The organism is Mycobacterium sp. 3-98 (genome assembly GCF_035918355.1).
Taxonomy (GTDB): Bacteria; Actinomycetota; Actinomycetes; order Mycobacteriales; family Mycobacteriaceae; genus Mycobacterium; species Mycobacterium intracellulare.
This window is the reverse complement of record NZ_CP142360.1, coordinates 3,174,948-3,287,272: the sequence shown is the minus strand read 5'-3', so window position 1 is coordinate 3,287,272 and position 112,325 is coordinate 3,174,948. Positions and strand designations below refer to the sequence as shown.

Below are 112,325 nucleotides of genomic sequence, written 5' to 3'. Positions count from 1 at the left end.
CACGTGCATTTCTTCGGCGTGGATGGTCGCCGACTGTGTTGATCGTGCTCGCGGTTTTCGGCGTGCCGCGCCGGGACAGCTCCGCCCGGTCCGGCTAGGCTGGTGGCAGTGAGTGACGTGCGTGCCGACCTGGTGTGCGAAGGCGGCGGTGTCCGGGGGATCGGACTGGTGGGAGCGGTGGACGCGCTCGACCAGGCCGGGTACCGGTTTCCCCGGGTCGCGGGAAGCAGCGCGGGCGCGATCGTCGCCTCGCTGGTGGCCGCCCTGCAGGTCGCCGGTGAGCCGATCAGCCGGTTGGCCGACATCATGCGCTCCATCGATTACCGGAAGTTTCTCGACCGCAACCTGATCGGGCGGGTTCCACTGATCGGCGGCGCCCTGTCCCTGCTGACGTCGGACGGTGTGTATCGGGGGGCCTATCTCGAGCAGCTGCTCGCCGGGCTGCTCGGTGATCTGGGCGTGCGGACGTTTGGCGACCTGCGCACCGGCGAACAGCCCGAACAGTTCGCGTGGTCCCTGGTGGTGACGGCCAGCGACCTGTCACGGCGCCGGCTGGTGCGAATCCCCTGGGACCTCAGCACGTATGGCATCGACCCCGATGACTTTTCGGTCGCGCGCGCGGTGCACGCGTCGTCGGCCATCCCGTACGTGTTCGAACCGGTTCGGGTCGCCGGCGCCACATGGGTGGACGGCGGATTGCTGTCGGACTTTCCGGTGCAGTTGTTTGACCGGCCGGATGGCCAACCACGGTGGCCCACATTCGGAATCCGGCTGTCGGCACGTCCCGGCATCCCGCCCACGCATCCCGTCCACGGCCCGGTGTCGTTGGGGCTCGCCGCGATAGAGACGCTGGTGAGTAACCAGGACAACGCCTACATCGACGATCCCTGCACCGTCCGGCGCACCGTCTTCGTGGCCGCCGACGAAGTCAGCCCGATCGACTTCGACATCACCGTGCAGCAGCGTGAGGCCCTCTACCAACGAGGATTGCAAGCGGGCCAACAGTTTCTGCAGACCTGGAACTACGCCGACTATCTCGCAGCGTGCGGCGGCCCGGTGCCTAAATCAACATGAGGGCGCTGAATTCGGACGCGGCTACCCGCGCGAGCATCGCATCACATGAACGCGACGCTGGACACGCTCGACGTCCTCGGGTGTCGGCAGCTGGTTGGTGATCCGGGTGATCTCCACCCCGATGTCGATCGGGTTGGTCGGCCAGACGCGACGCGCGATGAGATCGCTTGCGATGGCGCTGATGTCGTGGCCGCAGAGTCGTCGGCGCGTCAAAGCCACCAACGGCACGTGACCGGGGGCCGGCATGCCGGTGGGGTAGCCGGCCCGCACAAACGCGACAATGCTTGTCACCCAATGCGACAAGTCCATACGTCCACCTCGCTAACCGCCGCAAGTTGCGCATGAGCGGCAGTGCTTGCCTTAGCTAGCAACGTACCATCGCCGACGCGATCAGCCAGGTAACGCCACACAGTTAAACGCAGGTTTTTGCGGCGTGCCCGCGCTGGTGCGCCGAGAGTGATCTTGCCGACTATCGCCACACCCCCTGGCGCGCCGTAACACTGTTTGGCCGCAAGGCTTTCTAGGATTGCCGCGTGGTGGATCGTTATGGGCCCGATGTGCTGGCCGCGGGGCGACGCAAGCCGCGCTCGACCGAACACCCGGCCGACCTGGGCCTGGTCGTCGAGGACGTCGAAACCGGCTATGTGGGCGCGGTGGTACGCGTCGAATACGGTCGGGTGGATCTGGAAGACCGGCGAGGTCATGTGCGCGGCTTTCCTTTGGGCCCTGGGTATTTGCTCGAAGGCCGGCCCGTCATCCTCACCGCGCCGCGACGGGCGGCGCCCGCCGCCGCGACCAGGACGGCGTCGGGTTCGGTCGCGGTGCCCGGTGCCCGGGCACGGGTCGCCCGCGCCAGCCGAATCTATGTCGAGGGCCGTCACGACGCCGAACTCATCGCGCAGGTGTGGGGCGAGGACTTGAAGATCGAAGGTGTCGTCGTCGAGCAACTCGGCGGCGTCGACGATTTGGTGGACATCGTCGCCGAGTTCGCTCCCGGGCCAGGGCGGCGTCTCGGAGTGCTCGTCGACCACCTTGTCACCGGCTCCAAGGAAGCCCGCATCGCCGACGCGGTGCGGCGGGGCCCGGGTGGCGCCGACACCCTCGTCGTCGGTCACCCGTACGTCGACATCTGGCAGGCCGTCAAGCCGCAGCGGCTGGGGCTGGCCGCCTGGCCGGACGTGCCGCGGCAGGTGGACTGGAAACACGGCGCGTGCCAGGCGCTGCGCCTGCCGCACGCCGATCAGGCCGACATCGCCCGGGCGTGGCGGCATATCCGTTCGCAGGTACGCGACTGGAACGATCTCGAGCCGGCGCTGATCAGCCGGGTCGAGGAACTCATCGACTTCGTGACGCATCCGGCCCGCTGACCTCGGCGCCCGAACGGCCAGGCCGCTAGGGGCCTTTCGGGTCGGCTACGCTAAGCCGCAGATCGGCGGGACAGAAACAGGGCGCATGCAGGGCGTATTCGGCGTATTTGTAAGCACGTTCCTCATCGGCCTCCGCGAAGGCCTCGAGGCTTCGCTCATCGTGAGCATCGTCGCCGCCTTCCTCAAGCGCAACGGCCAGACGATCCGGCCGATGTTCGCCGGCGTGGCGGTGGCCGTGGTGCTCAGCGTCGCGGTGGGTGTCGGCCTCGACCTGTTCGCCGCGAGCCTGCCGCAGGTCCAGCAAGAGATGATGGAAACCATCATCAACGCCATCGCCGTGGTGTTCGTGACGTCGATGATCATCTGGATGAACGGCAACGCCGCACAGCTCAAGGGCGAACTCGAGCGCGACGCCGGGCGGGCGGTCCATCGTGGCGGCGCGCTGGCGCTGGCCGCGATGGCGTTTCTCGCCGTCCTCAAGGAGGGCTTCGAGACGTCGGTGTTCCTGCTGGCCGCCGCCGAGACGTCGCACGGCAACCGGTGGTTCGCCCTGCTCGGCGGCGCCGCGGGCATCGCGACGGCGATCGGGCTCGGCGTGGGCCTGTACTTCGGTGGCGTGCGACTCAACCTCGGCCGATTCTTCCGGGTGACCGGGGTGTTCTTGGTGCTGATCGCAGCCGGGCTGGTGGTGGGCGGCCTGCGCACCGCACACGAGGCGGGCTGGGTAAGCATCGGCCAGCAGCAGGTGCTCGACCTGTCCGGGTGGATACCGAGCAATTCCGTCCTGGGCGCGGTGACCGCCGGCGTATTCGGCATTCCCGCCGACCCGCGCCTGATCGAGGTGCTGGGCTGGCTGCTGTATACCGTGCCGGTGCTCATCGTGTTCCTGTGGCCCGCCGGCGTCGCCGCCGCCCCGCGAGCCCGGAGCCGGCTACTGGCGACCGCCTCGACGCTGCTGCTCGTCGCGGCGGCGGGGCTGGCGATCATGGCGCCCGCCGGTGGCTCGTCGCCGAACGCGCGGCCGCGCACCGTCACCGACCGTTCGGGCCACACCGCCGCGGTGTCGATGGGGACCGGGCCGCACGGACGCGAGCTGACCGTGGCCCCCGCGGGCGCCGCGACCGTCCACAGCGTCGTGCTCGTCCCGGCGGACCACCAAACCGTGGACGGCGTGCCCGTACAGGTATGGCAGGCTTCCGAGGCCGCCGGTGCCGACGGTGCGCCGGACGTCACGCTGGATCAGTTGCTGAGCATGACGGGGGGTCGGCTGCCCGTCGGTCTCGGGGTCGGCCGCACTCCAGGGCCGTTTCAGGGTCAATGGTCGACGACCACGGTGTACACCGTGCTCGCCCGGGGTGATGTCGTGGTAAGTGCGCAAGCGACGAGCAACCGCACGGCGATCTTGACCGGCGGCGGGCTGACCGGCGCCAAGACCGTCAGCCTGGGCGGGCTGGCGACCGACTGGTCCACGTCCTGCGCCGAAGACCACTCGACCGCGGCCGAGATCGCCACCAGCGGACGCAATCGCGCGGACCGGCAGCTCTGGAATGCCTGGCTTCCGTTGGCGCTCGGCGGTTTCGCCCTGCTCTGCGGTCTCGGCGCTATAGCCTCGATGCGGCGCCGGCACACCGGCCACACGAGAGGGAACGATTGATGGTGAAGCGTACCGCGAGGCACCACACCTCTGAGATGCGTTTGGCGGCAACGGCTTTGGTTGCCGGCATACTGTCGGCTACGACCGGCTGCAGCCACCCGGGCACTAACTCGGGCCCCGCGGCGCAACCGAGGCCGGGCGGCACCCGCGCCGTCAAGGTCACCATGACCAACGACGCCGGCAAGGACGGCTGCGCGCTGGACACCGCCACCGTGCCCGCCGGCCCGGTGACCTTCACGGTGGCCAACGCGAACGCCCCCGGGATCAACGAAGTCGAGTTGCTCAGGGACCAGCGGATTATCGGCGAGAAGGAGAACCTTGCGCCGGGCCTGGACCCGGTGTCGTTCACCGTCACGCTGGACGGCGGCGCCTACCAGCTCTATTGCCCGGGGGCGAGCACCGAATACCAGACCCTGACGGTGACGGGTACCGCGCCGGCGACGCCGACGGGCACCGTGGCCAGCATCCTCAGCGAGGGCACCAAGGACTACGCGGCCTACGTCGTCAATCAGATCGCCCAACTCAACGACGGCGTGAAGGTCCTCGACGCCGCGGTGCAGTCGGGCAACCTCGACGCCGCGAAGACGTCCTACGCCAAAGCCCGGTTGTTCTGGGAGCGTTCGGAGTCCACCGTCGAGGGCTTCGTGCTGCCAGGCTATGCGGTCGGTGACAATGCCGGCAGCCTCGACTATCTGATCGACATGCGCGAGTCCACCCCGGTCGACGCCAAGGTCGGGTGGAGGGGTTTCCACGCCATCGAGCGTGACCTGTGGCAGGGCGGGGCGATCACCCCCGCAACGAAGGCGTTCAGCACCGAATTGGTCGGCAACGTCGGCAAATTGAACGGCATCATCACCACCCTGACGTATAAACCCGAGGACTTGGCCAACGGCGCCAGCGACCTGATCGAAGAGATCCAGAACACCAAGATCACCGGCGAGGAAGAGGCGTTCAGTCACATTGACCTGCTGGACTTTTCGGGCAACGTCGAAGGCGCCCAGCAGGCGTACGCGTCGCTGCGCCCGGGCCTGGACAGGATCGACGCCAATCTCGTCAAGCAGATCGATCAGCAGTTTCGCAACGTGCTCGCCACGCTCGACGGGTACCGCGACCCCACCGCCCTGGGCGGCTACCGGACCTACACCCCCGCGCTGAAGGCCAGCGATGCGCCCAAGCTGACCGCGGTCATCCAGCCGCTCCATCAGAGCCTGTCCACCGTCGCCCAAAAAGTCGTCGCGGGCGGCTGATCGTGACCGACGACAGCACCGGTTTGGCCGACGACGGCCCGGACGGCATTGGGGCACAGCCGGACTCGGCAGCGGTGTCGCGCCGGCGCGCGCTCGGCGGCGCCATGCTGGCCGGGCTCGGCGGCGCGGCCCTCGGTGCCGTCGGGGGAGGCCTCGCCGGGCATGCGATGGCGGCCGGACAGCGCGGCGATGACGACGACACCGTCGACCTGCGTCGCAGTTACCCGTTCTACGGGCAGACGCACCAGGGCGGAATCGACACGCCGCCACAGCGTTACGCCATGTTCATGTCGTTCTCCCTGGCCGCCGGCGCCGGCCGCGCCGAGCTGCAAACCCTGTTGGCGCGATGGTCGGCCGCGGCCGCGATCCTGCAGCAGGGGAAGCCGGTCGGTACCGTGCAGCCGCAGGTCGATGTGCAGCCGCCCGCCGACACGGGGGAGGCTTACGGGCTGAGCCCGGCCAGCCTGACCGTCACCATCGGCCTGGGCCCGGCACTGTTCGGTGACCGATTCGGACTGGCCGCGCGACGCCCCACCGGATTCACCGACCTGCCACCGCTCGACGGGGACAACCTCGATCCGCGCCTGCACGGCGGCGACCTGTCCGTGCAGGCGTGCGCCGACGACCCCCAGGTCTGCTACCACGCCGTGCGCAACTTGGCCCGGCTCGGGCGCAACATCGTCTCCCCGTTCTGGGCGGTGCTGGGATTCGGCCGCGCCTCAGCAGGTCCGGGCCAGCACACACCGCGAAACCTGTTGGGATTCAAAGACGGAACCCGCAATGTCGCCACCGACGCCGAATACCACAAATTCGTCTGGGTCGATAACAGCGACCAGCCCTGGATGAACGGCGGGACCTACCAGGTCGTCCGCAAGATCCGAATGCTGCTCGAAACATGGGACGTCGACCGGATCGGCAACCAGCAGAGGATCTTCGGCCGAACCAAGGACGAAGGCGCACCGCTGAGCGGCAAGGCCGAATTCGATACACCCGACTTCACCGCCAAGGGCGCCGACGGCAACCCGCTCATCGATCCGATGTCCCACGTCGGCCTGGCCGCCCGCGAAAACAACGACGGCATCATGATCCGCCGGCGGTCCTACAACTACACGGACGGTCTGGACGCCAACGGCCAACTCAACGCCGGTCTGCTGTTCATCTCCTACCAAAACGATCCGCAAGATTTTATCCGCCTGCAGAACCGCCTGGGCGCCCACGACCTACTCAACGAATACATCCGCCACATCGGATCAGCTATCTTCGCGGTTCCTCCCGCGCCCGCTGAAGGCCACTACATCGGGCAAAGCCTGTTCCGCTGAGCAAACTTCGCCGCGCCGTGACGGCCGCTGAGCGCCGCCGCGTTTCACCCATGTGACGTTTCGTGGCGCGCGGGTAAATCAGTCCCACCCGCCGTCACGCATCGGTGCCCGCCGAACACTAACTCCGTGAAACCGCACAATCAGCGAGAAACGGAGAACACCCATGACCGACGCGCTCGTCATCGACGCCGAAGGCCTCGACCGGCTGTCGTGTAACGCCAAGGCCAACCCCGAGAGCGGCAAGAAAACGCTCAAGGCCAAGACGGTGTGTGAGACCGGATTTCGCAACATGACCTACGTCCGCGACCTGGCGCCGATGCTGGTGGGGGAGCCGCCCGCGCTGCTCGGTGACGACTCGGCACCCAACCCGTCCGAAACCGCTCTGGCCGCGCTGGGCTCGTGCGTGTCCGTGGGACTGTTGGCCAACGCCACACATCGTGGCGTGACCCTCACCAAAATCGAGGTCGAGATGGAAGGCGACATCGACATCTCCGCGGTGTGGGGTGTGGGGGACACCCCCGAACGAAAGCGCCTCGGGTTCAGCGCGGTCCGTTGCACGGTGAGCCTCGCCGGCGACGCCGACGAAGCCACGCTCAAGGAGATCCACGACAACGCCATCGCGTGGTCGCCGGTCGTGAACACGTTTCGCAACCGGGTGAGCCTCGAATCGACGCTGCGCACCGGATAAGCATCGCAACCTCAAACCAGAACCATGGCAAAGACATTGACCAAATCCGACCTTGCCGAGACGATCAGGCTCGCCCGCGTCAAGCACGGACTGAGCTGGGCGAAAATCGCCGAAACCATCGGCAAGGACCCGGCATGGACCGTTGCCGCGCTGCTCGGGCAGCATCCGCTCTCGGCCGGCGACGCCCGGGCGGTGGCGTCGCTCCTCGGCCTCGACGAGGAGGCGGTGGCCGTTCTGCAAATGATGCCGCACCGGGGATCCGATGCGACCATAGCGAAAGATCCGACGATCTACCGGTTCCACGAGGCGCTGGCGGTCTACGGTCCGGCGATCAAAGAACTCATCCATGAAGAATTCGGGGACGGCATCATGAGCGCGATCAACTTTCAGCTCAGCGTGCAGCGCCGTCCGCACCCCCAGGGCGACAGAGTCGTCGTCACATTCGACGGCAAGTTCCTCGATTACGCGTGGCAACACTCCGCCGAGCAGGCGCAGGAGGTGGCGAAATGACGGCGACCCTGGATCCCGCGGCCGGCCGGCTGGATGTCGGCCTGTTGGAAGACATTCGGGCGCACGCCGCGGCATTGGACGGCGGCGAGCACCGGTCCCGCCGCAGCTTCACCGCGCTGGGGGAGGCCGGTCTGCTCGGCATCGGCGCCCCGGCCAACGCCGACGGCCGGCTCCCGGCGATGGCCGAGGTGATCCGGTTGATCTCGGGGACGTGCATGAGCACAGGCTTTTCGCTGTGGGCCCATCGCATGGCGGTCGAGTATTTGCTCACGGCCGCAACACCGTTCGGCGCGGCCGCCGCCGACCGGCTGCTTTCGGGAACCGTGCTGGGAGTCACCGGCATGGCCGCGGCGTTCAAAGAGGCCGCGGGCTGTGGCAGCGTGGAGTTGACCGCCGCACCGGTGGCCGGCGGCTACCGGGTGTCCGGCCCGATCAGGTGGGCCAGCAATCTCTACCCCGACTCGACCATGGTGACGGCGGTGCGCACCGATGCCGGCGAGAGATTGATCGTCGCGTTGACGTTGGACACACCCGGGGTGATCCTGGGTGAGCACTTCGATCTGTTGGCTATGGGGAGCACGGCCTCGTCGTATCTGAACCTGGACGCCGCTCACGTGCCCGACGGCCAGGTGCTGTCGCGCGATTTCGAAGGCTTTTTGCCCGCGGTCCGCCCGACTTTCCTTGTGCTGCAGTCGGCGATGTGTCTGGGACTGGCCAGGGCGGCAATCGAGCAGGCCAGGCTGGGGCTCGGCGGTGTCAACGCGGTGTTCGGCACCGACGTCGACCGCGTCTGCGAAAGGCTCACCGACGCCGAGGCGACGTTGGCCCACTTGGCCGCCGCGGTGGGCGGCCCCCGGTCGCCGGCCAAGAAAGAGCTGCTGTCGCTGAGGCTCACCGCGGCCGAATTATCCAGCGCCAGCACTGATTTGGAGATGCGAACCGCTGGTGGGAAGGGATATGCGAGCCGGACCTCGGTGAGTCGCCGCTACCGGGAGGCCGCGTTCATCCCCGTCCAGTCGCCGTCCGAGGGCCAGCTGCGCTGGGAGTTGGCCCGATGCGCCTGAGCATGGACCGATGGTGACCCCGGTGGCGGTGCCGCCCGAGGGCACCCGATCACCACGGCTGGTCGGCGGGGTTCCGCTGGCCAGCCTGGTGCGCGACTACCACCGCCCCATGGTGAATTTCGCCCGGACCATGGTGGATTCGCCGGCCGTCGCCGAAGAAGCCGTGCAGGAGGCGTGGGTGCAGGTGCTGCAATCGCCGGATTCGTTCCAGGGGCGCTCGTCGGTGAGCACCTGGCTGTTCGGGATTGTCAAGCACACCGCGTCGCGCCACCGGCGCCGGGAATCGCGGATCCGTCATCACGAGATGCTGGCGACCGCGGATGCTGACCCGCTATCGGGCCGCATGCACCCCGACGGCCACCCCGATGCCGGACACTGGCGCGAGCCGCCGTCCCGCCGCTTTCTGCCGGAAGATCACACGGTCCAAAGCGAACTCGTCGGGTACGTCCGTGCGGCGCTGGACGCCTTGCCCGAGAGGCAACGGCAACTGGTCATCCTGCGCGACATCGTCGGCGCCCCCGCCGGCGAGGCGGCCGAGCTCCTCGATCTGACCGCCGAGGCGCAGCGGGCGCTGCTGTACCGCGCCCGCGGAAATCTCCGAAACGAACTGGAAAAGCGGTATCAACGATGACCGTTCACGACAACACCGTCCCCGCCATCGATTGCGTCGACTTCGTCCGCCTGGTCGACGACCTCGTCGACTCCGACCCGCGGCAATGGGGACCGATCGTGGCCAAGCACCTCGACGAATGCCCCCCGTGCCTGGTCTACCTGCAACAGATGCTCGACCTCAAGATCCTGCTCAGCCACGTCTTCGACGGCGAGCGCCTCACCGAGGACCACGTCTCTGGAGTCCTCCACGCGATCAACACCTTACGGAAAGGCGAACACGGATGACCATCAACGCTCCAGCGCAGCCGCTGCCGAGCTCGGCAACGGCGGGCACGGTCACCGCGTTGCCCACCGGCGTCGTCACCACCGACCGCGCGCCCGAGGATCCCTTCGAGCCGCTGACGGTGGGAGCGATGGTGGATCGGGTAGCGGCCATGGCAGTGGAAAAAGCCGCGCATCCGTGGGCCTTTTTGATGCGCTCCCTGGTCGGCGGCGTGATGGTGGCGTTCGGGGCACTGCTGGCCCTGGTGGTCAGTACCGGCGTCAAGACGCCCGGGGTGGCGAGCCTGTTGATGGGCCTGGCGTTCGGCATGTCCTTCGTCCTCATCCTGGTGTCGGGCATGTCGCTGATCACCGCGGACATGGCCGCCGGTTTCCTCGCCGTGCTCAAACGCACGCTCAGCGTCGGTAACTACGCCCTCCTGGTGACCGTCGGACTCGTCGGAAACATCGCCGGCGCACTGATATTCGTCACCATTTGCGCCGCGGCCGGCGGTCCCTACCTGGGCGCCTTCGCCGAGCGCGCCGCGACCGTCGGTACCCTTAAGGCGGGCCAGCCCTTCTGGACCGCGCTCCTGCTCGCCGTCGTCTGCACGTGGTTCCTGCAGACCTCGATGTGCATGTTCTTCAAGGCCCGCAGCGACGTCGCCAGGATGACGTTCGCGTTCTATGGCCCGTTCGCATTCGTGATCGGCGGTACCCAGCACGTGATCGCCAATGTCGGATTCCTCGGTCTTCCGTTGTTGCTCAACCTCTTCCATCCGAGCGCGCCCCGCGGCGCGATCGGCTGGGGGTTCGGTGCGCACGGCTTGCTCACCAACATCGGCGTCACCACCGTCGGCAACCTCATCGGGGGTACGGTTTTCGTGGCGCTGCCGTTCTGGATCATCGCGCGGCTGCAGCACCGCCAAATTTGACTGGCGGCGTCGTCATAGAGCGTTCGTGCGGTGGGCCGTGGGGCGCAACGCCGCGAAGAGCGCCCCGGCGGCGAAGACCACCGCGATCACCCACGGAAACCGCCCGTCTGGGGCGAAGCCCTTGGCGGCGACCACGGCCAGGGCGTAGGCGGTCATCGCGGCGCCGGTGAGCATCACGGGCTCGGCCCGGCGCTCGCTGAGCGGGACACCGAGCAGTGGCAGGGGAGCGGCGAAAATCCTTCGCGCCCACCATAACAGCGCGATCTCGGCTGCCGTCACGACGCTGAGGATGGCCACCCATTCCAGCCGGGCCAGCCACCAGGCGGCGCTTCCTTCCGGAAGTTGCGGCAAGAGTCCGGTCGGATACCCGACGATCGCCACGATCACGACGGGAATCATGTGCCACAGATAGAGGGCCATGATGTTGTTGTTCGCGATGGACAGAGCCCGCTCGACGCGGGCCGCGCGCAGCGCGCGGTTGAGCATGGGCGCGAGCGCCACGACGATGCCCGTTTGCGCGCCACCAAAGGCCATCAGCGCCACGGTAGGCGGTGTCGTGTTGTCGATGGTCTGGCCGGGAACGCCGATCATGCTGACCGGATAGACCCGCAGCCAGATCAACCCCGCCAGGCCCGCCGCCGAGGCACCGGCCAGCAACCAGGGCCTGCGGCCCGTCAATAGCCCACCGCGCCAGGCGATTCCGAGCTGATACAGGGCTCCCCAGCCCAACAGGTAGTTCAGCCAGTCGAGGTAATGCACGTGAGTGCTGAGCCTGGCGGCATCGACGACCGCGACCCCCAACACGAGCGCCGCGGGCGCCCGAAGGCCCCAACGGCGGTGTGCGGCAATCCCAACCGGCGTCAGCGACACCACCACCAGATACACCGCCAGGAACCAGAGGTGCATCGCCACCGCCCAGCCGGCGTACTCGAGCACCGAACCCGCGACACCGCACGCGCCCAGCACAACCACCGCCACCGACACCAACGCGGTGTACGCCGCGGTCGGCCCGAGCACCCGGGCCAGCCGGTGTTGTAACCAGGTCTGGCGCGAGACTCCGCCGGTGTCGCGCCGATGCGTCCACGACACCGCGCCGGCGTAACCCGCCACCAAAAAGAACGTCGGAACCGCTTGGAAGGGCCAGGTCAGCCACTGGGTCCAGGGCATGTCGACGAGCGGGTTCTGCCGGCCGAACTGTCCGTCGTGGTAGGTCACCGACCCGGCCAGCCAGTGTCCCAGCACGATCAGCACCACTCCGGATACGCGGTAATAGTCAACCGCCAGATCGCGGGCCGGGCGCGGGCTGATTGCGCCGCCCATCAGATCGGGGGAAGCTCGACGCGGGACACAGCGCCACGGTACCGTCCAGCGCTCAGCGAGGCTTCGCTGAACCACGTCAAGAAGAGGAGAAGGGCCATGAAACAGGCTCAACTCGGTGAGCTGCGGGTCGGGCGCCTGGGACTGGGCGCGATGGGAATGTCGGTCGCCTATGCCGGCGCCGGAAGCGACGACGCCGAATCGATCCGCACCGTCCATCGCGCCATCGACCTGGGTGTCACCCTGATCGACACCGCCGAGGTTTACGGCCCTTACGTCAACGAGGAACTTCTGGCGCGTGCCCTGCGGGGCCGTCGCGATCAGGTGGTGGTGGCAACCAAGTTCGGTCTCATCTCGCATACGGGCCGCGACGGGCTCGACAGCAGCCCCGCCAATATCCGCCTGGCCGTGGACGGTTCGCTGCGGCGGCTGGAAACCGATTACATCGATCTGTACTACCAGCATCGCCTCGACCGACAGACCCCGATCGAAGAAACGATGTCCGCGCTGGCCGAGCTGGTTTCCGAAGGGAAGATCCGGCACATCGGCCTTTCCGAAGTCGGCGTCGACACCATCCGCCGCGCACACGCGGTGCATCCCGTCACGGCCGTCCAATCGGAGTATTCGCTGTGGACGCGCGACCAAGAACCGGCGATCTTGCCGTTGCTGCGCGAGCTGGGAATCGGTTTCGTCGCCTACTCACCGCTGGGCCGCGGCTTCCTCACCGGTACGGTCCGCTCCACCGAGGAGCTCCCCGACAGCGACTACCGCAAGACCAATCCGCGGTTCTTCGACGAGAACTTCCAGCACAACCTGCGATGCGCGGACGAAGTGCGCGAGATCGGCGCTGACGTCGGCGCCACGGCGGCCCAGGTCGCATTGGCGTGGCTGCTCGCGAAAGGGCCCGACATCGTGCCCATCCCGGGCACCAAACGGGTCACCCGCCTGGAAGAAAACGTCGGGGCCGACGCGCTAGAGCTGACCCCGGACCAACTGGCGCGGCTCGATCGCCTCACCCCACCCGTGGGAGGGCATCACGCGCAGGCGCAAATGGCATGGATAGACCGCTAGTGGCCGACAAGAAGCTGGTGATCGGCGCGAGCGGGTTTCTGGGATCACATGTCACACGGCAACTGGTGGCGGCGGGTGAAGACGTGCGAGTCATGGTGCGCCACACCAGCTCCACCGCGGGCATTGACGATCTCGACGTCGAGCGCTGCTACGGCGACGTGTTCGACGACGCCGCGCTGCGCGCCGCGATGGCGCGCTGCGACGTCGTCTACTACTGCGTCGTCGACGCCAGAATGTGGCTGCGTGATCCGGCGCCGCTGTTCCGCACCAATGTCGAGGGCCTGCGCCATGTTCTGGACGCGGCCCTGGGCGCCGACCTGAAGAGATTCGTATACACCAGCACCACAGGCTCTTTGGCGATCAGCGACGGCAAGCCGGTCACCGAGGAGGACCCGCACAACTGGGATCAGGGCGGCGCCTACATCGAAGCGCGGGTGGCCGGCGAAGACCTGCTGCTGTCGTACGCGCGGGACAAGGGCCTGCCGGGCGTGGCGATGTGCATCTCCACCACCTACGGGCCGGGCGACTGGGCGCCGACCCCGCACGGTGCGCTGCTCGCCCTGGTCGCCAAGGGCCGTTTTCCGTTCTATTTCGATTACTCGTCCGAAGTGGTGGGCATCGAAGACGCCGCCAGGGCAATGCTTCTCGCCGCCGAGCACGCGCGCGACGGCGAACGCTACATCGTGTCCGACAGGTACATGAGCATCCGGGAGCTGCATGAGATCGCCGCCACCGCCGTCGGAAGGCGATCGCCGCGCATCGGCATCCCGATGTCGGTGCTGCGGGCCGGGGCGCGGGTGAACGACGCGGCGGCTTGGCTGCTGGGCCGCGACCTGCCGTTCGCCTACGCGGGAATCCGGATGGCCGAACTGATGTCGCCGCTGGACCACTCCAAGGCCACCCGCGAACTGGGCTGGACGCCCGAACCCGTCGAGGACTCCATCCGTAAGGCCGCCGTCTGGTTTGCGGCGCGCTAGTCGACGCTGGCCAATGCCGCCGTGCCGTACTTCTTTTCGATCAATCCCCAGGGGTCGGCGTAGGGGCCGCGCCCTTCCAGCCGGCGCTGCACCACGAAGACGGCGCGCAGAATCGGCCGCAATAGCGGGCCAAGCAGCCGCAGCACGTTGCGCACAGGGCCCTGCGAGTCGGCGAGCCAGGCCACCGTCTGCTGCCAGTCATGCTCTTGAAACTCGAGCAGCGCCTGCGCTTCGGTGGTGTCGTACCAGCCGGTGAAACTCCAGCCGCGATCGTCGCCCGGGTCGCCGGGCAGGCCGGCCGAGGGGCCGAGCGGGCCCAGCCCCGCCGCGGTCATGAGGTCGTCTTGCAGCCGGTGCTGCCGCATCACATACGTCTCGTTGCCGCCGATGAGCAACACCTTGCCGGAGATGGCCGTTTCGCGGTCGACGCCGTTGGCGAACGCCAGTGCCACGTCGCGCGCATCCACCGCGTGAATGCGGTTATCGCTCGGCATCGACCGCATCAGGACGAGGTAGTCACCGTTGATACCGGCCTGGGTGTCCGGCGAGATGACACCCGCGAGCCGGTAGAGCGCGTAGGGCAGGCCACTGGCACGGATCGCCGCCTCGGCAAGCACCTTGTCCTGGCCGTATTGATCGATGGGATTCACCGGGGTATCCGGGGTGATCCGCTCGGGCTGGCGGAAGGGATTTCGCGATCCGTACACCGCTGCGCTGGACGCCATGAGGAACAGCGGTGGGCGCGGGAGCGTGGCGCAGGCGGCCAAGAGATTCTCGGTGCCGCCGACGTTGACGCGCCGGGCCAATGCGGGGTTGCGATACGACGGCGGAGAGACGATGGCGGCCAGGTGGACGACGGCCCCGGGACGGTGGGCCGCAACCAGATCACGCACCGCGTCGGCGTCCAATAGATCGGTGTAGGCGGGGATCAGCGTCCCGGATTGGCCCGCGGCGGCCAGTTCTTTCTCGACGGTCACGGTGTTGTCGTTGCGCAGATCCATCGCAACGACGGTGTGCCCCCGGTCGAGCAGGAGCTGCGTGCAGCGCCTACCGACTTGTCCGAATGCGCCCGTGACCAGAACGGTGTCGACAGCCACGACGCGTCACCGATCCATCAGCCGGCCGGCGATCTTGGCGATCGCCGTGCGGATTCGGGGGGACACGTAAATCGAGAATAGCGGGGTCACGATGTCCTCGCGGAGCCGAGTTAGCTTGGAGCTCTTGATAAGCCATCGGCCCGCGACGTTTTCATAGGTTTCGTGGTAATGGCCGTAGCCGACCAAGGTTGCCCCGGGCCCGAACCGAACGACGTCTTGCAGCGCCCATATCCCACGCGCCGTCGTTGCCGACGTGAACTCGATTTCGGGGGTGTGCACCTGGTGCGCGGTGGCCTGGGTGGGTCGGCCCAGGGCCTGGCGGGTGAAGGCGACGAAGTCGTCGGCGCCGGCGATCACCTTGCCGCCCGCTTCGGAGGTGTCACTGACGAAGTCGTCGGCGAAGATCGTTCGCCAGGCCGCCCAATCCTTGGTGTCCAGGTAGCGGCAGTAGCGCGCTTTGAGCTGCTTGATGGACTCGATCGCCGGCAAGCCGTCGGTGACCAGGTTTTCCGCGCGCTCTGTCATTGCGGCTCGATTCTGCCCGTAAGGGCCCCGGCGTGACGTTTCACTGGCGAAGTGTAAACCTGTCAGCCCTTGAAGTAGACGATCTGATGTGTGGTGGCCAGCAGTCCGCCCGCCCGGGTCCACACCTGCGCGCTCTGATCGAAATAGCCGTTTGCGAAGCGGTTGGCGTGGGCGGTGGCCAGCACGAAGTCGTCTCCGACGGCCTCGAGTTGCTGCTGATCGGCGTGAAAGTACGTGGTCAGTGAGATCGTTCCGGACGGGAGGAAGCCGCCGTGACGCAGGAACACCCGCGGGTAGAAGATGTCGCACAGCGCCGCGAGCGCCGCGTAGTCGACCGGGCGGCGCGCGCGGTCGCGCACCCACAGCGTGGTGGTCGAAGAGGGGCTGGGGTCCCCGCCTTTGCCGGGCATCGCCCCCTCGACGTAGCGCGTGTCGTAGAGGCCGGTCCATCGCACGAGGCCCGGATCGACGGCGGACAACTGCTCCGGGGCCGGCGCGCTCGGCGGGTGCGCTTCCGTGTCGGCCCAGCTCTCGCGCCGGATCGCGAAGATCGCGGTCGCCGTGGTCTTGACCACCCCATCCTGGCTGAGCTCGACAATCCAATGCTGGTTGGTGCGGTTGGTGCGCGCGGCCCGAAGCGCGATGTCGAAGTCGCCGTCGGCGATCGGTGCGGCGAAGTTGACGGTCAGGGCGAGCGGCTCGCCGATGCGGTCGGGCTGCCCTTCGACGGCGGCCAGCATGACGGCGGCCGTGATCCCGCCGAATGGCCCGACCATGTTGGCCCACTCCGCGTGCGTGCGACCGCGTCGGACGTCCGCGCTGACGGTGTCGAGGCGGACGGCTTCGTCGAAGGGATGTGTGTCGGTCATGTTGGTCGACGGCAGACTACTTGCGGTCGAACTCGCCGCTGGACACGGGGTCGTTGCACCCGACCGACGATTCACCTCCCCTGATACGGTCCGGCGAGCGACAGCCTGAACGAAAGCGAACCGCGATGACCAACTCCAAGCACGAAGCCGCAGCCAAATCTCCCGCCTCGTTGATCGATGCCAGGATCGAGGAACTGGGGGATTGGCGCGGCGAGACGCTCGCCCGGATCCGGCAACTGATCAAGGAGGCCGTCCCCGACGTAATTGAAGAGTGGAAGTGGCGTGGCGTTCCGGTGTGGTATCACGACGGGATGATCTGCACTGGCGAGACGTACAAGAACGTCGTGAAGATGACGTTTGCGAAGGGGGCGTCGCTGCAGGATCCCGCGAGTCTGTTCAATTCGAGCCTCGAGGGCAACACCAGACGCGCAATCGATTTCCACGAGGGCGACACGATCGACGAGAAGGCGTTGACGGCGCTCATTCGGGCCGCGGTCGACCTGAACAGGTCGTAGGGCGCCACCTGTACAGCGCCGTCGCCGTTGCTGTACAGTCGCCCAGCACAAGGACGACGGTCGAGTGAGAGGCCAGCCGGTGACTTCCGAGTCGGTCGAGGAATTTCGGCGCCGGGCCAGGGCCTGGCTCGCCGCGAACATGCCGCGACTCGATCCGGCCGAGGCGGTGTCGCTTCAGCGAGATCAGCTGCCGGCCTGGCACCGGGCCCGCGAATTGCAGAAGCTCCTGTGGGAGGGCGGATTCGCCGGCATCTGCTTCCCGCGTGAGTATGGCGGCCTGGGGCTGAGCTACGAATACAAGAAGGCCTTTGACGCCGAGTCGCTCGGCTATGAGACGCCGCTTCTGCTCAACGTCCCGTCCTTCGCCATCTGCTGCGCCACGATCCTCGATATGGGCAGCGAGGAGCAAAAGCGAACCCACATCCCGGCCGCGCTGCGCGGCGACGAGGTACTGGTGCAGCTGCTCTCGGAGCCCAGCGGGGGATCGGACCTGGCGGGCGTCATCACCCGCGCCGAACGCCGCGACGGCCGGTGGATCATCAACGGCGCCAAGACCTGGAGCACCTGGGCATTCGCCGCCGATTACGGGCTGTGCCTGGCCCGCACCAACTGGGACGTGCCCAAGCACGACGGTCTCACGATGTTCCTGGTGCCGCTTCGGCATCCCGGCATCACGATCAACCGCGTTGAACAGGTCAACGGGTCGATCGAGTTCTGCGAAGAGTTCTTCGACGACGTCGACGTGGGGGATGACGCCGTTGTCGGCGAGCCGGGCAAGGGCTGGGAGGTTGCGTCGCGCCAGCTCTACCACGAGCGCCGCAGCATGGGCGACGGTTCGGAGTACACCAGCGGGCCGGGAATCGCTGAGGCCGAAGATGTTTCGGTCGACCTGCTGGCATTGGTCGACAAGACCGACCAGCACGACAGCGAGCGGGTCCGGGAGATGATCGGTCGGGCCCTGGTTCACCGCACGGTCCACGGCCAGCTCAGCGAGCACGTCTTTCATGCCGTCGCCGGCGGCGCCCTGCCGCCAGCCGCGGGATCGATCATCCGGCTCTCCATGGCCGCGGTGCACGACGTGGAAACCGACACCGCCCTTGCCGTGACCGGGACGTCGGCCGTGGTCGCGGACGACGGCGCACTCCTCGACATCGGGACGCGCTATCTGGGCCGGCAGACCGCCAGCATCGGCGGTGGCACCACCGAGATGGCGCGCAACGTGATCGGCGAGCGGGTGCTGAACTTTCCGCGCGAGCGCGCCGATGACCGGGGCGTGCCGTTCAATCAGGTGCGACGCGGCAAAAGCCCGGGAGGAGAACGGAATTGAGCGACCAGCTTCGTGACATCCGAGAGTTGGCGGGGGACACCGACGCCTACCGCGACGAACTGTACCGACGCTGGACGGGCCTGCTGAGCTACCGCTACATCGGCCGCAAACACTCGTCGATGAATCTCGGCGAGACCGACGACACCGTCACCATCCGCCGCGACATGCGCAACGAGGCGGGCGGAATCATGGTGGCGCCGTTGGCCATTTCCTCCCCGGAGGGTTGTCAGACCGACATGGTCGCCGTGCCCAACCCGGTGATCGCGTCGGTACAGATCGTCGACCCCGGCTACGACGTGACGCGGGTGGAGATCGTCGGGTCGGGCATCGTGCACCAGGGCCGCACCATGGGCTACGGGCGCTGCACGATCGTCGACGCCGATAACCCGCAGCGCGTGATCGCCTTCAACGAGGGGCAGGGAGCGATCATCGGCATCCCGCCCGAAGGCCTGGACAGGATGGATGTTTCGGGCACGGAGCTGGTGATCGAGGACTCACCGGATCTGCCGCCGCTGTGGCGGGCCTTCGGCGCCAGCCGTCGCGGCGACGGCCATTGGGTCCTGCCCGAGCTCAGCACCGAACTCGCGTCACCGGATGCGGCGTTGCACATCGGACCCCAGCACGTCGTTCTCGAGACCGCCGCAATCGATTTGGCCGCCGCGGTCGCGGGAAGCAGAAAGCTGCAGGTCGTGAGCTGGCACGTGATGTTCATGTCGCGCGGCAAGGTGGGTCCATTCCGGGTCGAGGGCACCGCGCATCCTGGCGGGCCCGGGCGCGTCGGCGTCCGAATGCTGCTGCACGACGAAGGCAACGCCGACAAGGCCGTCACCTCCGCTGCCGCGGTCTTCGACGTCGTCGGCTGAGCCGGGCTCGGCGACCTCCGCTCGGGTGCGCCCCGGGGAAGGGCGATAACCTTCCCGAAGGCGACGCGAAGGAGCGTGATGGTCATGCAGATCTCCATGTTCGGGCAACTCAGCGGATCGGGCGGTCAATCGCCGATCGACGCGACGATCGCCAACCTCGCTATGCTGCGCGACGAGGGCTTCACGCGGGTGTGGATGAGCCAATTGCCCTATGAGCCAGACCTTCTCACGATTCTGGCCATCGCGCTGCACGAGGTCGACACGATCGAGGTGGCCAGCGGTGTGGTGCCGATCCAGAATCTGCATCCGATGCTCATGGCGCAGCGTGCCCTCACGCTGAGCCTCGCTTCGGGTGGCCGGTTCACGCTCGGGCTCGGCATGACCCATCAGGCGGTGACCGAAGGGATGTGGGGCATCCCGTGGGACAAGCCGGTGCGCAGGCTGAACGAGTACCTCGACGGGTTGTTGCCCCTGCTGGCCGGTGAACCCGCCGCCGCGGCGGGGGAGACGGTGACCACCCGCGGTGCCCTGATGATCACCGGGGCGCCGAAGCCCGACGTGTACATCGCGGCCCTGGGCCCGCAGCTGCTCAAGATCGCCGGCCGGCGCACGTCGGGCACCTGCACCTGGATGACCGGCCCCAAGACGCTGGCCGAACATGTCGGCCCGACGCTGCGGCGGGCGGCCGCCGATGCCGGCCGGGAGGACGAGGTGCGTGTCGCCGCGTCGTTGCCCGTCAGCGTCACCGACGATGTCGACGCCGTCCGCAAGCAGGCGGCCGAACAGTTCGCCATCTACGGCGAGTTGCCGTCATACCGTGCGATGCTCGACCGCGAGGGCTACGCGGGGCCGCAGGATGCCGCCATCATCGGCGACGAGGACACCGTGCGCGGCCGGCTCGACGAGCTGCGCGCCGCCGGCGTCGACGAGTATGTTGCGGCGGCATTCGATCCGTCACCGGAGGGCCGGGCCCGCACGCGGGCGCTGCTGCGCGCCTACGACTCCTGACCCGACATTTGGCTATGGCCATACATTGCCTCCGGAACGTATGGTGCAGAGACGAACTCACACGACAGGAGAAGCGCAGTGGCAGAACGGTTGGCGGGAAAGGTCGCCCTCATCAGTGGCGGCGCCCGGGGGATGGGCGCATCGCACGTGCGGTCGCTGGTCGCCGAGGGAGCCAAGGTGGTGTTCGGTGACATCCTCGACGACGAGGGCAAGGCCGTGGCCGCGGAGGTCGACCCCCATTTCCAAGCGGTCCGCTACCTGCACCTCGACGTGACCAAGCCGCAGGATTGGGACGCGGCGGTGGCCACCGCCCTGAGCGAGTTCGGCCGCATCGACGTGCTGGTCAACAACGCGGGCATCATCAACATCGGCACCCTGGAGGACTACGCGCTCTCGGAGTGGCAGCGCATTATCGACATCAACCTGACCGGAGTGTTTCTCGGCATCCGCGCCGTGGTGAAGCCGATGAAGGAAGCGGGCCGGGGATCGATCATCAACATCTCCTCGATCGAAGGCATGGCCGGCACCATCGCCTGCCACGGCTACACCGCAACCAAATTCGCGGTGCGCGGGCTGACGAAGTCGGCCGCACTGGAACTGGGGCCCAGCGGAATCCGGGTGAACTCCATTCACCCCGGGCTCATCAAGACCCCGATGACCGATTGGGTCCCGGACGACATCTTCCAAACGGCGCTGGGCCGGGCCGCCCAACCCGTGGAGGTCTCCAACCTCGTGGTCTATCTGGCCAGCGACGAATCCAGCTACTCCACCGGCTCGGAGTTCGTCGTCGACGGCGGCACCACCGCCGGGCTGGGGCACAAGGACTTCGCCAACGTGGAGACCGACGCGCAGCCGGACTGGGTCACGTAGGAGTCATCTGCCGCGAAAGCGCAACTGCCGACGGGATCCCGAGCGGGACCGTCGGCAGTTGCACTCTCGAGCGTCAGGCGTCCGCGGTTACGGATTCGCGCTCTTTGGCGGCGGGTTTGGGCCACGGCGAGGGGACCGGCCGTTGACGCACGTGCTGTGGCCACCAGAACCACTTGCCCAGTAGCGCCGCAATCGATGGTGTCATCAGCGACCGCACGATCAGGGTGTCGAACAGCAGACCCAGCCCGATGGTGGTCCCCACCTGGCCGATGACCGTCAACTCGCTGACGGCCATCGTCATCATCGTGAAGGCGAACACCAGGCCGGCTGAGGTGACCACCGAGCCGGTGCCGCCCATCGAGCGGATGATGCCGGTGTTCAGGCCGGCGTGGATCTCTTCCTTGAACCGCGCGACCAACAGCAGGTTATAGTCGGCGCCCACGGCCAGCAGGATGATCACCGACATCGCGAGCACCATCCAGTGCAGTTCGATGCCGATGAGGTGCTGCCAGATCAGCACCGACAGTCCGAAGGACGCGCCCAGCGACAGCAAAACCGTTCCCACGATGACCGCCGAGGCCACCACACCGCGCGTGATGAGCAGCATGATGATGAAAATCAGGCACAGCGAAGCGATTCCGGCGATCAACAGGTCGTAGGTGTTGCCGTCGCTGAGGTCCTTGTAGATCGACGCGGTGCCGGCGAGGTAGATCTTGGAGCCCTCCAGCGGCGTGCCCTTGAGCGCCTCGTAGGCGGCCTTCTTGATCGCCCCGATGTGCGAAATGCCTTCCTGCGACATCGGATCGCCGTCATGGCTGATGATGAAGCGCACGGCGTGCCCGTCGGGGGAGATGAAGTTCTTCATGCCTTTCTTGAACTCTTTGTTGTTGAAGGTCTCCGGGGGCAGGTAGAACGAGTCGTCGTTCTTGGAGGCGTCGAACGCCTTACCCATGGCGCTGGAGTTCTTCTGCGCCTCTTTCTGCTGATCCTGCAGGCCCTTCTGGGTCGAATACATGGTCAGCATGGTCGTTTTCATCGCCTTCATGTTTTCGATCATGGAAGGCATCAGCGCCACCATCTGGGGCATCAGGGTGTCCAGGTGGTCCATGACCGGCAGCAGACTTTCGATGTCGTCGGTCATGGTGTCGATGCCGTCGAGGCCGTCGAACACCGAGCGCAGCGACCAGCACGCCGGGATGTCATAGCAGTGCTTTTCCCAGTAGAAGTAGCTGCGCATGGGCCGGAAGAAGTCCTCGAAATCGGCCATGTGGTCGCGTAATTCGTTGATGTCGATGGTCATGTCGTGCATCTTTTTGACCATGACGTGCATGTCGTTGGCCATCTGCACGGTGATGCTGGACATCTTTTCCATGCTGTCGATGGTCGTCTGCATCATGTCGGCCTGGTGCAGCATGTCGGCCATCTGATCTTCTTGGTACTTCTGGCTCATCTGCTGGCTGACGCCCTGCATGCTGATCTGGAAGGGAATCGACGTGTGTTCGATCGGCGTGCCCTGCGGGCGGGTGATCGCCTGCACGCGCCCGATGCCCGGGACCCGGAAGACCGTCTTGGCGATCTTGTCGATCACCAAGAAGTCCGCCGAATTCCGCAGATCGTGGTCGCTTTCGATCATCAGCACTTCGGGGTTCATCCGCGCCTGCGAGAAGTGCCGATCCGCGGCCGCATACCCCTCGTTGGCCGGCAGGTCCGTCGGTAGGTAGTTGCGGTCGTTGTAGTTGGTCCGGTACCCGGGCAGGGTCAGCAAGCCCACCAGCGCCACCCCGATGGTCATCACCAGGATCGGGCCGGGCCAGCGCACGACGAGCGCACCGACCTTGCGCCACCCGCGAATCCGTTGCGTGCGCTTGGGTTCCAGTGTCTTACCGAAGCGGATTACCACGGAGATGACCGCGGGACCCAGCGTCAACGCCGCCGCGACGACGACCACCATGCCGATCGCCAGCGGGATACCCAGCGTCTGGAAGTAGGGCAGGTTGGTGAAGTGCAGGCAGAAGGTGGCGCCGGCGATGGTCAAGCCCGACCCGAGCACCACGTGCGCGGTGCCCTTGTACATCGTGTAGTACGCATCTACTCGGGACTCGCCAATAGAGCGGGCTTCCTGATATCGGCCGATCAAGAAGATCGCGTAGTCGGTGGCGGCCGCGATCCCCAAGGTGACCAACAGGTTCGTGGCGAACGTGGAGAGCCCGATGAGCTGGAAATAGCCTAGGAACGCGACCATTCCGCGCGCGGCCGACAGCTCGAGCACCACCATCACCAGCGTGAGCAGCACCGTGATGACGGAGCGATAGACCAACAGCAGCATCGCGATGATGACGGTGAACGTGGCCGCGGTGATGAGCTGCATGCTGCGGTCGCCGGCCTCGTGCTGGTCCGCCGACAACGCCGCGGGACCGGTGACGTAGGCCTTCACCCCTTTGGGTGGGGTCACACTCTTGACGATGTGTTGGACCGATTCCACCGACTCGTTGGCCAAGGCCTCGCCCTGGTTACCGGCGAGGTAGACCTGGACGTAGGCGGCCTTGCCGTCGTTGCTCTGCGCGCCCGCTCCGGTGAGTGGATCGCTCCACATATCTTGTACGTGTTCAACGTGTTTGGAGTCGGCGTCGAGCTTCTTGACGACGTCGTCGTAGTAGGCGTGCGCGTCCGCGCCCAGCGGATTCTGGCCCTCGAGGACGATCATCACCGAGCTGTTGGACTTGTACTCGTTGAACACCGCGCCCATGCGCTTGGTCGCGACGACCGACTGCGCGTCATCCGGTGCCATCGACACCGAGCGCATCTTGCCGACCTCCTCCAGCTGGGGGACGGAGACGTTGAGCACCGCGATGATCGCGATCCAGCCGAGAATGATCGGTACGGCGAACGTCCGGATGAGCCGGGGGATCTTGTCCCGAACGGGTTCGTCGACAACGGGGATGGTGTCGGTGCGGGCGTCGTTGAACGTTGTGCTCATGCGGATTTCACCATGCAGAAGGTCAGGGCGTGTACGCCGTGGGTGAGGTTCTCGTCCTTGACTTCGTCATCGATGGTGATGCGGCAACCGAGGGAGTTGCCGTCGCTTTGTGCCGAGAGGTTCGGGAACACCGACGGGGCGGTGGTGCTCAGGACCAGCGTCCACGGCAGCGGCGCGCCGTCGATCCGCTTCGGGTCGGCGGACAGATCCAGGTAGTTCACGTTGGCTTGGGCGGCCGAGCCGAAGACCTCGTATTTGACGACCTTGGGCTTGAACGGCTTTGACTCATCGAGTCGCGGGCTGGTCATGACGCCCGTGTCGTGCGCGCCGAAGAACGACTTGACCCGAACGACGGCAAATCCGCCGACCAGCACCACCGCCACGATCAACAGCGGCAGCCAGGCGTTGCGCACAAGTCTCGATATCTGCACCTGGGTGATCCCTTCCTCATCACGCGGACGTGACGCGGATCAGCGTTTGCGCGACTGGAGGTCGTGGACAGGTGAGTGCCCACAGTCGCACCGATCAACAACGAATTGCGTGGATTGCTTGGTTCGTGCGCGCAAGACCGTCAAACGCGGTGAAAGTCGCCCATCCCCACTGCCGACGTCCCCGGCGGCGACACCCGGCTCACCTTGTTGCTGAAGCCTCCCCGGGTAACGCCACCAGCGCATAGTACATGATGTGCATACCTTGCAGTGTATGCAACATTTGCTGCTGGTGTTTCAGGTCACTTCGTGAAGATGCTGTTCACCAGCGCGGCGGCACGCTCAACATAGGGCATCGGCGTGTCGGCGGTTTCACTCGCCTCACCGCTCGCCCAGCGTTCCAGGCCCGACCGCACCGCCGTCAGCGCCAGCGCGGAAATTAGCGCGGCCATCTCGTCGTCGGGCTGCATCGCCTGGCGGCGGACGATGATGTCCGTCAACTGGTTCTGGAATCGTTCCAGATCGGCGAGGAACGCCGCCAGGACGGCGGGCGAAGTCTTCGCGAGTTCGAGCATGTGAGCTGCGTGTTCGCGCCGAGGGGGGACGTCGCGCAGGTGGTGTGCCGCCAGGGTGATCAGTTCCGCGAGGACGACCGAGTAGGGGGCGGGTCCGGCGGCGACGAAATCCTCGGCCAGCTCGGCGGGTATGTCAGAGGGGCCGTAGGCGAGTGCGGACTCTTTGTTGGGGAAGTAATTGAAGAACGTGCGGGTCGAGACGCCGGCCTCGGCGCAGATTTCGTCGACCGTGACCTTGTCGAATCCCCGTTCCAGCGTGAGCCGTACGGCGGCGTCGCGGATGTCGGCGCTCGTCTGCCGGCGGCGGCGCTCGCGTAGCCCCAGGGGATTGGCCATACTCATATAGTTGCACGTTGTGCACAGTTTGCAGTCAAAAGGTGCCATCTGGCGGTGCGGAGGCGAGGCCGCCCGGCACCGTCCAGGGCGAGCGGCGGCGTTCCGCGTTCTCGCCGCCTCGCACCAGCCCTGTTCTTGCGCAACATCATTCGGCCAGCCGCTGTGGTGCAAGAGGTGGGTTCGGGCCGGTCATCCGCTGGGGGTGAGGGCGCCCCGCAAATAGTCGCATTGGCTTTGGAAGAACTTCGCCGAGATCGCCGCCTTGTCGGCGATCTGGTCGAACGCGTGAAACGCGCCCGGAACGATCTCCTCCTGCACCGGGACGCCCGCCTCGCGCAGGCGTCGCGCGTACTCCAGACTCTCGGAGTAAAAGAGGTCCAGCGTTCCCACGCCGATCCAGGCGGGCGGCAAGCCCGACAAATCCTTGCGGCGAGCCGGTGCCGCCTCTTCGGGATCGGCACCATTGAGGTACCACTGCCAGGCCAATTGGTTATCGGATTCGGTCCACATGATCCGCCTGGGGCCGTCACGCCGGGCGCCGGTGCGATCGTCGAGCATCGGATACACCAGCATTTGGAAAGCGATTTTGACGTCCTGGCGGTCGTGCGCCCGCTGCGCCACCGCGGCGGCGAAATGCCCGCCGGCGCTGGCGCCGCCGACGGCGACTCGATCCGGGTCCACCCATGGCTGGCGCGCCAGCCAGAGCAGGGCCGCATAACAGTCCTCGACCGGTATCGGGTAGGGGTGTTCGGGGGCTAGCCGGTGTTCGACCGCCGCGATCGCGACGCCGGTGAGCTGAGACAGTTGGCGCAGATACTTGTCGTCCTGGGCGGCGTGGCCCATGATGGTGCCGCCGCCGTGGATCCACAGCAGCGCCGGTGCGTGGTCGGCAAGGCCGGCCGGACGGTGCAGGCGGACGCTGACGTGCTCGTTGACCGCGGCCACCGGCACGGTGCGGATGCGGCCGGCGTTGCCCATCAGGTTCATGATGGCGCGCTGCAGCTTCAGACCGCGGTGCAAGGCGTAACCCCGGGGCAGGAATCGAGCCACTTTGCGAAGACCGGGATCCAAGACATGGGGCGACGTGTAGGCGTTATCGGGAAGGCCGTTTGCCATCGGATGCCTCTGTTCCCTCGCGCCGGCAGACATGCTGACCATACAGGACGCAGGTAATGTCCATGCGTGGGAATTTGAACGAGTTTCAGCGGTATTCGCGCCGTCACGTGTCGGCCCGGCTGCGGACGCATTGGCCAAGCGGCACAGCCCGTTTCAGAGCGCCTCGTCGCTGTCGGTCAGTGCGCGCACGACGTGACCGAACATCGTCTGTTTGATCGCTCCGAGCGTGCCCGGGTCCTTGCCTCCGAATGGGCGAATCTGGTCGACGGCCGTGCCGGTGACCGCGTCCGCCGGACAGGCGACGTCGACGAGGCCGAATTGTGCTGCGTCGGGCCCGGTGAACCGACGGCCCGTAGTCATCGAGGCCACCGCGGCGCGAGGAGTGAGTTTGGACTGGATGAGCGCGGCCATGCCCGGGTTGAACGGAATGCGGATGTCGACCTCGGGAAAACAGAAGTACCCGCGATCGTCGCGCATGGCGCGAAAGTCGTGCGCGATCGCCAGCATTGCTCCGGCACCGAACGCGTGACCGACCACGGCGGCGGCGGTGGGAACGGACAGCGTCAGCACGCGCGCGAGCAGCCGGTGCACCCGATTGATGTACCAGGAGCCCCGGTCGGTGTGGGCGCTCAGCCAGTCCAGATCCAGCCCGTTGGAGTAGAACTTTCCGCCGGCGGTGGTGACCAGCCCCAGGGCGCCATCCGAGATGATCTGATCGAGCGCGGCCTCAACGTCATCCAAAAATGCTGGGGAGAAACGGTTCTCATCGTCGCCCAGCCGGATGATGGCGATCTTGTCGTCGTAATCCAGTTTTACAGCCATGTGTTCCCCTGACTTTCTTTCATGGTTCTCATCGGTCAGCCGCGTCGTTGCCGCGCGGCGGGAGGTCCGATCTCCAGCACGGCGCGCACGGCCGCGCGCAGATGCGCTCGCGCTGTGGCGCTTCCGAGGCGATCTCGCCGGAGCAACAACGCGGTGGGCAGGTCGACGACGCAGCTGGTTATCGTGTCCACCGCCGCCGCGTCCTTGCGCTCCCACACCGCGACCGCAAGCCGCACCATCAAATCGACGAGAAGTTCGTCGAGGCGTCGCAATTCGTCGGCAATGTCGTCGGGGACATCGTCGGCGAGCACTTCCTCGCGGCGCACACGCAACAACAGCGTCGATGAGCCGGGATATTGCTCAGTGAAAACCACCGGCGCGTCGGCGGCGGCCACCACCGCTTCGATGGGACCGCCCGGGTCGGTACCGGTCGCGGCGTCGTCGACAAGTGCCGTCTGTACCGCCAGGAAACGCCGGCCAGCCCGCAGCCAAGCCTGGCCCATCAGCCCGCCCCGCGATGTGAACGTGTGGTACACAGCGCCGTTGGAGACACCCACGGCCGCGCCGACCGCCCGGATGGTCACCGCGCTCGGGCCCGACCGCGCCACCAGGTCCTCGACGGCGTCGAGTACGGCGTCGGGATCGTGAAGGCGGGGCCGCGGCATGCAGCCACCATAACAGAGCGGGTGCTCTATTACGCGCCGGGGCGTGAGTATCTCCCTGTGCCGCGGGGCACGATCCGACCGTGATATGGCGCCGGTTAGCATCGGACGTCCGGATGTCGGTGCGGAAGGTAGGGCATTGGCTGCGATACCCGTCATCGCGCTCACCGGTCATCTCGGCGCTGGCAAGACGACGCTGCTCAACCACTTGTTGCGCCATCCCGGCACCCGAATCGGTGTTGTGGTCAATGATTTCGGCGACATCAACATCGACGCTTCTCTGGTGGCCGGTCACGTCGACGAACCGGCCTCGATCGCCGGCGGATGCATCTGTTGCCTGCCCGATGGCGGTGGGCTCGACGACGCACTCGTCAAACTCGCGGATCCGGCCCGGCGCCTTGATGCCATCGTCGTCGAGGCCAGTGGTCTGGCCGACCCCGTGGCGATCGCGCGGATCATCGGTTTCAGCGAGATACGGGGGGTCCGGCCGGGGGGACTCGTGGATGTCGTCGATGCGGTGAACCATTTCGACACCGTCGACTCCGGGACGCTACCGCCGGTCCGCTATGGTGCGGCGTCGCTGATCGTTGTCAACAAGCTCGACCAAGTGCCTGACTGCGAGAGGTCGGCTGTGGTGCAGCGCGTCACACAGCGTGCGGCGCAACGGAACCCGCACGTTCATGTCGTGGGCACATCGGGTGGCCGGATCGACCCGGAGCTGCTCTTCGACGCGTCTGGCACGTCCGGACAGGTTGGCCAGCTCTCGTTCCTGGACTTGGTGCCCGAGCACGAGCATGACCACGTCCATGCTGATGCGGTCACCGTGGCCGGCGCTGGTTGTATCGACCCCGACGCCCTGGTCGATCTTCTCGAACAGCCGCCTCCGCAGGTGTTCAGGATGAAAGGCATTGTGGCTGTGCGGGAGCGCGCGACCGTGCGCGAATACGTGATCAACTTGGTGGGTGGCGCCGTCCACATCGCGAAGGCGCCGTCGGGAGCCATGGCCAATTGCCTCGTGGCGATCGGGATGCATCTCGACATCCCCGCCGTACGCGCGCGGCTCGATGACGCGCTGCAGCCCGTGTCGGGGTCGGCGTCGGCACCGGCGTTGCGGCGGCTGCAACGGTACCGGCGACTCAGCGCGTGAGTGAGGATCCGGCAAGATACGTCGTGATGTCATCTTCGCTCGGCGACGTGCTCGCCACCTTGGAGCTCGACCGAGTCGATCAGTGGCTCTTCGTCGGGCGGCAGCTTCCCGCGCCCGCCAACCATATACTCGGTGGGCACATCTCGGCTCAGGCGTTGTTGGCGGCAAGCCATACCGCACCGGGCCGAACGCCGCACAGCGTCCACACGTACTTCCTGCGGCCCGGCGACTCGCGTCACCCGGTTGATTTCGAGGTCGTCGACCTCCAAGAAGGCCGGACGTTTTCTGCTCGACGGGTCACCGCACGCCAAGACGGCAAGATTCTGATGGAGGCCATGTCGTCGTTCAAAGTCGCCGATTTCGCTCCCGCGCAGGTCGTCTATCAGCCACCTATGCCGCCGGCTTCCAGCCCGGAATCCCTGCCGTGGGTTGCCCCGCATCTCGCGGAATCCGACGAGACCGCCCAAGGGCGGTGGGCGAGCCTGCGCTGGTTCGAGCGCCGGATCATCGACACCGAGGCTGCTCCGCCCGCACGCGCGCCGATGTGGTGGCGACCCGACGGGCGAGTTCCCGATGACCCGGTGCTGACCGCCAGCCTGGTGGCGTACCTGTCGGCGGTGACGTTGACCGAACCGGCATATGCCGCACGCGGCGGTGTCGGGGCATCGGCGCAGCGCGACCATTCGGTGTGGTTCCACGGCCCGGCGGCGTTGTCGGATTGGCTTCTCTACGACCGGTCCTCGCCGAGTAGCGCCGGTTCGCTGGCACTGGCGAGTGGGACGATGTTCAACCGCACCGGCGAACTGGTGTGCACGGTGAAACAGGAGATGTATTTTCCGACGCACAATTGATGGGACAGTCACAGTGCACGTGCCGATGGTTGACCATCGCAACGCGTGACGTCGCACCGTCTCAATATGGCTGCGCCGCAAGGCAATTCCGTCACAGTGACGTAATTAGGCCATAGGGTTTTCCACGGTGGGGAAGGGGATACGGTGGTCGGGTGCGGTCTGTAGCGCGACCCGGTGTCTCTTCTCCGCCATGTCCTTACACTGTCTCGTGGTGATCGGAGTCTCGTGGAGCTCTCTGTGCCCGACGAAGGAGTCGTAAGCCGAGCCGGCCACGATGTGATCGCAGTAGCGGCTTACCGCCTTGCATAATCGTCACCGTGACGAATCGGGCGGGTCGGGGATTCCCACCCACCTCGCGGGGGCCCGGAAGCCGCTGCGTAAAAGTGCGAGGTAGTGATTGCGAGGCCGCCGGATTGGGTAGTCGGTTTACACTCACGCCCAGCTAAAGTCTGGACGCCTGCGATGGGAGGGCTCGATGAGTGTGTTCGTTCGTCGCGTCGTGTGCACCGTGGCGGTGGCATTAGGACCAATGGCCTACGTGGCGGCGGTATCGTCCGGCGTGGCCTCCGCCCAGCCCCCGGATTGCGGTGCCGGCAACTGGTGGAACCCGGGGGCCAATGCGTGCCAGCCGGTGGCACCGCCGCCCCCTGATTGCGGTCCTGGCAATTGGTGGAATCCCGGGGCCAATGCGTGCCAGCCGACGGCACCCCCTGATTGCGGTCCGGGCAACTGGTGGAACCCGGGGGCCAATGCGTGCCAGCCAGTGGCGCCCCCGCCGCCGGAGTAGCGCCTCGTACGTACCCTCGCCGAGCGCGGCGAGGTGGGATCGGGGCCGTAGCGCGTCCGCGCCCAGCATCGGACCCGCATTGGCCGCACATTGGTGCGGGCCTTATGTGCCGCCGCCACAACGCAATTCGTCACTGTGACGTAATGATGGCGGTAAAGGCCCGGTCAGGCGAGCGAGGCCGAGGATCACTCAATGGGCTGCGCGCGATGTCGTGCGGAAGCGCTCGATCAGACGATCACAAGAGTTGGTTCATTCGCGCGACTGGCGCGTACCCACGCGACAGATTTGCCAACTGAGCGTTCTCGGCTTGCTGCCATGGAAGGCAGTGGACAAGGGTTACTGGACTCGTTTTAGCCCCGCTAGCCGCTTTGTGCCGGTGAGCATTATGCCGATAAGCGACATTATGTCGGGTAATCGGGAGAAGGCTCCACTCTCGGATGTTGCCATCAGTGTCGGTGTCCTGCGGCATGAGTTGGCCATGACATCGACACCGTCAGACTTGGAGTTGATCCGCTGCTCTCCCGTTAATGGGTGCGGACAACTCAAACCCTGAGCAGTACCACGCCCTTCGAGCCGAGCAAGCCTATCGTTGCGGCATTTGCGGTATCAGTGAGGCGGACGTTGATCTCACAGGGTTGGCGGCCGTCCGCGCGCTGATGGTCTGCTCAAGGTTCCGTTCGCCGTAGAGGCGCGAAGCTGCGTCGGGCTAACCCGCCAAAAGGAGATCATCATGCCCGTCGGCCGCGTCTTTGTCGACCGGGTCGTGCGCGGCGATTGCGGTCGTCATATCAGCCCCCGGGACGCCGATAGGCGTTAATGGACGGTCGAAGCTTCGGCTTTCTCGTATATCCGAAGATACGAGCGCGAGATCGCGATTGCGGTAACGATCCTTAGCGACCACAGCACAGTCGTGCTCCTGCACTGCGCGGCGAGCAGGGTGACCCGCGGTGAAGTTGCCATCGTGACTAAAGACCCTCCCTGCTGCGGCGCGGGAGGGATATGCACCAATCCAATATGGATGTTTACCGGCCGATGCTTCGGCTATGCCCACCATCACTTCCGGCAACACCAACGCGCCGACCATGCGCATCGCCGAGCGCGCAGCGCGGGCGATCGTCGGTAGGTCGTTCTCCCGCATGTCCTTTCGCGGTTATAGCCGAACGATCACCGCTTGGTATCTATTTGGGCATGCAACCGCGTTTCGACTGGCGCAGCACTATCGGTAACAACAGTCACATGTTTAACCTTGCGCCGTGCGCAATTTGCCCTCTGCCGCCACCGATGTGCCATTGCGCACTGTCTCCCGGCGCGACGCGCTGCGCTACGCCGCCACGTTGGCCGGTCTGGGTGCCGCATCGGTAGCTTGCGGCGTGCCGACAGCGACTGCCGCCGCTCCCCCTCAGCTGATCGACTTTGCCGCACACCAGATTCCGGCGCAGCAGATCCGGGCTGCCGGCTATAGCGGGGTGGTCAACTACGTCTCGTTGTCACGTCCCGGCTCCTCGTTCGGCGCCAAGCCCATCACTCGGTCCTACGCCGACTCACTGACAGCCGCGGGTTTGGTGATTGTCAGTAACTACCAATACGGCAAGCCGGGCGGGTCGACACCGTCAGACTTCACGCGGGGCTACGCGGGCGGCGTCGCGGATGCGCGCACCGCCTGGCGTTTGCACACCGCGGCAGGCGGCGGCCAGAGTGCGCCGGTTTTCTTCACCATCGACGAGGACATCAACCGCAACACCTGGATTCACACCGCGCTGCCGTGGTTTCGCGGAATCAACTCAGTTCTTGGGGTTCAGCGCACCGGGGTCTACGGAGGTGTCAGGGTCTGCCAGTGGGCCGCGGCCGATGGCGTTATCGGGTCTTCGAGCACACCTGGCCGCCGGTGGGCCTGGCAAACTCGAGCCTGGTCCGGTGATCAGGTCCACCCCGCCGCTGTTCTCTACCAGCGCGTCGTGAGCACCGCGTCCAATCCCGGGCCGAAGGTCGGCGGATTCGAGGTGGACGTCAACGACGTCCTGGCCCCCGACTGCGGCCAGTGGAACCTCCATGCGGGTCGTCCAAGCGGCGACGTGCGATAAGGTGTTGCCGCCACTTCCGGCAATACCAACGCGCCGCTCATGCTCGTCGCAGAGCACGCAGCGCGAGCGTCCATGGAATAAGTCGGTTAAGCGCCGACATCAAAGATGTTGCGGTGCAATCTGACCCAGGGCTGGTGTGGGCTTGTGCGCCAGACGGCAGAACTATGCCGGGTACATCTGATGAATCAGGCCCGCCGGAGGCCGTGCTCACCGAGGACGATCTGAGGCAACCAGCTCGAGAATCTAATCCCGTGTGCACACTGCACCACCTGCCTTTGCATGGTGGAATGTGCCCATATGCAACCGCTGAAAAGCGCCTCACCCTATGTGCGGGTTGACCGATCAGTGAGCTCCGGTCGCTAACTCATTGTCAAGGCCGTGCCCACGGCGACGCTGATCACCACCATGAGGGACACCCAAATCACCGTAATCGACACGCCCACGATCTCTTCTTCCGTGAGGCGCCAACGCGGTTCGTCGACAAGAGCGGTTTCCCTTAGGGGCGCAACCGCGTTGATTGCTGCGACCGCCAAGAGAAGATCGTTCGCGTCGTCCGCATCCTTCTCGATTGCCTCAAGCGCGGCGATTGCGGTCGTCATATGAGCCCCCAGGATTGCGGTCGCCAACAGGTGTTATCTCGTATATCCACGGTAAGAGTGCGAGATCAAGATTGCGGCAACGCTCCTTAACGGTCGCAGCACAACCTCCCCGCTCCAGGAACAATGGGCCATGCGCAGCGCCCGTCCCCTCGAAATCGCGCTCGACATTGCGCTGGCCACTCGGCGATTCTGAAGGCATGACATCGGGACCGGCGCCCGAATACGACGGATTCGAATATGCAGTGTTACCGGTAATCCGGACGGTTCCGCGATCGCACGTCGCGGTTAGCCTTGGTGGCCTGAGGCAAGCTTTGGTCATGACATCGACTCCCTCTGATGTGGAATTAATCCGCCTGAGGTGATCGACGGCTCGGCCCGTTCGACAGGATAAGGCGATGCCGCCGTACGGATTCGACATTGATGATGAGTTGCACGATCAGTTGCGTGCTCCAGTTCCACCGGGCGTACTGGCATGGGTTGAGCGCCAGACAAAGTGTCAGGTCATTGCGCACCGGCCGTTGGAAGGCGGCCAGTCCGCGGCGATTCACCGTCTTGTTCTCGATAACCGAAGCGCTGTGATCCTGCAGCGATTCGTCTTGGATTGGATCCGCGACGAGCCGTGGGCTCCTGCGAACGAGGTCCTGGTCTTAGGTCTTTTGGCCGATACATCGGTTCCAGCGCCGAAGGTGATTGCCGCCGACCCGCACGGACAGGACACCGGTGTGCCCACAGTATTGATGACCGCACTGCCAGGCGCCGTCGTGTGGGACCCACCAGAGCTGGACCCATGGTTGGACGCCGTCATCGACGTCATGATGACGATTCATGCCATACGGGCGCCGCAACAGTTACGCCGGTGGGAGCCTTACCCGCCGGAGAATGCCCCACCGGCGTGGACCCGCTATCGGTGGGCATGGGAACGCGCGGTCACCACGTACCATGATGTGCGCCCAAGCAGCGACCGTGTGTTCTTACACCGCGATTTTCATCCCGGCAACATCTTGTGGCAGCAAGGCAAAATATCCGGACTTGTCGACTGGGTCTCGTCGTGCGCCGGACCCGTCCAGGAGGATATAGCCCACTTCCGCGTGAACCTGGCCATGCACCACGGACAAGCCGTCGCAGATCGCTTCCTGCGGCGCTGGATGCGCGCCAGCGGCCAGTTTGAATACCACCCACCTGGGATCTACTAACTGCGGTGTCTATGGGCGGCGACGAACCCAACCACCAACTCGACGAATTCATCGCAGCCGCCGCCCGCCGCCTCTGACCGCGTTTCCTGATCAACGCCTCCCGCCGACGCGATCACCCCCACAACGCAATGTCCGGGAAGCGGGAAACAGATCACCCATCCACAGGAATTGACAATTCCTCAGCAAACAGGCGGAGGGGGTGTTTTCAGATCAACATTCGTCTGTTGGCGCCCAGACGACGACCCGTGACTGGGAGTTGGGGCCGCGGGCTACAGCCCGGATGGTACGACGTTGCCGTTTACCGTCACTTCGACCTGGCCGGTCTTCGGGTTGTACTCGATTTTGCCGTGCTCGAAGTTCGATACAAGCAGATCGCCAACGGTGTTCACGTCGCTGGTCGGAAAGCCCAGCGGTCCCGCCGACCCGTTGTTGCCGGTGATCGCGGGCGCGCCGTTCGGGTCGCGCGGAACATTCCATGCCTCCCGGATCTTGCCCGTGGTGATAAACGCGGGTGTACCGGCCGCGTCGTTCCTGGCGGTGATCACGCCACCCTGAAACTGCTGAAATACCAAGCCGCTCTCCCGTTTTCCCGCGTTGCGGTCACCCGTCAGCGGTTTGCCGAGGGCCTGCTTCTGATCCTGGGTTGCCGACGAGTACTTGGCGGCGATCGGGCCGGTCAGGATCACCTCGACGTTGCCCTCACCGATGAGCTTCACCTCCGCGGGCGGCGCCGGGGGTTTAGACGTGGAGGTGGCGCTCGCCCCTGCGTGAGGCGGTGCCGACGCGTCGACGCTCTTGCCATTGCCGCAGCCCACAGCAATCAGTGCGACGGCGGCCAGGCCGGCGACTGCCGCGTGGCGGTATGCGATGGTTCTCATGAGCTTCCTCTCGCGTCTTCCTGGGGCAGGCGGTCGCGGTCGTCGTGGCTCCGAACGAACTTACCCGCGGTCATCGACGGCGAGCCAGGGCACCTAACGGAGGATCACCGCAGCTTTGTCAGCTGCCCAGCACCGAGACGATCTTCTTGGCGGTAGCCTTGGCCGATCCCGGATTCTGGCCCGTGACCAGCCGCCCGTCGACAACGACGTGCGAGGCGAAGGGAATCAGACCCTTAACGTAGCGGGCGCCGCGCTTCTTGATTTCCGCTTCGGCGTTATAGGGCACCAGCTTGTTGACCCGGGCCAGGACCTCCTCCGACCAGGCGAACCCTGTGAGCTTGCGCCCGGCAACCAGAAGCGATCCCTCCGACAGCTTGGTGTTGAGCAGGCCGCAGTAGCCGTGGCAGACCGAGGACACGACTCCCCCGCGCTCGAAGATCTCGCGCGTGATGCGTTGCAGGCCTTCGCTATCCGGGAAGTCATACATGACCGCGTGGCCGCCGGTGAAGTAAATCGCGTCATAGGCCGTCGAGTCGATCTCATCGGGTGCGGCGGTGCGGGCCAGCAGCGCCATCTTCGTATCGTCGGCCTTCCAGGCCTTGGCGCTCTTGCCGAAACTGGGGAACTTCAACGAGCGCGGCTCCAACGGTGAAGTGCCGCCTTTCGGGCTGACGATCGTCTGTTCGTAACCCGCTTCGGCGAAGACGTCATAGGCGTGCGTCAACTCGGAGAGCCACAGCCCGGTCGGCTCGGCGGGGTCGTCGTAATGGGCGACGTTGGAGACGACATTGAGGATGCGCTTGGTCATCCTCCCAGGATTCCACTTTTAGCCCGCCCTGTGCCCAGCGTCGACGTGTAGTAGGTGACACCGTTCATCGTTTGTCGATTGTCGTCGGTCTGTGGGATCGGCCCCAACTCGTGGTCCGCGAGCAGTCGACCCATTGGAGTTGCGACCGATGTCCAGCCGCGCGCGTCGAGGTACGCGCCGACGTCGTGGCGCTCGCCCTCGAACTCGACCACGGTGAAGTCGGGTTCAAAGCCGTGCCGGCGCCACTTGGCCGTCGCCGCCTGCATGCGTTCGCGGGCCGCGTCGGGGTCCATGTCGGCCGTATTCGGGACGGCCTCGGTGCCGAGTCGACTGCCTGGCGCGCTGAGCGCGGTGATGGTGTCGAGCAGCTGGTCCTGGGCCCCGGGTGCCAGGTAGCCAAACAGCCCCTCGGCGATCCACGCCGAAGCTCTGTTGGGCTCGAAGCCCGCCGCGTTCAGCGCCGTCGGCCAATCCTGGCGCAGGTCGGTCGCGACCGGGCGCACGTCGGCTTTGGGTTCGGCGCCAAGACTGGCCAGCGTCGTTGTCTTGAACTCGATGACGGCCGGTTGATCGATCTCGAACACCGTCATCCCTCCGGGCCACCCCAACCGATACGCGCGGGTATCCAGGCCCGAGGCGAGGATGACGGCCTGGCGGATGCCCGCCGCGGCGGCATCCGCAAAGAATTCGTCGAAGTACCGTGTGCGCGCCGCGATCGACGCGGGCATCTGTGCCAGGCCCCACGGGCTGCCCTCCACGTCGACATCCGACGCGGACAGCTCACCGGTAGCCCAGCGGGTCAGAAAGGTCACGCCGACCGCGCGGACCAACGGCTCGGCGAAGGGATCGTTGATGTCACCATTGGCGGTCGCTATGGCCCGCGCCGCGGCCACCATCGTCGCCGTGGTTCCTACGCTGGTGGCGGGATCCCACGATCCCTTCGTTGGTGGCATTCTCTACCTCCGAAGTTTTTGGCTACGTAGTGCGTTGCGCTGCGCTCGGAGGCAACGAACTCGCCGCTGCACGGCAAGAAGCGCATCGGCGCCCGGCTTGGGCCGGTGGGCCCCGGAGCGGCACAGGCTCGGTGCACCGTCGGCGCTAAGTGCAAGGATATTGCCCGTTGAGCACGCAATTCACCGGTGGTGAGTAGGTACCGCTCAGCACGCCCCTGAAACCACCTGTGGCCGAACTACCGGGCGCAATGACGCGATTCCAATTCGCGGGAGTGAGCACATAGTGCGTGCCAGTCTGCGTGACGGTGCTGTTCCACGCGTGCAAGACGGATTCGCCCGCCGGCAAGTCGAATTCGAGTTTCCAATCGTTCAGCGGCGCCATGCTCGAGTTGGTGACGGTGAAGTGGGCGATGAAACCGCTCTGCCACGAATGGGACACCGATAACGTCGCCGTGGCAGCGGCCGCGTGAGCTGCCGGCGTGATGGCGAGTCCGAGCATGACAACCATCAAGGCCGCCACGGCCGCGTGAAGCGCTGTGCGCCAGCGCTTCACGCAATTGTCCACTCCCGCCATACCAGCAACAGTAAAGCCGCAGAGGCGACATCGGGCCTCGCATCGCGGGTAAGCCGCAGTACCTTTGCCCAACCGAAACCTTCATGAAATCTAGCCTTGATCCGTCCCCGGACTCCCCTTAGTCGCGCCCTCAGGTGAGGATCAGCAACCCGATCGGCAGCGTGGCGATCGCGAGGGTTGTGGTCTGCGCAACCGCGGCCGCCGTCGTGAAGTTCTCGAGGTGTGTGACGTGGAAGACCAAGTGCGGGACTGCGAACAGCAGGTAGGCGCCCAGTGCGACCCGGACCAAGCGTCGTTCCATCGTCATCGCGGCGGCGACGACGACGAGTGCCAGCGCGAGGTTCATCGCGCCGTAATCGCGCATGAGGTGTTCGGAGTACGGCGGGATGCGATCGACCCACGGGACATAGTCGTAAAAGGCCCGAGGAGCCAGCGTCGCGACGAGCCCGACCGCGACTTCCACGAATGCCAAAAACCACAGTCCGCCGCGCAGCACGGGGCTGGTCATCGTCGCCTCAAGTAAGCGCGGATGGCGTCGCGGTACGGCAGCCGGCCGGCGGCTTGCTGTTCTTCGAGGTATTGCTCGAACGTGATCGTGCCGGCGGTGTGCTCGGGGGTCAGCAGCCCGCCGCCACGAATCCCACCAAATACCTTGCCGGGCAATCGGATCGGGACCATGGGACGACGCCTACCGGCAATCGCCAGGTAGCTGCGGGCGAGATCGTCGAGCGTACGCGCCTGTGGACCCCCGAAATCCGGTGCGCGCCCGATCGGCTCGCCGAGGGCCAAACCCGCCAACCGTTCGCCCACGTCGCGCACGTCGACCGGTTGGAATTTCAGGCCTGACGGCAGCGCCATGACCGGCGGTTTCGCGAGCACGCGCAATACGAAAGCGATCAGGTCGTGAAACTGGGTCGCCCGCAGCACCGTCCATGGCAGGCGCGACTCGGCGATCGTGCGTTCGTTGGCGAGCATTCTGCGGTAGAAGGCGAAGGGAACGCGATCGATTCCGACGATGGAGACGTACAGCAGATGCGGTGAACCCGCCCGTTTGGCAGCCGCGACCAGGTTCTCGGTGGGATAGACGCAGTGCACGATCGTGTCGACGCCGTCCAGCGCAGCATCGAGCCCAGCACCGGTCTGCACGTCCCCCACGACATGTTCGACGTCCGCGCGTTGGTTCGGGCGCCGTCCGCGGCTCAGGACCCGGACGTCCTTGCCCGCGGCCGTCAGCTGGTCGACGACGACGCGGCCTACAGTTCCGGTGCCGCCGGTTACGAGTACACAGTTCGTCACGTCTTATGAACCGGATGGCGCCACCGGATGTGACAACTGCTTGGCAAGAAAGCGCAATTTGTCCGGATTGGCCAAGACCCGCAGCGCCGCTATCTGGTCCCCGGCGATGTCGAAGCACAGGACGCCGGCCAGCGTGTCGCCGTCGAACGCCAGCATCGCGGGCTCGCCGTTGATCTCGGCGACGTCGAGACGCGGACCCGCCTGCGCCAGGTTCCTGCCGAACACGCGCGCCACATAGCGGGCCGTCCGATCGCGGCCCGAGACGACGCGCCGGGCGGCCGCCACCTTGCCGCCGCCATCGGCCGTCGACGTCACGGTGTCGGTCAAGATTTCGACGAGTCCGTCCACGTCGCCGGCTCGGGCGGCGGTAAAGAACCGTTCGACGAGGCGCCGCCACTGCGCCCGGTCCGGTTGGAAGCGCCGCCGGGGCTCACTCAGCCGCTGGCGCGCCCGCCGGTACAGCTGGCGGGCGTTGGCTTCCGAGGTTTCCAGGATCTCGGCGATCTCGAAATGGCTGTAGGCGAACGCTTCTCGGAGCACGAACGCCGCACGCTCGGTGGGCCCGAGTCGCTCCATCAGGCTCAGCAGCGCGATCGATACCGACTCGCGCTGTTCGGCGGTCTCGAGCGGCCCGAGCGTCCGGTCGTCGGTGAGAACAGGTTCGGGAAGCCACGGGCCGGGGTAGACCTCCCGGCGGGCGCGGGCCGACGTGAGCCGGGTGAGGCACAGGTTCGTGACAGCCGTGGTGAGCCAGGCCGGCAGCGATTCGATGGCCTCCGCATCAGCGCGGTGCAGGCGCAGGTACGCGTCCTGCACGGCGTCTTCCGCCTCGCTCGCCGACCCCAACAGCCGGTATGCCAACCCGAACAGACGCGGCCGCTGAGACTCGAAATCCCGCACGACATCGCTCACCCGTGCAAGCCTGCCACCGGTGCGCGCGGATCAGAATCGCTGAGAAACCTCGCCCGATATCTCGACCGCGGTGGCACGTTGACGAGTGGCGTTGCTGAACCTGGAAGCGCGACGTTGGGCTACTCGAATCGAGACGACGGGGTCAGCTCCGCGTGGACCGTGCGACCGAACTTGGACCGCATCAAGCGATGCGCCGACGGGACCAGGACGCCGTGCAGGAAGGGATACTTCTGCCGCAGCAGGCGCCCCACCTGCCGATACTCATCTCCGTCGAGCAAGCGCACGACGCCAGGTTGCACGGGTCCCGTCGGCTTGCCCGACCCCGTGGACGGCCCGAATTCGACGGTTGGGTTACGCCGGATCCGGCGGATCTTGACCGCTTGCTCGAAACTCCGGAAGTAGGCGCGATCGCCGTCCACGACGATGCTGACGGGGCTCGAGCCGGGGGTGCCGTCCTTGCGAAAGGTGATCAGCCGGATCGTCTTCTGGCGCACCAATGGCGCCAACGTCTGGCTGGTGGCCATGGGAACGCTGCCCAGTACGTAGCCCAGTTGATGTAGCCGCAGCACGAACGCCGCGACCAGGGCCACCGATACCGCACCGAGCGCCCACGCTTGGGCGGGCGAACCTCCCAGGTCAAGGTCCATCACGTGGTTCACGGTATGCACGGTGTTGGCCACAATGAACCCCGCGAGGGCGACAGCCAGAGCGTCCGCCCAGATCAGGGCGAGCAGCAGCGTGATTCCCAGGCCTATCTGGAACGCGCCGACGTCGTGCAGAAAGTGCTGGTGCTCGCCAAACCCGACGGCACGGGCGAATGAGGGCGGATCGAGCACACACCAGATCCCGATGCCGGTGGTGACCGTCCCGACAAAGGCCGTCACCGCGATCAGGTATGCCCGCGCAATGCCACTCAAGCGCTTCATCATGCCGCCTCTCCCACAATTGGCTTGTCTGTTCCTCATCCGCTAGACGGGACGGGGCAGCAACATGTGACATCGCTAGCGGCGGCGTCGACGGGCCGCCCATCCCTACCGATGAATCTCGGGCACTCCGGCAGTCAGTCCTTCCAGACGAACAAATCGAGAGCGAAGGTAGATGCCATGCCCCCCGAAACCGCGGCCTTGCCGCCTGTGGTCGATCACCGAACCTGGCGCGCCGAACTCGACAAACTGCGCAAACGTGAGAAGGCCGCCACCCGCGAGCTGGATGCGATCGCCGCGCAGCGCCGCCGACTGCCGATGGTCGAGTTGCCCGACTACATTCTGATCGGTGCCGACGGGCCCATCCGCCTGGTCGACGTGTTCGACGGTCGCGCCCAGCTCATCGTCTACCACCACATGTGGTCGGACGGCGCGGAGTGGCAGTGCAGCGGGTGCACGGGCTTTACGTCGCAGTTCACCCGGCTGGAGTTCCTCGACCGCTATGACGCCCGGTTCGTCGTTGTCACCAACGGACCGATCGAGGAAGCACTCGCCTACAAGCGCAGGGTCGGCAATCGCATGGATTGGTATTCGTCGTCGCAGAGCCCCTTCGCCGCCGACGTGGATGCGCCACCCGGCGGCGGTTTCGGCGTCAACGTGTTCCTACGCGACGGCGGCACCGTGTACCGCACGTGGCATACGAGCGGGCGGGGCACCGAGCAACTCAGTCACACCTTCGCGTTGATCGACGTCCTGCCATGGGGCCGCCAGGAGGAATGGCTCGATTCGCCCGAAGGCTGGCCCTCGCGACCCACATACTCCGGATGGCTCGACTCCCCCGCTATCGCAGCCGCCTACGGCCCAGGGACAAACGAGGACAACGCATGAGCGCCAGCGCCGAACGATACGTCGTCACCCGCACCATCGCCGCGACCCCGGCCGAGATTTTCGCTGTCCTCGTCGACCCAGCGCGCCACCAGGACACCGAGCCCACCGACTGGGTCCGCGACCCGGTCGACACTGCGCCGATCACCGGCGCGGGACAGATGTTCGCGATGAACATGTACCTCACGCGGGCGGGAGGCGACTACGTCACGCACAATCTGGTCAACGTGTTCGACGAGAACCGTGTCATCGGGTGGATGCCGGGCGTGCTCGACGACGCGGGCGGGCATGTGCCCGGCGGGTGGTTCTGGCGTTACGACCTCGCCCCCAACGGCCACCGCACGGACGTCACCCTCACTTACGACTGGAGCGGCACGCCGCAGCACTTCCGAGAACGCGTTGGTGAAATGCCCATTTTCTCTGAGGATTACCTGGTCGCATCGCTGGCCGCTCTGGAGCGATGGGTCGCGGACTGATCACATCTCCCCTACCCGGCACCAATGCACCCATCGTCAAGCGGACAGCAGCCGTTGGCGCAGTACAGGCAGTCCGGGCCCACCGAGTTTGTCCAGCAGCGCGGTGCGGCCGCTGACGGCCATCATCAAAGCGGACGCGCGGCCCCGGATTTCGGCTCCCTTACGCCAGGATCGATCAATGTCGGTGCCGTGCAACGAGATGCCCCGCAGTCGGCCTAGCCGCACGAAGCCAACGGGCCATGGCCCAGTCAGGAAATCCAGCGCAAGCCCGACGCTTTCGGGATCGGGATCAAACGGGAGCCCGAGCGGAATGCTGATGTCGCCGCCGTGGATCAAGATATCGGTGAACGGGGCCACCGGCCCGATCACCGGCGGGCTCAAAGGGTGATCGGCGCACTGACGCAGGGTGGCAACGATTTCGGCGGCCGGCCGCTGCGCACGACGGCGCGCGAGCTCGTCAATCGCGCGGTTCAGGCTGCCGCGGCGCAGAGCCATCGTCATGGCCGGCGGGAGTCCATCAGCGACCGAGCAGCCGAGATGGGCGGCCACCGTCTTGACGTCCCAGCCGGCACACAGGCTTGGCGTTGCCAGCTGGGTGTCGTCCAACCCTTCGACCAGTGTCGCGATCCGGCGCCGCTCGTTCGCGACAGCGGCGAAGACACGCTCGCGGTCCACTCGCACGAGAAAAACTCTATCGCTGGGATGCGACCGCCGTAGCGGCTAAGAAGGATTTAGCGCGCCTGGCGTGCATCGCCGTTGATGGCTAGTGGCACGAATCCGTCTGTGGCACCAAAGGTCTGGAGGGAACCAGGGGCCGTTACCGCAGCCGGAACCGCGGGGCAATCGTCAGGTCTCGTATAGACGGGAGCGGCGCCGACCGGGCGTTGAGAGGCGTCGACGTGATGTTGCTGCCGCGGTCGCGGACTTCGACGCTTATCGGGGCCGAGTGCGCCAGTCAGGAATCGCTGTCGGGTCGGCTTCCTTATCTACTGAGATGCCCGCAATCGCCCCTATTGCGATCCGTAGCAGCTGTAGAGTCGGCGATACAAAGAATTACCGAGGTGATCATCTCGCCGCATCTGGTCGACAAACACCACTTGTATAGGCCGAATCTTCGATGACACGTCACCGATCCAACGTAGGAGGCGATTCGGTGAACGGTGATGGCCGCGACCGCACACAGCGTGACATAGCCGATGCTGACCAGCAGGTGGTGACATCGGCTGATGGAGACGATGCTCCCCGGGGCGCGCGGTTGACCCGCGAAGTGGTTTTGGATACCGCCATCGCGCTCGTTGACCGCGACGGTCTGCCGCAGCTGACCATGCGTCGGCTGGGGGCAGCCTGCGGCGTGGAGGCGATGGCGCTGTACCGCCACGTTCACAGTCGTGGTGACCTGCTCACCGGCATCATTGACCGCATCGTTGATCGCCTCCACGCCGAACAACTTGCCGCGCGTCGTCAAGAGGACGGCTGGCAGGACTACTTGGTACGCCTGGCGCATGGGGTACGCCAAATCGCCCTTGAACACCCGCAGATATTCCCGCTGTTGGCCACGCACGCGCCCGAAGCGCCATGGGTCCGCCCGCCGCTGCGCAGCCTGCGCTGGATGGAAACCTTCCTCGAGACGCTCTTCTCCTACGGCTTCGACGACGATGCGGCAGTGGCCGCCTACCGCGCCTACACCACGTTCCTGCTGGGCCAGTTGCTTCTGGAAGTGCACGCCCACGGCGCCAAACTACATCCGGACGAGGCCATTCTCGACGGCGAACCACCGCGTCGGCATCTCACGGGCTACCCGTGCCTGCAGCGGTTACAACCGATGTTGTCCGAGGATCACAGCACCGCAGAGTTCGAAGAGGGACTCGAGTCGTTGCTCGATCGCATCGAACTTCTGATGGCTCGTCGCTAATAGGGCTGTCGCCGCCGACAACCCAACAATCGCGCCCACCTGTTTACAACGTAAGCCCTGCTGTTTACGCTGTAAACGACGCGGCGTGCTCGTCAGCCACCAGCAATGCGACTCTGGTCCGTTGCGGCCGAACGGTGCACTGCGGTTCCGCTCAGGCCCGAAACGACGAGGAATACGAAACGTGCGCGTGCATTTGGTCGTTGGATTTGTAGGTATTGCGCTGGCATCGGTGCTCCCGTCCGCCGCGGTTCCCCTCGCCGTCGCCCGGGGATGTCCCGATGTCGAGGTGTTGTTCGCACGCGGCACCGGTGAGCCACCGGGCGTGGGCCCGACGGGACAGGCGTTCGTTGACGCTGTGCGCTCGCGGGTGCGCGCCGGCTCGTTCGACGTGTACCCGGTCAACTACCCCGCCAGCGACCAGTGGGACACCGGCCTCGAGGGCATCAAAGACGCTGGCGCGCATGTGGTTTCCACGGCCAACGGATGCCCCAGGACCAAGATGGTGCTCGGCGGCTATTCGCAGGGCGCGGCCGTGATGGGCTTTGTCACCTCGGATGCGGTGCCCGAGGGCGTTGATCCCGCAACGGTACCGAAACCATTAGCACCTGAAGTGGCCGATCACGTCGCCGCGGTGGTGCTGTTCGGAATGCCCAATGTGCGGGCCATGAACTTCCTGGGTCAGCCGCCGGTGGTCATCGGACCGACGTATGCGGCCAAGACCATCAAGGTGTGCGTTCCCGAGGACCCGGTGTGTTCTGATGGCCTCAATTTCGCCGCGCACAACACCTATGCGGACAACAGCAGCATGATTGACCAGGGCGCAAATTTCGCCGCCGGGCGGCTTAATCAAGATGCCGGGAATCCCCCGATTCTCGGGCCGGCGCCTGATAACCCACCACCCGCGCCGGGTGACTGGTCTGGAAACCCCACCGGCTGATGGCGCGGAATCAGGATTGGCTCTGCACGCAGCCACCGCCGACGTGCTCGACGCTTGATTCCATGGAGCCCACAGCAGCAGAGGTGACCGCGGCTTTCGAGCATCTCGGCTGGAAGTTCCAGAACCGCACCGACTTCCACGCCCGCGCTGCGCGGTACATCGCCGAGGGACTCGCCCATAATTACTGGATCGAATTCGTCGGGCACGGCAGCCGCGAGCAATTGTGGGCGGAATTGACGGCGCTGCCCGGCATCGCCGACCGGCTTACGGCCGGCGGGGTCGGCGTGACACCGGCATCGAAGTTCTACGCCGTCTTGGACGGCACCGACATTGTGGACCCGCATACCGCTGTGGCCATCAGTGTGGCGGCCCTCGATCACGCAATCCAAAATGGTTACAACGGCTTTCGCGTGGTCGTCGACGCTACGACATTGGCCCGCCGCCCCGACCAACGCGCCGCCCTGTCGCAATTTGAGTTCCTCCTCTCCCGCACGATGACAGGGCTGCCCTTTTCCGCGCTGTGCGCCTACGACACCCATCAGCTGGCGGGTGCCGCGGACGAACTCATTTGCCTTCACCCCGATCTCGGTGAGCGTGCGCCCCGTTTCCGGCTGCACCCTGCACCGCAAGCAACGTTCGCGCTGACCGGCAATATCGACTTACACAGCGACGGGCTCTACACCACCGCATTGCAACGCATTTGGTCGCTGCTCGACGATGACCCGCTGATCGTCATCGACGCGCAAGGCCTAGAGTTCATCAGTCACCAGCAGCTTTACACCCTCGACCACTACGCGCGCACCAACGGCCGCACCGTGATCCTGCGAACCGGTCAACGAATCCCCACCAGGCTGGTCGGCGTGCTTCAACTGACGAACGTGGAGTTGCAGCCGGCACCGCCGCACAACGCAACACAAGCGACCGGGTCCTCCGCCGGGCAGGTCACCTACGCAGGATCGGCGGGATGAACGTAGGGGCACTGCGGTCACGTGGTTTTACAACGGAGTTCGGCAGCGCGCGGACTGCGACAGGCGCCCGTGCCGTACCGACATCGGGAGGGGGTCACGCTCACCAGTGGGCAGGATTTCGCCACAGCGACGTTGCGGGCCGGCGGGAGCCAAGGGCCGGCCAGGTCGAAACCTGGCGCGCCGGCGCACCTTTGGTGGCGTGAGGCTATGACGAGGCGGGTTGAGGATGCCAGACGGTAACGAATCCCCCGATGTGGCGGCATCGCGTTCGCGTGCCGAGCCCACCGCGGTATTCACCGGCTTAGCCGACATCGTCTACCAAGGCTCAACGCCCGCAGAGATCTATGCTGCGATCTGCATCGCAGCCACACTCATGGTTCCCGGCTGCGACCATGCCAGCGTCATGTTGCGCGACAACCACATCGCCACGACGGCGGCAGCCAGCGACAGCGTCGCCCGCAAGATCGACAAGCTCGAGCAAGCGCTCGGCGAAGGCCCTTGCCTGGATGCCATCTCGGAGGAAACCCCACAAATCGATCCCGATCTCCGCGCCGGCAGTCAGTGGCCCGCTCTGGCCGCCCGGGTCCTCACCGAAACACCGGTGCACGGAATCATGGGCTTTCGCCTGCTTGTCGGCCCTCACAAAATCGGCGCCCTAAACCTGTTCTCCGACAGCCCCAATGCGTTCGACATGGTGGCCGTCGAACGCGCAATCCTTTTGGCGGCTTTCGCCGGCGTCGCCGCCAACGCCGTGGCTCAAGGCGAAGATGCCGCGACATTGCAACGCGGCCTTGCCAGCAACCGCGAGATCGGCAAAGCCATCGGCATGCTGATGGCGCTCAACGACCTCACCGAAGCCGAGGCCTTCGATACGCTGCGCCGCGTCTCCCAAGAGGCCAACATCAAGCTCGTCGACGTCGCTGCCGCAATGGTGAAACGCCACACCCGCGGCGCCGCGGGCGAGATCTGAACGTGGTGGGCCTGCACGCAACGCACGACAGGTCCCGCGAACAACCCGAGTCGACCTGGGCCTTCACCGGTGATCGGGAATTGATTCCGTCGCGTGCTCCCGTCACGCCCGCCGCGCGGTCCTTGTCCGTGCTGCTGATCGAGGACGACCGCGCCGATGCGCTACTCGTCGAAGATCTGATCGATGATGCCGCCAGCGGCGTACGGCTGGTGTGGGCGCGGTCGATGGCACACGCGGAGCAGGTGTTGGCCTCGGCCCGGCCCGACTGCGTGCTGCTGGATCTGCATCTGCCGGACGCCAGCGGAATGGACGCTCTCGAGCGCATCACCAAACGTGATGCCACCGTACCGATTGTCGTGCTGACGGGGCTGAACGATGAAGATTTCGGAGGTACGGCGGTGGCGGCCGGTGCCCAGGACTTCTTGGTCAAGGGCCGCGTCCAACCCGACGTGGTGCGCCGTGCGCTGCTGTATGCGATCGAACGCAAGCGCGCCGAGCTGATGGCCGTCGACCTGGATGCCACCCAGCTGCGGGCCCGCGAGAACGCCATACTCGAACGGGGCCTATCGGCCTCCCCGCTGCTACTCGACAACCCGGGCGTCGACGTCGTCGCCCGGTACCGGCCCAGCCGCGAGCACGCGCTGCTATGCGGAGATTTCTACGACGTCATCCAAACACCTGACCGCACCGTGCATGTGCTGATCGGTGAGGTCGCTGAGGACGGTCCCCATGAGGCACCACTAGGTGCGGCATTGCGGATCGCGTTTCGTGCGCTCACCCTCGCCGGCGTGCACGACGTGGCGAGGATGCACCACCTCGAGCGAGTGCTGCGTTCAGAACGAAGCGGCTCGGGGATCTGCGCCACGGCGCTCACCCTGCAAATCTCCCCCGACAACCCGCGCCTCAAAACGATCCGTGCCGGGCATCCCGGGATGTTGTTACACGGCGGCGGCACCGTGGAATGGATCATGCCTCCGGCCGGCCCGGCGCTGGGACTGCGCGCCGACGACTGGCCACAACACGAGCTGGAACTGCCGGATGATCAGGGCCTGGTGTTGGTGACCGACGGACTCTTCCAAGGGTTTTCAAGCAACGGCAGCCAACCCCTGGACGAGGACGGTCTGCTCGCTCTGGCCCGTTCCCACGCACACTTGCCCGGCATACAATTCGTCGACGCGCTCATCGACAGTGCCCACCAGCTTGCCCAGCCACACGGTGGGTTTACCGATGACATCGCCGTGCTGCGCCTCGAGCGGTCTGCCAGATGACCACGATCGCCGCGCTTGCCCCGGCGGCGGTTGCCAGAAGCAACGGCGTCCGGCGGAAGGGAGAAAATTGTGTGGCCATTCAGAAAGAAGAAGCCGGCCGAAAAAGCTGCTCGCGACGCTAAGGTCTACTACTCCACTCCTTTTGGCGACACGAAGGACGGCAAACAAAAGCCGTTTTTGCTTGAACGCGACGGTGCGTGGTTCGTCCCGGTTTTTCGCAGCGTGGAGACGATGAACGAGTTCTATGAACGAATGAACCGCGCCGCGTACATGATAATTGAGGGAGACATTAAAGACGTGCTGGAGACCAACCGCTCAATTGAGGTGATGAAGAACGTGGGAATTGTGATTGAGCCGTTGAGCGAACATCCCGTTGAGATCGCGCCTGACGCTTGACGGACGCTGAGGAAGAGTCAGGGCCCGACACCGCGCCAGGCGTGCAGCGCGCTCGTCGTGATGCGGCGCGCCGGCCTGGTTGCCTCACCCTCAGTGGCAGGCAGAACCTCAGTCCGCTGCGGCTGAATAATTGCCGGTTTCGGGTCAATCGCGTCTGGGCATTCGCATGCATGAGCTCGCTACGATCCATTCGCTATCTCGCTACTGCGGTAGTAACAGCCTCGGCGGCGCTGTTGAGCGCGCCCGTCCCGGCGGCCTCCGCCGAACCGTGTCCCGACGTCGACGTGGTCTTCGCTCGCGGCACCGGCGAACCACCCGGGGTCGGCGGGGTCGGGCAGGCGTTCGTCGACGCGCTCAGCTCGCGAGTCGGCGGAAAGTCGGTGCGCGTCTCTCCGGTCAACTACGAGGCGAGCGGCGACTTCAACGGAGGCATCGCCTTCGCCCGAACCTTTGTGGACGGGATCAAGGACGCCGGCGGCCACATCGAATCCACGGCGTCGAACTGCCCCAGAACCAAAATGGTGCTCGGCGGGTATTCCCAAGGCGCTGCCGTGGCCGGCTTTGTGACCTCCCCTGCCATACCCAAGGAAGTGCCACAGGAGTTCGTGTCCTATGTGCCGCAGCCGCTGCCGCGGGCGGTCGCTGATCACGTGGCCGCGGTGGTCCTGTTCGGAACACCCTCCAATGAATTCCTGCGCGGCGCCGGCGCGCCACCCATTACGATCGGTCCGCTGTACGCAGGCAAGACCATTCAGTTGTGCGCCCCCGACGACACGGTTTGCAATGGCGCACCTCCTGGACCGCCCGGGATCGCGCATACCCTGTACGCGGCGAACGGCATGGTCGACCAGGGCGCGGATTTTGCTGCCCAACGTCTGTAGCGCCACACTGCGAATAGTCCTGAGACACAGCGGTATTGTGAGGCCGGATGCCCGCTCACCACAGGAGGTTGGACGGGTCGATCAGGACATAGTCGCTATCCGATGTCTGGAGCTCAATGCCGCGGGGCATCGCGGCTTTGGCCCAGGATTGGGGCACCGACAGTGCCCCGATCGAGGACGCGCGACCTAACCGCGCCGTTGCCGAGGTCGTAGCGCCGCCGACCTGACCCGGGAGTGGCAGCAACGCTGCGGCCCTTTTCAGTGACGCTGTCTTGTTAAGCGAACTCAGACGGCTTATCGCGAAGTCGGTGGGAGCGGACAGTGAACCCAGTTTTGACAGCGGTGATGTCGCCGCGGACAGGCATGCGTCGAATGTCGTTATCGGCGAACGAGACAGCGCCCGCAGCGCTCGGGGAATCACGGGCATCACGTGGCCGCCGGCCGATACCACTTGCGGAGCCGCGATCAGGCTCCACGCGGTTTCTGCGACCGCGGGGTCGTGCTGGCCCGATCCCACGGTCGGCGGCGAGTCGAATGGTGCCAGAGTTGACGCGGCCGCAGCGGCTGCGGCATAGGCGTACATGGCGTCGGCGTCCTGTGCCCAGATCCGTTCGTAGCCAGCGTCCGTGTCGGCGATTGCGGGGCCGTTTTGGGCCAGGCCGTTTGCCGTCACGAGCGCCAGCCGCAGCGCGCGGTTGGCGTCGATCACCGACGGCGGCACCACCGCCCCTAACGCGGACTCGAATGCGTCGGCGGACGCTCTCGCTTGGCGCGCGGCCTGCCGCGCGCGGGCGGCGACGGCATTGAGCCATGCGGTAAAGGACACCACCGCCGCCGCGATCGCGATCGACTTCGGGTGCTGCTCTACCTGGAATAGCATCGACGCCACCGAGCCATAGCTCTCCGCGATGTCGTATAACTGCGCCGCCGTTTCATCCCACGCCTCAGCCGCCAGGCTCATCGAGGCCGAGCCGGGACCTGAATACAGTCGGCCGGAGTTGATTTCCGGTGGTAGCTCACCGAGACTCACTGATTACTCACTTCAGGTGCGCGTCACCTAACGACGGCCGAGCGCGATGCGCCTGTCCGCTCAAGCGAATGGCCCGCCGGTGCCACGAACGCCTTATTGAGCGTGAGGCTCCGTTCGGCCTTGGGATACCAGCCTTGCGGTGCGTATTGGCTGGTGTGCAGGTAGCACTGGACCCGCACCTCAGCGCTGCCGGGCGTGAAGGTGAGCAGCCTGCTGATCGGAAGTGTGGTGATGGGCATATGGTGGCGGCTCAGTGATGCGACGTTGAGAAACCATGTGCCCCAGCGTTTTTCGATATGGGCTTTGCCGCCATAGCTGTCGTCGGGGTGGGTGTGGGTGTGCCCGGCGATCCACAAGTGAACCCGGCCGGGATGTTCGGTGAGGAAGTCTTCGAACGCCCCGGAGTCTGGTTTGCTGTCCACCCAGTACAGATAGGACGCCGCGTGTGGGGTTCCGAGTTCGAACGGGCGATGATAGTGCTCCAGCAGCTGTCCGTCCGGCCCTTTGCGAACGCCTTCCCACTCCCCGGAGGCCACGGTGGTGTCCTTGAGGACGTAATGGTGGACGACGATGATGATCGAATCGGGGTTGCTCAGCACCATGTGTTTCCACCAGCGGAACGCCTCGCCGCTGACGACGCCGCCCGGGTTGCCGCCGAGCGGGCCCCGCCCCACGGTCTGGGTGGGTTCGTTGCGGTCGCTGAGCATGAGGAACAAGAGGTTGCCCACCCGGAAGGAATAGTGGTCCCACGCGCCCTCGACTGGATAAGGTCGCGCGTTGGCGTCGACTCCGGAGAATTCGGTGTGCTGTCCGAGGGGATCCACCCACTTCTGCCACCACCATGCCTCGGGCTCGTGTAGGCCGCTGCGATCGTGATTGCCGCAGACGCTGTAGATGGCCTCGCGTCGGTGGCGACGCAGGCTCGCGAACTGACGGCGAAGCTCGGATCCCTCGGCGTCGTCGGGAAGATGGTGATGGGCCCCGGACATGTCGCCGACGTCGATGGCGATATCCCACTCGAACGGTGGGCCACCTTCGGATCCGCCGGCCTCCGAATGCGTTATCGCCTCGGCCAGGCTCCGTCTGCCGTAGCGCTTGTCTGTCCCGACGTGCGCATCACCGAACGCCCAAAGACGAAATGGGCTGTCCGGCAGTCGATGATCGTGGTGGTCCTCCGGCATGGGGCTCCTTGTCCGAGTGGATGGTCGAGTCATTCAGAATTGGTTTCGATCAGTCCCCAATACCGGCGGATACGCTGATCGGCCGCGTCGAAGACGGCGTCGATGGCAATGCCGATCAAAAGGATCACGATCATGATGGCAATCGCCGACGGCATATCGCTGAGGTTCTGAGAGTTTTCCAACAGCACCCCGATCGACGCGGTGTCGCTGATCAGCACCACCAATTCGCCGGCCATCAAGCTACGCCAGGCGAACGCCCATCCCTGGCGCAGGCCGGCGACGAACATCGGTAGCGAGGCGGGCAGAATTACGTGCCGGTAGAGCCCAAAGCCGTGCAATCCCAAGTTTTTTGCGACCCGCAGCTGCAGGGGCGGGATTTGTCCGGCTCCGGCGAGCACCCCGGTGGCCACCGACGGTGCGGCGCCGATGACGACGACGAACAGGATCGCCGACGTGTGCAGCCCGAAGAAAATGATGGCGAAGGGAAACCAGGCGATGGCCGGCATGGTCTGCAGACCGGTGATCACCGGCCCGAATGCCGTGCGCAGCAGCCGGTTTTGCGCGATCACTGCGCCGACGACCGAGCCGATGAGCAATGCCAGCGCGAAACCGGCCAGCGCACGGCACATCGTGATCCCGATCGCGTCCCACAGCACGGCCTCATGCAGCCGCTGCCAGAGGTTGGCCGCGACGGTTCCGGGGCCGGGCAGCACGAATGACGGCTTCCACCCGCTGAGGTACACGAGCTGCCAGATCAGCAGAACCATCGCGACGGCAAAGACTTTCGCCCGCATCGCCGCCAGCACCGACCTGATCCGCATGCGGTTCGGGTGCGGCGCTTGCGGCGTCGATGCAGGCCGGTGACTCTTGGTAGCGAGATCGCTGTCAAGCACCGCCACGGTTTCCCTCGTTCCGTAGCTGGGTGGAGATGCGGGAGGCCAATTCGGCAACGCCCGGGTTGTTGACTCTGTGGCGCCGCGCCACCGGGACCGCGATCTCTTCGACGATGCGACCGGGCCGCGGGCTGAGCAATACGACACGATCGGCGAGTCGCACTGCCTCGCGAACGTTGTGCGTAACGAACACGACGGTCAGTCCGCGTTCGTCAACGATGCGCTCGAGTTCTTCGTGCAGGCGATCACGGGTCAGGGCATCCAGCGCCCCGAACGGCTCGTCCATCAGCAAGACGTCGGCGTCTTGGGCGAGCGCACGCGCCAATGCGACGCGCTGCTGCATGCCACCGGACAGCTGATGAGGACGCTTGTCGGCGAAGTCAGCCAAGCCGACCGTTTGCAACAAGTCAGTCGTCCGCTGGCGGCGTTGCGGGCGCGGCACCGAGCGCGCCCGCAAGGCCAACTCGACGTTGGCGGCCGACGTCAGCCATGGGAACAGCGCCGGTTCCTGAAACATCAAGGCCACCCGTTGCCCATCGGTGCTGAGCTCGCCGGCGGACGGTTGGTCCATCCCGGCGATCAGCGACAGCAGTGAGCTCTTACCGCAGCCGGATGCCCCCACAACGCAGACGAATTCACCGGAGTTGACCGTCAAGGTGATGCGATCGAGGGCTGTGACGGCCGACCGGCCCCGGCCGTACTGCTTGGTCACGTCGGTGAGCCGCACGGCCCGTGACGTTTGGGCGCTCGCTTCGGGTGGCGGCCCGGTGAGGTGATCAGACTGAACGTAGTGGATCACGGGTCACCTGCGGCTTGCCGGCTCGGCGAGCACTTTGTTGAGCGGTCCCGGCTCGTACAGGCCGCTGATATCGAGTGGCTTCAGCAACCCTATTGCCACGGCCTTGGAGACCTGGTCGCGCAGTGAGGCCATTCCGGGGTCATTGGTGTAGGTGGTTTCCTCGAAGGAGGCCGCGAGTACATCCGGTTCGAGCCCCTTGCCAAGGTCTTTCGCCAGCGCGGTATTGGCAGATTGGGCCGCGCCACTGCGGTCCGTGGCGATACGTTCGGTGGCCTCGGCCTGGGCGCGCAGCAGTCCGGCGACCGCGTCAGGATGGGCCGCAAGGAATTCTTGGCGGATCACCAGGACGGTGATGGTGTTGGGGTCCGACCACAGTCGCACCCCACCGGCCTTGATCATCTGCACATCGAAAGGCGCGGAGTCGATGGCGCCGGCGATTTGGTCGGTGAGGAATTGCTGGACGATCGCCGATTCCGGGCTGGTCGGTTTGACCGAAACATCGCCGCCTCCTTGGATATTCGTCTTCAACCCGTTGTGGGCGAGCCAGTCGCGGAGGCTGACGTCCTGGGTCCCGCCGAGCGCGGGGTCCGCCACGGTCTTCCCTTTGAGGTCTGCTGCCGTCTTGATGTCGGGTTTGACGACCATCGAGGTACCTCCGCTGGCCGCGCCGGAGATGATCTTGATCGCTTTCCCTCCCGATTTCTGCCAGGCGTTGAAGGCGGGATTGGGACCGACGTAGGCGGCGTCGAGTTGGCCAGACAGCAGCGCGGTCACTTCCTCGGTCCCTCGACTGAATGGCTTTGCTGTGAAGTTGACTTGGGGTCCGAGTTGCTTGGTGAAGAAGCCGTCGTGGAGAGCCACCAGTGCCGAGGCATGCGTGATGCGCGGCAGATATCCCAGGCGCAGCGATACGGCGGAGGAGGTCGGCGACGCGCCCTGGCTCGAGCACCCGGACAGCACGGCGACGGTAGCTGACGCGGCGATCAGCGCGATGAGCTTGCTGCCGAATCGGTGCAGTGACATGGTTTCCTCGAATCGAACGGATCAGAACCTGGCGGATTTGGCCGCGGCTCACAACGAGAGTTGCTGCCGTACCGCGGGAGCGGTGAGTGCTGATGGCGCGGCGGTGCGCGCTCGTCAGACGGCCCTGGGGGCCGGACAAGCCGCGCAAGTGATGCGGCGCAAGTCGATGTGGAGGCGGCGGGTAAGGCCGGTTCGAAGTCGGCTCACCACGGGGTCCCCACGGTTCGGGTCACGAACAGCGGGCTTGTCCATACCTGATGCCCATCGAATTGCTTGCCGCGCACGTATATTGCGCTGTCGCCCTTGGGCAGCTGCAGGTTGAGCGCGCCGGTGACGGTGGTCGGCAGTGCCATCGGGTCGGCGATGCGTTCGAGGCGGACGCGCAGATTGAGACCGCCGACCGCGATGTCACGATGTCCCTCGGCGACGAGCTCCGCCCCGGAAAGGCTCGCCCGGGTGCGCAGAACGTCTTCCTGCACCGTCGCGTCGAGTTCGAAGCGCGCACGGCTCAGGTCGGCGAGCCGTATCACGATGCCGATATCCGCCCCGTAAGTCTTGGTATCCCAAGCCACGGCCGATCCGTCGACATCGATGATCTGCTCGGGATGGGTGATCGCCCACGGCGTTACGTGTTCGACGACGGTGCCATCGATACCCAGTCGGCCCGACCAACTGGCCCAGCGGTAGCGGTCACGGTGCCGAGCGCCACCCCAGCTCACGCGAACCAGGTTGGGCGAAAGCCCCGTCTCGGTGTGCAGGTCACGACGCCAGAGCAAACCGGCGCTGTCGTAGACCGTCACGTCATCCCATCCCGTCGTGCCATACAAGGCATAACCGGCGGTCAGTTCTCCGGCGTCAGCGGCGAACTCGTCACCCATCCAGTTCTCACCGCTGCGCAGCAGGGCGACCGCGCGCGCACCGGTTGTGGCCCAGGTGCGGCGGGCGCGCAGCGAACGACCGACGTCTGCGGCGGAAAGGGCCGGCGCGAGGACGCCGGTGAGCCCGCCGAAGCCGCCGAAGATGTTGGCGCCCGGCGCCCCGGCCCCCGGCCGTCCGCGGTGTTCATCGCTGGCGGCGCTCGCCCCCAGCCGTAGGCCGCGCGCCAGGGCGTCTTCGAAGAACCATGGGCTACTGCCCCAGGCCGAATGCACCTCGATCAGCCGCTCGAGCTCGGGGTGGTGCCAGTCCAGGATCGCTCGTCGCCCGCCCACGTGCGGGATCAAGAGATAAGACTCCGGGTCCTTCTCGTAGGCGGCGTATAACTGGGTGACCGGCCAGGTCTGCGGGGTGGGCGCCATGGTCGCCATGCGCTGGTGCCATTCCAGCGAGCGGGCCAACGTGGTGTCCTCACCAAGGAAGACGACATTGTGGTCACCGCCGGCGCCGGCGGTACCGCACCACTCCACTCCGGGATAGCAGACAAATGCGCCATCCTCGGCGATCTGCCTGCACGCCCTGACGACGTCGTCCCACGTGTCGTCGGTGATCTGAAAGTCGTTGGCGGTATAGCCAAGTACGTCGAGCGCGGCGATATCGCGCGCGTAGTGCAGATTCCAGTCGGTGTCCTGAGTGCCGACGGTGTCGTTGGAATGAACGTGCAGGTCGCAGAAGTACGCCCGCGGCGACGGGAAGTCGTCGACGATGTCGATCACGGTCTCACCGCCCTGCAGCACGGCGGTGCTTGTCTCGGCGGCAACGTCGATGCGGGCGGCGACCGGCGGCACGCGGAACGACGCCTTGGACCACCCCTTCGCAGGCGTACGGGCGCTGTCCACGACGACACCGTCGATGAGTGCATGCATCGTCGCGGCAACGTCGGAACAGGTGTTGCCCCAACGGTCTTGCAGATGGGCATGCAGGTGCACCGCCGGCGCCTCGCTGCGCACGATGCGAGGGCCGTGCACGACGACTCGTTCGGGTGCACCCGGTACGACCGCAATTCGATGCACATCAGCGCGCGCCATGCGCGACGTGCCCAGCGGGTCGACGAACAGGTGGACCTCGAACTCGTCTTCCACGAAAGTCTGCACGCGCGTCCCGGGGCCGCCGAAACGGCGGTCGCCGCAGCGGATCTCGATCACATCACCGGGACGGAGGTAACCGTCCACGACGTGGATCAGTAGTGACTTCTGAAATGGCCGCTCCCCGCCTTTGACGTCATATCTCGTGACCAGTTGCTGCACCGTCGCGGCACTGTCGTCGGAGGCCCCGCCGATCAGGGACCGACTCACCAAGCGGGCGGTCGCGAAGTCGCGGGCGTCCGGCGACGTTGTCTGCAGATCCCAATCCGAGTAGTAGCGGAAGCACAGCTTCAGCCAACCGCTGTCGGCAATGCCGGATCCCCCGACGGTGTAGGTGAACACCAACTCCTCGAGAGAACCCGCGACCACCCGGTCATGCGAGCAGCGCAACTCCCCCAGGAACGCAAGGCGGTCAAACTGTTCGGTGATTTCGTCGCGGACCGCTGCCACCGAGCAGTCATTGCCGGCCATGCCTGGCTGCGGACGCACCACGATGCCGGCAGCCGCCAAGGCAGCCGGTGACGACGGATCCGCGGACATGCCCTTGATCCTGAAGGCAACGAACCCACGAGTCCAGTGAATAGATATGATGCGATTAATCACGAAAGATGAAGGATTGTGAACCTGCAGCAACTGCGCTACGTCGTGGCGTTGGCCGAGGCGAATAGTTTCACCAAGGCGGCCGAGGCGATGTTCGTCGTGCCATCAGCCTTGAGCCAGCAGGTCGGTCGGTTCGAAAGTGAGATCGGCTTACGGCTGTTCGAACGGACGACCCGCTCGGTCTCGCTGACCCCCGCCGGTGAAGCGCTGATGCCGCTGGTGCGCCAGGTGGTTGCCGGCATTGACCAGATCGCCGTTGACGCACAGGCTCTCGGCGGCACGGTCGTTGGCCGGCTCATGGTCGGGATGATGGAGATCCCATCCGAAAGCCTCGATGTGGCCACTCTGATGGCGACCTTTCACTCGCACTATCCCGACGTCAGCGTGACGTTGCGCAGCGGCGGCAGCGACGTGCTGATCGAGGCGGTCCGCGACCGGAAGCTGGACGTGGCGATCGTGGGCTCCAACGTATCCAGGACCGGCGGTGCCTTGACGTTCACCCATCTGTTTAGCGAGCCGCTCATCGCCGTCATGCCCGCCCACCACCCGCTCACAAAAAAATCATCGGTGTCGATAACTGCGCTGGCCGCATTACCGTTCATCGACTTTCCCCCTGGTTACGGTCTGCGACACGAAACCGACCGCGGCTTCGCCAACGTGACGCGGCGAGTGGCTTTCGAAGTGACGCGTGTCGATGAGGTCACCCACTTCGTGCGCAAAGACCTGGGTGTCGCGTTGCTGCCCGAATCCGTCGCCCGTACCCGCGCTAACGCCGATCCGAGACTGGCACTGCGGCCGGTCGCCGGAGCTGACATGCACCGCCGGGTAAACCTCGTGGCACCGCGCCCTGAAAAGCGCTCCGCCGCATGCCAGGCCTTTGTCGGTTGCGTCGCCGACCACATCGAACAGACCGTGCCGTCTCGCGACGCGTTGTCGAAAAAGACTGCGGGAACCTCGAAGCGGACACGCCGCTCCAACTGATGCATGCCGTCGCCTGGTCGGTGGCAGGGCCGGCGTTCGATGGTCGCGCGGTGCAACACATGGACATGCGGCTCAGGCGCTGGACGCCATGAAGTTCGATGGCGACGCAATGTCATCGCCGTTCGAGCGGGAAGCTGGCAAACGGGCTCGCGGCCAAAGTGCCCCTTTCGAATTATTTGACGCCTAGATTTTTACTGATGAAAACTGTTTCATCAAGCAACTTTTCGTGCGGAAATTGGCTTCCGTTCACGCCGGGGTACTTCGCGATTCGTCCGAGGTAGACGGGGCGTAGGGGTGCTTCTGCAGACCCCCATCGCCAAGGCGCGCCCACTGCCCTCGGGAGTGGTGACCGTGCGGAGTCGGCCCTTGTTGGTCGATGTTGCTTCCGCCGGAGCTGGCTAGTCTTCTGGGCACACGAGCATTCAATCCATCGGCGGCCAGGGTTTGCGATGGCTGAGTGTGCTGAATGCTGTTGAAGGACAACGTTATCGGCGGTTGAGATGCTGGCCGACGTTGGCCATATCCGGATGCGGAGGGAAGCAATGGAATTCGGAGCGTTACCGCCGGAGATCAACTCCGGCAGGATCTACTCAGGCCCCGGACCGGCACCCTTGTTGGCCGCCGCGGCGGCCTGGGATGGACTAGCATCCGAATTACATTCCACGGCAGCGTCTTACGGGACTGTGATCTCGGAGTTGAAAGCAGGTTGGAATGGTCCCTCATCGACGTCAATGGCGGCCGCGGCCGCGCCGTACGTTGCGTGGCTGATCGGCAGCGCCGCGCAGGCCGAGCAGTCGGCCAGTCAGGCGAAGGCGGCGGCGGGCGCGTATGACGCCGTCTTCGCGGCCACGGTGCCGCCGCCGGTGATCGCGGCCAACCGGGCGTTGTTGGCGACACTGGTCGCGACCAACATCCTGGGCCAAAACACCCCGGCCATCGCGGCCACCGAGACCCAGTACGCCGAGATGTGGGCCCAAGACGCGGCCGCGATGTATGGCTATGCGGGTTCCTCGGCGGCCGCGACTCAACTGGCACCGTTCACCACGCCGCCGACGACCACCGACGGCAGCGCGGAAACCAACCAGGCCGCCGCGGTCGCCGCCGCGACTCAGTCCTCGGCGAGCTCCAATGTGGAATCCGCGGTCTCCCAGGCGCTCTCGCAGGCCCCCGCCGCGGCACCAACCGCGGCGACGACGTCGCCGGGAATCTCGTTCGGCCTCGGGGAAGCCACGGGGGGCCTGAAAAGTTTCAACAACTTCCTCAACGTCCTGACCGGGCCCTACTCGCCGATCGGCATCGGGACCGCGGGGAAGGGTTTTTATCAGCTCGCGCTCAATGTCCGCGGGATGGGCGCCAACCTGCGAAGCATCGGTGGCACACTGCATCCGAAAAGCCTCCATGGGGTTCTGGCCCCGTTGCTGCACAGCGATCTGCTGACCGGCTCCACCTCGTTCCAGGCGCCGAGTGCGGGAACGGTGTCGGCGGCGGTGGGCCGCGCCGGTGTCGTCGGATCGTTATCGGTTCCCGCGAACTGGGCCTCGGCCGCGCCCGCGATCAGGACCCTGGCCGCCGAGCTGCCCGAGACGATGCTGGACGCCGCACCCGCGATGACGATGAACCCCGGCCAGGGCCTGTTCGGCCCCACCGCCCTGTCGAGCCTGGCCGGACGCGCCGTCGGGAGCAGCGCCACCCGCGCGGTGGCCGGGCCGGCGGTCCGGGTGCCCGGGGCGGTGGCCGTCGATGACATCGCCACCACCTCCACCGTCATCGTGATCCCGCCGGACCCGAAATAAGGAAAGGCACCGCCATGGTTTTCGCCGATTTCGCAGCGCTGTCACCAGAGGTCATCTCCATCCAGCTCTACGCCGGCCCGCATCCTCCTACGGCTCGGCGATTTCGAATCTGACCAGCGAGTCGCGGGAGGGTCCGTCGTCAACATCCATGGCGGCCGCGGCGGCGCTGGTGCGCCGTGTCGCGCCCAATGTTGTTGCGGCACTGGTGCGTCAGGTGTTCGCTTGGTCGCTGGTCAAAGCCCGCTCTGCTGTTCGCAGGACCATGCGGATTCCCAATCCGATTAAGGGCGCATAGAGCCGGGTGAATAAGCCAGCGAGGACGGGGCTTTTGAGGCGGAAGCTTGTTGTCCATAGAACTTCGGTGCCTCCCGGCACCTCCTGCAACGTCACCGAGCCACCGCTGTGTTGCGCTGGCGGCACGGTTGACAGGGCTTGGTAGCTCATCGAGTGTAGCCGTTCGAACGCCGTGACCACTTCGGTGACTTTCGAACCCGAGCTGGCGAATTCACGAATTGAGCCGACTCCAAAAGGCTCTGGCCCATCGACCGGGCGAACGCGGGAGTAAAACATCCCCGGTATGTCACTCCAATTGTTTCCGTTAATGAGCCAGTCGAACACCGCGTCGATCGGCGCGGCGATGGTCCGACGCCGGCTTACCGTCCGCATTGCGCCCATCGATCATTCCGACCGGTAGGTTCGCGGGCCACCGGAGCTGCTGCGCAAAGGGCTGACCGCGGGCATCGCGATCGTCACGGTTGCCATCGATGTCAATGCGGGCCTTTCCCTCGAGGTACGAGCATTATCGAACCGAGGCGGGCGACGGGGTCAAGACCGTGCTGGCAAATCGAGAACAATTTGCGGTTCCGAGATCCAGACTCCCGCTTACGATCCCTGCGCGAGCTCCAACGCCGCCGCGACGACCGGCTTGGCCCAAGCCGGTGTGGAGCTCAAGTCGGACGGCCCGACGATGCGGCCGCGGTCCATGTGCAACACCAAGACCGGCTTCGGCGCCTGCCCCTCGGCGGGATCGGCGCTCGCCGAGTTGTCGTACATCCGCAACCCGGTGAGCACCGGCAGCAGTTTCACGAGATTGATCAGGCTGTGGCGGTAACGGCGACGGACGTCGGCGTCGGAAATGTCATGCCCGCCGGCGCGGACCCGTTGGCGCACCCGCTCGATGCAGGTATCGGCGCTGTCGAGGCCGACATAGAAAACATGGACCTCGAGTCCGCGCTTGGCGGCCTCGGCCAGCAGTGCCGGCATCGTGGTGCCGCCGAGCGTGGTCTCGAAGGTGAAGTCGAGGCGTTGATCGATCGCCCGCTGCAGCATCTTTCGGCCCTGTTCCCACGCCGCGGCGTTGGCCTCGGCCTGGCCCAATCCGGGGTTGGCCGCCATGATCTCTCGCGCGGCCTCGTCCGGGTTGTAGTACTCACCGCCCTTGTCGCGGATCGTCGCGCCCACGACGCTGCTCTTGCCGACGCCGTTGACGCCCGCCAACACGTGTATCTGCGCCGGTGTCGTCGTGCGAGCCATGGGCCGCGCCGGATCAGCGCAGCGGCGCGGTGCGTGCCGCCTTCACCGCGGCGGCGCCCAGCTCCTCCGGTGTGGCGTCGAACGCGGCGGCGACCCCGGCTTTGGCCTTCGGCGTCTGCATGGTCGCCAGCAGTTCGTCGAAGCGTGCACTGAGGTCGTCGAGGGCGGGTGCCGCCGTTGCCGCCAGGGCCTCGAATTCGGCGTACGACAGCAGCACTGCCCTGGGGGTGTTGTGCTTGGTGATCACCACCGCCCCGCTGACCGCGGCCTCATCGAAGACTGTGCCGAACTCATTTTTGAGGCGGCTGGCGGTCACCGAGGGGACATCGACGAGCTTGCCGTCGCGGTTGCGGAACGAGACGGTGGACATGGCGCTCCCTCCTTGGTCTGCACCTTAGCCATTCTAGCTGCTTTGTCCATTTTGTACGAATGGCCTATTTTGCGCCGAGAGCCTCTGCCTTATCGTTCGGGCACTCATCGGAAAATTGCGCAGCGCAGTCGCTACAGATGAGCTACCAGCAAGGCCCGCGATGCGTCGCTGTAGCGTGACGGCCGTGAACTCCTTCCGGATGTATTCGTCTGTGGCGCTCGCGGCCGGCGCCGCGGCAACCGCTCTCCTGCTCGCTGGATCGGGCACGGCCAACGCGGCCGACTCGTGCCCAACCGCGGCACCGCAGAATGGTGGAACGCCTGACTGGACCCTCGCCGGGAACACGGGGAGCGTCGCCGTCACCGGGTCCACCGACACGACGGCCCCGCGGGTGACCGTGACGGCACCGTTCGCCGTGTCCCAGACGCAGGTGCATACGCTGCGCGCCGGAGATGGACCCGTGGTCTCGAGCACCGCCAAGGTCTCCGTCTGCTACATGGGTGTCAATGGTCGTGACGGGTCGGTGTTCGACAGCAGCTACCAACGCGGCGCCCCCGTCGACTTCCCGCTCACGGGCGTCGTGCCGGGCTTCCAAAAGGCCATCGCGGGACAAAAGGTGGGGTCCACCGTCGCCGTCGCGATGGTCCCCGCGGATGGCTACCCCGAAGGTCAGCCCAGCGCCGGAATCCGCCCGGGTGACACGCTGGTTTTCGCGATCAAGATCCTCAGCGCATCGGGCTAGCTCCGCCCGCCAAACACCCTGCGCCGGCGACTAATTCGTCAGCGGGGCGAACATCAGCGCGGGATCGATGCCGAGTTGCTGTGCGACGTGGGCGGTGTCCCAATACTCTCGCCAATGAGCGATCGCACCGTCGCGAACATCGAAAATGGCTGTGACATAAAACGTGACGGCCACGCCATTCATAGAGTTCACGTCGACTCGTTCGACGACGACGGTGTCGCCGTCGGACACGATCGTGCGGATCTCGCTCCCCTCGACCATGCCGGTCGACAGCGTGTTGTGCTTCTCGAGTTCTGCGCGCGCCGCGTCGCGTCCCCGCACGACCGGGGACAGCGGAACGTGGAGTTGCCACTCGAAGTCCTCGGCCATGAGCGCGGTCATCGCGTCGATGTCCATGCTCTCGCCGTAAGCGGCATGTATAAAGTCGACCACGATCTTCTCGTTGTCGTTTTTGGTCGCAACACTTTTCGACATCGCGTTTTCCTTACGTGCCAGTGCGGGTGTTCGTCATTCGTGGAACTGTAGAGGGCCGCGCCCTTCGGCGTCCGCGCTTCGCGCGATTCGCGCAGGTATACGAAGCGCTTAGCTCCACGCTGTGGTGGGTACTGCCGGGGCAGCCGCGCGTTCTGCGTCAGACTTGGTTGAATCCACCGTCGGCGGTAACCGTGGATCCCGTGGTGAAGCTGGACAGATCGCTCGCCAAAAAGACCGCAGCATTGGCGATCTCGATGGGATCGGCGAAGCGACCCAATGGAATGGTCGCGATGCGGCCGGCGCGGAACTCTTCGATCGACGCTTCCGGGTCGGTTTGCGCGGCCAATCTATCGCTGCCCGGGGTGGCGGTGGACCCGGCGACGATGACGTTGACCCGGATGTTGCGGTCGGCGAGCTCGTTGGCCCAGGCGCGGGCCAGTGATCGGACGGCAGCCTTGGTGGCGGCGTAGATGCTCAGCCCGGCGCGGCCGCGGTCGGCGGTGGTGGAGCCCGTCAGGATGACCGAGGCGCCGTCGTTGAGCAGGGGCAGCGCTTTTTGGACGGTGTGCACGACCCCCTTGACGTTGGTGGTCAGCAGCGCGTCGAGGTCATCGTCGGTGATCTCCCCCAGCCGCGCCACCCGGGTCACCCCCGCGTTGGCCATGACGATGTCGAGGCCCCGGCCGGCGGACTCGACCTCCCCAAAGAGCCGATCCAAGTCCTCCGGAACGCCGACATCGCCGGCCACGGCGGTTGCCCTCGGCCCCAATTTGCTTGCCGCGGTATCGAGTTCGGCCTGACGCCGGCCCGTGATGAACACCCGTTCGGCACCTTCGGCGAGGAATCGCTCGGCGGTGGCCAGCCCGATCCCCGAATTGGCGCCGGTCACGACGGCCGTCTTGCGGTCGAGCAGTCCCATTCAGTTCTCCCGGTGTCGGCGCGTCGGCGGTCTATGCCCGAGTTCGTTTGGAAGCCGGGTCATTTCCAGCAAACCCGATGAGGTATTCGTGCAGCCCCTGCGGTGTCAGCGTGTTCATCGGTGGCGCGCCTCCGGATTCGATGTGCTGTGGCTGTGTGGATGCGTCAGCCGCTTCGTCGACGCCTCGATCATGCCGCGGATCGCCCGCGCTGGCGCCATCGCCCCCTGCGTGAGCGCTCCGGTCTGACCGTATTGTCTGCAGCATGATCGCCGCTTTGATCGTGTCGCCGTGGTCAGTGCCCAGCCGCTTCCGAGCACCCGGCGAATCCGCACGCTAGGCCCGGTACAGGCGCGTGGCAGCTCTGATTCTTGCCCTGGCGGGGCTGGCGTTTCTCGATTCGCTGAACGTCCTCAACGTGGGCGTCGTCTCGGCGGTCATCTTCGACAGCCGGCTCGGTCGCCGCTCCCCCATCCCGGGCGCTTTGAGCTTCGTCGCGGGCGTGTTCGCCGTGACGACCACCTTCGGCCTGTGCACGGTGCTGGGTATCAGCTTCATCACCGAGGCGTTCGATTTTCACATCACGCCGGCCATCCGGTTTCGTGGCGAATTGCTGTTGGGGATCGTGCTGATCGGCTTGGCATACTTCCCGCTGACCGCACAATCGTCGGCGCCCGGCTGGGCGATGGCGGCCATGCGCAAACGTCCGTGGCTGCTCGGATTCCTCGGGCTGGCGGTGGGAAGCGGACAAGCGCCGACCGCGGTGCCCTACCTCACCGGGCTGGCCATGCTGGCCGCGCTGCATCCCCGGCCGCCGCTCTGGCCGCTGGTCATCATCACCTACTGCGCAATCGCGGTGTCGCCGCCGCTGGCGATCCTCGCGCTGTCGATGAGACGAACGGTGCGGGCCGCGCGCATTCAGCGGGGACTGGTGCGCGTGCTCACCCGCTACGGCCCCATGTCGGTGCGGCTTCTGTTTCTCGTTTTCGGGGTCGGCCTCATCGCCGATGCGCTCGTCAATCACAGCGCCCTCTGGTGACGCGCGATCCTTTCTCACGTTCTGCATAGCGAGCTGGATTACGTTGTCGCGTGTGACTGATCGTCAAGCGCGCGCAATGTCATTCGGATCGATCGCCGAAAACTACGACGGGCTGCGTCCGCAGGCCCCGCCGCAGGCGGTGGACTGGTTGATGCCGTCGGAGTGCGAGGTGGCCGTCGACGTGGGCGCGGGGACGGGGCTGTTCACCCGCACGCTCATCGGCAGGGCGGCACAGGTCATCGCCGTCGAGCCCGACGCCCGGATGCGCGCGGTCCTGGCCGAGCGGTCCCCGGGCGTCCGCGTCCTCGAGGGCAGCGGTGAGTCGATCCCACTCCCCGACCGTGCCGCGGACGCGGTGTTCGTCTCGGCGGCGTGGCACTGGATGGATCCCGAACGGGCGGTTCCGGAAATCGGGCGGGTGCTTCGCGACGGCGGGCGCTTCGGCCTGATTTGGACCAGTCGCGATCGCGACGTGGACTGGGTCCGCGACCTCGACCTGCTGCCCGGCGACGAAAGGACTGAGGCGGATGCCCCCGAACGCTTCCGCCAGCTCCACGAAAACGTCACCCTCCCCGATCCGCAGATCTTCCACCAGGTGGCCCGCGAGGCGTTCACCTTCGTGCGCACGATGAGGCTCGACGACGTCGTCGGGATGGTGGGCACCTACAGCAGGATCATCACCGCGTCTCCCGACGACCGCGAACGCCGGCTGGCCAACGCCCGCGCTGTGTTGCGTGAGCGCTTCCCCGCGGCTGATTGGATCGACGTCCCCATGCAGTCCCGCTGCTGGCGCGCCGACCGGATGCCCCGCGGCTGTTAGGCCTGGGGTCCCTCCGACGGCGGCCACGGCGTTCCGGGCGACGCCTCGCCCGGGCTTTCGTAATCGCCGCGAGACAGCGGCACCCACCGCTCGCTGGGCGCGGGCTGCTTCGACGACGGAAAGTCGCGCAGACTGCCCGTCGGCTTGGCGTCCCACTTGGCGAACGTCAACGGCGTCTGCAGCCACGCATGCAGCAGGTTGTAGGCGGCTTCGAGCGAATCGATGTGGGTGCGCTCCCAGCCGTGGCTGCCGTCGAGACCGAAGCCGACGAGCGCGGCGCGGGTGTTCGCGCCCGCCTCGATCGCCGCGGCGGCGTCGGAACGGTAGTAGCGAAAGATGTCGCGCGCGAACGGGATTCCCCGCTCCTGGGCGAGGCGGCAGAGCTTGCGGGTCAGGTGGTAGTCGAAGGGCCCGTGCATATCGGCCATCGGGATCGTCACGCCGTCCTCGAGCGAGTGCTGCCCGCGCGCGCACACCGCGTTGTCCACCGACACCAATTCGGCGACGTCGGCGGGCAGCCCGTGGCTGGCCCCGTGGCCGACCTCCTCGGTGATGGTGACCATGATCGTGGTGCGGTGCGGCAGCACCACCTTGTTCTCGGAGAAGTTCTTGGCCAGCGCGAGCGCGATCGCGACGCCCGCCTTTCCGTCCAGGTGGCGGGAGACGATGAAGCCGTCGGCGGTGAGCTCGGGGCTGGTGATCAACGCGACGAAGTCGCCGATCTGCAGGCCGAGGCGAAGCAGGTCCTCGCGCGAGGACACCTTGCGGTCGATCCGAACCTCGACGTGGTCCCAGTCGGTGGGTTGGGTGTCGATCTCATCGCCGAACGCATGTCCGCTGGACTTGAGCGGCATGACCGTGCCGGTGATGAACTCGTCGGGGTCGTCGATGAAGATGCGCACGCGGGCTCCCGCGGCGAACCGGGCCGAGAAGGTGCCGACCGGGACCAGTTCCAGGCGGCCGTTGTCCTTGAGGTCGCGGACCATGCAGCCGATGGTGTCCGAATGAACCACCAGCGCCCGGTCGGTGGTCGCCGACTCCCCCGGGAGCTCCGCGGTCAGCGCCCCGCGCCGCGTCAGCGTGAACGGCACGCCGAAGTCGTCGAGGATGTCGCCGATCACCTGCATCACCGCGTCCGTGCGCCCCGACGGACTCGGGGTCTGCAGCAGCGCGAGCAGCGTGTCGATCATCCACGTGCGGTCGGCCTCGGCCATGGCCGCGGTCTCGCCCACCTTGTCTCCTCTCGAGTCGTCGGGAATCGCGTACAACCTACCGTGTGGCCGACCCCGATCGCTCTGCCCGGCCTAATCCGAGCTAGGAAGCGGTTTCCATCTCCGCGATCAAATCGGCCAGGGCGAGAATCCGCTGGGCGTCGCGCACGTGCAGGCTCTCGATCATGCGGCCATCGACCGTGATGACGCTGGTGCCCGCGGCCCGCGCCTCCTCGTAGGCCGATACGACCTTGCGGGCGTCGTCGAGCTCCTTCTGCGATGGGCCGAACAGCTCGTTCGCCGGGGCGATCTGTGACGGATGGATCAGGGTCTTGCCGTCGAATCCCATTTCGCGGCCGTGCTGCGCCTCGGCCCGGAATCCGCCCTCATCCGTGATGTCGTTGAACACGCCATCCAGAATGATTTTTCCGGCCGCCCTCGCGCCCAGCAGGGCCATGCCCAGCGCGGGGACGACGGGCGCGCGCCCGGGGACGTGCAGGCCGTGCAGCTCGTTGACGAGATCGTTGGTGCCGACCACCAAACCGGCCAGGCGCTCGCTGGCCGACGCGACCTCCTCGGCCCTCAGAAACGCCCGGGGCGTTTCGATCATCACCCACAGCTGCAACGACTTCGGTGCCCCCAGCGCGTCGAGCGCGTCGGCCAGCGCCCGAACCTGTTGGCCCGTCTCGACTTTCGGCACCAGCACCCTGTCGGCGGCCGATCCGGCCACCGCGGCCAAGTCGTCACTGTGCCAGTCGGTGTCCAATCCGTTGATGCGCACCACGACCTCGCGGGGCCGGTAGCTGTCCGACGAGACGGCCTCGCACACCGTCGCACGCGATTCGGCCTTCGCGTCGGGCCCCACGGCGTCTTCGAGGTCGAATATCAGCACATCCGCCGGCAGCGATTTAGCCTTCTCCAGCGCCCGGGGCTTGTTGCCGGGCAAGTACAGGGCGGAGCGGCGCGGGCGCAGGGTCGGTGCCATAGCGTGATTCGCTTCCTGTCGTCTAGTCGTGCGGGAAAGGAGTCACCTGCATGTGGCGCGTGGTGACCGCGGCATAGCAGAAAGTACCCTTCGGTAGCGGTGGTGTAGTCGCGGGTGGCGGCCGCCCCACGGCCCAATCGGCCGGCGCGGCGGCCGGATCCTGGAAGGGAACACGGATGTCATCGATCGATTCGGCACGAAGCGAGGGCGATAGCTGGGACCTGGCCTCCAGCGTGGGGGCGACCGCGACGATGGTGGCGGCCTCCCGGGCGTTGGCGTCTCGCGAGCCGGACCCGCTGCTCGACGACAGGTTCGCCGAGCCGCTGGTGCGGGCGGTCGGACATCCCTTCTTCGTCCGGATGCTGGACGGCCAGATCCCGCTCGACACCGACGACTCGCCGATGACACTGCAGCAGCGGCGCGAGCAGATGACGGTGCGGACCAGGTTCTTCGACGATTTCTTCCGCGCCGCGACGGCGGCCGGCGCACGCCAGGCCGTCATTTTGGCCGCCGGGCTCGACGCCCGGGCCTACCGGTTGTCGTGGCCTGCGGGCACCGTGGTTTTCGAGGTCGACCAGCCCGAGGTCATCTCGTTCAAGACCGACACGCTCGCCCAGATCGGCGCGGAACCGACCGCCGAGCGCCGCACTGTCGCCATCGATCTGCGCGATGATTGGCCAACCGCCTTGCGCGGCAGCGGTTTCGACGCCGACTCTCCAACCGCCTGGATCGCCGAGGGCCTACTGCCCTACCTACCGCCGGAAGCCCAAGACAGGTTGCTGGACAACATCACCGCGCTCAGCGCCCCGGGTAGCCGGCTGGCCACCGAGAACATCACCGACATGAGCGTGTTCACCGACGAGCGGGCCCGGGCGATGCGCAACAACTGGCGCCAGCACGGCCTCGACATCGACGTCGCCGAACTCGTCTGGCTCGGGGAGCGCCGTCCGGCCGCCGAGCACCTGTCCGCGACCGGCTGGAACGTCACGCGCCACCCCACCGAACAGGTGTATGCCGACTACGGTTTCGCGATGCCCGACAACGAGATTCTCAAGCGATTCCGTCACGCCATCAGTTACCTCAGCGCGGAGCTGAGCTGAGTTGATCCGGCGCCCGCGTCAGGCCCTGGCGTGGCGCCACTCCCGCTCGAACGGCAACCGCCAGGCGTTCGGCGCGATCAACTGGTGAATGGCGTTGGGCCCCCAGGTTCCCGGCTGGTACAGCTTGACCGCGGGTGGATCGGTGAGGAGCTCTTCCGAACGCTCCCATAAGGATTCGATGCCTTCCGCGGTATTGAACAGGGTGTGGTCGCCGCGCATCGCGTCGAGGATGAGTCGTTCGTAGGCCTCCAGCACATCGACGACCGTCTCGATCTCCTGCGAGGAGAATTGCATGGACAGCTTGTCCAGCTTCATGCCGGGGCCGGGCCGCTTGCCATAGAACGACAAAGACACCTTCGAGTTGTCGGCGAGGTCGAACGTGAGGTGATCGGGACCCTGGGTTCCCACCCCGGATCCGGGTGGGAACATCGTGCGCGGGGCCTCCTTGAACGCGATGGAGATGATGCGGATGCCCTCGGCCATCTTCTTGCCGGTCCGCAGGTAGATGGGCACCCCGGCCCACCTCCAGTTGTCGATGCCGACCCGGAGGGCGATGAACGTCTCGGTGTCGGAATCCCTTGCCACCCCGGCTTCGTCGCGGTACCCCTGGTACTGGCCGCGCACCACATTCGAGGGCTTGACCGGCAGCATCGACCGGAACACCTTATTCTTCTCTTCGCTGATGGCAAAGGGTTCGAGCGCGGTCGGCGGCTCCATCACCACGAACGCCATCACCTGGAACAAGTGGGTGACCACCATGTCCTTGTATGCGCCGGTCTCTTCGTAGAAGCTCGCTCGTTGATCCAGGCCCAGTGCCTCGGGGATATCGATTTGGATGTGGTCGATGAAGTTGCGGTTCCAGATCGGTTCGAACAGTCCATTGGCGAAGCGGAACGCCAAGATGTTCTGGGCGGCCTCTTTACCCAAGAAGTGGTCGATGCGGAAAATCTGGGATTCCTCGAAGGTTTCGTGCACGAAGTCGTTGAGCGCCACCGCGCTGGCCAGATCGGTGCCGAATGGTTTCTCCATCACGACCCGTGAGCGGTCGACCAATTTCGCGTCGCGCAGCATGGTGATCACCGCGCGCGCCGCCTTGGGCGGCACCGACAGGTAATGCAGCCGCCGGGCGTTGGGGCCCAGGTTGGCTTCGGCGTCCGCCACGGCGGTGGCCAGCGCTTCGGGTCCGGCGCCCTGCGGGACGTAGGTCATGATCCTCGCGAAGTTCGCCCATTGGTCGGGTGTGAGCTTGTGTGTCCCGAACGAATCGATCGCGTTCTTGGCGAGCTCGCGAAATTCGTCGTCGGTCAAGTCTTCCAGTGAGGTGGCGACGATCTGAATGTTGGGCGCCAGCTCGGACTGGTCCAAGTAGGCCAGGCCGGGGATGAGCTTTCGCTTGGCCAGATCCCCCGTCGCGCCGAACAGGACGATGACGTGGGGGTCCAACGGATCGGGGTGGTGGCGACGCGGGCGTGCGTCGGGCGCGGGGTACGAGATCGTCTGAGGTTTTGCGGTGGCCACTCCTGCGATACTTCCACCGCCGCGACGCTCTGTCGCCCCTGTTCTCCGGTTGCGGCCGGTTAGCGATCGCTCGATCGGGTATGGGATAGCGGCGGCCCCCGGCATCGGGGTTCGCCGCCCCACCAAGCCAACGGAAAGCGACATGACAAAGTCCGATAAAGACCCATTGAGCCGCGCTCAGGAGCTGGAGAACATCGTCGATCGGCTCGAGGAGAAGGTCGCCGGGGACCGCGAAGCCGAAGACGTCCCCGGTAAGCCCAGCGACCGGGAGCATGCCGCCGTCCGAGGCTCGGACAACGAGCCGCCGGACTAGCGAGTCATCCGCTCGGCAGATCTATGGCGTGAGCCTTCAGCGTCGCCAGCGTTTCCGGTGCCGGCCACTCGTTGGCTCGGTATCGCGCCGGGGTGATCCCCGCGACGGGCAGGATGCCCACCACGTCGACGACCGTGGCGAACGGCACGGTGAACTTGTCCGACACGTTCGGCGGGTCGCCGACGAGGAACGTCACGTAATCGGTGTAGGGCAGCTCCCAGGCCGGGCCCTGCCCCCACACCGTCGTGGTGCGCCGCCCCCACGGCGTGTCGATCACCTGGGCCTCGCCGACGTATTGCGGGAACAGTTCGCGCTCGTAATGCTGCCGCAGGTAGTCGGTCTGGTGTTGGTATTCCCTTGCGGCCAAGAGGCTTCGAGCCGCCAGCCCGTACCCGCGCAGCGGGTGCGGGCCGGCCTGATCGAACGGCACGATGATGGCGCCTGCAATGGTGTAGCCCTGCGGCGAGACGGGTTGTTCGGCCTCGAGGTACAGCTGCTCGGCGACCTCGAAGAGTTCGGCCACCTGGTCGGGGGCGTCGGTGCCCAGCACCAGCGACCCGTCCCCGGGGAAGAACACCAGCGGTCGTGGGCCGCCCGCCACCGCCAGCGAACCCAGCCACCCGGTGGCCAGAATCATCGAGTCGACATAGCTGGCACCGTCGGCGTCCTTCAACAGATACTTCTCGCCCGGTGTGAAGACCTGCTGACGCGCGGTCAGATTCTCCCGGGCCACCGCGAACGCCTGGTCGCCGGTAATGCCCCAGGCGCCGGTTTCGGCCGGCGTCACCATGGCCCGAACCGTGGGAAGGTCCACGACGACCATCTCGTTGATGTGCGGGAACACCGGACGGACCCAGGGCTGCGCCCCGTTGTTGACCAGCTGATTGGCGTAGCTTTGCGGCCGCAGCACCGGCCTCAGCAGGGGTTGGGCTTCGCCCCAATCCAGCGGCGGTGTCGACGATTGGTCGCTTGCCATGTCCACGGTGCGTGCTTCCTGCTCATGATCAGGGAACACGCACGATACACCGTGCGCCCCCCAAAACAAGTCACCCGACGGTGGCCCGCGACCGGCGCCAATCACCCGGCCGGTGGCCCGAACCAGGCGGTGAGGGCATCACGCAGCGCCGGGTCGGTTCCCTCACCGGTCCAGGCAACATATCCGTCCGGACGGATCAACACCGCCGTTGGGGCGCACACCGTCCCCAGTGCCGGAAGTTCCCAATCTCCTTCGTGTTTCGCGTCGACCACACGCACCCGTCCCGCCCACGACGCGATGTCGATGCGCCCGGCCGGGCCGAAGTTGAGCAGAACGGGCCGGCCGTCCCGCAGGAGGGCAAACACCCGCAGCGGACCGTCAGCGGTGATCAGGTCCAGGTCGGGCATGCGGCGCCCCAGCAGCGGGTGTCCCTCCCCGAGGTCGTAGCGGATGCCCAGCCCGGACATCATCGCGGCGAACCGTTTGCGAGGCTCCTCCATGCCCAGCAGCTCGCCCATCGTTTCTCGCAGCGCCTCGGTGCCGTCGTCCGCGCGAAGGAGCGCCAGCTGCGCGATCGAGTTGCGCAGCACCCGCGCGGCGATCGGGTGCCGTTCGGCGTGATAGGTGTCGAGGAGGCTGTCGCGTGACGTGTTGTTGACCACCTGGGCCAGCTTCCATCCCAGATTCACGGCATCCTGGACGCCGGTGTTCAGACCCTGCCCGCCGACCGGGTGATGGACGTGCGCGGCGTCGCCGGCGACCAGCACCCGTCGGACGCGATAGGACGCGGCCTGCCGGGCGGCATCGGTGAAGCGGGAAATCCAACGGGGACTGTGGATTCCGTAATCCGTCCCGTAGACGGCGACGAGCGCCCGGCTCGCATCGTGCACCGTGGGTTCGCCGGAGTTCCGGAGGCGCTTCTCGGTGACCATGATTCGCACCGGCCCGCCCTCCTCGGTGGTGGACAGGGCGTGGACTCCGAGCGCGTCGCGGCGGATACCCCACGGCGGCGGCTGGTCATCTTCGTAGTCCATGTCCGCCTCGGCGAGCAGATAGCTCGTCGTGGCATCCCACCCCGGAAATTCGATGCCGGCTGCCTTGCGGACCACGCTGCGTCCGCCGTCGCACCCGACGAGATAGCCCGCCCGCATCACCCGGCCATCGGACAGGCCGACGTCGACGCCGTTGTCGTCCTGGGCGAGGGTGGCCACCTCTGTGCCGCGATAGATGCGCACGCCGAGTTCGCCGACCCACTCGGCCAGGATTCGTTCGATCTGGTTCTGCCACAGCGCCAGTCCGTACGGGTGGCGGGTGGGAAAGTCGCTGATGTCCAGCCGAATCTGGGCGAAACCCGCCACCTGCGCCACCTGTCCCTGCGACAAGAATCGATCGGCGATGCCGCGCTGATCGAGGACTTCGATGGTGCGAGCGTGCAGACCCCCGGCGCGCGATCCGATCAAATCCTGGTTGGCGCGCCGCTCGACGATCGCGACGTCGACGCCGGCCAAACCCAATTCGCCGGCGAGCATCAGCCCCGTGGGGCCACCTCCGGCGATGAGCACCGCATGCTCGACCTTCCCGCCCGAGCTCTGCGAAACAACCACGTCGATACCCCCGCGCTCTCCCGAATTTTGGTTTCGGACAGCGATTTTGCGACATCACCCGGGTCTTGCGGCAAGCCCCGGGATGCGCTATAGGTTGAAAGTGGCGGGGAAAAACATTCAGCGACGATCGCGCACAGCGTCCATGGCGCGGTAGATCCGCTGCTCGCTGACCGGGCGCGGCGTGCCGAGCTGCTGGGCCCACAGGCTCACCCTGAGTTCCTCGATCTGGCGGGCGATATCGAGGACGTCGGGGTCCGTCCTCGCCGTTCGTGGCAGCTCACGCAGCAGTTCGTCGTAGGCGTCCTGCACGGCGTGCACCCGGTCCATCCGCTCCCGGTCGGCCTGGGCGCCGCGCGCCAGCCCGTCGAGCCGGCGACGGATCGCGAGCAGATAGCGGGTGAGATCGGCGAGGTGCGCCCGGCCGGTCGCGGTGACGAAGCCCGGCGGCAAGAGCCGGTCGAGCTGGGCGCGCACGTCCGCGATCGCCTCGGAGTGCGCGGGCGGCGGGTTGGTGGGCAGCAGGAGTCGCACGTCGTGGGCGGCGGCGAGTACCCGCTCGACCGCGCGCGCAATCTCGGCGGCCGTGGGCGCCAAGGTCTTTCCCAGGCGTTCTTGCAACGCGACGAACTCCCCCCGCGTCCACACCGGCGTCGGCATGAGGGTGTCGGCCGCGGCGTCGGCACAGTCCTCCAGCAGCGCGGACAGGTCGCCGTCGGGGTTGGTGCCGAGCGTCAGACGGGTGCGCGGGTCAAGTTGTCGCGCAATGGCTTTCACCGGGGACGCAACGCTGAGCCGGACCAATCGCCGAAGGCCGGGACCGATCGCCCGGTGCTGTTCGTCCGGCGTCGCCAACACGCGTAGGTCGACGGCGCCGCCGGTGTCGACGAACGCCGGAAAGCCTCGCACGGTGCGCCCCTGCACGGCGCGTTCGATGACGCGCGGCAGTTCGTCGAGATCGTCGGGCCAGTCGCGCAACCCGGTGCGCTCGAGCTCGCCCGCGACCGCGTGCGCCACCGCGCGGCGGGCCGGCGTCGTGAGTCGTTCCTGCAGCTCCTGCAGATCCTTGCCGCGGGCGACCTCGGCGCCGTCAGGGGACTCCACCGCGAACGTCACCCGCAGGTGCGGCGGCAGCTTGTCCAGGTCGAACGCCTCGACGGGCACCAAAACACCGGTGCGACGGCGCAATTCGCGCTGCAACGCCGACAGCAGCGGCTCGGCGGCCGGCTCGATTGCGGCCAGCACCGCGCGTGCCGTGTCGGGGGCGGGAACGAAGTTGCGGCGCAGGTCTTTCGGCAGTGAGCGGATGAGCGCGGTGACCAGTTCCTCGCGCAGCGCGGGTACCTGCCAGGCGAACTCGTCACCCCCCAGGCGCGCCAGCACGTCGATCGGGACATGCACCGTGACCCCGTCGTCGGCGGCCCCCGGCTCGAACCGGTAGGTCAGCGGCAGCGCGGCGTCGCCCGTCCGCCACGTGGTGGGCCGATCGGTGCCGGCGTTGTCGTCGGTGCGCAGCAGGTCGGCGCGGGTGAACGTCAGCAGGTCGGGTGTCTTGTGCCGCTGGCGTTTCCACCACGCGTCGAAATGCCGCGCCGAGACCACCTCGGTGGGAACGCGGGCGTCGTAGAGCGCGTAGACGTCGTCGTCGCCGACCAGCAGGTCGCGGCGGCGGGCACGCTCCTCGAGCTCCTCGAGCTCGGCGCGCAGCCGGGCGTTGTCGCGAAAGAAGTGATGCCGGGTCTGCCACTCCCCTTCGACCAGGGCGTGCCGGATGAACAGCTCGCGCGCCACCACCGGCTCGATGCGGGCGTATCCGACGCGGCGGCGCGCCACCAGCGGCAGGCCATACAGCGTCACCCGCTCGTAGGCCATCACCTCGCCGCGCTTGGCGTCCCAATGCGGCTCGCTGTAGGTGCGCTGCACCAGGTCGCCGGCCACCCGCTCGACCACCTCCGGCTGGATGCGCGCGGCCGTGCGCCCATACAGCCGGCTGGTCTCGACCAACTCCGCCACGACGACCCAGCGCGGCGGCCGTTTGGTGAGCACCGAGCCGGGCGCCAGCACGAAGTTCGCGTTACGCGCTCCCAGGTACTCGCGCGTGTCCTCGCGGCGCATGCCCACATGCGACAGCAACCCGGCGACCAGCGCCGCGTGCACGCGGGCCGGATCGGCGGGCTCGCCGGCGGTGTCTTCGACGATGCCCAGGTCGCCGGCGATGCTGCGTAGCTGGCCGACCAGGTCCTGCCACTCGCGGATGCGCAGGTAGTGCAGGAATTCGGATCGGCACATCCGTCGAAACGCGCTGCCGGATAACGACTTCCGTTGTCCGCGGAGATAGTGCCACAGGTTGAGGTACGACATGAAGTCGGAGTGTTCGTCGGCGAAGCGGGCGTGCTTTTCGCGGGCGGCTTCCTCGCGATCGCTCGGCCGTTCCCGCGGGTCCGGGATGCTCAGCGCCGCGGCCAAAACCAGCATCTCCCGCACGCATCCTTCGGTCTCGGCCTGCAGGATCATCCGGCCCAGCCGTGGGTCGACCGGCAGCCGGGCAAGGCGGCGGCCGAGCTCGGTGATCGCGCCCCGGCCGTCGAACGCGCCGAGCTCGACCAGCAGCTGGACGCCGTCGCGGACGCTGCGCCGGTCCGGCGGATCGAGGAACGGGAACTTTTCGATATCGCCGATTTGCAGCGCCGCCATCTGCAGCAGCACGGCGGCGAGGTTCGTCCGCAGGATCTCGGGCTCGGTGTAGCGCGGCCGGGCCGCGAAGTCCTGCTCGGAGTACAACCGGATGCACACGCCGGGCGCGACCCGGCCGCACCGGCCGGCCCGTTGGGCGGCGGAGGCCTGCGAGATGGGCTCGATCGGCAGCCGCTGCACCTTCAGGCGGCGACTGTAGCGCGAAATCCGGGCGTTGCCAGGGTCGATGACGTAGCGGATTCCCGGCACGGTCAACGACGTCTCGGCGACGTTGGTCGCCAGCACGACGCGACGCCCGGTATGCGGCGCGAACACCTTTTGTTGCTCGGCGGTGGGCAGCCGGGCATACAGCGGAAGCACTTCGGTGTGGCCCGGGCCGTTCGTCAAAAACGTCAAAGCATCTGCGGTGTCACGGATCTCGCGCTCACCCGAGAGAAAGACGAGGACGTCGCCGGGCGGCTCGGCTTCGAGTTCACGGATGGCGTCGACGATCGCCTCGATCTCGTCGCGGGTCTCGGTGCGGACGATCTCGTGGTCCGGATCGTCGGGATCGTCCGTCGATGCGGAAGGCACGGCGACCTCCAGCGGCCGGTAACGCACCTCGACCGGATAGGTCCGCCCGGACACCTCGATGATCGGCGCATTCTCGAAATGCGCGGCGAAGCGGTGCGGCTCGATGGTCGCCGAGGTGACGATCACCCTCAAATCGGGCCGGCGCGGCAACAACTCGCGCAGATAGCCGAGCAGAAAATCGATGTTGAGGCTGCGCTCGTGTGCCTCGTCGAGGATCAGGGTGTCGTAGCGCAGCAGGCGGCGGTCGCGCTGGATCTCGGCGAGCAGGATTCCGTCGGTCATCAGCTTGATCAGGGTGCGGTCGCCGACCCGGTCGGTGAACCGCACGCTGTAGCCGACGGCCTCGCCCAGCGGGCTTGCCAGCTCGTCGGCGATGCGCTGGGCGACGGTGCGCGCGGCCAGCCGGCGGGGCTGGGTATGCCCGATGGTTCCGCGGATGCCGCGACCCGCCTCCAGGCAGATCTTGGGCAGCTGCGTGGTTTTGCCCGACCCGGTCTCCCCGGCGATCACCACCACCTGATTCCCGCGGATCGCGTCGGCGATTTCCTGCCGCCGTGCGCTGACCGGCAGGTCGGGGTAGGTGATCGTCGGAACGGCGGCCTGGCGGGCCGCGACGAGCGGCCGCGCCGCCGCGATCTCGTCGGCGAGCCGCCGCAGCTTCTCGGGCGTGGCGGCGCGGAGGTTCTTCAGGCGCCTGCCGATGCGGGCGGCGTCGCGCAACGTCAGGCCGTCGAGTTGGTTGCGCAACTGCGCTGCAGACGGTCCGGCCACCCCGCACAGAATAGGCACCCGCCGCCGGTGGCGTCCCAAGCCCCGGTGCGCCCACCGCGGTTGACGGCGGCCCAATTCGGGTATGACCTGGCGAGCGCATTGAACGGGATGCGGGCTTGTGCGGGGGACGTGATCGGCGATGGTCGGTTGGTTAGACGAGCTGCAGCGACGGAATCGAACCGTGGGCGTGATCGTCGCCGTCATCTACAAATACAACGACGATCAGGGCGGCTACCTCGCCGCGCTGATCACCTACTACGCGCTGGTGTCCCTGTTTCCGCTGCTGCTGCTGTTGACCACCGCGCTGGGGGTCGTGCTGGCCGGCCGGCCCGATCTGCAGGCACAGGTGCTGCACAGCACGCTGAGCCAGTTCCCGGTCCTGGGCAGCCAATTGCACCACCCCGAGGGGCTCAGCGGAGGCGCCGTCGGCGTGATCGTGGGCCTGCTCGGAGCGCTCTACGGCGGTCTGGGTGTGGGACAGGCGCTGCAGAACGCGATGGATTCCGTCTGGGCGGTGCCGAAACACAAGCGGCCCAACCCCATTCGGTCACGCCTGCGCAGCTTGCTGTTGCTGTTGGTGCTCGGCTCGGCGGCCATCGCGGCCACCGTGTTGGCCGCGGTCGGTCACGCCGCCGGCGCCGTCGGCATTCTCGAAACCGCCGGCCTCGCGCTCGCCGCCGTCGTGATCAACGCGTTGATCTGCCTGGTGGCTTTTCGCGTGACAACCGCGCGGGCACTGACGTACCGGCAGGTGTTGCCCGGGGCGGTCGCCGCGGCGTTCATCTGGCAGATGCTGCAGTGGTTCGGGGCGGGCTATGTCGCGCACACCGTGAAACGGGCCAGCGCCACCAACAGTGTGTTCGCACTGGTGTTGGGGGCGTTGGCCTTCCTGTTCCTCGCCTCGGTGGCGCTGGTGTTGTGCGCCGAGGTCAACGTCGTCTTGGTGGAAAAGCTGTACCCGCGCGCCCTGCTCAGCGCGTTCAGCGACGACGCGGACCTCACGCCGGCCGACCGCAGGACCTACACCAAGAAAGTCAAAGCCGAACGCGTCAAGGCCTTCGAGCGTGTCAGCGTGCGGTTCGATGACGTCAGGCGTCTCTCCGCGAAAGCCGTTGGGCGCCTCGGGGTTTCCGACGACCCTCGCCGCTCCCGCACGCCGTGAGGTAGGTTCGCGCCCGGCTTATCGGTGGGTCCTCGCGCCCGGCGCAATACTCTGCAGGCATGAGTCTGGTCACCTATGAGCTGCAAGATCACGTCGCCACCATCACGCTGAATCGCCCCGAGGCGCGCAACGCCATCAACGGCGCGCTGCGCCAGGACCTCAACGCCGCATGGGATCGTTTCCGCGACGACCTGGACGCCTGGGTCGGGATCCTGACCGCCAACGGCAGCGTGTTCTGCGCGGGCGGCGACCTCAAGGACGGCGAAGGCTCCGTCGGCACGTTCGGCGGCACCTTCTGGGAGAAACCGACGATCAACTCGTTCGAATCCGGCATGGAACTGTTCAAGCCGACGATCGCCGCCGTGCACGGTCCCTGCATCGGCTACGGGGTGACCGGGGTGTTGTTCTGTGACTTCGTCATCGCCAGTACCGAGGCCACGTTCTGTTTCCCCGAGGTCTCGATCGGGGTGCCCACCATCGTCGGGGCGATCCGGCTGCCGCAGCGGGTGGGCTGGGCCAACGCCATGGAACTGCTGTTGACCGGCAAGCCGATGAGCGCCCAGCGGGCCAAAGAGGTCGGCCTGGTCTGGAGGCTCGTCGAGCCCGACCGACTGCAGGCCGAGGCGCAGGCCTGGGCCCGCACCCTCACCGAGGCCGCACCGTTGGCCCAGCGGGCGACCAAGGAGGTGGCCTGGCGGACCGCGGACATGGGCTGGATCGAGTCGGTGCGCTTCGGCGAGACGATGCGCAAGGTGGCCGGCGCGACCGAAGACGTGGCCGAGGGTATCCGGGCCTGGAACGAGAAGCGCAAGCCGCAGTGGCGTGGCCGTTGACGTGCCGCGGATGGCGCCGAACCGGCCACCGCCACCGTCGTCGTGGCGCATGTGTCAGGATTCGGGGATGAATGCACGCAGACTTGCTCGCTTCGTTGGTATCTCGGCTGTGACGGCGTGGGCGCTGCTGAGTGCACCCATCGGCGCTCCGACCGCCGCCGCCGATCCATGCTCGGACGTCTCGGTGGTCTTCGCCCGCGGCACCCACCAGGAGCCCGGCCTCGGCAACATCGGCCAGGCGTTCGTCGACTCGCTCACGTCGCAGCTCGGCGGGCGATCCGTCGACGTCTACGCCGTCAATTACCCGGCCAACGACGACTACCACAACAGCGCGAACGCCGGCGCGGACGACGCGGCCACCCACATCCAGGACACCGTGGCCAGCTGCCCGAACTCCCGGATCGTGCTCGGCGGGTACTCGCAGGGCTCGACGGTGATCGACCTCGCCACCAACGCGCTGCCCGCCTCGGCGGCCGACCACGTCGCCGCCGTCGCCCTCTTCGGCGAGCCGTCCAGCGGCTTCTCCACCATGTTGTGGGGCGGCCAGCCGCTCCCCACGATCAACCCGGCGTACGGCGCCAAGACCATCAGCCTGTGCGCCCCCGACGACCCGATCTGCTCGGGTGGCGGCAACATCATCGCGCACGTCTCCTACATCGACGCCGGGATGACGGCCCAGGCCGCGACGTTCGCGGCCGACAAGGTCAACCAAGCCGCGCCGCGCGTCTGAGGCAGGTTCTAGTCGTTCGCGCGCCGCTCTTGGCGTTCTTGCTTTTCGGCGGCCGCCAAATCCGCGACGCGATCCGCTTCGGCGCGCTTGTCGGCGGCCTCGCCTAGCTTGTCCTCGGCCTCATCGAGTTTGGCGGCGGAAGCCTTGGACGCGGCCCGCTCGGCGGCCTGAGTCCTGTTCTCCACCTGTCGTTTTGCCGATTCGACGGCGTCCTTCTGCTTGGCGGCCGCCTCGTCGACGCGCTGCTTTGCCGAGGCGCTCGCCTTCTGCGCCGAATCTGCCGCCTGCCGCTTGCGGTCCCCGGCGGCGTTGCGGGCCTCCGCGATCTCCTGAGCTGTTGCCGCCTGCGCTTGCTGGCGTTCCTCGATCGCCTCGTCACGAGCACCCGCCAACTCCGCGTCGGCCTGCTTTTTCCTGGTCGCCGCCGTCGCGTCCAGCTGTGCGGCACGTCCGAGCGCGTCGCTGCGTTCCACGAGCGCCGTCCCCCGCTCGACCAGCCGGGGATCGCCGAGCGCATTCCCGACAGTGCTGTCAAGCATCCCGAGCGAGCGCTCATAGAGCAGCCGCGCACGCGCTTCCGCCGGGATTCGGGTAACGACCCGATCTTCGATCAACTGCAGCGGGAACCGGGCGAGTTGGTAGTGAAACCGCAGAACCGCCAACGGGGCGTCGGATATTTTCATCGTTTTCTCCTGTACGTGGCCCGCCCTCAGGGCAGGTCGGCTTCGTCGGACACGTTCTGGGCATGGTGGCGAAGGCGATCGGCCTCCGCCTTTTCGTTCGCGGCCACCTGCACCGAGGTTTGATGCTGCGCGGCGGCATCGACGACGTCCTCCGTCGCGTCACCGATTTCCTCGCGTTCGTCGGCCTTGGCCCGTTGGATCTGCTGTTGTGCGTCGAGCTCAGCCCGCGTTTGTTCCGTTGCGGCGGTCTGCTGCGCCGCGCGCTCGGCCGCGCGCTTCTGCGCGGCTTGTCGGGCTTCGATCGAATCCTCCGTAGCCACCGCGCTGGCGTTCGCCGCCAGGCGCTGTCGGGCTCCATCCGCCTTGGCTTCGGCCGCGTCATCCCGCGCTTGCTTGGCCTGGGCCTCGGCGACGGCCTCGGTTGCGTTCGCTTCTTTGCGCTCGTGCGCCTGGGTTTGCTCGAGCTGTCCTTCGGCGGTCAGCGAATCATTGCCCGTCACGGCGCCGACGACCTCTTTGGCCTTGCCCTTGACCGAATCGATCAGGCCCCTACGCGCCTCGTCTGCCTTGTCGTGCTTACTCATCGAAATTTCTCCTTGCGGCGTTGGCCAAGAACGTTCGTTCACGCAGGGGGATTCCACGGACTCGGTGGCTCAAACACGACGTGAACCGCGTCACTGATCGCCAGGACGTCATCGCCGCGGTCGGCGGGCGTGAATTAACAACTGCCGCAACATCGTTCGTGGCGGAGGCGCCTTGCCATGCGCGAAAGAGCGGCAGGGCGATACTCTTGCCGGCAGGGCCGTCGCGTCCGACTCGACGGATGGGCACGTCAAATGGCGTCGAGGCGCGGTTGAAACCCATCGATTTGGGTAGGGCCGGCTGGCGCGGGAGGGAAGGCATCATGCGAGGAGCCGTCATTTACGGCGCCGGCGACGTCCGTTTCGAGGACATCGCGGACCCCGAGATCGTCGCCCCCACCGACGCCATCGTCCGCACCACCGCCACGTGCGTGTGCGGCTCGGATCTCTGGGATTACCGCGGCATCAACCCCGTTCCCGAGCCCAAGCCGTTCGGTCACGAATACTGCGGCGTCGTCGAAGCCGTTGGCAGCGAGGTCACCTCGGTCAAGCCCGGCCAGTTCGTCATCGGATCCTTCTTCGCTTCCGACGGCACCTGCCCGAACTGCCGCAACGGAGTTCAAACGTCGTGTGTGCACGGGGTACTGATGAGCGGTTGCCAGGCGGAGGTGATCCGCATCCCGTGGGCGGACGGCAGCCTGGTCGCCCTCCCCGACCAACCCGACCACGAATCGATTCCGGACCTGCTGACCCTGTCGGACGTGATGGGGACCGGATGGTTTGCCGCCGAAGCGGCCAACGTCGCTCCCGGCATGACGGTGGCCGTCGTGGGGGACGGCGCGGTCGGCTTGTGCGCGGTGCTCGCCGCCCGCGAAAAGGGCGCCGAGCGGATCATCGCGATGAGCCGCCACGAGCCCCGGCAGAAGCTGGCGCGCGAGTTCGGCGCCACCGACATCGTCACCGAGCGCGGCGACGACGGTGTCGCCGTCATCAAGGACATGACCGAAGGCGTCGGCGCCGACGCCGTGCTCGAATGCGTGGGTACCGGCCAATCCATGCAGCAAGCCATCCAATCCGCCCGCCCAGGCGCCTTCGTCGGGTTCGTGGGAGTCCCCCACGACGTCAGCATCACCGGCGAGCAACTCTTCAGGAGTCAGGTCGGGCTCCGCGGCGGCCCCGCCCCGGTCCGGCACTTCCTGCCCGACCTGATCGAGTCGGTGCTCGACGGGCGAATCAATCCCGGCAAGGTCTTCGACCTGCACCTGCCGCTTGAACAAGTCGCCGAGGCCTACCGGGCCATGGATGAGCGGCGCGCCATCAAGGCCTTCCTGCAGCCCTGACCGGGCCCCGGCCGCGGCGGGCGGACATCGGCTACGGTCGGCGGTATGTCCAAAGCCTCCGGTAACGACCGCATCGACGACGTCACCCCTGGCGACATCATCGCCGTTGACCGCGGCTCCGGCGCACAGCCCTACAAGGTCGTGTTCAAGGACCCCACCGATGCGGGATATCTCGTCACGCTGGAAAGCGACCGCGGGGAGACCTTTCAGCTCGACCTGGCCGCCGGCACCACGGTGGAGAGGTCCCTCGAGGCGAAGTGGGAATCCGCGCAAAGTCCCACACCGAACTCCGAAAACTGACGACGCCGGCGATTCCGGCTCCATGAACGCGGCGGACCGCACGAAAAGCCTTGGCCCGCAGCCTATTCGGTGACCGACCCGCCGGTCGGCCGCACCTTGCAGACGGCATCGCCGGACGGCGATCCGCTGTAGGGACCCCTTCGCGTCACCGGCCCCGCGCCCGCGGTCGGTTTGGGCGGCCCGTGGGCGGGTACCGCAATGCCCCGACGGAGGGAGCGCGCGGTGAGTTATCTCGGCTTCGCGAAAAACCAAGTGTTGGGCGCGGTGAACAGGGTGATCGACAAGGTGCCGCGACGCGCCAAGGCGCAAACGGTCACGATCGCGTGCCCCGTCGAGCGGATCGAGCGTTTCTGGCGCGACCCCGACCAGTTGTCGGTGGTGCTCGGCGACATCTCCGACGTCGAATCCGACGCACGGAATCGCTATCGCTGGCGGTCATCCGCGGCGCCTGACGTGACCTGGGATTCCACGCTGGTCGAGGAATCCGGCGGAATCCGCTTCGTCGGCAACGGGAACCAGATCGTCGTCAACTACCGGCCCGCCCCGCGCGAGCTGGGCACCGAGGTCACGCTGTGCGTCCAGGCGCCCGCGCCCGCGTTGCTGTCCGGCGCGGCGGCCTTCAAGGTCCTCTACCGGCTGCGCGCCTTGATGCAGACCGGCGAGGTGCCGACCATCCAGTCCAACCCCAGCGCACGCGAGTCCGCGCGCTAAGCGAAAGGCCCAACATGCGAGCACTGTGCTGGAACGGGGTCAACGATCTCTCGGTGGAGACGGTCGATGACCCGAAGATCCTGAATCCGCACGACGCGATCGTCGAAGTCCGCCTCACCACGACCTGCGGATCGGATCTGCACTTCATCGACGGCTACCTGCCGGGCATGCGGGCCGGCGACATCTTCGGCCACGAATTCATGGGCATGGTGGCGGAAACGGGCCGCGAGGTGCGCGACACCAAGGTGGGCGACCGTGTGGTGGTCCCGTCGTTCATCGCCTGCAACCGCTGCTGGTATTGCGATCACGAGTTGTATTCGTGTTGCGACACCACCAATCCCAACGCCGAGCTGCAGCAGCCGTTGCTGGGCTATCCCTCCGGCGGCATCTACGGATACACCCATCCGTTCGGGGGCTACGCCGGATCCCACGCCCAATACGTCCGGGTGCCGTTCGCCGACGCGAATTGCTTCGTGATTCCCGGTGACATCGCCGACGAGCAGGCGCTGTTCTTGTCCGACGCGGTGCCGACGGGTTTCATGGGCGCCGATTTCTGTGACATCGCCGGTGGCGACACGGTCGCGGTCTGGGGAGCCGGCGGGGTGGGCTTGATGGCGGCCCGGAGCGCGCTGCTGTTGGGCGCCGAGCGGGCCATCGTCATCGACCGCATACCGGAGCGGCTGGCCCTGGCGCGCAACGCCTTTGGCTTGGAAACGATCGACTATACCGCGGTCGACAGCGTGCACGAGACGCTTCGGGAGATGACCGGCGGCCGCGGCCCCGATGCGTGCATCGACGCCGTCGGCATGGAAGGTCACGGCACCGGCGTGCAGCAACTCTACGACCGGGCCAAGCAACTGCTGCGCATGGAGACCGACCGCGCCACCGCGCTGCGCCAGGCGATCCTGGCCTGCCGCAAGGGCGGAGTCGTGTCGGTGCTCGGGGTGTACGGGCTGACCGACAAATTCCCGACGGGTGTCCTGACCAACAAAGGCCTGACGCTGAAGACGGCGCAGCAACACGGACAACGCTACATAACCCGGCTTTTCGATTACGTCGAGCAGGGCGACCTGGACCCGGCGAAACTGATCACCCACGACGTGCCGCTCGAGGAGGGCGTGCGGGCCTACGACTTGTTCAAAAACAAAAAAGACAAGTGCATCCGGGTCGCGATGCGGCCGGGCGTATCGACCATCACCGGCGGCGAAAGGGGCGCTGTCCACCATGACCGCGCAACCTCCCGATCCTGACCCCGCACGAACCCCCGGACTCGAGCCGGGAGGAGGAACCGCACCGGGCGCTACTCCCCCGGCCGCGCCCCAAACATCCGGTGTGTCCGAGCCGCAACCGCCGAACACCCGGCGATTCACGCCCAGCTCGGTGCTCACAGTGATCGCCGTCGGCATCTTCGTCGTGGCGTTCATCGCGGTAGCGGTGCTGCTGGTGATGAAAATGGTTGGGGCGACAGGCTAGCGGGTCGGAAACGATGACGACATTTTCTGATTACCTCGGCCCCGGAGTGGGCATAGCCACATGCATGATCGACGGTTTGTCACAGCTGGACGGCTCATGACCATCGGGGCCGACGACGTTCGGCGGCTACTCGCCAGCCAAGAGCAGGACGCCGCACTCGTGGTTGTCGAGGGGCGCGCCGCGGTCGTCACGCCGGAGGACCTGAACTCTGCCGAATATCGAGGCGCCCTGCAGGTCGCCACCCGCCAGGAATTGGTGCAGCGCATCGGGCGCGCGGAGCTATCCGACCGTGAGCTGGCCGAGCAGGCCGAAGACCTCGACACGGCGGTGCGCAATCTGGGCGGCTGATGCCACGGCTACGGCCGGATGTCGACCGGATCACCCACGCGGATAACGCCTTTGGTCACCACGGAGAGGTAGGCCCCCGCGCAGGCCTGCGCCCCGTGACCGCCCGTGTTCAACCGGTTTTCCTTCGCGGGGATGCGAAGCGCTTGCGGGGCACGCGGCAGGGGGCCGTGTTCGAGCGTGGGAACCACGCACCGTGACGTGGCGGTCAGCACCCGCAGCCGCGCCTCACCGACGGTGATATCGCTTCCGACCCAATCGTTTTCGACGTACGGCGGATAGTCCGGTGGTGTCGCGATCACCAGATTCGGCCGGTACCGCAGGGCCTCCACCCCGATGTGCTCGAGGGTCGCCGTGGTGATGGCGTGCAGCGGGGCTTCGTCGGTGAACGAGTCCCCCGGGGTGGCCTGGGCGATCCGCAGAATACGGCCGTCGACCTCGGCGTCGAGACCGAGTTCGAGCAGTTGCTCCGGATCGGGGCGAACCAGCGTGGCCCCCTCGGGCCGCTGGGCCACGAGTTGGACCCGTCGTCCGGTCAATCGGGAGATCAGCTCGTCGACACCGGGGTCGTCGAAGGCCACGTCCGTCCCGTCGGGCAGCCTGATGCTCACGCCGTCGGCGCCCGCGTGGGCGGTGCACGTCAAGAGGTCCCGCCAGAGCCGCGGATTCTTGGCGCTGGCCACATGGCCGGTCTCGCCGTCCACGAGTGCGAGCCGCCGGTCGCCCTCGGCGCCGCGCTCGTCGACCGCCAGGGCATCCACCGTTTCGCCGAGCATCGACTTCACCGGGTAGCGAAGCAGCGCCTCCACGCGCATCTGCACGGCACCGGGGCCGTTGCCGGTCGACGACGTGTCCATAGGCACCTTCACACTGTGCCCCAAATCGCAGGGCGTCACCACTTCTCACAACGGCGGCAACGGAACCGCTGGGTCAGCCGGGGAGCAGCCGCTTCTTCTGCTCCTCGAATTCCTGCTGCGTGAGGATTCCGGCGTCGCGCAGCGATGCCAGCTCGCGCAGCTCGGCGGCGATGCTCGTGATCGGTCCGCCCGCCGACACCTGCGGGGTCGTTGCGGACTCGTCCGCCTTGTCCTTCTTGTTCGGGTCGCGCTTGTTCGGGTCGCGCGGGGATTTCGCCGTCTCGGCCCGGCTTCGCTCGCGACCCAACGCGCTCGTGCCGGCCATCGCGCGCCCGGCCATGCTCGCCACCGCCATCTCGCCGAACAGGCTCCCGGTGCCGCTGGGGGCGGCTGCGGCCGCGGCTTCCGCGGCGGCGCCGACGCTGGTCGCCGGCAGCGCCAGCGCGGCCGGTCTGATCGCCGGGGCGGCGGCTGTCCACCCGGGCGGTACCGATAGGCCGCCGACGGTGTTGGCCTCCCCCAGCCCCGCTGACGCGAGAGTTCCGAATCCACCGGCCGGGTTAGTGATGACGGGGAATGGCGATGGCGGCACCGCGCCCGTCCCCGGGAACGACTGCACCCCGGCCCAGCCGCTGACGATGTCATCGGTGTGGAAACCGGTCAGGGCACCGGCGATGTCGTAGGGAAGGGCAATCGTAGCCGCGGGTGCGTCGACGAAAAACGTGACCAAGCTGCCGGGTGCGTCCAGAAAATACGTGATGAGATCGGCACCCACGTCCAGGGCTTCCACCGGCGACGGGTCGGCGGCCAAGGCGTTCGGTGCCAGGGACGCTCGGCTCAGCATGTTGGGCACCGCCGAGAGTGATTGCTGCGTAACGGCATTGCGTGTGCTCCCGGCGGCCGTGCCGGTGGCCTGGGCCACGGCTCCGGATTGGTCGGCGCCGGAGTTGGTGGTCTGATCGGGCTCGGCAAACGGTGTCAGCCTGGTCGCCGACGCCGTGGAACCCGCGTAGCCGAACATCGCCGCGGTATCGCGCGCCCACATCTCCGCATACTCGGTCTCGGTCGTGGCGATCGCCGGCGTGTTCTGGCCGAGGAAGTTCGTCGCGACGAGGGACGCCAGCAGGGTGCGGTTCGCAGTGATCACCGGGGGCGGCACCGTCTCGGCGAAGGCCGTCTCGTAGGCGAAGGCCGCGGCCCGGGCCTGGGTGGCGGCTTCTTCGGCCTGGGCGCCGGTGGTCCGCATCCACTCGAGATAAGGGGTGATCGCCGCGGTCATGGCGGCAGCCGACGGGCCGACCCACGGGCCGGAGGTGAGGGCGGTGATCTCCGCCTGGTACGAGTCCGCCGTCGACTGCAGCGCGGCGGCCAATTCGTCCCAGGCCATGGCGGCGGCCAGCATGGGTCCCGACCCCGGACCGGCGTACATCCGCGCGGAGTTGACCTCCGGCGGTAGTACTGCGAAGTCCACGTTCTCCTCCGATCGCTTTCATGGCCGCGAGGGCGCCGACGGCTCCGGTGCGCGTCGTATGGGGGTAGCCAGCCGAACAGCAAACAAATCGCATTCCTTCGGGCAGCGCCGGTACCGCGAAGGAAGGCGACCTAACGAGACCGTCCCGACTGCTGAGGGATCGGTCTCACACCTTCGCAAGTGTGGCCCAACGTTAACGAATACAGCGAAATTGTTGCGATGGGTTAACGATAGGTTACCGGCACATGACACAGGAAACCCACAAGGGTTTGGCGCGCGCCGCGCAAATCGTTTCGGCGCGTGGTCGGTGGGGCTGCAAGGGCGTCGCCGCATCGATTCGGGCACGGGGGCGTCCGCCGGGCACCAACAAAAGGCGTGGTCAGGTTGGGCTTCTCGCGCCCAGAAGGTTGGGCGCCGCCGGCTCTGCTTGGATTTGTGGCACCACCGCGAGTGAGGTCCGTTAATGAAATGTGTGCTGGCCGCCTACGGCAGCCGCGGCGACGTCGAACCCTGTGCCGCCGTCGCGCGGGAGCTGCAACGCCGGGGCCACGACGTCGTGATCGCGGTGCCGCCCGACAAGCTCGCCTTGGCCGAATCGGCCGGGCTTGCCGCGGTCGCCTACGGGCCCGACAGCCGCGAGCAGCTCGACACCGCCACCGACTTCATCCGCAACGTGCAGGATCCGATCAGCGCCTTGCCGCACCTCATGGAGCGCGTCACCAACATCTGGGCCGCAAAGAGCGAGACGCTGGCCCGCCTGGCGACCGATGCCGGCCTGCTGGTGGCCGGGATGAACGAGCAAAGGCTCGCCGCCAACGTCGCCGAGCGCTTCGGCATTCCGCTGGCCGCGCTGCACTTCTTCCCGGCGGCCGCCCTGGAACTCGGCTGGTTGCAGTCCCAGGTCACCAGCGCGGCCGAGAACGCGCAACGCCAAGCGCTCGGTTTGCCCGCGCAGGCCGTGGCGTCCACGGGGCCGACGCTGGAGATTCAGGCCTATGACGCGTTGTGCGTGCCCGAGCTGGCAAAGCAATGGGCAACCCCGCAGTACCGACGGCCCTTCGTCGGTTCGCTGACGCTGGGCATGCCGGGCGAGGCCGACGACGAAGTGTTGTCCTGGATCGCCACGGGGACGCCGCCCATCTACTTCGGGTTCGGCAGCACCCCCGTCACCTTTCCCGCCGAGACGGTCGCCGTCATCAGCGCGGCCTGCGCCCGGTTGGGCGAGCGGGCGTTGATCTGTAGCGGCCCAAACGATTTCACCGGCCTCCCGCCGGAAGATCACGTCAAGATCGTGACGGAGGTGAATCACGCCGCCGTGTTTCCGGCCTGCCGCGCGATCGCGCACCACGGCGGGGCCGGCACCACCGCCGCGGGCCTGCGGGCCGGAGTGCCCATGCTGATTCTGTGGCTCTGGCTCGATCAGCCGATGTGGGCCGAGGCCGTCAGCGCGTTGGAAGTCGGCGTGGCGCGGGCGTTCTCGGCGTCCACGTTGGACTCACTGGTCGCAGACCTGCGCTCGGTCCTGGATGCCCGCTACCTCAAACGGGCGCGCGAGGTCGCCACCCAAGTGACCGAGCCCGCCCAGAGCGTCGCCCGCGCCGCCGATCTCCTCGAAGACGCTGCCCGCACGGCGCGGCGGGACTGATAGGCGCACCGGCTTGGCGGTGGTGCAAAGCCGATCGGTCGTGTAGAAGGTTCTGGTGCACGAACCGCCGGAGGGATCATTCGACCCGTCGATGCTGCGCGAGGCGCTCATCCGGCGGATGTATCGGCGATCGTCGGCCGAGGGCCAGCTCCGGGTGCCGGCGGTGCCGGGCCTGATCGACGAGTACGTGCAATTGTGCGCCAACGTGTGCGCCACGCTGGGTGTCTGGTACACCCCCGAACAGTCCGCGCAGCTGCGGGCCGCGCTGGAAACCGAGTTGGCGAAGGCGTTCAAGGCATCCCCGCGGTCCGACGTGGTCATCTCGTACCACTCCCCGTTCGGGTCGGCCGGTGTGAACTTCCGCGTCCAGGCCGACGCGCGGACGATCGAGGCCGACTACGAGCAGTGGGTCGCCGTGCGCCCGCCGCCGCTGTTCGGCACCGAACCGGACGCGCGCGTGCTGGACCTCGCCGCGCAGGCGGCCGATCCCGCCGCCTTTCGGGTGCTCGACGTCGGCGCGGGAACCGGACGCAACGCCCTGGCCCTGGCCCGCCGCGGCCACCAGGTCGATGCGGTGGAGATGACGGCGAAGTTCGCCGACGTCATCCGCGCGGAAGCCGGCCGCGAAGCGCTGCGCGTGAACGTCATCCAAAGCGACGTGTTCACCGCCATGGAGGGTGCGCACGCCCGGTACCACCTGATGGTGCTCTCGGAGGTGGTGCCCGATTTCCGGACTCCGCACGAGTTGCGCGGGATGTTCGAACTCGCCGCCGAATGTCTGGCCCCCGGCGGGCGCCTGGTCTTCAACACCTTCCTGGCCCGCGACGGCTACGTGCCCGACGACGCCGCGGTGCAACTCGGCCAACAGTGCAACAGCATGATCTTCACCCGGGAAGAGGTGAAGGGCGCGGCGGTGGGCCTGCCGCTCGAGCCCGTCGCCGACGACTCCGCCTACGAGTACGAGAAGGCGCGGTTGCCCGCCGAGGCGTGGCCGCCCACGGCGTGGTTCGAGGGGTGGGCCACCGGCATCGACGTGTTCGACGTCGAGCGAGACGACTCCCCGATCGAGCTGCGCTGGCTCGTCTTTGAGAAGGCGGGCTGAGCTCAGGCGGTCTACGCGGTCAGATCGCGCGTCGCCGGCCCCTCCAACAAGGTGCCGTCGGGCGCGAAGCGCGACCCGTGCAGCGGGCATTCCCACGCCTTGTCGGCGTCGTTCCAATTCACGATCCCGCCGAGGTGCGGGCACACCGGTGAGACGCGGTGCTCGGTGCCGTCGACGCGGCAGCGGGCCTCGAGGTGCCACGGCGGGCCGCTCACCACGCCGCCCTCCCCGTCGGGGCTGCGACGGCCGATGCGTGCCGCCGGGGTGATCCAGCCCTTGGTCAAATTGAAGCCGACCTCGAGGTTGGCCTGCAGCGCCGTCCCCAGGCCGGTCAGCTCGTGCGGACTCCAGCTGGCGAACGCGCGCGCCCAATCCATCCGCCCACCCAGCATCCGGCTCGACAGCGCCAAGGCCGCCGCGGCGCCATTGGTCATGCCCCACTTGTTGAAACCCGTTGCAACAAAGATGTTTTCATTGTTCGGCAGGATGGGGCCCACATACGGCAGGTGGTCGATCGGCGTGTAGTCCTGCGCGGACCAGAAATGGGTCTGCACGGCCCCCGGAAAGTGCTTGCGCGTCCACGTCGCCAGCTCATCGAGCGCTTCGGACGGGCTCTTCTCGCGGCCGACGGTGTGGCCCGCCCCACCGACGATCAGCCTTTCGCCATCCGCGACCGGCGCGTAGCGCACCGAACGTGTCGGCGAATCGGTGGTGATCATCATCGGCCGGGTGATGTTGCCGGGAACCTTGAAGGCCAGGCAGTAGGACCGGCTGGGCTTGACCCGCGCGAAGTAGCCGCCGCGATCCAGGATCGGGATCCCGGTGGCGAGCACCAGCTGGCCGGCCTGAAGTTCGACGTCCTGCTGGGCGGCGTCGTTGACGTGCACGCGCACGCCCTTGCCGCGCGTGGAGACTCGTCGCACCCGGGTGCCCTCGACCAGCCGCCCACCCCGGTTGAGCAACTCGACGGCCAACGAGTCGAGGAAGGGCATCGGATCGAACTGGGCCTGGTCGGGCAGCCGCACGCCGCCGTGGTAGTCGAACGGCACGTCGGCATCGTCTTCCCACACCGCCGGCAGGCCGGCCGCCTGACACGCCTTGAGTTCGGCGCGCGCCGACGGCACGCCGCGGGCCGACTGGGCGTAGGTGTAGGCGTCCTCGCGCTGCACCGCCACCCCGTGCGCCTCGCAGTGGCCCAGCACCCATTCCTGTCCCTCGCGATTGCCGTCGACGTAGGCCCGGGCCACGTCCCTGCCGTGCCGCGGCAGTACCTTCGAGAGCTGACTGCCTTGCAGCAGGCTGATTTTGGCGGTCGTGTTCCCGGTCGCGCAGGCACCCACCGTGCGCGCCTCCAGCACCAGCACGTCCTTGCCCGCGCGGGCGAGCAGAACCGCCGTCATCAGCCCGGTGATGCCGGCGCCCACGACGATGACATCGGCGGATGCGGGGCCCCGGTCAAGCGGGCTTGCCGCCCACGGGCGTTCGGTTCGGTCGGTCATCCACAAAGAAGTCACGGCTGTGCTGATACCCCAACCCGGCACGAAGAAACGCCGCGCGGGTTCACGCCCGCTTCAGCCGGGCTTTCGCCTCCGTGAGCGAGTCGGCGGCGGCTCGGCTGGCTTCCTCGGCCCGCTCGTAATTGTGTTCGGCGCTACCGAGTTCGCGCTCGGCCGCCCGCAGCGCCCGCGCCGCCTCGTCGCGGCGGCGCCGGGCCTCGTCGCGTTGGGCTTCCCGCTCGGACAACCGGTCGTCGGCTTCGGCTTTGGCCCGCTCGGCTTCGGCGACCGCCGCGCGGAGCTTCTCGACGCGCCCGCGATGGGGTTTCTCGGGCGCCGATTCCGGCGCCGCCTCCCCGAGGGCGCCGAAACCCGACCACTGTTCGGGCCGCGTCAGTCGGCCCAGCCGCGCCCTCACCTGCGGGTCGGCGACGGCGGCTTGCAGGGTGCTGGTCAAATCCTCGCGCACGGACGCCGACGGCTGCTTCACCTCGGCGGCCCGCAGCGCGTCGCGAGTGAGTTCGTCGATGAGCTTGTGTTGCTCGACCGACAGGTCGCGGATGCGCGCGCCGTCCATCGCGGCGTGCGCCGCCCGCAACCGCTCACCGAGGTCGGCCAGGCGCTCGCGGGTGTCCTTGCGCCGCAGGGCCAGCCGGTTGACGATCCACGCCGCCGTCGTCGGCTTGGTGGCCGCCGAAATGCGTTCGGCGGCGGCGTCGTCACCGCGCTTCCTGGCCGCGGCCGTCAGCCGGGCGCGTTCGGCGGTGAACTCCTTGGGCGGCACGCCATAAAGATCGTCGAGTTCCTCGTCGGCCATGAAGCCATGATCTCTCGCGGGCCGGGCGTCGGCATGATTCTTTGCGCCGGGCGTGTACCCACGGCGAGGTCCGGCGATCTTCTCGCCCGAATGCGCGTTCGGCCCAGGACACCTGCACGTTTACGGGCAGGGCGTCGCGGGTTATCAGGTGCACACCATGACATTCCCTTGGCCCCGCCGGCTCCTGCTGGTCGTGTTCGTCGTTGTCGGCGTGGTCGGCGCGATCCAGATCGCATCGCGGGATCATCACTCCGAAACCGCGGCGACGACGCCCGGGCCCGCGCACGTGACGTTCACCCCCGCCCCCGACGCACACGACGTCGACCCCGTCGCTCCCGTGATGGTCAAGGCCGAGGTGGGCACCCTGGCCGGGGTCGACATGGTCAACGAGGCCGGTACGTCGGTCCAGGGCGTTATGACCCCGGACAACCTGGTGTGGAAGCCCACCGTCCCGTTGGGCTACGGGCGCACCTACACACTGACGGTCACCAGTCGCGGCACCAACGGTGTTGCGGCCAAACAAGTCTCGACGTTCACGACGTTGCGACCGTCCAACCAGACCAAGGTGTCGTTCACGACCACCGCGGAGGCGCCGCTGCGCGGCGGCGGCACCTACGGCGTCGGAACGGTCATCGTCGCGCACTTCGACGAGCAGATCGCCGACCGGGCGGCCGCCGAGCGACACCTGGCCGTGACCACCACCCCGAAGGTCGAGGGCTCATGGTTCTGGGTCGACGGCCAGAACGCGCACTGGCGCCCGGAGCACTACTACGCCCCGGGCACGCAGATCACGGCCGAGGCGCAAATCTACGGAATCGCTTTGGGCGACGGGCTATTCGGGCAAGACGACAGTCGGGTCTCGTTCCGGATCGGGGATGCGCACATCTCCATCGCCGACGACGCCACCAAACAGATCAGCGTCTTCAACAACGGAGCGCTCGTGCGCACGATGCCCACCAGCATGGGAATGGGCGGCACCGAAGATGTCGGCGGCCGCAAGATCTCGCTGTGGACCCCGCCGGGCGTGTACACCGTGCTCGACAAGGGCAATCCGGTCGTCATGGACTCCTCGACCTTCGGGTTGCCCAAGAACTCCCGGCTCGGGTATCGCGAAACCATCAACTACGCCACCAAGATCAGCACCGACGGCATCTACCTGCACGAGCTCGAAGCGACGGTGTGGGCCCAGGGGCACCGCGACACCTCGCACGGGTGCTTGAACCTCAACGCCGACAACGCGAAATGGTTCTACGACTTTTCGGTGCCCGGCGACGTGGTCGAGGTCCGCAACAGTGGCGGGCCGCCGCTGGCGCTGGAGCAGAACGGCGACTGGACGCTGAGCTGGGACCAGTGGCGCGAAGGCAGCGCGCTCAAGCCCACCTGACATTCGCGCGACGTGATCCAGACGTGACGCAGCCCATTCGTTACCCGGAATTGTGCCCCACTTCACAGGAAACTCTTGACTCGTTCCAGATAAGTGCGTCATATTGGTGCGGTGTCATCGACGGCCGATTACGCGGACAGGTTGCGGATGGCCGATCTGCGGGTCACCCGCCCCAGGGTTGCCGTGCTGGAGGTCGTAGACGCGAATCCGCACGCCGACACCGAGACGATCTTCTCGGCGGTCCGGGTGGGCCTGCCGGATGTGTCCCGACAGGCGGTGTACGACGTCCTCAACGCGCTGACCGCGGTCGGCCTGGTCCGGCGCATCCAGCCGTTGGGCATGGTCGCGCGCTACGAGTCGCGGGTCGGCGACAACCACCACCACGTCGTCTGCCGGTCCTGCGGGACCATCGGCGACGTCGACTGCGCCGTCGGCGAGGCACCGTGCCTGACACCGTCGGACGACGACAACGTTCTTGATGGCTTCGTTCTCGACGAGGCCGAAGTCATCTACTGGGGCCTGTGCGCCGATTGCTCGACTGCAGGCTCCTAGATCACAGCCCGTGATCGCAGCCCGATTCACCCACCCTCGAAAGGAATGCTGTGTCATCTGATACAACCAGTAGCCGCCCACCCCAACCAGACAGCGGGACGGCTAGCAAGAGCGAAAGCGAAAACCCAGCAATCCCTTCACCCAAGCCGAAGGCGCATGCCCCGCTGACCAACCGGGACTGGTGGCCCGACCAGGTCGACGTCTCGTCGCTGCACCCGCACTCGCCGCTGTCCAACCCGCTCGGCGACGACTTCGATTACGCCGCGGAGTTCGCCAAGCTCGACGTCGAGGCGCTCAAGGCCGACATGATCTCGCTGATGACCACGTCGCAGGACTGGTGGCCGGCCGACTACGGCCACTACGGCGGCCTGTTCATCCGGATGAGCTGGCACGCCGCGGGCACCTACCGCATCCACGACGGCCGCGGCGGCGCCGGCCAGGGCATGCAGCGCTTCGCCCCGCTGAACAGCTGGCCGGACAACGCGAGCCTGGACAAGGCCCGGCGGCTGCTGTGGCCGATCAAGAAGAAGTACGGCAACAAGATCTCCTGGGCCGACCTGATCACCTACGCGGGCAACGTGGCCCTGGAGTCGATGGGCTTCAAGACCTTTGGCTTCGGCTTCGGCCGCGAGGACGTCTGGGAGCCCGAAGAGATCCTCTGGGGAGAAGAGGAGGAATGGCTGGGCACCGACAAGCGCTACTCGGGTGAGCGCGAGCTCGCGCAGCCCTACGGCGCGACGACCATGGGCCTGATCTACGTCAACCCCGAAGGCCCGGAGGGCAAGCCCGACCCGATCGCCGCGGCGATCGACATCCGCGAGACGTTCGGCCGGATGGCGATGAACGACGAGGAGACCGCCGCGCTGATCGTCGGCGGGCACAGCTTCGGCAAGACCCACGGCGCCGGTGACGCCGACCTGGTGGGCCCCGAGCCGGAGGCCGCCCCGATCGAACAGCAGGGGCTGGGCTGGAAGAGCTCGTACGGCACCGGTTCGGGCAAGGATGCGATCACCAGCGGCCTCGAGGTGGTCTGGACGCCCACCCCGACGAAGTGGGACAACAGCTTCCTGGAGACGCTGTACGGCTACGAATGGGAGCTGACCAAGAGCCCCGCCGGGGCGTGGCAGTTCACCGCCAAGGACGGCGCGGGTGCGGGCACGATCCCCGACCCGTTCGGCGGTGCCGGGCGGGCCCCGACGATGCTGGTGACCGACATCTCGTTGCGGGAGTCCCCGATCTACGCCGACATCACGCGGCGCTGGTTGGACCACCCCGAGGAGCTGGCCGACGCGTTCGCCAAGGCGTGGTACAAGCTGTTGCACCGCGACATGGGCCCGATCAGCCGCTACCTGGGCCCGTGGGTCGCCGAGCCGCAGCTGTGGCAGGACCCCGTCCCTGCCGTCGACCACGAGCTGGTCGACGACAACGACGTCGCGGCGCTGAAGAAGAAGGTGCTCGAATCCGGGTTGTCCATCCCGCAGTTGGTCAAGACGGCCTGGTCGGCGGCGGCGAGCTATCGCAACACCGACAAGCGCGGCGGAGCGAACGGTGGCCGGCTGCGCCTGCAGCCGCAGCGCAGCTGGGAGGTCAACGAGCCCTCCGAGCTCGACAAGGTGCTGCCGGTGCTGGAAAAGATCCAGCAGGACTTCAACGCCTCGGCATCCGGTGGCAAGAAGATCTCGCTGGCCGACCTGATCGTGCTGGCGGGCTCGGCGGCCGTCGAGAAGGCGGCCAAGGACGCCGGCTACGAGATCTCGGTGCACTTCGCGCCGGGCCGCACCGACGCCTTGCAGGAGAGCACCGACGTGGAGTCGTTCGCGGTGCTCGAACCGCGGGCCGACGGATTCCGCAACTACATCCGGCCGGGTGAGAAGGCGCCGCTCGAGCAGCTACTGATCGAGCGGGCGTACCTGCTCGGCGTGACCGGTCCGGAGATGACGGTGCTCGTCGGCGGTCTGCGTGCCCTCGGTGCCAACCACGGCAGCAGCAAGCACGGGGTCTTCACCGACAGGCCGGGCGCGTTGACCAACGACTTCTTCGTCAACCTGCTCGACATGGGCACCGAGTGGAAGGCGTCGGAGACCGCCGAGAACGTCTACGAGGGACGCGACCGGGCTTCCGGCGCGCTCAAGTGGACCGCGACCGCGAACGACCTCGTCTTCGGCTCCAACTCGGTGCTGCGTGGCCTCGTCGAGGTCTACGCCCAGGATGACGCCCACGGGAAGTTCGTGGAGGACTTCGTCGCGGCGTGGGTGAAGGTCATGAACAGCGACCGGTTCGACCTTAAATAACAGTCGGATAGCGAGCGACACCCCGCGGGCCACCGGTTCGCGGGGTGTCGTGCGTTCGGATCAGCGCGCCAGATCCCATTGTCCGTAGTCGGGCGCGAGGACGTCGTCGACGTCCACGTTGATCCCGCCGAGCAGCGGGCCCGGGTTCGACGGGCTGTTGACGACGGCCTGGTAGAGCACCGCCGCCGGTTCGCGCTCCCCGTGCGACCACGACCGCGTCTGCCACGCCCACCGGTGCCCCGGCGTGCTGGAGTTCCCGATGACGCCGTCGCGGATCGCCCAGCCGCACGCCCTGGCGTGCCCGTAGATGCCGGTGCGGCCGACGCCCAGCACCGAGTTGATCCCTCGAAACCAGTCGACGGCAACGCCATTCCAGGTGTTCTCGTCGATGTCGTCGTCGATGCTGAAGAAGATCGGCGCCGAGTCCGGTCCCCCGGCCGCGGTGTGCAGCCGCATCGCCGCTTGAGCGTCGGCGACGCCTCCCTCGTGCCCGCGGGTGCAGTCCGACGGGTCGGGCCAACCCGGCTTGCCGTACTGGAAGTTGCTGACGATCTGCAGGCCCGCCGCGCGCAGCGAGTCCGCGTACGGGCGGGTGATGGGCTTCGCCTCGAAGTTCGCGCCAGGCCGCGACTCCGACACGTAATTGACCACGCCGCCGTATCCCGCGGCCTTGATTTCGTCCGGCGCGATCCTCTTCTCGGCGAAATCGATCAGCGTCAGTCCGGCGGCCGCCGCCGTCGGTCCCTCGGCCATCGCGGCCGCCAGGCCGAGGATGGTCGGGGCGAACGCGTACCTCAGGACGTCGCGTCTGGAGACAGATCGCGGCGCGTGTCCCGCCGGTGCAGCCGAATCCCGCACCGCGCGATGGTAACAAAGGCCGCGGGCCGCTCATTTTCGCCGGTCAGCACCGGCAGGTCCCCGGCCGGAAAGCCGGCGGCCCTCCGCCAGTGGCATGATCTTTGCGTGTCGGACATCCCGGGGGCCGTCTCCGCGCGAGACGGAGGATTTCGGGCTCGTTGCGCTCGCTTAGGTGATCGAACTATAGTCTGGACACATGTCCAGTTTGCTGTCACGGAGTTCGGGAGCCCGTTGACCGCGATGGATTCGGCGCCTTTCCGCGGTCATTTTCCAGCAAAGAAGAGTTGAGTATGCGAATTGCCCTGCTGTCCTACCGTAGTAAGACCCATTGCGGCGGACAGGGCGTCTACGTGCGCCATCTCAGCCACGGTCTGGTGGAACTCGGTCACGACGTCGAGGTGTTTTCCGGGCAGCCGTATCCCGACCTGCTCGACCCTCGGGTCCGGCTCACCGAGGTTCCGAGCCTTGATCTGTATCGGGAACCCGACCCTTTCCGGGTGCCGCGGCCGAGCGAAATTCGCGACTCCATCGACCTTTTGGAATTGCTGACCACGTGGACCGCGGGCTTTCCCGAACCGCGGACGTTCACGATGCGGGCCGCGCGGTTATTGGCCGAGCGGGCAGCCGATTTCGACGTCGTGCACGACAACCAGAGCCTGGGCACCGGGCTGCTCACCATTGCGGGCGCGGGACTGCCGGTGGTGGCCACCGTGCACCACCCGATCACCCGCGATCGGGTGCTGGATCTGGCCGCGGCGCGATGGTGGCGAAAACCGTTGGTGCGCCGCTGGTATGGGTTTTTGGACATGCAGCAGGAGGTCGCCCGCCACATCCCCGACCTGTTGACTGTCTCGTCGTCCTCGGCCGCCGACATCATCAGCGACTTCGGCGTCTCGCCGGACCAGCTGCACGTGGTGCCGCTCGGGGTGAATACCGAGCTGTTCAAACCGGGCTCCGGCCCGCGGGAACCGGGTCGCATCATCGCGATCGCCAGCGCCGACACCCCGCTCAAGGGCGTCCGTACCCTGCTGCAGGCGGTGGCCAGGCTGCGCACCGTCCGTGATCTCGAGTTACGGCTCGTCGCCAAGGTCGAACCCAACGGCCCGACCCACAAGCTCATCGCCGAACTCGGGATCTCCGACATCGTGCACATCACCAGCGGGCTCTCGGATGCCGAGCTCGCGGCGTTGTTCGCGTCCGCGGAGGTGGCGTGCATTCCGTCGCTCTACGAAGGGTTTTCGCTGCCGGCCGTGGAAGCCATGGCCAGCGGCACCCCGATCGTCGCCAGCCGGGTGGGCGCGCTGCCGGAAGTCCTTGGGACGGACGGCGCTTGCGCCGAGCTGGTGCCGCCCGCCGACGTGGACGCACTGACCCACGCGCTCGCCGAACTCCTGGATTCTCCGGAAAAGCGCCGCAACCTCGGCAGGGCGGGACGAACACGCGCAGTCGACGTGTTCAGCTGGGAAGCCGTCGCCGCCCAGACCGTCCGGGTCTACGAGCGGGCGATCGCCCGTACCGCGCGGGGCGAGGCGACATGCTGACAGTCGATTTCGACCGGCTCGGGATCGGGCCGTCGAGCAAGGTCATCGACGTGGGTTGCGGCGCGGGCCGGCACGCGTTCGAAGCGTATCGACGCGGCGCCGACGTCGTCGCCTTCGACCGCGACGAGGACGAATTACGGTCGGTCGACACCATTTTGCGCGCGATGGCCGACAACGGCGAGGCGCCCGCCGCAGCGTCGGCGAAGGTGGTGGTCGGTGATGCGCTCACGTTGCCGTACGCCGATCAGACATTCGACTGTGTCATCGCCTCGGAGATTCTGGAGCACATACCGCAAGACGACATCGCCATCGCCGAACTGATCAGGGTGCTCAAAGTCGGCGGCACGCTGGCGGTCAGTGTGCCGCGCTGGCTGCCCGAACGCCTGTGCTGGTTGCTGTCCGACGAATACCACGCCAACGAGGGCGGCCACGTGCGCATCTACCGGGCCAACGAATTGCGCGGCAAGATCCTCGATGGCGGAATGGAACTGACACATACCCATCACGCGCATGCGCTGCACTCGCCCTTCTGGTGGCTGAAATGCGCTGTGGGCGTCTCGAACACCGACCACCGCGCGGTGACCGCCTACCACAAACTTCTGGTATGGGATCTGATGCAGCGACCCAAGATCACCCAGCTTGCCGAGTCACTGCTCAATCCGCTGGTCGGCAAGAGCGTGGCGATGTACTTCGTCAAGCAGCAGGACGCCGATAGCCAAGCGAGCGCGGGATATTCAGTTGCAACGGTCTAACCTGCCCGCGGTCGCCGGGGTACTCACTCCCGAACAATGCCGACAGACCGCGCTGGCGATTGCCGCCGCACAGGAATCCTCGGGCGCCATCCCCTGGTTCGAGGGCGGCCACACCGACCCGTGGGATCACGTGGAGTGCGCGATGGCGCTCACCACCGCCGGACTGCTGGAGCCCGCGCGGGCGGCCTTCGACTGGAGCCGCCGCACCCAGCGGTCCGACGGCTCCTGGCCCATCCAGTTTCGGGCGGGCGTGATCGAAGACGCCAACAGCGACAGCAACTTCTGCGCCTACATCGCCGCCGGTGTCTGGCACCACGTACTGGTCACGGGCGACGCCTCGTTCGCGGCCGACATGTGGCCGGCGGTGCGCAAGGCTATTGATTTCGTCATCGACATGCAGGTCGGCAACGGTGAAATCGCTTGGGCGCGAAGCGAGGCCGGTCTGCTACCGGAAGCCTTGCTGACCGGGTGCTCCAGCGTGTATCACAGCATCCGCTGCGCGCTCGCGCTGGCGGCCTTCGTCGAGGACCCGCAGCCCGAGTGGGAATTGGCGGTGGGCAGATTGGGCCACGCCATCACCGACCATCCGGAGGCGTTCACCGAAAAAGAGCGCTACTCGATGGACTGGTACTACCCCATCCTCGGCAGTGCCTTGCGGGGGCCGGCGGCGGACGCGCGCATCAAGCAGCGCTGGGACGACTTCGTCGTCGACGGTCTGGGCATCCGATGCGTCGGCGATCGCCCCTGGGTGACCGGGGCCGAGACCTGCGAGCTCGTGATGGCGCTGGATGCCCTCGGCCAGCGCTCCGAGGCTCACCGCCAGTTCGCCGCCATGCAGCACCTTCGCGAAAGCGACGGATCCTATTGGACGGGCCTGGTTTTCGCGGACGGGAAACGGTGGCCCGAGGAGCGCACCACCTGGACCGGCGCCGCGATGATCCTGGCGGCGGACGCCCTGTCGAATGCGACCGCCGGCGCGGGCATCTTCCGCGGCGACGCGCTGCCGATGGGCCTGCAGACCGACTTCGACTGCGAATGCGTCGCAGCCGGGCCCGGCCGGTAGCCGGAGACTGTCCGCTAAACGGGTTCCCCGGGCTGGCCTCTGACGCGTTCGAGCACGCGTAGCGACCCGGTGGCCGACACCTCCCGAAACTTCCCGGAATCGATTGCGCGACAGTAGATGTAGTACGGAGGCCGCCCACCGTCCTTGGGGTCGGGAAAGACGTCGTGGATGGCCAGCGCCCCACCGGCGGCCACCCACTTGGCCCATCCGTCGAAGTCCTGGTTAGCGGCGTCCTCGCTGTGGCCGCCGTCGATGAACAGGAACTGCAGCGGCGCCCGCCATGCCCGCGCCACCAGTGGCGACTTGCCGACAATCGTGACGACGTGGTCGTCCAGCTGGGCGGTGTCGAGGGTGCGGCGAAACGTCGGCAGGGTGTCGAACAAGCCCGTGACCTCGTCGACCAGCGAGGCGTCGTGGAATTCCCAGCCGGCCTGATGTTCCTCGGAGCCGTGGTGGTGGTCGATCGTGTAGAGCACGCTCGCGGTTTGCTGCGCCGCCGCGCCCAGCAACAGGGTGGATTTGCCGCAGTACGTGCCGATCTCGACGCCGGTGCCGCCGTCGAGATAGCGCAGCGCGGCGTCGTACAGCGCGCGCCCCTCGTCGGCCGGCATGAAACCCTGTACCCGTTCGGCCAGGGCGAACAAGCGCTCGGGCGCTCCCGCGTCGACGTGATCCATCAGCTGAACCTATCGCCTGGATCGGCGCCACCGTCACCGTGGTCGATGTTCGCGCTGAGCGATCACGCGAGGTCTGCGTGCCGGCCGGCCAGCGGGCGTGGCGGGATCGCTTTACCATCATGGGCGTGCGCGCCTTGCCTATCCGTAAATTCGCTGCCGTCGGCCTTGCCGCGGTGACCACCGCGGCCACCCTGGTGCTGGCCACCGCGGCCCTTCCGCCCGCGTCGCCGCTCGCGGCGCCATCGGCCGCCGCGGCCTGCGCGCCGGTGCAGGTCGTGTTCGCCCGCGGCCGCAACGAATCGCCGGGACCGGGCGTGCTGGGCAACGCGTTCATCAGCGCGCTGCGATCCAAGGTGAACAGGACCGTCGACGCCTATGCCGTGCGATACCCCGCCGACACCGAGGTCGCGCAGGGCGCCAACGACATGAGCCACCACATCCAGGACATGGTCAACAGTTGCCCCGACACCCGGCTGGTGCTGGGCGGCTACTCGCTGGGCGCGGCGGTCACCGACGTCGTGCTCGCGGCGCCCATCGGCGCGTTCGGTTTCGACAGCCCCCTGCCGCCGGGCGTCGACCAGCACATCGCCGCGGTCACGTTGTTCGGCAACGGAAGTCAGTGGGTGGGTCCGATCACCAACTTCAACCCGACCTATAACGACCGGACCATCGAGCTGTGCCACGGCGCCGACCCGATCTGCAACCCGGCTGACCCGAACACGTGGAAGCAGAACTGGCCCCAGCATCTCGCCGGCGCGTACATCGACGCGGGCATGGCCAACCAGGCCGCCGACTTCGTCGCCGGCAAGCTCTGAGCCAGGCGCGCCGGGCGGTACCCGATTCGGCGCGCCGGCCAGACGCCAGACCGCTCTTGCCGTCTGTCGTTGCTGCCAACTACGTTGACGCCGCGCGGAACCTAAGATCGATCCGACTGCGTATGCCCGATTCGTGCCGCCAGCTGAGAGGAGACGCGATGCCGCGTCTGAAGCCGATCCCACGGGACGAAGTCAGCGACGAATTCACGCTGAAGATGTATGACTTCATGTTCGGCGATCGCGACCCGGTGGCCGAGCCGGGCACCATCGGTGGCACTCCCGGCAACTGGTGGACGGTGATGGCGCAATCCCCCGCCGCCCTGCGCCACGCCGTGCGTGGCTTCCGCCTGTACCGCGAAGAGGTTTCCATCCGCGCCGACCACCGCGAACTGGGCCAGATCCGCGCGGGCTGGGTGGTCGGCAGCCAGTTCGTCTTCTCGCAACACTGCAAAGCGTGCCGATCGGCGGGTTTATCCGAGGAGAAGATCGCTGCCATACCGTCCTGGCAGACCGCCGACTGCTTCGACCAGACCGAGCGGCTGCTCCTGGCCTACACGGATTGCCTTGCGGGACAGCATGGCCGGGTTCCGGAGCGGCTGATGACCCAACTGCGGGAAATCTTCAGCGACACCGAGATCCTCGAGTTCACCTACACCACAACCATGTACGTGATGCACGCGATCATGTCTCGGGCCTTGCGGCTGGAATTTGACGACGTCGACGACCCGACCGTCGAGGTAGTCGATCCGGAAGGCGGCGGTGTGCTCGACATCGGTGCCGCCACGTCGCCGGATGACTGACTATCGCGGTGGGAGACCCGGTCGCCGCTTGCGGGCCTAGGCGATTGCGCGGGGGTGGCCGGGCGGCTCGACGGCCGCCCGGCGCCGCGCTCGCAGACCCACGACGCCGAGGATCAGCCCGGCCCCGATCTCACCGACGGCGGACAGCCAGGAGAACCAGGTGACATTGATCCGCGGTCCCGCGGTGAAGCTGTCCTGGTGGCCGGGAAGAAACGTGGGCAGCACGTGCGTAGACGAACAGGGTCGCGCTGCCGAATCCGACGACGATCGCGACCCGGGACGCCCAGGGGGTGGCCGCGCAATATCAGCGCGAGGGCGATTACCACGATCAGGCCCTGGATCGTTCCGCCGACCATGACCGCCGGCGGCGATGCCGACATCCCGCGCCGGAAATGGTCGATCGCGTGCACTGCAAAGGCGGCGACGAACCCGATCGTCGCCGTTGGTATCGGACGCTGTGTTGTCACCGCATCCCAGTTGCCGGACATCGGCTTCTCCCAACTAGCGACTACTACAAACGGTAGTAGCTCTGGGGATGCGTGTAAATACCGCGACCGCGGGGTGTGGCCGCCGCCCCGCTTAGGTCGACGAACCCTCCAAAGTCGCGCGGCGTCAATGTCTGAACAACTATTCAAATAGGACACATATGTTCAGCGACAGTATATGTTTTCGCGTCGTGAACATATATTTCCATAGCAAATTCAGCGCTCCCGTCGTTGAGTTTATCGAACCACAGTCGGGCCAATTAAAATCAATGAGAGCGTGTATGAAAGGCAAAGTTCAGCCCTTTTTCACTGCAGCGGACGCGTTGAACGTGTCGCTTCGCGATAAATACCGTGTCGGGGCAACCGGACACGTCGGTGTGTTCGTCCGGGGTCCAGTCCACTGAAGGGAAGTCAGATGTCGTCCGCATCTTCTGCTCCAGACAAGCTGTCGGCCGCGGCCGCAAACCTGCAATCGATCGGCGCGGCACTCAAAGCCGAGAACACCGCCGCGGCGGCCCCGACGGTCGCGGTCGTTCCGGCCGCGGCAGATGAGGTTTCAATGTTGACCGCGGTGCGATTTGCGGCTCATGCTCAACGGTTTCAGGAACTGAGTGCGCGCGCGGCCGCGATCCAAGACCTGATGGTGGTGATGCTGGCCGCCAGCGCCGGCTCTTATGCGGCGATCGAGGCGGCCAACACGTCGTCGGCGGAGTGAGCGTTCGGGCGTCCGGGGATCTGCCGTCGCGGCGGCCAAGAGAATTCGGTAACAGGGGCGCGTAAAACGCATTGGCGAGTGCCAAACTACGCTCAAATCAATCGAGGACTATATCTCGCAATACACGATGATCGACAACGCCATTGTTCACGTGACGACATTCGTGAAAGGTTTGGTGTCCGCGGCCGCGGCGGCTGCGGCGGCCAAGCGGTCGAGGATAAGGGGGTGATGCGCTGGACTCCGTCGCCGCCGCCCACGGACGTATCTGCGCCGGGCCATGGGTAGGCGCGTGGGGTGCGCGTGATGGCCAGGCACCCAGCGAACCCGAAAGAGATCAGGCCGGGGTGTTTGTGCTCGAGTAGGCCTTGAAATTGCGGATCAAGGGAATAACCGCATTGCCCGAGACCGCTGCGCGCTGACGGGTCCGAAACGAAGGATGGCGACGCATCGCTTCGCTACGTTCGCGTTCACGACGTTGGGCGGCGGCCCATACCGGGTGGGACTGAAGGAAAATAACCGTGCCTTCTTGGGTATTCGCCACGATCGTCACTCCTCTCAGACCACCCGCAAAGCTAGGACAGTGGTTATTGGATCGTGATCCCAGAATGCCCGCCGAATCCTGAGACCAAACCATCCCCCGAGATGAGAATTGACCGTGAATTCCCAAATCTCATCCGGGTGCCGCTGCCGTGCCGCCGGCCCGCGCTCGGCCGACCGTGATTCGAACCGTAGCGGCAGGCTCCGACAATTCCCGTTTACCGTCGTGCACGGCCGGCTGCTAGGGTCCCTTGCTTATGCCGGAGATCGATCGCCGCCGCATGATTTTGACAACCGGAATCGGGGTGCTGGCAGCCGCGCTGCCGGCCCCGAAAACCTGGGCCTCCCCGGCCGGACGGGATGAACCCGCCGGTCGGATACCGGCGCCCGCCGCGCCCAGCGGCCAGTCCGGGACCTACATATTCGCCGACGAATTCGACGGCCCTGCCGGTTCTGCACCCGATGCGTCCAAGTGGGTGGTGGCGAAAGCCCGCGAGACGATCAAGGACCCGACCTATTGGGAGCGACCCGAGAACATCGGCCAGTACCGCGATGATCGCCGGAACGTGTTCCTGGACGGCAAGTCCAATCTGGTCCTGCGCGCCGCCAAGGACGGACCCACCTACTACAGCGGCAAGGTTCAGAGCACCTGGCGCGGCGGGGTCGGCCACACCTGGGAAGCCCGGATCAAGCTGAACTGCCTGACCGCGGGCGCCTGGCCCGCCTACTGGCTGGGCAACGACGACCAGGGCGAGATCGATGTCATGGAGTGGTACGGCAACGGCAACTGGCCCTCGGCCACCACCGTCCACGCCAAGGCCAACGGGGGCGAGTGGAAGACCCACAACATCGCGGTGGACAGCGCATGGCACACCTGGCGATGCCAGTGGGACGAGGCCGGCATCCGGTTCTGGAAGGACTACGCCGACGGCGCGCAACCCTACTTCGACGTGCCGGCCAGTGCCCTGCCCGATTGGCCGTTCAACGGGGCGGGTTACACGGCCTATCCGGTGTTCAACCTGGCGGTGGCCGGCTCGGGTGGCGGTGACCCCGGCCCCGGCACCTACCCCGCCGACATGCTCATCGACTGGATCCGCGTCTGGTAGACGGGCGCGCTCAGTGCGTCAGCAGGGCGGTCGCGCTCCAGGCCCGGCCACCCGGACGGCGGGGATCCGGCTGCGGCAGCCACGCGAGCGGGCGCATCACCAGCGGTAGGCGACGCATGCGGTGGGCGGCCACATACAGCGCTTGCACGTCGACGGTGCGCCAGCCGAGGTTTTCGAAGTAGGCCAGCCCGTTCTCGGGTGCGAACTTGAACGGCGCGTTCTGCAACATGCCCGCCATCTTCTTGTTCATCATCTTCTTCAAACCGGGCCCGGCGAAGTCGAGCATCCACCAGTGGACCTCGGGCCGCGTGATCGCCGCGGAAAGGGCGGTCACGTCAGCGTCGTCCAGATACATCAGCAGGCCCTCGGTCAGCACCAGCGCCTTGGTTGCGCCGTCGAGCGCCTCGTTCAGGAAGGCGTCGCGGGCCTGAGGGTCGGCGAGATCGACGGCGGTTCGCGTCAACCGGCAGCGCGGCACCTGCTCGGCGAGCACCTGCGTCTTTTCGGCGAGCAGCTTCGGCAGATCCGCTTCCACCCAGACGAAGTCGGGGGGAAGGTCCAGCCGGTACGGCCTGGTGTCCAGCCCGGCGGCCAGATTCAGCACCCGGTCGCATCCGTCGGCGATCGCGTCGGCGATGGCGTCGTCGATGATCTTGGTCCGCGCGACCAGCCACCAGCCATTGCGGGTCGTGCGGGGCACGTTGTCGACGATCGCGCGGCCGTGGTCACCGGCCAGGAGTCCGGCGAGCGGGTCGCTGAACAACGCGTCGGGGCGCGCCGATTCGGTGGCCCGGTGCAATGCCGTCCACCGGGCCGTGTCCGAAACATGGGTGATCGCGTGCGCGGGGCCAGACATACGTTGCGTTATAGCACCTCGTTGCCGCCCTACTGACCGGCCCCGTCCGCGCGGCTTTCGCGCGAGAGTGCGACTCCGACGGTCTCTCTCGGAAAGCGTGTCGGCAGTTGCACTCTCGCACGTCGGATTGCCCGCGGCGGGGTCCGACCGGGATCTACAGCTGCGCCCAGACCGACTTCGTCTTCAGGTAGATCTCCAGGCCCTCTTTGCCGAACTCGTGGCCCCAGCCGGACTGCTTGTAGCCGCCGAAGGGCACATCGTGGTCGAAGACCAACTGGCAATTGACCTGAACGCTGCCGGCCTGCAGCCGCCTCATGATGCGGTGGGCCCGGCCGAGGTTCTCCGTCCACGCGGTGGCCGCCAGGCCGTAGGTGGTGTCGTTGGCCAGGGCCACGGCCTCGTCCTCGTCGTCGAACGGCAGGATGGTGACCACCGGCCCGAAGATCTCCTGCTGGTACAGGCGCATGCCCGGGTCCACGTTGGTCAGCACCGTCGGGTGGACGAAGTAGCCCTTGCGGTCCAGGCGGTGGCCCCCGGTGACCACTTCCACGCCGTCCTTCTTGCCTTCGTCGATGAATCCCATCACCCGGTTCAGCTGCTTCTGACTGATCAGCGGGCCGCTGACGCAGCCCTCTTCGCTCGGGGCGCCCAGCTTGAACGAATTCGCCATCATCGCAATGCCTTCCACGACCCGGTCGTAGACCCCGCGCTGGGCGAAGATGCGCGACCCGCACACGCAGCCCTGGCCGGAGTGCACGAAGATGCCCAGCGACGCCATCATGATGGCGTTGTCCAGGTTGGCGTCGTCGAAGATCAGCACCGGCGATTTCCCGCCGAGTTCGAGCGTGACCTTCTTCAGGTTGTCCGCCGACGCACGCACGATCTCCTTACCGACCTCGGTCGAACCGGTGAAGGCGACCTTTTCGACGTCGGGGTGCGCGGTGATCGCGGCGCCCGCGGTGTGGCCGTAGCCGGTCAGCAGGTTGACGACGCCCTCGGGAACGCCGGCCTCGTGGATGAGCCTGTCCAACAACAGCGCCGACAGCGGCGTCTCCTCGGCGGGCTTGACGAGCAGGCTGCCGCCCGCGGCCAGGGCCGGCGCGAGTTTCGCGCTGGCGTTGAAGATCGGGCCGTTCCACGGGAAGATCAGCCCCACCACGCTGTACGGCTCTTTGAGCGTGTAGGCGTGCATGTTGACGTAGTTGTCGGTCGCGATGCCGTCGGTCTTGACGTCGTAGGCGACGCCGTTGATCTTCGAACACCAACCGGCGTAGTAGCGGAAGAACTCCGAACAGGTGGACATCTGTAACTGGGCCTGCATCAAGGGCATTCCCGTGTTCAGGGAGTCGAGTTGGGCGAACTCTTCGGCGTGTTCGTCGATCAAATCCCCAATCCGCCACAAGATCTTGGCCCGCTCGCGGCCGGGAAGGTCGGACCAGACACCCGACTCGAACGACGCCTTCGCCCGCGCGGCGGCCTCGTTGACCGCTTCCTGCCCGCAGTCGGTGAACTCGGTGATCGTCTCCTCGGTCGCGGGATCGATGACCGTGATGACGTCACCCGTTCCGGGTCGCTTTCGAAGGTCGTCCAGTACCGCCTGCACCGTCATCTGATCCCTTTCGTCTTGCCAGTCGTCGCAACCAGCGCCGAATGCGCTCAGTGCTGAGCACTTGCTTAGCATTCTGCACACGGCTGGTCAAGCATTCGCAGGCGGATGGGCTCAGCGCAGTTCTTGGATACGAATGAGGTTGCCCGCGGGATCGCGCACGGCGCAGTCGCGAAGGCCGTACGGCTGGTCGGTGGGCTCCTGGACGATCTCGACGTCATTGCCCTGGAGCTGTTCGAAGGTGCCGTCCAAATCCTTGGTGGCCAGCAACAGTGTGGCGTAGCTGCCCTTGGCCATCATCTCGGCGATGGTGCGGCGCTCGTCGTCGGTGAGGCCCGGGTTGGCGGCCGGGGGGTTCAAGACGATGGAGGTGTCCGGCTGGTTCGGCGGGCCGACCGTGATCCAGCGCATCGCGCCCTTGCCGACGTCGAGGCGGACTTCGAAGCCGAGAACGTCGCGATAGAAGGCGAGTGACGCTTCCGGATCGTCATGGGGAAGGAAGCTCGAGTGAATGGTGATGTTCATGCGGTCAGGCTAGGTCCGGCCCGCCGGCGGCTGCTTCTCGATTCCTGATCGGTCTCGACACCTGTTTGGCCACGCATGGCGGTACGCCGGCCAGCGCATCGGTTGACTGCCGGCGATAGGTGCTGGGTGGTACACCCACCAATTCGGTGAACCGGCTACTGAAGGTGCCCAATGACGAGCAGCCGACCGCGAAGCAGACCTCGGTGACGCTCAGGTCGCCGCGACGAAGAAGCGCCATCGCGCGCTCGATGCGTCGCGTCATCAAGTAGGAGTACGGCGATTCGCCGTAGGCAGAACGGAATTCGCGGCTGAGGTGGCCGGCGGACATGTGCGCGTCACGGGCCAGCGCTTCGACGTTCAACGGCTGCGTGTAGTCCCGGTCGATTCGGTCCCGGACGCGGCGCAACAGAACAAGGGTCCGCAGCCGCTGCGCCGTCGCGCCCGCTCTGCCGGTCACTCCGGGCTACCGCAATCGGTTAGACGCCGACAAGTTCCGGGTGGAACTTGGCCGCCATGCGGCGAATTCCCTCGCGCCAGTCGACCGTGGTGCTGCCGATGAGCTCGTGCATCCTGTCGACGGTGGTGGGGTTGCCGCGCAGCGCTTGGTCGCTGGGCTCGAAGATCGGCGCTTTGCCGACCAGCGAGCCGAGGTAGTCACACCACTCCTGCAGGCTGACGGTCTGGTCACCGCACCAGTTGACGGTGGTGGCCGGGACCGACGCGACCTGAAGCAGCTTGGGGATGGTGGCGATGATGTCGTCCTCGTGAATCGGGTTGTAGCGGGCGGGTTCGCCGGGCGGCACGGGGATCGGGATGCCGGCCAGCATCATCTCCATGTGGTAGAACGGCCACCCGCCGTTGTCGCCGTAGGGGACGTTGAGCCGGGCGATCGTGGTGGGCAGTCCGATGACACGGGCCACCGAACGGGCGACCACCTCCCCGGCGATTTTGGAGATGGAATAGGTGGGAAACACCGGCTTGTGGTTGTCCCCCAGGGCGGAGCGCTCGCTGCGGGGGTCGTCGTCCGGGGGGTCGTAGACGGCGGCCGACGAACAATGCAGGAAGGCCTTCGCCTCGCGGCAGTGGGCCATGAGCAGGCCCACCGACTCCGCGTTGGCCGCCAGGTCCTTGTCCCAGCTGCCGCTCTTGGCCACCGCCAAGTTGAGCACGTAATCGAAATCCTTTGGGATACCGTTGAAGTCGCCGGCGGCCAAATTCACTGTCTCGCATCGAATTCCGGCCGCCTCGAGGCCTTGTCGCGCGGCGGGATCGGTGAAGCGGGCGATCCCCCACACTTCGTTGTCGGCCGCGAGCGCCCGGGCGATGGGGGTCGCGATTTGACCGGTTGGACCGGTGATCAGGATCTTCGAGCCGCGCATGGGGGCAATGCTAGCGAGGAGCCGTTGGGCCGTCAGTGGATCCGTCAACGTTGGCCGGCGGATCACAGCCCGGGCTGGTCGTCGATGATGCCCAGCCATATCTGCGCGGCGTCGATGGCCACCTTCTCGCTGATGAAGGCGTGCTGGGTGCCGGTGTAGATGTCACGGAAGGCGCGCTCGAGCCGGCTGCCCTCCCGGATCGAGGTGGTCCCGGCGACGAGATGGGCCCACTCGGCGCAGCTTCGGGCGGTGTCGGTGGCGAAGACGGCGGCCACCCGCATGTCGGCGCGCAGGGCCGGTGTCAGCTCCTCCCCCGAGGCCACCGCCGCCTCGGCGGTGGTGAACGCGTCGAGCACCAGCAGCCGGGCCGCACGCCAGGCCGCGCGGTGATGTGCCAGCCCTTTCTGGAAGGTCGGGCGGCTGGCCAGCGACGCCATGTCACTCATCCGGAATTTCGTCGCGGCCAGCTCCTGAACGTCGTCGAGCATGCTCTTGGCGACGCCCAGGGCCCACGACGCGTGCCCGGCCGCGGTGACGGGCATCAGGCCCATCCGGGTGGCCGGCGACGATCCCCGGTGCGGCTGCCGGGTGAACAGTTCGAACGTGCGGCCTGCCGGGACGAACACGTCGGTGGCGCTGTAATCGTAGGACCCGGTTCCCTTGAGCCCCTGGACATACCAGCCGTCGTCGAAGCTGATCTCGGAGCGGGGAATGACAGCGACCCGCATCTCGGGGAAACCTTCACTGATCCAGCGCATCTCGCCGTTGTCCATCGGCAGGAATCCGGCGGCAACGTAGTGCGAGTGCCCGATTCCCGAACCGAAGTTCCACACCCCGGTGACGACGTAGCCGCCGTCGACGGCGGTTCCCTGTCCGTTGGGAAAGAATTGACCGCCCATGGTGACGCGGTTGTCGTGGGCGGCGAACACCTCGGCGAAGCCCTCGTCCGGCAGGTATGCGGCGGCGGCGAAGGACGACGGCAGATTGGCGATCCCCACCCAGCCGAACGACCCGTCCTGCCAAGCCATTTCGATCCAGGTCTCGATCATCTCGGTGAAAGACGGCTCGACGCCGCCGGCGGCGACGGGGTTGAACGCC

At 66.7% G+C, this 112,325-nt stretch carries 115 protein-coding genes (2 of these 115 cut by a window edge); 60 read left to right on the top strand and 55 right to left on the bottom strand.

Translation table 11 applies throughout. The features are described 5' to 3' along the window. Together QGN30_RS15665 and QGN30_RS15660 are read left to right on the top strand one after the other, a co-directional pair. Positions 1–42, top strand: partial view of an ABC transporter ATP-binding protein gene (locus QGN30_RS15665; RefSeq protein ID WP_008256437.1) — the 3' portion only. Its footprint begins 1,029 nt before the window's first position; the window shows 42 of its 1,071 coding nt (coding positions 1,030–1,071); its start codon lies off the left edge, out of view; the stop codon is at positions 40–42. 66 nt (positions 43–108) lie between these two features. Then, entirely contained in the window at positions 109–1,074 is a 966-nt protein-coding gene (locus QGN30_RS15660; RefSeq protein WP_009956368.1) for a patatin-like phospholipase family protein, read from the top strand. A 21-nt stretch (positions 1,075–1,095) separates the two neighbouring features. Here QGN30_RS15660 and QGN30_RS15655 read toward each other — a convergent pair whose 3' ends face one another. Beyond that, positions 1,096–1,383 (bottom strand): DUF3349 domain-containing protein, encoded by a 288-nt coding sequence (locus tag QGN30_RS15655; protein ID WP_009956367.1) that lies wholly within the window; start codon positions 1,381–1,383, stop codon positions 1,096–1,098. Between the two features lie 224 nt (positions 1,384–1,607). Here QGN30_RS15655 and QGN30_RS15650 point away from each other — a divergent pair, with 224 nt between their 5' ends. The 10 genes from QGN30_RS15650 (at position 1,608) to QGN30_RS15605 (ending at position 10,731) form a co-directional block, all read left to right on the top strand. Further along, positions 1,608–2,441, top strand: a complete 834-nt coding sequence (locus QGN30_RS15650) for a DUF3097 family protein (protein WP_038536193.1) — start codon at positions 1,608–1,610, stop codon at positions 2,439–2,441. Positions 2,442–2,526: 85 nt separating this feature from the next. Continuing rightward, positions 2,527–4,095 (top strand): iron uptake transporter permease EfeU, encoded by a 1,569-nt coding sequence (efeU, locus tag QGN30_RS15645; RefSeq protein WP_038536196.1) that lies wholly within the window; start codon positions 2,527–2,529, stop codon positions 4,093–4,095. A gap of 164 nt (positions 4,096–4,259) precedes the next feature. Beyond that, complete coding sequence (gene efeO / locus QGN30_RS15640) at positions 4,260–5,342, top strand: iron uptake system protein EfeO (RefSeq protein WP_416366861.1); 1,083 nt, start codon at positions 4,260–4,262, stop codon at positions 5,340–5,342. A 2-nt stretch (positions 5,343–5,344) separates the two neighbouring features. Then, a complete protein-coding gene (gene efeB / locus QGN30_RS15635) occupies positions 5,345–6,661 on the top strand; it encodes an iron uptake transporter deferrochelatase/peroxidase subunit (protein WP_038536198.1) in 1,317 nt (438 codons plus the stop codon). Between the two features lie 163 nt (positions 6,662–6,824). Next, complete coding sequence (locus QGN30_RS15630; RefSeq protein WP_038536200.1) at positions 6,825–7,349, top strand: OsmC family protein; 525 nt, start codon at positions 6,825–6,827, stop codon at positions 7,347–7,349. 24 nt (positions 7,350–7,373) lie between these two features. Then, positions 7,374–7,859 carry a cyanase gene (gene cynS / locus QGN30_RS15625; protein ID WP_014380078.1) on the top strand — a complete coding sequence of 162 codons (486 nt, stop codon included), beginning with the start codon at positions 7,374–7,376 and terminating at the stop codon, positions 7,857–7,859. Continuing rightward, a complete protein-coding gene (locus QGN30_RS15620; protein ID WP_038536202.1) occupies positions 7,856–8,923 on the top strand; it encodes an acyl-CoA dehydrogenase family protein in 1,068 nt (355 codons plus the stop codon). Before cynS ends, QGN30_RS15620 begins: the two co-directional genes overlap by 4 nt. A 10-nt stretch (positions 8,924–8,933) precedes the next feature. Beyond that, positions 8,934–9,554 carry an RNA polymerase sigma factor gene (locus tag QGN30_RS15615; RefSeq protein WP_038536205.1) on the top strand — a complete coding sequence of 207 codons (621 nt, stop codon included), beginning with the start codon at positions 8,934–8,936 and terminating at the stop codon, positions 9,552–9,554. Further along, positions 9,551–9,820, top strand: a complete 270-nt coding sequence (locus QGN30_RS15610; protein ID WP_008256475.1) for a hypothetical protein — start codon at positions 9,551–9,553, stop codon at positions 9,818–9,820. Before QGN30_RS15615 ends, QGN30_RS15610 begins: the two co-directional genes overlap by 4 nt. After that, positions 9,817–10,731, top strand: a complete 915-nt coding sequence (locus tag QGN30_RS15605; protein WP_038536208.1) for a formate/nitrite transporter family protein — start codon at positions 9,817–9,819, stop codon at positions 10,729–10,731. Before QGN30_RS15610 ends, QGN30_RS15605 begins: the two co-directional genes overlap by 4 nt. Positions 10,732–10,743: 12 nt before the next feature. Here the strand turns inward: QGN30_RS15605 and QGN30_RS15600 are convergent, their stop codons facing one another. After that, positions 10,744–12,051: an acyltransferase family protein gene (locus QGN30_RS15600; RefSeq protein WP_038536211.1), complete on the bottom strand. Its 1,308-nt coding sequence runs from the start codon at positions 12,049–12,051 to the stop codon at positions 10,744–10,746. 96 nt (positions 12,052–12,147) lie between these two features. Here QGN30_RS15600 and QGN30_RS15595 point away from each other — a divergent pair, with 96 nt between their 5' ends. Further along, a complete protein-coding gene (locus QGN30_RS15595) occupies positions 12,148–13,119 on the top strand; it encodes an aldo/keto reductase (protein ID WP_014384659.1) in 972 nt (323 codons plus the stop codon). After that, positions 13,119–14,096 carry an NAD-dependent epimerase/dehydratase family protein gene (locus QGN30_RS15590; RefSeq protein WP_038536213.1) on the top strand — a complete coding sequence of 326 codons (978 nt, stop codon included), beginning with the start codon at positions 13,119–13,121 and terminating at the stop codon, positions 14,094–14,096. Before QGN30_RS15595 ends, QGN30_RS15590 begins: the two co-directional genes overlap by 1 nt. Here QGN30_RS15590 and QGN30_RS15585 read toward each other — a convergent pair. The 3 genes from QGN30_RS15585 to QGN30_RS15575 all read right to left on the bottom strand — a co-directional run bounded on the left by QGN30_RS15585 (position 14,093) and on the right by QGN30_RS15575 (position 16,587). Then, positions 14,093–15,193, bottom strand: a complete 1,101-nt coding sequence (locus QGN30_RS15585) for an NAD-dependent epimerase/dehydratase family protein (RefSeq protein ID WP_038536215.1) — start codon at positions 15,191–15,193, stop codon at positions 14,093–14,095. The two genes, QGN30_RS15590 and QGN30_RS15585, sit on opposite strands and share 4 nt — an antisense overlap. Before the next feature lie 6 nt (positions 15,194–15,199). Continuing rightward, positions 15,200–15,718, bottom strand: coding sequence for a nuclear transport factor 2 family protein (locus QGN30_RS15580; protein ID WP_095562696.1), 519 nt, complete (start codon positions 15,716–15,718; stop codon positions 15,200–15,202). A 62-nt stretch (positions 15,719–15,780) separates the two neighbouring features. Beyond that, entirely contained in the window at positions 15,781–16,587 is an 807-nt protein-coding gene (locus QGN30_RS15575) for an acyl-CoA thioesterase (RefSeq protein ID WP_014384661.1), read from the bottom strand. Positions 16,588–16,712: 125 nt separating this feature from the next. Between QGN30_RS15575 and QGN30_RS15570 the strand changes: the two genes are divergently transcribed. The 5 genes from QGN30_RS15570 (at position 16,713) to QGN30_RS15550 (ending at position 21,170) form a co-directional block, all read left to right on the top strand. Further along, complete coding sequence (locus QGN30_RS15570) at positions 16,713–17,102, top strand: DUF1801 domain-containing protein (RefSeq protein ID WP_095562697.1); 390 nt, start codon at positions 16,713–16,715, stop codon at positions 17,100–17,102. 79 nt (positions 17,103–17,181) lie between these two features. Beyond that, entirely contained in the window at positions 17,182–18,429 is a 1,248-nt protein-coding gene (locus QGN30_RS15565) for an acyl-CoA dehydrogenase family protein (protein WP_095562698.1), read from the top strand. After that, positions 18,426–19,292, top strand: coding sequence for a hypothetical protein (locus tag QGN30_RS15560; protein WP_095562699.1), 867 nt, complete (start codon positions 18,426–18,428; stop codon positions 19,290–19,292). The genes QGN30_RS15565 and QGN30_RS15560 overlap by 4 nt, the downstream gene beginning before the upstream one ends. A 78-nt stretch (positions 19,293–19,370) precedes the next feature. After that, a complete protein-coding gene (locus tag QGN30_RS15555) occupies positions 19,371–20,300 on the top strand; it encodes a TIGR03564 family F420-dependent LLM class oxidoreductase (RefSeq protein WP_179300640.1) in 930 nt (309 codons plus the stop codon). A 78-nt stretch (positions 20,301–20,378) separates the two neighbouring features. Continuing rightward, positions 20,379–21,170 carry an SDR family oxidoreductase gene (locus tag QGN30_RS15550; protein WP_095562700.1) on the top strand — a complete coding sequence of 264 codons (792 nt, stop codon included), beginning with the start codon at positions 20,379–20,381 and terminating at the stop codon, positions 21,168–21,170. 73 nt (positions 21,171–21,243) lie between these two features. Here the strand turns inward: QGN30_RS15550 and QGN30_RS15545 are convergent, their stop codons facing one another. The 6 genes from QGN30_RS15545 to QGN30_RS15520 all read right to left on the bottom strand — a co-directional run bounded on the left by QGN30_RS15545 (position 21,244) and on the right by QGN30_RS15520 (position 28,089). After that, positions 21,244–24,147, bottom strand: a complete 2,904-nt coding sequence (locus QGN30_RS15545) for an MMPL/RND family transporter (protein WP_095562701.1) — start codon at positions 24,145–24,147, stop codon at positions 21,244–21,246. Continuing rightward, positions 24,144–24,578, bottom strand: coding sequence for an MmpS family transport accessory protein (locus QGN30_RS15540; RefSeq protein WP_269147570.1), 435 nt, complete (start codon positions 24,576–24,578; stop codon positions 24,144–24,146). The genes QGN30_RS15545 and QGN30_RS15540 overlap by 4 nt, the downstream gene beginning before the upstream one ends. 299 nt (positions 24,579–24,877) lie before the next feature. After that, positions 24,878–25,486, bottom strand: coding sequence for a TetR family transcriptional regulator (locus QGN30_RS15535; protein WP_008256516.1), 609 nt, complete (start codon positions 25,484–25,486; stop codon positions 24,878–24,880). Positions 25,487–25,675: 189 nt separating this feature from the next. Further along, on the bottom strand, positions 25,676–26,602 hold the full coding sequence (locus tag QGN30_RS15530; protein ID WP_008256517.1) for an alpha/beta hydrolase: 927 nt from the start codon (positions 26,600–26,602) through the stop codon (positions 25,676–25,678). Between the two features lie 153 nt (positions 26,603–26,755). Continuing rightward, positions 26,756–27,424 (bottom strand): enoyl-CoA hydratase-related protein, encoded by a 669-nt coding sequence (locus QGN30_RS15525; protein WP_014380091.1) that lies wholly within the window; start codon positions 27,422–27,424, stop codon positions 26,756–26,758. 35 nt (positions 27,425–27,459) lie between these two features. Continuing rightward, positions 27,460–28,089: a TetR/AcrR family transcriptional regulator gene (locus QGN30_RS15520; protein WP_014380092.1), complete on the bottom strand. Its 630-nt coding sequence runs from the start codon at positions 28,087–28,089 to the stop codon at positions 27,460–27,462. Positions 28,090–28,225: 136 nt separating this feature from the next. Between QGN30_RS15520 and QGN30_RS15515 the strand changes: the two genes are divergently transcribed. Beyond that, entirely contained in the window at positions 28,226–29,233 is a 1,008-nt protein-coding gene (locus QGN30_RS15515) for a CobW family GTP-binding protein (protein ID WP_095562702.1), read from the top strand. Positions 29,234–29,259: 26 nt separating this feature from the next. Beyond that, the gene (locus tag QGN30_RS15510; protein WP_009954542.1) at positions 29,260–30,084 is read left to right on the top strand and encodes an acyl-CoA thioesterase; all 825 of its coding nucleotides are present in this window, start codon (positions 29,260–29,262) and stop codon (positions 30,082–30,084) included. 1,493 nt (positions 30,085–31,577) lie between these two features. Here QGN30_RS15510 and QGN30_RS25745 read toward each other — a convergent pair. Continuing rightward, complete coding sequence (locus QGN30_RS25745) at positions 31,578–32,009, bottom strand: hypothetical protein (RefSeq protein ID WP_197538612.1); 432 nt, start codon at positions 32,007–32,009, stop codon at positions 31,578–31,580. Positions 32,010–32,124: 115 nt separating this feature from the next. Here QGN30_RS25745 and QGN30_RS15500 point away from each other — a divergent pair, with 115 nt between their 5' ends. Continuing rightward, positions 32,125–32,952 carry a DUF1906 domain-containing protein gene (locus tag QGN30_RS15500; RefSeq protein WP_248923630.1) on the top strand — a complete coding sequence of 276 codons (828 nt, stop codon included), beginning with the start codon at positions 32,125–32,127 and terminating at the stop codon, positions 32,950–32,952. A 359-nt stretch (positions 32,953–33,311) separates the two neighbouring features. Here the strand turns inward: QGN30_RS15500 and QGN30_RS15495 are convergent, their stop codons facing one another. Beyond that, positions 33,312–33,551, bottom strand: a complete 240-nt coding sequence (locus QGN30_RS15495; RefSeq protein WP_014382512.1) for a hypothetical protein — start codon at positions 33,549–33,551, stop codon at positions 33,312–33,314. A gap of 395 nt (positions 33,552–33,946) precedes the next feature. Between QGN30_RS15495 and QGN30_RS15490 the strand changes: the two genes are divergently transcribed. Further along, positions 33,947–34,744 carry a phosphotransferase family protein gene (locus QGN30_RS15490; RefSeq protein WP_248923631.1) on the top strand — a complete coding sequence of 266 codons (798 nt, stop codon included), beginning with the start codon at positions 33,947–33,949 and terminating at the stop codon, positions 34,742–34,744. 269 nt (positions 34,745–35,013) lie between these two features. Here the strand turns inward: QGN30_RS15490 and QGN30_RS15485 are convergent, their stop codons facing one another. From QGN30_RS15485 to QGN30_RS15450, 8 genes are all read right to left on the bottom strand, one after another. Then, positions 35,014–35,622: an LGFP repeat-containing protein gene (locus QGN30_RS15485; RefSeq protein ID WP_026071605.1), complete on the bottom strand. Its 609-nt coding sequence runs from the start codon at positions 35,620–35,622 to the stop codon at positions 35,014–35,016. Between the two features lie 118 nt (positions 35,623–35,740). Further along, complete coding sequence (locus QGN30_RS15480) at positions 35,741–36,430, bottom strand: type 1 glutamine amidotransferase domain-containing protein (protein ID WP_248923632.1); 690 nt, start codon at positions 36,428–36,430, stop codon at positions 35,741–35,743. Then, positions 36,427–37,383, bottom strand: coding sequence for an SAM-dependent methyltransferase (locus QGN30_RS15475; RefSeq protein ID WP_020188922.1), 957 nt, complete (start codon positions 37,381–37,383; stop codon positions 36,427–36,429). Before QGN30_RS15475 ends, QGN30_RS15480 begins: the two co-directional genes overlap by 4 nt. Positions 37,384–37,528: 145 nt before the next feature. Continuing rightward, positions 37,529–37,957: a cellulose-binding domain-containing protein gene (locus QGN30_RS15470; protein ID WP_009954558.1), complete on the bottom strand. Its 429-nt coding sequence runs from the start codon at positions 37,955–37,957 to the stop codon at positions 37,529–37,531. 130 nt (positions 37,958–38,087) lie between these two features. Further along, positions 38,088–38,465 (bottom strand): hypothetical protein, encoded by a 378-nt coding sequence (locus tag QGN30_RS15465; RefSeq protein ID WP_248923633.1) that lies wholly within the window; start codon positions 38,463–38,465, stop codon positions 38,088–38,090. Next, positions 38,462–39,253 (bottom strand): SDR family oxidoreductase, encoded by a 792-nt coding sequence (locus QGN30_RS15460; protein ID WP_248923634.1) that lies wholly within the window; start codon positions 39,251–39,253, stop codon positions 38,462–38,464. The genes QGN30_RS15465 and QGN30_RS15460 overlap by 4 nt, the downstream gene beginning before the upstream one ends. 3 nt (positions 39,254–39,256) lie before the next feature. Next, positions 39,257–40,165, bottom strand: a complete 909-nt coding sequence (locus QGN30_RS15455; protein ID WP_248923635.1) for an RNA polymerase sigma-70 factor — start codon at positions 40,163–40,165, stop codon at positions 39,257–39,259. A gap of 119 nt (positions 40,166–40,284) precedes the next feature. Further along, positions 40,285–41,094 carry a PPOX class F420-dependent oxidoreductase gene (locus QGN30_RS15450; RefSeq protein ID WP_008256558.1) on the bottom strand — a complete coding sequence of 270 codons (810 nt, stop codon included), beginning with the start codon at positions 41,092–41,094 and terminating at the stop codon, positions 40,285–40,287. Between the two features lie 174 nt (positions 41,095–41,268). On the opposite strand from QGN30_RS15450, the gene QGN30_RS15445 reads away from it, so the two are divergent. Both QGN30_RS15445 and QGN30_RS15440 read left to right on the top strand, forming a co-directional pair. Then, the gene (locus QGN30_RS15445; protein WP_248923636.1) at positions 41,269–41,976 is read left to right on the top strand and encodes a DUF899 domain-containing protein; all 708 of its coding nucleotides are present in this window, start codon (positions 41,269–41,271) and stop codon (positions 41,974–41,976) included. Next, a complete protein-coding gene (locus QGN30_RS15440) occupies positions 41,973–42,449 on the top strand; it encodes an ATPase (protein ID WP_248923637.1) in 477 nt (158 codons plus the stop codon). Before QGN30_RS15445 ends, QGN30_RS15440 begins: the two co-directional genes overlap by 4 nt. 36 nt (positions 42,450–42,485) lie before the next feature. Here QGN30_RS15440 and QGN30_RS15435 read toward each other — a convergent pair whose 3' ends face one another. Then, entirely contained in the window at positions 42,486–43,124 is a 639-nt protein-coding gene (locus QGN30_RS15435; protein WP_248923638.1) for a maleylpyruvate isomerase family mycothiol-dependent enzyme, read from the bottom strand. A gap of 514 nt (positions 43,125–43,638) precedes the next feature. On the opposite strand from QGN30_RS15435, the gene QGN30_RS15430 reads away from it, so the two are divergent. The 7 genes from QGN30_RS15430 (at position 43,639) to QGN30_RS15400 (ending at position 49,781) form a co-directional block, all read left to right on the top strand. Beyond that, positions 43,639–44,361 (top strand): TetR/AcrR family transcriptional regulator C-terminal domain-containing protein, encoded by a 723-nt coding sequence (locus QGN30_RS15430; protein ID WP_416366871.1) that lies wholly within the window; start codon positions 43,639–43,641, stop codon positions 44,359–44,361. 187 nt (positions 44,362–44,548) lie between these two features. Then, positions 44,549–45,298, top strand: coding sequence for a cutinase family protein (locus QGN30_RS15425; RefSeq protein ID WP_283106547.1), 750 nt, complete (start codon positions 44,549–44,551; stop codon positions 45,296–45,298). A gap of 83 nt (positions 45,299–45,381) precedes the next feature. Continuing rightward, positions 45,382–46,266 carry an MEDS domain-containing protein gene (locus tag QGN30_RS15420; protein ID WP_248923640.1) on the top strand — a complete coding sequence of 295 codons (885 nt, stop codon included), beginning with the start codon at positions 45,382–45,384 and terminating at the stop codon, positions 46,264–46,266. Positions 46,267–46,492: 226 nt separating this feature from the next. Beyond that, the gene (locus QGN30_RS15415; protein ID WP_014380110.1) at positions 46,493–47,236 is read left to right on the top strand and encodes a GAF and ANTAR domain-containing protein; all 744 of its coding nucleotides are present in this window, start codon (positions 46,493–46,495) and stop codon (positions 47,234–47,236) included. 122 nt (positions 47,237–47,358) lie between these two features. Then, positions 47,359–48,504, top strand: a complete 1,146-nt coding sequence (locus tag QGN30_RS15410; RefSeq protein WP_248923678.1) for a PP2C family protein-serine/threonine phosphatase — start codon at positions 47,359–47,361, stop codon at positions 48,502–48,504. A gap of 69 nt (positions 48,505–48,573) precedes the next feature. Continuing rightward, positions 48,574–48,900: a hypothetical protein gene (locus QGN30_RS15405; protein WP_009954571.1), complete on the top strand. Its 327-nt coding sequence runs from the start codon at positions 48,574–48,576 to the stop codon at positions 48,898–48,900. Between the two features lie 170 nt (positions 48,901–49,070). Continuing rightward, a complete protein-coding gene (locus QGN30_RS15400; protein ID WP_014380113.1) occupies positions 49,071–49,781 on the top strand; it encodes a cutinase family protein in 711 nt (236 codons plus the stop codon). Positions 49,782–49,836: 55 nt separating this feature from the next. Here QGN30_RS15400 and QGN30_RS15395 read toward each other — a convergent pair whose 3' ends face one another. The 6 genes from QGN30_RS15395 to QGN30_RS15370 all read right to left on the bottom strand — a co-directional run bounded on the left by QGN30_RS15395 (position 49,837) and on the right by QGN30_RS15370 (position 57,268). Beyond that, a complete protein-coding gene (locus QGN30_RS15395) occupies positions 49,837–50,811 on the bottom strand; it encodes a PPE family protein (protein WP_014380114.1) in 975 nt (324 codons plus the stop codon). 23 nt (positions 50,812–50,834) lie between these two features. Continuing rightward, on the bottom strand, positions 50,835–51,992 hold the full coding sequence (locus tag QGN30_RS15390; protein WP_009954574.1) for a metallophosphoesterase: 1,158 nt from the start codon (positions 51,990–51,992) through the stop codon (positions 50,835–50,837). A gap of 29 nt (positions 51,993–52,021) precedes the next feature. Further along, positions 52,022–52,813 (bottom strand): ABC transporter permease, encoded by a 792-nt coding sequence (locus tag QGN30_RS15385; RefSeq protein WP_009954575.1) that lies wholly within the window; start codon positions 52,811–52,813, stop codon positions 52,022–52,024. 64 nt (positions 52,814–52,877) lie between these two features. Next, positions 52,878–53,612 carry an ABC transporter ATP-binding protein gene (locus QGN30_RS15380; protein WP_020188927.1) on the bottom strand — a complete coding sequence of 245 codons (735 nt, stop codon included), beginning with the start codon at positions 53,610–53,612 and terminating at the stop codon, positions 52,878–52,880. Between the two features lie 75 nt (positions 53,613–53,687). Then, positions 53,688–54,707 carry an ABC transporter substrate-binding protein gene (locus QGN30_RS15375; RefSeq protein ID WP_014382529.1) on the bottom strand — a complete coding sequence of 340 codons (1,020 nt, stop codon included), beginning with the start codon at positions 54,705–54,707 and terminating at the stop codon, positions 53,688–53,690. 203 nt (positions 54,708–54,910) lie between these two features. Then, a complete protein-coding gene (locus QGN30_RS15370) occupies positions 54,911–57,268 on the bottom strand; it encodes a hypothetical protein (protein WP_020188928.1) in 2,358 nt (785 codons plus the stop codon). A gap of 78 nt (positions 57,269–57,346) precedes the next feature. On the opposite strand from QGN30_RS15370, the gene QGN30_RS15365 reads away from it, so the two are divergent. Both QGN30_RS15365 and QGN30_RS15360 read left to right on the top strand, forming a co-directional pair. Beyond that, a complete protein-coding gene (locus tag QGN30_RS15365) occupies positions 57,347–58,309 on the top strand; it encodes a LysR family transcriptional regulator (protein ID WP_014382531.1) in 963 nt (320 codons plus the stop codon). 542 nt (positions 58,310–58,851) lie between these two features. Further along, the gene (locus QGN30_RS15360; protein WP_248923641.1) at positions 58,852–60,102 is read left to right on the top strand and encodes a PPE family protein; all 1,251 of its coding nucleotides are present in this window, start codon (positions 58,852–58,854) and stop codon (positions 60,100–60,102) included. 210 nt (positions 60,103–60,312) lie between these two features. Here the strand turns inward: QGN30_RS15360 and QGN30_RS15355 are convergent, their stop codons facing one another. From QGN30_RS15355 to QGN30_RS15345, 3 genes are all read right to left on the bottom strand, one after another. Continuing rightward, a complete protein-coding gene (locus QGN30_RS15355; protein ID WP_247600145.1) occupies positions 60,313–60,777 on the bottom strand; it encodes an SRPBCC family protein in 465 nt (154 codons plus the stop codon). 207 nt (positions 60,778–60,984) lie between these two features. Beyond that, a complete protein-coding gene (locus tag QGN30_RS15350; protein ID WP_014380118.1) occupies positions 60,985–61,635 on the bottom strand; it encodes an AAA family ATPase in 651 nt (216 codons plus the stop codon). A gap of 13 nt (positions 61,636–61,648) precedes the next feature. Next, positions 61,649–62,005 carry a type II toxin-antitoxin system prevent-host-death family antitoxin gene (locus QGN30_RS15345; RefSeq protein WP_008256608.1) on the bottom strand — a complete coding sequence of 119 codons (357 nt, stop codon included), beginning with the start codon at positions 62,003–62,005 and terminating at the stop codon, positions 61,649–61,651. 199 nt (positions 62,006–62,204) lie between these two features. Between QGN30_RS15345 and QGN30_RS15340 the strand changes: the two genes are divergently transcribed. Further along, positions 62,205–62,747 carry an FKBP-type peptidyl-prolyl cis-trans isomerase gene (locus tag QGN30_RS15340; protein WP_371286275.1) on the top strand — a complete coding sequence of 181 codons (543 nt, stop codon included), beginning with the start codon at positions 62,205–62,207 and terminating at the stop codon, positions 62,745–62,747. Positions 62,748–62,777: 30 nt separating this feature from the next. Here QGN30_RS15340 and QGN30_RS15335 read toward each other — a convergent pair whose 3' ends face one another. Then, the gene (locus tag QGN30_RS15335; RefSeq protein ID WP_038536254.1) at positions 62,778–63,221 is read right to left on the bottom strand and encodes a limonene-1,2-epoxide hydrolase family protein; all 444 of its coding nucleotides are present in this window, start codon (positions 63,219–63,221) and stop codon (positions 62,778–62,780) included. 157 nt (positions 63,222–63,378) lie between these two features. Next, positions 63,379–64,140, bottom strand: coding sequence for an SDR family NAD(P)-dependent oxidoreductase (locus QGN30_RS15330; RefSeq protein WP_014382538.1), 762 nt, complete (start codon positions 64,138–64,140; stop codon positions 63,379–63,381). 353 nt (positions 64,141–64,493) lie between these two features. On the opposite strand from QGN30_RS15330, the gene QGN30_RS15325 reads away from it, so the two are divergent. Both QGN30_RS15325 and QGN30_RS15320 read left to right on the top strand, forming a co-directional pair. Next, positions 64,494–65,177, top strand: coding sequence for a GAP family protein (locus QGN30_RS15325; RefSeq protein ID WP_014711599.1), 684 nt, complete (start codon positions 64,494–64,496; stop codon positions 65,175–65,177). Between the two features lie 52 nt (positions 65,178–65,229). Beyond that, positions 65,230–65,997 carry a class I SAM-dependent methyltransferase gene (locus tag QGN30_RS15320; protein WP_038536258.1) on the top strand — a complete coding sequence of 256 codons (768 nt, stop codon included), beginning with the start codon at positions 65,230–65,232 and terminating at the stop codon, positions 65,995–65,997. Here QGN30_RS15320 and QGN30_RS15315 read toward each other — a convergent pair. After that, positions 65,994–67,229 (bottom strand): osmoprotectant NAGGN system M42 family peptidase, encoded by a 1,236-nt coding sequence (locus QGN30_RS15315; RefSeq protein WP_248923642.1) that lies wholly within the window; start codon positions 67,227–67,229, stop codon positions 65,994–65,996. The two genes, QGN30_RS15320 and QGN30_RS15315, sit on opposite strands and share 4 nt — an antisense overlap. A gap of 82 nt (positions 67,230–67,311) precedes the next feature. Next, positions 67,312–68,193 carry an HpcH/HpaI aldolase/citrate lyase family protein gene (locus tag QGN30_RS15310; RefSeq protein ID WP_326564873.1) on the bottom strand — a complete coding sequence of 294 codons (882 nt, stop codon included), beginning with the start codon at positions 68,191–68,193 and terminating at the stop codon, positions 67,312–67,314. Positions 68,194–68,369: 176 nt separating this feature from the next. On the opposite strand from QGN30_RS15310, the gene QGN30_RS15305 reads away from it, so the two are divergent. Continuing rightward, entirely contained in the window at positions 68,370–69,293 is a 924-nt protein-coding gene (locus QGN30_RS15305) for a class I SAM-dependent methyltransferase (RefSeq protein ID WP_038536264.1), read from the top strand. A gap of 18 nt (positions 69,294–69,311) precedes the next feature. On the opposite strand, the gene zwf is transcribed toward QGN30_RS15305, so the two are convergent. Further along, a complete protein-coding gene (gene zwf, locus QGN30_RS15300; RefSeq protein WP_038536267.1) occupies positions 69,312–70,811 on the bottom strand; it encodes a glucose-6-phosphate dehydrogenase in 1,500 nt (499 codons plus the stop codon). 142 nt (positions 70,812–70,953) lie between these two features. Between zwf and QGN30_RS15295 the strand changes: the two genes are divergently transcribed. Continuing rightward, positions 70,954–71,124: a hypothetical protein gene (locus QGN30_RS15295; RefSeq protein WP_165576459.1), complete on the top strand. Its 171-nt coding sequence runs from the start codon at positions 70,954–70,956 to the stop codon at positions 71,122–71,124. A gap of 4 nt (positions 71,125–71,128) precedes the next feature. On the opposite strand, the gene QGN30_RS15290 is transcribed toward QGN30_RS15295, so the two are convergent. From QGN30_RS15290 to hrpA, 3 genes are all read right to left on the bottom strand, one after another. Continuing rightward, positions 71,129–72,106 carry a hypothetical protein gene (locus QGN30_RS15290; protein WP_038536269.1) on the bottom strand — a complete coding sequence of 326 codons (978 nt, stop codon included), beginning with the start codon at positions 72,104–72,106 and terminating at the stop codon, positions 71,129–71,131. Between the two features lie 95 nt (positions 72,107–72,201). Continuing rightward, entirely contained in the window at positions 72,202–73,629 is a 1,428-nt protein-coding gene (locus QGN30_RS15285) for an FAD-dependent monooxygenase (protein WP_231117685.1), read from the bottom strand. Between the two features lie 192 nt (positions 73,630–73,821). Next, positions 73,822–77,739 (bottom strand): ATP-dependent RNA helicase HrpA, encoded by a 3,918-nt coding sequence (hrpA, locus tag QGN30_RS15280; RefSeq protein ID WP_064893922.1) that lies wholly within the window; start codon positions 77,737–77,739, stop codon positions 73,822–73,824. 139 nt (positions 77,740–77,878) lie between these two features. Between hrpA and QGN30_RS15275 the strand changes: the two genes are divergently transcribed. The 3 genes from QGN30_RS15275 (at position 77,879) to QGN30_RS15265 (ending at position 80,464) form a co-directional block, all read left to right on the top strand. Further along, positions 77,879–78,901 carry a YhjD/YihY/BrkB family envelope integrity protein gene (locus QGN30_RS15275; RefSeq protein ID WP_014380124.1) on the top strand — a complete coding sequence of 341 codons (1,023 nt, stop codon included), beginning with the start codon at positions 77,879–77,881 and terminating at the stop codon, positions 78,899–78,901. A 59-nt stretch (positions 78,902–78,960) separates the two neighbouring features. Continuing rightward, positions 78,961–79,734, top strand: coding sequence for an enoyl-CoA hydratase/isomerase family protein (locus tag QGN30_RS15270; protein WP_248923080.1), 774 nt, complete (start codon positions 78,961–78,963; stop codon positions 79,732–79,734). 67 nt (positions 79,735–79,801) lie between these two features. After that, positions 79,802–80,464, top strand: coding sequence for a cutinase family protein (locus QGN30_RS15265; RefSeq protein ID WP_248923081.1), 663 nt, complete (start codon positions 79,802–79,804; stop codon positions 80,462–80,464). A gap of 8 nt (positions 80,465–80,472) precedes the next feature. Here QGN30_RS15265 and QGN30_RS15260 read toward each other — a convergent pair whose 3' ends face one another. Both QGN30_RS15260 and QGN30_RS15255 read right to left on the bottom strand, forming a co-directional pair. Beyond that, positions 80,473–81,147: a hypothetical protein gene (locus tag QGN30_RS15260; RefSeq protein ID WP_014382546.1), complete on the bottom strand. Its 675-nt coding sequence runs from the start codon at positions 81,145–81,147 to the stop codon at positions 80,473–80,475. A gap of 26 nt (positions 81,148–81,173) precedes the next feature. After that, positions 81,174–81,731 (bottom strand): general stress protein CsbD, encoded by a 558-nt coding sequence (locus QGN30_RS15255; RefSeq protein WP_008256634.1) that lies wholly within the window; start codon positions 81,729–81,731, stop codon positions 81,174–81,176. Positions 81,732–82,051: 320 nt separating this feature from the next. On the opposite strand from QGN30_RS15255, the gene QGN30_RS15250 reads away from it, so the two are divergent. The 6 genes from QGN30_RS15250 (at position 82,052) to QGN30_RS15225 (ending at position 85,900) form a co-directional block, all read left to right on the top strand. Further along, on the top strand, positions 82,052–83,068 hold the full coding sequence (locus QGN30_RS15250; protein ID WP_238963746.1) for a zinc-dependent alcohol dehydrogenase family protein: 1,017 nt from the start codon (positions 82,052–82,054) through the stop codon (positions 83,066–83,068). A gap of 45 nt (positions 83,069–83,113) precedes the next feature. Then, positions 83,114–83,368 (top strand): hypothetical protein, encoded by a 255-nt coding sequence (locus tag QGN30_RS15245; protein WP_009957172.1) that lies wholly within the window; start codon positions 83,114–83,116, stop codon positions 83,366–83,368. A 222-nt stretch (positions 83,369–83,590) separates the two neighbouring features. Beyond that, a complete protein-coding gene (locus tag QGN30_RS15240) occupies positions 83,591–84,079 on the top strand; it encodes a hypothetical protein (RefSeq protein WP_248923082.1) in 489 nt (162 codons plus the stop codon). 14 nt (positions 84,080–84,093) lie between these two features. Continuing rightward, entirely contained in the window at positions 84,094–85,329 is a 1,236-nt protein-coding gene (locus QGN30_RS15235; protein ID WP_014380129.1) for a zinc-dependent alcohol dehydrogenase, read from the top strand. After that, positions 85,304–85,552, top strand: coding sequence for a DUF6480 family protein (locus QGN30_RS15230; protein WP_134770564.1), 249 nt, complete (start codon positions 85,304–85,306; stop codon positions 85,550–85,552). Before QGN30_RS15235 ends, QGN30_RS15230 begins: the two co-directional genes overlap by 26 nt. Positions 85,553–85,648: 96 nt before the next feature. Beyond that, positions 85,649–85,900 carry a hypothetical protein gene (locus QGN30_RS15225; RefSeq protein WP_008256642.1) on the top strand — a complete coding sequence of 84 codons (252 nt, stop codon included), beginning with the start codon at positions 85,649–85,651 and terminating at the stop codon, positions 85,898–85,900. A gap of 8 nt (positions 85,901–85,908) precedes the next feature. Here the strand turns inward: QGN30_RS15225 and QGN30_RS15220 are convergent, their stop codons facing one another. After that, positions 85,909–86,754 (bottom strand): MOSC domain-containing protein, encoded by an 846-nt coding sequence (locus QGN30_RS15220; RefSeq protein ID WP_014380130.1) that lies wholly within the window; start codon positions 86,752–86,754, stop codon positions 85,909–85,911. A gap of 73 nt (positions 86,755–86,827) precedes the next feature. Continuing rightward, a complete protein-coding gene (locus tag QGN30_RS15215) occupies positions 86,828–88,225 on the bottom strand; it encodes a PPE family protein, SVP subgroup (RefSeq protein WP_014380131.1) in 1,398 nt (465 codons plus the stop codon). A 463-nt stretch (positions 88,226–88,688) separates the two neighbouring features. Here QGN30_RS15215 and QGN30_RS15210 point away from each other — a divergent pair, with 463 nt between their 5' ends. Both QGN30_RS15210 and QGN30_RS15205 read left to right on the top strand, forming a co-directional pair. Beyond that, a complete protein-coding gene (locus tag QGN30_RS15210; RefSeq protein ID WP_014382551.1) occupies positions 88,689–89,870 on the top strand; it encodes a glycosyltransferase in 1,182 nt (393 codons plus the stop codon). 91 nt (positions 89,871–89,961) lie between these two features. Next, on the top strand, positions 89,962–90,972 hold the full coding sequence (locus tag QGN30_RS15205) for a class I SAM-dependent methyltransferase (RefSeq protein ID WP_263650139.1): 1,011 nt from the start codon (positions 89,962–89,964) through the stop codon (positions 90,970–90,972). Between the two features lie 11 nt (positions 90,973–90,983). Here QGN30_RS15205 and QGN30_RS15200 read toward each other — a convergent pair whose 3' ends face one another. Together QGN30_RS15200 and QGN30_RS15195 are read right to left on the bottom strand one after the other, a co-directional pair. Next, positions 90,984–92,471 (bottom strand): FAD-dependent oxidoreductase, encoded by a 1,488-nt coding sequence (locus QGN30_RS15200; protein WP_014380134.1) that lies wholly within the window; start codon positions 92,469–92,471, stop codon positions 90,984–90,986. Between the two features lie 61 nt (positions 92,472–92,532). After that, complete coding sequence (locus tag QGN30_RS15195; RefSeq protein ID WP_136245409.1) at positions 92,533–93,285, bottom strand: hypothetical protein; 753 nt, start codon at positions 93,283–93,285, stop codon at positions 92,533–92,535. 157 nt (positions 93,286–93,442) lie between these two features. On the opposite strand from QGN30_RS15195, the gene QGN30_RS15190 reads away from it, so the two are divergent. The 3 genes from QGN30_RS15190 (at position 93,443) to katG (ending at position 97,512) form a co-directional block, all read left to right on the top strand. Beyond that, positions 93,443–94,669: a L,D-transpeptidase gene (locus QGN30_RS15190; protein WP_248923083.1), complete on the top strand. Its 1,227-nt coding sequence runs from the start codon at positions 93,443–93,445 to the stop codon at positions 94,667–94,669. Positions 94,670–94,780: 111 nt separating this feature from the next. Next, positions 94,781–95,221, top strand: a complete 441-nt coding sequence (locus QGN30_RS15185; RefSeq protein ID WP_008256681.1) for a Fur family transcriptional regulator — start codon at positions 94,781–94,783, stop codon at positions 95,219–95,221. A 50-nt stretch (positions 95,222–95,271) separates the two neighbouring features. Then, positions 95,272–97,512, top strand: a complete 2,241-nt coding sequence (gene katG, locus QGN30_RS15180; RefSeq protein ID WP_008256682.1) for a catalase/peroxidase HPI — start codon at positions 95,272–95,274, stop codon at positions 97,510–97,512. Positions 97,513–97,572: 60 nt separating this feature from the next. Here katG and QGN30_RS15175 read toward each other — a convergent pair whose 3' ends face one another. Continuing rightward, on the bottom strand, positions 97,573–98,370 hold the full coding sequence (locus QGN30_RS15175) for a DUF1906 domain-containing protein (protein ID WP_014380139.1): 798 nt from the start codon (positions 98,368–98,370) through the stop codon (positions 97,573–97,575). A 290-nt stretch (positions 98,371–98,660) separates the two neighbouring features. On the opposite strand from QGN30_RS15175, the gene QGN30_RS15170 reads away from it, so the two are divergent. From QGN30_RS15170 to QGN30_RS15160, 3 genes are read left to right on the top strand one after another with little or no spacing between them, the layout of a single operon-like run. Then, the gene (locus tag QGN30_RS15170; protein WP_008256684.1) at positions 98,661–99,911 is read left to right on the top strand and encodes a glycosyltransferase family 4 protein; all 1,251 of its coding nucleotides are present in this window, start codon (positions 98,661–98,663) and stop codon (positions 99,909–99,911) included. Further along, positions 99,905–100,663 carry a class I SAM-dependent methyltransferase gene (locus tag QGN30_RS15165; protein ID WP_248923084.1) on the top strand — a complete coding sequence of 253 codons (759 nt, stop codon included), beginning with the start codon at positions 99,905–99,907 and terminating at the stop codon, positions 100,661–100,663. The genes QGN30_RS15170 and QGN30_RS15165 overlap by 7 nt, the downstream gene beginning before the upstream one ends. Beyond that, positions 100,650–101,726: a prenyltransferase gene (locus QGN30_RS15160; protein WP_014382555.1), complete on the top strand. Its 1,077-nt coding sequence runs from the start codon at positions 100,650–100,652 to the stop codon at positions 101,724–101,726. The genes QGN30_RS15165 and QGN30_RS15160 overlap by 14 nt, the downstream gene beginning before the upstream one ends. Before the next feature lie 14 nt (positions 101,727–101,740). Here QGN30_RS15160 and QGN30_RS15155 read toward each other — a convergent pair whose 3' ends face one another. Next, positions 101,741–102,403, bottom strand: a complete 663-nt coding sequence (locus tag QGN30_RS15155) for a class I SAM-dependent methyltransferase (protein ID WP_248923085.1) — start codon at positions 102,401–102,403, stop codon at positions 101,741–101,743. Between the two features lie 119 nt (positions 102,404–102,522). On the opposite strand from QGN30_RS15155, the gene QGN30_RS15150 reads away from it, so the two are divergent. Further along, on the top strand, positions 102,523–103,218 hold the full coding sequence (locus QGN30_RS15150) for a cutinase family protein (protein WP_248923086.1): 696 nt from the start codon (positions 102,523–102,525) through the stop codon (positions 103,216–103,218). Between the two features lie 158 nt (positions 103,219–103,376). Beyond that, positions 103,377–104,018 (top strand): carboxymuconolactone decarboxylase family protein, encoded by a 642-nt coding sequence (locus tag QGN30_RS15145; protein WP_064939062.1) that lies wholly within the window; start codon positions 103,377–103,379, stop codon positions 104,016–104,018. A 36-nt stretch (positions 104,019–104,054) separates the two neighbouring features. Here QGN30_RS15145 and QGN30_RS15140 read toward each other — a convergent pair whose 3' ends face one another. Continuing rightward, positions 104,055–104,243: a hypothetical protein gene (locus tag QGN30_RS15140; protein ID WP_248923087.1), complete on the bottom strand. Its 189-nt coding sequence runs from the start codon at positions 104,241–104,243 to the stop codon at positions 104,055–104,057. Between the two features lie 675 nt (positions 104,244–104,918). Between QGN30_RS15140 and QGN30_RS15135 the strand changes: the two genes are divergently transcribed. After that, positions 104,919–105,218 carry a PE family protein gene (locus QGN30_RS15135; protein WP_009954846.1) on the top strand — a complete coding sequence of 100 codons (300 nt, stop codon included), beginning with the start codon at positions 104,919–104,921 and terminating at the stop codon, positions 105,216–105,218. A gap of 334 nt (positions 105,219–105,552) precedes the next feature. Here QGN30_RS15135 and QGN30_RS15130 read toward each other — a convergent pair whose 3' ends face one another. Further along, positions 105,553–105,759 (bottom strand): hypothetical protein, encoded by a 207-nt coding sequence (locus QGN30_RS15130; protein ID WP_131810880.1) that lies wholly within the window; start codon positions 105,757–105,759, stop codon positions 105,553–105,555. 253 nt (positions 105,760–106,012) lie between these two features. Between QGN30_RS15130 and QGN30_RS15125 the strand changes: the two genes are divergently transcribed. Then, entirely contained in the window at positions 106,013–106,861 is an 849-nt protein-coding gene (locus QGN30_RS15125; protein WP_014382560.1) for a glycoside hydrolase family 16 protein, read from the top strand. Positions 106,862–106,871: 10 nt separating this feature from the next. On the opposite strand, the gene QGN30_RS15120 is transcribed toward QGN30_RS15125, so the two are convergent. From QGN30_RS15120 to QGN30_RS15095, 6 genes are all read right to left on the bottom strand, one after another. Continuing rightward, on the bottom strand, positions 106,872–107,717 hold the full coding sequence (locus QGN30_RS15120; RefSeq protein WP_009954848.1) for a class I SAM-dependent methyltransferase: 846 nt from the start codon (positions 107,715–107,717) through the stop codon (positions 106,872–106,874). 154 nt (positions 107,718–107,871) lie between these two features. Next, on the bottom strand, positions 107,872–109,326 hold the full coding sequence (locus QGN30_RS15115) for an aldehyde dehydrogenase family protein (RefSeq protein WP_009954849.1): 1,455 nt from the start codon (positions 109,324–109,326) through the stop codon (positions 107,872–107,874). 111 nt (positions 109,327–109,437) lie between these two features. After that, complete coding sequence (locus QGN30_RS15110) at positions 109,438–109,848, bottom strand: VOC family protein (RefSeq protein ID WP_009954851.1); 411 nt, start codon at positions 109,846–109,848, stop codon at positions 109,438–109,440. A gap of 4 nt (positions 109,849–109,852) precedes the next feature. Beyond that, complete coding sequence (locus QGN30_RS15105; RefSeq protein WP_248923088.1) at positions 109,853–110,305, bottom strand: helix-turn-helix transcriptional regulator; 453 nt, start codon at positions 110,303–110,305, stop codon at positions 109,853–109,855. 19 nt (positions 110,306–110,324) lie between these two features. Beyond that, a complete protein-coding gene (locus tag QGN30_RS15100) occupies positions 110,325–111,227 on the bottom strand; it encodes an NAD-dependent epimerase/dehydratase family protein (RefSeq protein WP_248923089.1) in 903 nt (300 codons plus the stop codon). A gap of 62 nt (positions 111,228–111,289) precedes the next feature. Next, positions 111,290–112,325 carry the 3' portion of an acyl-CoA dehydrogenase family protein gene (locus QGN30_RS15095; protein ID WP_248923090.1) on the bottom strand. It continues 149 nt past the right edge of the window, so only the last 1,036 of its 1,185 coding nucleotides appear in the window; its start codon lies off the right edge, out of view; it ends in the stop codon at positions 111,290–111,292.

Excerpts from the sequence above, each read along its gene's own strand:
- QGN30_RS15655 (WP_009956367.1), bottom strand. The coding sequence starts at position 1,383 with ATGGACTTGTCGCATTGGGTGACAAGCATTGTCGCGTTTGTGCGGGCC.
- efeU (WP_038536196.1), top strand. The coding sequence starts at position 2,527 with ATGCAGGGCGTATTCGGCGTATTTGTAAGCACGTTCCTCATCGGCCTC.
- efeO (WP_416366861.1), top strand. The coding sequence starts at position 4,260 with ATGACCAACGACGCCGGCAAGGACGGCTGCGCGCTGGACACCGCCACC.
- QGN30_RS15630 (WP_038536200.1), top strand. The coding sequence starts at position 6,825 with ATGACCGACGCGCTCGTCATCGACGCCGAAGGCCTCGACCGGCTGTCG.
- cynS (WP_014380078.1), top strand. The coding sequence starts at position 7,374 with ATGGCAAAGACATTGACCAAATCCGACCTTGCCGAGACGATCAGGCTC.
- QGN30_RS15620 (WP_038536202.1), top strand. The coding sequence starts at position 7,856 with ATGACGGCGACCCTGGATCCCGCGGCCGGCCGGCTGGATGTCGGCCTG.
- QGN30_RS15615 (WP_038536205.1), top strand. The coding sequence starts at position 8,934 with ATGGTGACCCCGGTGGCGGTGCCGCCCGAGGGCACCCGATCACCACGG.
- QGN30_RS15610 (WP_008256475.1), top strand. The coding sequence starts at position 9,551 with ATGACCGTTCACGACAACACCGTCCCCGCCATCGATTGCGTCGACTTC.
- QGN30_RS15605 (WP_038536208.1), top strand. The coding sequence starts at position 9,817 with ATGACCATCAACGCTCCAGCGCAGCCGCTGCCGAGCTCGGCAACGGCG.
- QGN30_RS15600 (WP_038536211.1), bottom strand. The coding sequence starts at position 12,051 with ATGGGCGGCGCAATCAGCCCGCGCCCGGCCCGCGATCTGGCGGTTGAC.
- QGN30_RS15595 (WP_014384659.1), top strand. The coding sequence starts at position 12,148 with ATGAAACAGGCTCAACTCGGTGAGCTGCGGGTCGGGCGCCTGGGACTG.
- QGN30_RS15580 (WP_095562696.1), bottom strand. The coding sequence starts at position 15,718 with ATGACAGAGCGCGCGGAAAACCTGGTCACCGACGGCTTGCCGGCGATC.
- QGN30_RS15575 (WP_014384661.1), bottom strand. The coding sequence starts at position 16,587 with ATGACCGACACACATCCCTTCGACGAAGCCGTCCGCCTCGACACCGTC.
- QGN30_RS15570 (WP_095562697.1), top strand. The coding sequence starts at position 16,713 with ATGACCAACTCCAAGCACGAAGCCGCAGCCAAATCTCCCGCCTCGTTG.
- QGN30_RS15555 (WP_179300640.1), top strand. The coding sequence starts at position 19,371 with ATGGTCATGCAGATCTCCATGTTCGGGCAACTCAGCGGATCGGGCGGT.
- QGN30_RS15545 (WP_095562701.1), bottom strand. The coding sequence starts at position 24,147 with ATGAGCACAACGTTCAACGACGCCCGCACCGACACCATCCCCGTTGTC.
- QGN30_RS15535 (WP_008256516.1), bottom strand. The coding sequence starts at position 25,486 with ATGGCCAATCCCCTGGGGCTACGCGAGCGCCGCCGCCGGCAGACGAGC.
- QGN30_RS15530 (WP_008256517.1), bottom strand. The coding sequence starts at position 26,602 with ATGGCAAACGGCCTTCCCGATAACGCCTACACGTCGCCCCATGTCTTG.
- QGN30_RS15525 (WP_014380091.1), bottom strand. The coding sequence starts at position 27,424 with ATGGCTGTAAAACTGGATTACGACGACAAGATCGCCATCATCCGGCTG.
- QGN30_RS15520 (WP_014380092.1), bottom strand. The coding sequence starts at position 28,089 with ATGCCGCGGCCCCGCCTTCACGATCCCGACGCCGTACTCGACGCCGTC.
- QGN30_RS15510 (WP_009954542.1), top strand. The coding sequence starts at position 29,260 with ATGTCATCTTCGCTCGGCGACGTGCTCGCCACCTTGGAGCTCGACCGA.
- QGN30_RS25745 (WP_197538612.1), bottom strand. The coding sequence starts at position 32,009 with ATGCGGGAGAACGACCTACCGACGATCGCCCGCGCTGCGCGCTCGGCG.
- QGN30_RS15495 (WP_014382512.1), bottom strand. The coding sequence starts at position 33,551 with ATGACGACCGCAATCGCCGCGCTTGAGGCAATCGAGAAGGATGCGGAC.
- QGN30_RS15490 (WP_248923631.1), top strand. The coding sequence starts at position 33,947 with ATGCCGCCGTACGGATTCGACATTGATGATGAGTTGCACGATCAGTTG.
- QGN30_RS15485 (WP_026071605.1), bottom strand. The coding sequence starts at position 35,622 with ATGAGAACCATCGCATACCGCCACGCGGCAGTCGCCGGCCTGGCCGCC.
- QGN30_RS15480 (WP_248923632.1), bottom strand. The coding sequence starts at position 36,430 with ATGACCAAGCGCATCCTCAATGTCGTCTCCAACGTCGCCCATTACGAC.
- QGN30_RS15475 (WP_020188922.1), bottom strand. The coding sequence starts at position 37,383 with ATGCCACCAACGAAGGGATCGTGGGATCCCGCCACCAGCGTAGGAACC.
- QGN30_RS15470 (WP_009954558.1), bottom strand. The coding sequence starts at position 37,957 with ATGGCGGGAGTGGACAATTGCGTGAAGCGCTGGCGCACAGCGCTTCAC.
- QGN30_RS15465 (WP_248923633.1), bottom strand. The coding sequence starts at position 38,465 with ATGACCAGCCCCGTGCTGCGCGGCGGACTGTGGTTTTTGGCATTCGTG.
- QGN30_RS15450 (WP_008256558.1), bottom strand. The coding sequence starts at position 41,094 with ATGATGAAGCGCTTGAGTGGCATTGCGCGGGCATACCTGATCGCGGTG.
- QGN30_RS15445 (WP_248923636.1), top strand. The coding sequence starts at position 41,269 with ATGCCCCCCGAAACCGCGGCCTTGCCGCCTGTGGTCGATCACCGAACC.
- QGN30_RS15440 (WP_248923637.1), top strand. The coding sequence starts at position 41,973 with ATGAGCGCCAGCGCCGAACGATACGTCGTCACCCGCACCATCGCCGCG.
- QGN30_RS15415 (WP_014380110.1), top strand. The coding sequence starts at position 46,493 with ATGCCAGACGGTAACGAATCCCCCGATGTGGCGGCATCGCGTTCGCGT.
- QGN30_RS15400 (WP_014380113.1), top strand. The coding sequence starts at position 49,071 with ATGAGCTCGCTACGATCCATTCGCTATCTCGCTACTGCGGTAGTAACA.
- QGN30_RS15390 (WP_009954574.1), bottom strand. The coding sequence starts at position 51,992 with ATGCCGGAGGACCACCACGATCATCGACTGCCGGACAGCCCATTTCGT.
- QGN30_RS15385 (WP_009954575.1), bottom strand. The coding sequence starts at position 52,813 with ATGCGGATCAGGTCGGTGCTGGCGGCGATGCGGGCGAAAGTCTTTGCC.
- QGN30_RS15375 (WP_014382529.1), bottom strand. The coding sequence starts at position 54,707 with ATGTCACTGCACCGATTCGGCAGCAAGCTCATCGCGCTGATCGCCGCG.
- QGN30_RS15370 (WP_020188928.1), bottom strand. The coding sequence starts at position 57,268 with ATGTCCGCGGATCCGTCGTCACCGGCTGCCTTGGCGGCTGCCGGCATC.
- QGN30_RS15360 (WP_248923641.1), top strand. The coding sequence starts at position 58,852 with ATGGAATTCGGAGCGTTACCGCCGGAGATCAACTCCGGCAGGATCTAC.
- QGN30_RS15355 (WP_247600145.1), bottom strand. The coding sequence starts at position 60,777 with ATGGGCGCAATGCGGACGGTAAGCCGGCGTCGGACCATCGCCGCGCCG.
- QGN30_RS15350 (WP_014380118.1), bottom strand. The coding sequence starts at position 61,635 with ATGGCTCGCACGACGACACCGGCGCAGATACACGTGTTGGCGGGCGTC.
- QGN30_RS15345 (WP_008256608.1), bottom strand. The coding sequence starts at position 62,005 with ATGTCCACCGTCTCGTTCCGCAACCGCGACGGCAAGCTCGTCGATGTC.
- QGN30_RS15340 (WP_371286275.1), top strand. The coding sequence starts at position 62,205 with ATGTATTCGTCTGTGGCGCTCGCGGCCGGCGCCGCGGCAACCGCTCTC.
- QGN30_RS15335 (WP_038536254.1), bottom strand. The coding sequence starts at position 63,221 with ATGTCGAAAAGTGTTGCGACCAAAAACGACAACGAGAAGATCGTGGTC.
- QGN30_RS15330 (WP_014382538.1), bottom strand. The coding sequence starts at position 64,140 with ATGGGACTGCTCGACCGCAAGACGGCCGTCGTGACCGGCGCCAATTCG.
- QGN30_RS15310 (WP_326564873.1), bottom strand. The coding sequence starts at position 68,193 with ATGGCACCGACCCTGCGCCCGCGCCGCTCCGCCCTGTACTTGCCCGGC.
- QGN30_RS15305 (WP_038536264.1), top strand. The coding sequence starts at position 68,370 with ATGTCATCGATCGATTCGGCACGAAGCGAGGGCGATAGCTGGGACCTG.
- QGN30_RS15295 (WP_165576459.1), top strand. The coding sequence starts at position 70,954 with ATGACAAAGTCCGATAAAGACCCATTGAGCCGCGCTCAGGAGCTGGAG.
- QGN30_RS15285 (WP_231117685.1), bottom strand. The coding sequence starts at position 73,629 with ATGCTCGCCGGCGAATTGGGTTTGGCCGGCGTCGACGTCGCGATCGTC.
- QGN30_RS15275 (WP_014380124.1), top strand. The coding sequence starts at position 77,879 with ATGGTCGGTTGGTTAGACGAGCTGCAGCGACGGAATCGAACCGTGGGC.
- QGN30_RS15270 (WP_248923080.1), top strand. The coding sequence starts at position 78,961 with ATGAGTCTGGTCACCTATGAGCTGCAAGATCACGTCGCCACCATCACG.
- QGN30_RS15265 (WP_248923081.1), top strand. The coding sequence starts at position 79,802 with ATGAATGCACGCAGACTTGCTCGCTTCGTTGGTATCTCGGCTGTGACG.
- QGN30_RS15260 (WP_014382546.1), bottom strand. The coding sequence starts at position 81,147 with ATGAAAATATCCGACGCCCCGTTGGCGGTTCTGCGGTTTCACTACCAA.
- QGN30_RS15255 (WP_008256634.1), bottom strand. The coding sequence starts at position 81,731 with ATGAGTAAGCACGACAAGGCAGACGAGGCGCGTAGGGGCCTGATCGAT.
- QGN30_RS15250 (WP_238963746.1), top strand. The coding sequence starts at position 82,052 with ATGCGAGGAGCCGTCATTTACGGCGCCGGCGACGTCCGTTTCGAGGAC.
- QGN30_RS15245 (WP_009957172.1), top strand. The coding sequence starts at position 83,114 with ATGTCCAAAGCCTCCGGTAACGACCGCATCGACGACGTCACCCCTGGC.
- QGN30_RS15235 (WP_014380129.1), top strand. The coding sequence starts at position 84,094 with ATGCGAGCACTGTGCTGGAACGGGGTCAACGATCTCTCGGTGGAGACG.
- QGN30_RS15230 (WP_134770564.1), top strand. The coding sequence starts at position 85,304 with ATGACCGCGCAACCTCCCGATCCTGACCCCGCACGAACCCCCGGACTC.
- QGN30_RS15225 (WP_008256642.1), top strand. The coding sequence starts at position 85,649 with ATGACCATCGGGGCCGACGACGTTCGGCGGCTACTCGCCAGCCAAGAG.
- QGN30_RS15220 (WP_014380130.1), bottom strand. The coding sequence starts at position 86,754 with ATGGACACGTCGTCGACCGGCAACGGCCCCGGTGCCGTGCAGATGCGC.
- QGN30_RS15210 (WP_014382551.1), top strand. The coding sequence starts at position 88,689 with ATGAAATGTGTGCTGGCCGCCTACGGCAGCCGCGGCGACGTCGAACCC.
- QGN30_RS15205 (WP_263650139.1), top strand. The coding sequence starts at position 89,962 with ATGCTGCGCGAGGCGCTCATCCGGCGGATGTATCGGCGATCGTCGGCC.
- QGN30_RS15200 (WP_014380134.1), bottom strand. The coding sequence starts at position 92,471 with ATGACCGACCGAACCGAACGCCCGTGGGCGGCAAGCCCGCTTGACCGG.
- QGN30_RS15195 (WP_136245409.1), bottom strand. The coding sequence starts at position 93,285 with ATGGCCGACGAGGAACTCGACGATCTTTATGGCGTGCCGCCCAAGGAG.
- QGN30_RS15190 (WP_248923083.1), top strand. The coding sequence starts at position 93,443 with ATGACATTCCCTTGGCCCCGCCGGCTCCTGCTGGTCGTGTTCGTCGTT.
- QGN30_RS15170 (WP_008256684.1), top strand. The coding sequence starts at position 98,661 with ATGCGAATTGCCCTGCTGTCCTACCGTAGTAAGACCCATTGCGGCGGA.
- QGN30_RS15165 (WP_248923084.1), top strand. The coding sequence starts at position 99,905 with ATGCTGACAGTCGATTTCGACCGGCTCGGGATCGGGCCGTCGAGCAAG.
- QGN30_RS15155 (WP_248923085.1), bottom strand. The coding sequence starts at position 102,403 with ATGGATCACGTCGACGCGGGAGCGCCCGAGCGCTTGTTCGCCCTGGCC.
- QGN30_RS15150 (WP_248923086.1), top strand. The coding sequence starts at position 102,523 with ATGGGCGTGCGCGCCTTGCCTATCCGTAAATTCGCTGCCGTCGGCCTT.
- QGN30_RS15145 (WP_064939062.1), top strand. The coding sequence starts at position 103,377 with ATGCCGCGTCTGAAGCCGATCCCACGGGACGAAGTCAGCGACGAATTC.
- QGN30_RS15135 (WP_009954846.1), top strand. The coding sequence starts at position 104,919 with ATGTCGTCCGCATCTTCTGCTCCAGACAAGCTGTCGGCCGCGGCCGCA.
- QGN30_RS15125 (WP_014382560.1), top strand. The coding sequence starts at position 106,013 with ATGCCGGAGATCGATCGCCGCCGCATGATTTTGACAACCGGAATCGGG.
- QGN30_RS15120 (WP_009954848.1), bottom strand. The coding sequence starts at position 107,717 with ATGTCTGGCCCCGCGCACGCGATCACCCATGTTTCGGACACGGCCCGG.
- QGN30_RS15115 (WP_009954849.1), bottom strand. The coding sequence starts at position 109,326 with ATGACGGTGCAGGCGGTACTGGACGACCTTCGAAAGCGACCCGGAACG.
- QGN30_RS15110 (WP_009954851.1), bottom strand. The coding sequence starts at position 109,848 with ATGAACATCACCATTCACTCGAGCTTCCTTCCCCATGACGATCCGGAA.
- QGN30_RS15100 (WP_248923089.1), bottom strand. The coding sequence starts at position 111,227 with ATGCGCGGCTCGAAGATCCTGATCACCGGTCCAACCGGTCAAATCGCG.